This window comes from Vibrio sp. MM46 (genome assembly GCF_027587135.1).
Lineage (GTDB): Bacteria > Pseudomonadota > Gammaproteobacteria > Enterobacterales > Vibrionaceae > Vibrio > Vibrio harveyi.
Genome location: NZ_JAPPTO010000014.1, coordinates 1 through 115,343, shown reverse-complemented (window position 1 = coordinate 115,343; position 115,343 = coordinate 1). Strand labels below are relative to the sequence as shown.

General features: G+C 44.7%; 98 protein-coding genes (1 of these 98 running past the window's edge). 45 read left to right on the top strand and 53 right to left on the bottom strand.

Annotation, left to right across the window (positions count from 1 at the left end):
* The 7 genes from OH459_RS16730 to OH459_RS16700 all read left to right on the top strand — a co-directional run.
* Window positions 1-195, top strand: partial view of a hypothetical protein gene (locus OH459_RS16730; RefSeq protein ID WP_005451888.1) — the final stretch only. 300 nt of this gene lie to the left of the window's left edge; 195 of the gene's 495 nt are visible here — the last part of the coding sequence; its start codon lies beyond the left edge, outside the window; its stop codon occupies window positions 193-195.
* A 76-nt stretch (window positions 196-271) separates the two neighbouring features.
* A complete protein-coding gene (locus tag OH459_RS16725; protein ID WP_005451887.1) occupies window positions 272-976 on the top strand; it encodes a molecular chaperone in 705 nt (234 codons plus the stop codon).
* Between the two features lies 1 nt (window position 977).
* On the top strand, window positions 978-1,664 hold the full coding sequence (locus OH459_RS16720; protein WP_172580578.1) for a fimbria/pilus periplasmic chaperone: 687 nt from the start codon (window positions 978-980) through the stop codon (window positions 1,662-1,664).
* Window positions 1,648-4,131, top strand: a complete 2,484-nt coding sequence (locus OH459_RS16715; RefSeq protein ID WP_269987736.1) for a fimbria/pilus outer membrane usher protein — start codon at window positions 1,648-1,650, stop codon at window positions 4,129-4,131. Before OH459_RS16720 ends, OH459_RS16715 begins: the two co-directional genes overlap by 17 nt.
* Window positions 4,121-4,993: a hypothetical protein gene (locus OH459_RS16710; protein ID WP_114093183.1), complete on the top strand. Its 873-nt coding sequence runs from the start codon at window positions 4,121-4,123 to the stop codon at window positions 4,991-4,993. The genes OH459_RS16715 and OH459_RS16710 overlap by 11 nt, the downstream gene beginning before the upstream one ends.
* A gap of 107 nt (window positions 4,994-5,100) precedes the next feature.
* Entirely contained in the window at window positions 5,101-5,769 is a 669-nt protein-coding gene (locus OH459_RS16705; protein WP_017188108.1) for a response regulator transcription factor, read from the top strand.
* A gap of 236 nt (window positions 5,770-6,005) precedes the next feature.
* Window positions 6,006-7,484, top strand: a complete 1,479-nt coding sequence (locus tag OH459_RS16700) for a carboxypeptidase M32 (RefSeq protein ID WP_029789763.1) — start codon at window positions 6,006-6,008, stop codon at window positions 7,482-7,484.
* A gap of 131 nt (window positions 7,485-7,615) precedes the next feature.
* On the opposite strand, the gene OH459_RS16695 is transcribed toward OH459_RS16700, so the two are convergent.
* Window positions 7,616-7,918 carry a DUF3861 domain-containing protein gene (locus tag OH459_RS16695; protein WP_269987732.1) on the bottom strand — a complete coding sequence of 101 codons (303 nt, stop codon included), beginning with the start codon at window positions 7,916-7,918 and terminating at the stop codon, window positions 7,616-7,618.
* Window positions 7,919-8,121: 203 nt separating this feature from the next.
* Here OH459_RS16695 and OH459_RS16690 point away from each other — a divergent pair, with 203 nt between their 5' ends.
* A complete protein-coding gene (locus OH459_RS16690) occupies window positions 8,122-8,559 on the top strand; it encodes a MarR family winged helix-turn-helix transcriptional regulator (protein WP_017188109.1) in 438 nt (145 codons plus the stop codon).
* Between the two features lie 91 nt (window positions 8,560-8,650).
* On the opposite strand, the gene OH459_RS16685 is transcribed toward OH459_RS16690, so the two are convergent.
* The 4 genes from OH459_RS16685 to OH459_RS16670 form a co-directional block, all read right to left on the bottom strand.
* Window positions 8,651-9,223 (bottom strand): hypothetical protein, encoded by a 573-nt coding sequence (locus OH459_RS16685; protein WP_269987731.1) that lies wholly within the window; start codon window positions 9,221-9,223, stop codon window positions 8,651-8,653.
* A gap of 94 nt (window positions 9,224-9,317) precedes the next feature.
* Complete coding sequence (gene thpR, locus OH459_RS16680; RefSeq protein ID WP_333482892.1) at window positions 9,318-9,803, bottom strand: RNA 2',3'-cyclic phosphodiesterase; 486 nt, start codon at window positions 9,801-9,803, stop codon at window positions 9,318-9,320.
* Between the two features lie 104 nt (window positions 9,804-9,907).
* Window positions 9,908-10,855, bottom strand: coding sequence for an LpxL/LpxP family Kdo(2)-lipid IV(A) lauroyl/palmitoleoyl acyltransferase (locus OH459_RS16675; RefSeq protein WP_258456081.1), 948 nt, complete (start codon window positions 10,853-10,855; stop codon window positions 9,908-9,910).
* A 242-nt stretch (window positions 10,856-11,097) separates the two neighbouring features.
* The gene (locus OH459_RS16670) at window positions 11,098-12,036 is read right to left on the bottom strand and encodes a LysR family transcriptional regulator (protein ID WP_269987729.1); all 939 of its coding nucleotides are present in this window, start codon (window positions 12,034-12,036) and stop codon (window positions 11,098-11,100) included.
* 481 nt (window positions 12,037-12,517) lie between these two features.
* On the opposite strand from OH459_RS16670, the gene OH459_RS16665 reads away from it, so the two are divergent.
* Window positions 12,518-13,147, top strand: coding sequence for a LysE family translocator (locus OH459_RS16665; protein ID WP_009698046.1), 630 nt, complete (start codon window positions 12,518-12,520; stop codon window positions 13,145-13,147).
* Window positions 13,148-13,294: 147 nt separating this feature from the next.
* On the opposite strand, the gene OH459_RS16660 is transcribed toward OH459_RS16665, so the two are convergent.
* Complete coding sequence (locus tag OH459_RS16660; protein ID WP_255211851.1) at window positions 13,295-13,420, bottom strand: hypothetical protein; 126 nt, start codon at window positions 13,418-13,420, stop codon at window positions 13,295-13,297.
* A 341-nt stretch (window positions 13,421-13,761) separates the two neighbouring features.
* Here OH459_RS16660 and OH459_RS16655 point away from each other — a divergent pair, with 341 nt between their 5' ends.
* A complete protein-coding gene (locus tag OH459_RS16655; RefSeq protein ID WP_005451870.1) occupies window positions 13,762-15,189 on the top strand; it encodes an APC family permease in 1,428 nt (475 codons plus the stop codon).
* Between the two features lie 95 nt (window positions 15,190-15,284).
* Here the strand turns inward: OH459_RS16655 and OH459_RS16650 are convergent, their stop codons facing one another.
* The 3 genes from OH459_RS16650 to OH459_RS16640 form a co-directional block, all read right to left on the bottom strand.
* The gene (locus OH459_RS16650) at window positions 15,285-15,617 is read right to left on the bottom strand and encodes a DMT family transporter (protein ID WP_408683932.1); all 333 of its coding nucleotides are present in this window, start codon (window positions 15,615-15,617) and stop codon (window positions 15,285-15,287) included.
* A gap of 153 nt (window positions 15,618-15,770) precedes the next feature.
* A complete protein-coding gene (locus OH459_RS16645; RefSeq protein ID WP_269987727.1) occupies window positions 15,771-16,451 on the bottom strand; it encodes a hypothetical protein in 681 nt (226 codons plus the stop codon).
* Window positions 16,452-16,757: 306 nt separating this feature from the next.
* A complete protein-coding gene (locus tag OH459_RS16640; protein WP_009698050.1) occupies window positions 16,758-17,159 on the bottom strand; it encodes a hypothetical protein in 402 nt (133 codons plus the stop codon).
* A 577-nt stretch (window positions 17,160-17,736) separates the two neighbouring features.
* Here OH459_RS16640 and metA point away from each other — a divergent pair.
* From metA to OH459_RS16620, 4 genes are all read left to right on the top strand, one after another.
* Window positions 17,737-18,678 (top strand): homoserine O-acetyltransferase MetA, encoded by a 942-nt coding sequence (gene metA, locus OH459_RS16635; protein ID WP_269987725.1) that lies wholly within the window; start codon window positions 17,737-17,739, stop codon window positions 18,676-18,678.
* Window positions 18,679-18,826: 148 nt separating this feature from the next.
* Window positions 18,827-19,555 carry a type IV pilus biogenesis/stability protein PilW gene (gene pilW / locus OH459_RS16630; RefSeq protein WP_009698053.1) on the top strand — a complete coding sequence of 243 codons (729 nt, stop codon included), beginning with the start codon at window positions 18,827-18,829 and terminating at the stop codon, window positions 19,553-19,555.
* Window positions 19,556-19,860: 305 nt separating this feature from the next.
* Window positions 19,861-21,438 (top strand): S41 family peptidase, encoded by a 1,578-nt coding sequence (locus OH459_RS16625; RefSeq protein WP_269987722.1) that lies wholly within the window; start codon window positions 19,861-19,863, stop codon window positions 21,436-21,438.
* Window positions 21,422-21,829 carry a hypothetical protein gene (locus OH459_RS16620; protein ID WP_005451861.1) on the top strand — a complete coding sequence of 136 codons (408 nt, stop codon included), beginning with the start codon at window positions 21,422-21,424 and terminating at the stop codon, window positions 21,827-21,829. The genes OH459_RS16625 and OH459_RS16620 overlap by 17 nt, the downstream gene beginning before the upstream one ends.
* 91 nt (window positions 21,830-21,920) lie before the next feature.
* On the opposite strand, the gene OH459_RS16615 is transcribed toward OH459_RS16620, so the two are convergent.
* From OH459_RS16615 to hrpA, 4 genes are all read right to left on the bottom strand, one after another.
* On the bottom strand, window positions 21,921-22,436 hold the full coding sequence (locus OH459_RS16615; protein ID WP_009698056.1) for an outer membrane beta-barrel protein: 516 nt from the start codon (window positions 22,434-22,436) through the stop codon (window positions 21,921-21,923).
* 195 nt (window positions 22,437-22,631) lie between these two features.
* Window positions 22,632-23,111, bottom strand: coding sequence for an outer membrane beta-barrel protein (locus tag OH459_RS16610; protein WP_005451857.1), 480 nt, complete (start codon window positions 23,109-23,111; stop codon window positions 22,632-22,634).
* 9 nt (window positions 23,112-23,120) lie between these two features.
* Complete coding sequence (locus OH459_RS16605) at window positions 23,121-23,261, bottom strand: hypothetical protein (protein ID WP_009703578.1); 141 nt, start codon at window positions 23,259-23,261, stop codon at window positions 23,121-23,123.
* 63 nt (window positions 23,262-23,324) lie between these two features.
* Window positions 23,325-27,362, bottom strand: a complete 4,038-nt coding sequence (hrpA, locus tag OH459_RS16600; protein WP_373925749.1) for an ATP-dependent RNA helicase HrpA — start codon at window positions 27,360-27,362, stop codon at window positions 23,325-23,327.
* A 175-nt stretch (window positions 27,363-27,537) separates the two neighbouring features.
* Between hrpA and OH459_RS16595 the strand changes: the two genes are divergently transcribed.
* Window positions 27,538-28,122 (top strand): FMN-dependent NADH-azoreductase, encoded by a 585-nt coding sequence (locus OH459_RS16595; protein ID WP_101904916.1) that lies wholly within the window; start codon window positions 27,538-27,540, stop codon window positions 28,120-28,122.
* Window positions 28,123-28,177: 55 nt separating this feature from the next.
* Here OH459_RS16595 and OH459_RS16590 read toward each other — a convergent pair whose 3' ends face one another.
* From OH459_RS16590 to OH459_RS16565, 6 genes are all read right to left on the bottom strand, one after another.
* Complete coding sequence (locus OH459_RS16590) at window positions 28,178-28,675, bottom strand: 4Fe-4S binding protein (protein ID WP_269987719.1); 498 nt, start codon at window positions 28,673-28,675, stop codon at window positions 28,178-28,180.
* On the bottom strand, window positions 28,662-29,273 hold the full coding sequence (locus OH459_RS16585; RefSeq protein WP_154203746.1) for a TorD/DmsD family molecular chaperone: 612 nt from the start codon (window positions 29,271-29,273) through the stop codon (window positions 28,662-28,664). Before OH459_RS16585 ends, OH459_RS16590 begins: the two co-directional genes overlap by 14 nt.
* Before the next feature lie 130 nt (window positions 29,274-29,403).
* Complete coding sequence (locus tag OH459_RS16580) at window positions 29,404-30,255, bottom strand: dimethyl sulfoxide reductase anchor subunit family protein (protein WP_269987717.1); 852 nt, start codon at window positions 30,253-30,255, stop codon at window positions 29,404-29,406.
* A complete protein-coding gene (locus OH459_RS16575; RefSeq protein ID WP_269987715.1) occupies window positions 30,255-30,884 on the bottom strand; it encodes a DMSO/selenate family reductase complex B subunit in 630 nt (209 codons plus the stop codon). Before OH459_RS16575 ends, OH459_RS16580 begins: the two co-directional genes overlap by 1 nt.
* Window positions 30,884-33,331: a DmsA/YnfE/YnfF family dimethyl sulfoxide reductase gene (locus OH459_RS16570; protein ID WP_269987713.1), complete on the bottom strand. Its 2,448-nt coding sequence runs from the start codon at window positions 33,329-33,331 to the stop codon at window positions 30,884-30,886. Before OH459_RS16570 ends, OH459_RS16575 begins: the two co-directional genes overlap by 1 nt.
* Window positions 33,332-33,853: 522 nt before the next feature.
* A complete protein-coding gene (locus OH459_RS16565) occupies window positions 33,854-35,167 on the bottom strand; it encodes a MipA/OmpV family protein (protein ID WP_005451842.1) in 1,314 nt (437 codons plus the stop codon).
* A gap of 290 nt (window positions 35,168-35,457) precedes the next feature.
* Between OH459_RS16565 and OH459_RS16560 the strand changes: the two genes are divergently transcribed.
* The 3 genes from OH459_RS16560 to OH459_RS16550 all read left to right on the top strand — a co-directional run bounded on the left by OH459_RS16560 (window position 35,458) and on the right by OH459_RS16550 (window position 38,355).
* Window positions 35,458-35,808, top strand: coding sequence for a hypothetical protein (locus tag OH459_RS16560; RefSeq protein WP_005451841.1), 351 nt, complete (start codon window positions 35,458-35,460; stop codon window positions 35,806-35,808).
* A 22-nt stretch (window positions 35,809-35,830) separates the two neighbouring features.
* Window positions 35,831-37,771 (top strand): alkaline phosphatase D family protein, encoded by a 1,941-nt coding sequence (locus tag OH459_RS16555; protein ID WP_269987710.1) that lies wholly within the window; start codon window positions 35,831-35,833, stop codon window positions 37,769-37,771.
* Window positions 37,772-37,914: 143 nt separating this feature from the next.
* Window positions 37,915-38,355, top strand: coding sequence for a tellurite resistance TerB family protein (locus OH459_RS16550; protein WP_005451837.1), 441 nt, complete (start codon window positions 37,915-37,917; stop codon window positions 38,353-38,355).
* Window positions 38,356-38,558: 203 nt separating this feature from the next.
* Here the strand turns inward: OH459_RS16550 and OH459_RS16545 are convergent, their stop codons facing one another.
* Window positions 38,559-39,089: a 3'-5' exonuclease gene (locus OH459_RS16545; protein WP_005451835.1), complete on the bottom strand. Its 531-nt coding sequence runs from the start codon at window positions 39,087-39,089 to the stop codon at window positions 38,559-38,561.
* An 82-nt stretch (window positions 39,090-39,171) separates the two neighbouring features.
* The gene (locus tag OH459_RS16540) at window positions 39,172-40,713 is read right to left on the bottom strand and encodes a sensor domain-containing diguanylate cyclase (RefSeq protein ID WP_009698075.1); all 1,542 of its coding nucleotides are present in this window, start codon (window positions 40,711-40,713) and stop codon (window positions 39,172-39,174) included.
* A gap of 287 nt (window positions 40,714-41,000) precedes the next feature.
* Between OH459_RS16540 and OH459_RS16535 the strand changes: the two genes are divergently transcribed.
* From OH459_RS16535 to OH459_RS16525, 3 genes are read left to right on the top strand one after another with little or no spacing between them, the layout of a single operon-like run.
* Window positions 41,001-41,633 (top strand): DUF2760 domain-containing protein, encoded by a 633-nt coding sequence (locus OH459_RS16535; RefSeq protein WP_005434042.1) that lies wholly within the window; start codon window positions 41,001-41,003, stop codon window positions 41,631-41,633.
* Window positions 41,633-43,597 (top strand): Hsp70 family protein, encoded by a 1,965-nt coding sequence (locus OH459_RS16530; RefSeq protein WP_269987705.1) that lies wholly within the window; start codon window positions 41,633-41,635, stop codon window positions 43,595-43,597. The genes OH459_RS16535 and OH459_RS16530 overlap by 1 nt, the downstream gene beginning before the upstream one ends.
* Before the next feature lie 55 nt (window positions 43,598-43,652).
* Window positions 43,653-46,463, top strand: a complete 2,811-nt coding sequence (locus OH459_RS16525) for an Hsp70 family protein (protein WP_269987704.1) — start codon at window positions 43,653-43,655, stop codon at window positions 46,461-46,463.
* 85 nt (window positions 46,464-46,548) lie between these two features.
* On the opposite strand, the gene OH459_RS16520 is transcribed toward OH459_RS16525, so the two are convergent.
* On the bottom strand, window positions 46,549-46,743 hold the full coding sequence (locus tag OH459_RS16520; RefSeq protein ID WP_005377692.1) for a hypothetical protein: 195 nt from the start codon (window positions 46,741-46,743) through the stop codon (window positions 46,549-46,551).
* A gap of 86 nt (window positions 46,744-46,829) precedes the next feature.
* Between OH459_RS16520 and OH459_RS16515 the strand changes: the two genes are divergently transcribed.
* The gene (locus OH459_RS16515) at window positions 46,830-47,516 is read left to right on the top strand and encodes a DNA-3-methyladenine glycosylase I (protein WP_017819464.1); all 687 of its coding nucleotides are present in this window, start codon (window positions 46,830-46,832) and stop codon (window positions 47,514-47,516) included.
* An 84-nt stretch (window positions 47,517-47,600) separates the two neighbouring features.
* Here the strand turns inward: OH459_RS16515 and OH459_RS16510 are convergent, their stop codons facing one another.
* Both OH459_RS16510 and OH459_RS16505 read right to left on the bottom strand, forming a co-directional pair.
* Window positions 47,601-48,578 (bottom strand): Gfo/Idh/MocA family protein, encoded by a 978-nt coding sequence (locus OH459_RS16510; protein WP_269987703.1) that lies wholly within the window; start codon window positions 48,576-48,578, stop codon window positions 47,601-47,603.
* An 11-nt stretch (window positions 48,579-48,589) separates the two neighbouring features.
* Window positions 48,590-48,877 carry a putative quinol monooxygenase gene (locus OH459_RS16505; protein ID WP_009698079.1) on the bottom strand — a complete coding sequence of 96 codons (288 nt, stop codon included), beginning with the start codon at window positions 48,875-48,877 and terminating at the stop codon, window positions 48,590-48,592.
* 103 nt (window positions 48,878-48,980) lie between these two features.
* On the opposite strand from OH459_RS16505, the gene OH459_RS16500 reads away from it, so the two are divergent.
* From OH459_RS16500 to OH459_RS16470, 7 genes are all read left to right on the top strand, one after another.
* Window positions 48,981-49,859, top strand: a complete 879-nt coding sequence (locus OH459_RS16500) for a LysR family transcriptional regulator (protein ID WP_269987702.1) — start codon at window positions 48,981-48,983, stop codon at window positions 49,857-49,859.
* Window positions 49,860-50,285: 426 nt separating this feature from the next.
* Complete coding sequence (locus tag OH459_RS16495) at window positions 50,286-51,629, top strand: sodium/glutamate symporter (protein ID WP_053049171.1); 1,344 nt, start codon at window positions 50,286-50,288, stop codon at window positions 51,627-51,629.
* Between the two features lie 229 nt (window positions 51,630-51,858).
* On the top strand, window positions 51,859-52,350 hold the full coding sequence (locus OH459_RS16490; RefSeq protein WP_005451816.1) for a type II secretion system protein: 492 nt from the start codon (window positions 51,859-51,861) through the stop codon (window positions 52,348-52,350).
* 271 nt (window positions 52,351-52,621) lie between these two features.
* Window positions 52,622-54,364, top strand: a complete 1,743-nt coding sequence (locus tag OH459_RS16485) for an ABC transporter transmembrane domain-containing protein (protein ID WP_038898675.1) — start codon at window positions 52,622-52,624, stop codon at window positions 54,362-54,364.
* Window positions 54,364-56,142 (top strand): ABC transporter transmembrane domain-containing protein, encoded by a 1,779-nt coding sequence (locus OH459_RS16480; RefSeq protein ID WP_059678599.1) that lies wholly within the window; start codon window positions 54,364-54,366, stop codon window positions 56,140-56,142. The genes OH459_RS16485 and OH459_RS16480 overlap by 1 nt, the downstream gene beginning before the upstream one ends.
* 577 nt (window positions 56,143-56,719) lie before the next feature.
* Window positions 56,720-58,447, top strand: coding sequence for a DUF3466 family protein (locus OH459_RS16475; protein WP_269987700.1), 1,728 nt, complete (start codon window positions 56,720-56,722; stop codon window positions 58,445-58,447).
* Between the two features lie 462 nt (window positions 58,448-58,909).
* Entirely contained in the window at window positions 58,910-59,458 is a 549-nt protein-coding gene (locus OH459_RS16470) for an MSHA operon transcriptional regulator (protein WP_256901949.1), read from the top strand.
* Window positions 59,459-59,502: 44 nt separating this feature from the next.
* On the opposite strand, the gene OH459_RS16465 is transcribed toward OH459_RS16470, so the two are convergent.
* From OH459_RS16465 to OH459_RS16430, 8 genes are all read right to left on the bottom strand, one after another.
* Window positions 59,503-61,725 (bottom strand): TonB-dependent siderophore receptor, encoded by a 2,223-nt coding sequence (locus OH459_RS16465; RefSeq protein WP_269987779.1) that lies wholly within the window; start codon window positions 61,723-61,725, stop codon window positions 59,503-59,505.
* Window positions 61,726-61,941: 216 nt separating this feature from the next.
* The gene (gene fhuB / locus OH459_RS16460) at window positions 61,942-63,918 is read right to left on the bottom strand and encodes a Fe(3+)-hydroxamate ABC transporter permease FhuB (protein WP_269987698.1); all 1,977 of its coding nucleotides are present in this window, start codon (window positions 63,916-63,918) and stop codon (window positions 61,942-61,944) included.
* Window positions 63,918-64,802 (bottom strand): ABC transporter substrate-binding protein, encoded by an 885-nt coding sequence (locus tag OH459_RS16455; protein ID WP_269987696.1) that lies wholly within the window; start codon window positions 64,800-64,802, stop codon window positions 63,918-63,920. Before OH459_RS16455 ends, fhuB begins: the two co-directional genes overlap by 1 nt.
* 12 nt (window positions 64,803-64,814) lie before the next feature.
* A complete protein-coding gene (locus OH459_RS16450) occupies window positions 64,815-65,579 on the bottom strand; it encodes an ABC transporter ATP-binding protein (RefSeq protein ID WP_005444434.1) in 765 nt (254 codons plus the stop codon).
* A 374-nt stretch (window positions 65,580-65,953) separates the two neighbouring features.
* Window positions 65,954-66,169, bottom strand: coding sequence for a hypothetical protein (locus tag OH459_RS16445; RefSeq protein WP_005433984.1), 216 nt, complete (start codon window positions 66,167-66,169; stop codon window positions 65,954-65,956).
* Window positions 66,170-66,268: 99 nt separating this feature from the next.
* Window positions 66,269-67,393 carry an HD-GYP domain-containing protein gene (locus tag OH459_RS16440; RefSeq protein ID WP_269987691.1) on the bottom strand — a complete coding sequence of 375 codons (1,125 nt, stop codon included), beginning with the start codon at window positions 67,391-67,393 and terminating at the stop codon, window positions 66,269-66,271.
* 259 nt (window positions 67,394-67,652) lie between these two features.
* The gene (locus OH459_RS16435) at window positions 67,653-68,858 is read right to left on the bottom strand and encodes an aromatic amino acid transport family protein (protein WP_009698092.1); all 1,206 of its coding nucleotides are present in this window, start codon (window positions 68,856-68,858) and stop codon (window positions 67,653-67,655) included.
* A gap of 174 nt (window positions 68,859-69,032) precedes the next feature.
* Window positions 69,033-70,226 carry an iron-containing alcohol dehydrogenase gene (locus OH459_RS16430; protein WP_005444440.1) on the bottom strand — a complete coding sequence of 398 codons (1,194 nt, stop codon included), beginning with the start codon at window positions 70,224-70,226 and terminating at the stop codon, window positions 69,033-69,035.
* A 162-nt stretch (window positions 70,227-70,388) separates the two neighbouring features.
* Between OH459_RS16430 and OH459_RS16425 the strand changes: the two genes are divergently transcribed.
* Together OH459_RS16425 and OH459_RS16420 are read left to right on the top strand one after the other, a co-directional pair.
* Window positions 70,389-70,886, top strand: a complete 498-nt coding sequence (locus OH459_RS16425) for a hypothetical protein (protein WP_029789407.1) — start codon at window positions 70,389-70,391, stop codon at window positions 70,884-70,886.
* A gap of 65 nt (window positions 70,887-70,951) precedes the next feature.
* Window positions 70,952-72,322 carry a GGDEF domain-containing protein gene (locus tag OH459_RS16420; protein ID WP_061065918.1) on the top strand — a complete coding sequence of 457 codons (1,371 nt, stop codon included), beginning with the start codon at window positions 70,952-70,954 and terminating at the stop codon, window positions 72,320-72,322.
* 37 nt (window positions 72,323-72,359) lie between these two features.
* Here OH459_RS16420 and OH459_RS16415 read toward each other — a convergent pair whose 3' ends face one another.
* The gene (locus tag OH459_RS16415; protein ID WP_050907615.1) at window positions 72,360-72,992 is read right to left on the bottom strand and encodes an SDR family NAD(P)-dependent oxidoreductase; all 633 of its coding nucleotides are present in this window, start codon (window positions 72,990-72,992) and stop codon (window positions 72,360-72,362) included.
* Between the two features lie 292 nt (window positions 72,993-73,284).
* Between OH459_RS16415 and OH459_RS16410 the strand changes: the two genes are divergently transcribed.
* The gene (locus OH459_RS16410; protein WP_050935733.1) at window positions 73,285-74,544 is read left to right on the top strand and encodes an HD-GYP domain-containing protein; all 1,260 of its coding nucleotides are present in this window, start codon (window positions 73,285-73,287) and stop codon (window positions 74,542-74,544) included.
* A 93-nt stretch (window positions 74,545-74,637) separates the two neighbouring features.
* Here OH459_RS16410 and OH459_RS16405 read toward each other — a convergent pair whose 3' ends face one another.
* On the bottom strand, window positions 74,638-75,240 hold the full coding sequence (locus tag OH459_RS16405; protein WP_009698095.1) for a 2OG-Fe(II) oxygenase: 603 nt from the start codon (window positions 75,238-75,240) through the stop codon (window positions 74,638-74,640).
* Window positions 75,241-75,408: 168 nt separating this feature from the next.
* Window positions 75,409-76,176, bottom strand: coding sequence for a TerC family protein (locus OH459_RS16400; protein ID WP_009702297.1), 768 nt, complete (start codon window positions 76,174-76,176; stop codon window positions 75,409-75,411).
* A gap of 339 nt (window positions 76,177-76,515) precedes the next feature.
* On the opposite strand from OH459_RS16400, the gene OH459_RS16395 reads away from it, so the two are divergent.
* The gene (locus tag OH459_RS16395; RefSeq protein ID WP_239969270.1) at window positions 76,516-77,472 is read left to right on the top strand and encodes a LysR family transcriptional regulator; all 957 of its coding nucleotides are present in this window, start codon (window positions 76,516-76,518) and stop codon (window positions 77,470-77,472) included.
* 16 nt (window positions 77,473-77,488) lie between these two features.
* On the opposite strand, the gene OH459_RS16390 is transcribed toward OH459_RS16395, so the two are convergent.
* From OH459_RS16390 to OH459_RS16375, 4 genes are all read right to left on the bottom strand, one after another.
* Window positions 77,489-78,370, bottom strand: a complete 882-nt coding sequence (locus OH459_RS16390; RefSeq protein WP_239969268.1) for a YjjW family glycine radical enzyme activase — start codon at window positions 78,368-78,370, stop codon at window positions 77,489-77,491.
* A gap of 21 nt (window positions 78,371-78,391) precedes the next feature.
* Entirely contained in the window at window positions 78,392-79,936 is a 1,545-nt protein-coding gene (locus tag OH459_RS16385) for a YjjI family glycine radical enzyme (protein WP_253650253.1), read from the bottom strand.
* A gap of 207 nt (window positions 79,937-80,143) precedes the next feature.
* Complete coding sequence (locus tag OH459_RS16380) at window positions 80,144-80,770, bottom strand: LysE family translocator (protein WP_005444463.1); 627 nt, start codon at window positions 80,768-80,770, stop codon at window positions 80,144-80,146.
* 323 nt (window positions 80,771-81,093) lie between these two features.
* Window positions 81,094-82,305, bottom strand: a complete 1,212-nt coding sequence (locus OH459_RS16375; RefSeq protein WP_005444470.1) for an HD-GYP domain-containing protein — start codon at window positions 82,303-82,305, stop codon at window positions 81,094-81,096.
* 460 nt (window positions 82,306-82,765) lie between these two features.
* Here OH459_RS16375 and OH459_RS16370 point away from each other — a divergent pair, with 460 nt between their 5' ends.
* Window positions 82,766-84,472 (top strand): putative bifunctional diguanylate cyclase/phosphodiesterase, encoded by a 1,707-nt coding sequence (locus OH459_RS16370; protein WP_269987685.1) that lies wholly within the window; start codon window positions 82,766-82,768, stop codon window positions 84,470-84,472.
* Between the two features lie 85 nt (window positions 84,473-84,557).
* Here the strand turns inward: OH459_RS16370 and OH459_RS16365 are convergent, their stop codons facing one another.
* The 5 genes from OH459_RS16365 to OH459_RS16345 form a co-directional block, all read right to left on the bottom strand.
* A complete protein-coding gene (locus tag OH459_RS16365) occupies window positions 84,558-85,031 on the bottom strand; it encodes a response regulator (RefSeq protein ID WP_269987684.1) in 474 nt (157 codons plus the stop codon).
* Window positions 85,018-86,355: an ATP-binding protein gene (locus tag OH459_RS16360; RefSeq protein ID WP_009698101.1), complete on the bottom strand. Its 1,338-nt coding sequence runs from the start codon at window positions 86,353-86,355 to the stop codon at window positions 85,018-85,020. The genes OH459_RS16365 and OH459_RS16360 overlap by 14 nt, the downstream gene beginning before the upstream one ends.
* Window positions 86,356-86,358: 3 nt before the next feature.
* Window positions 86,359-87,777, bottom strand: a complete 1,419-nt coding sequence (locus OH459_RS16355; protein WP_005444477.1) for an SLC13 family permease — start codon at window positions 87,775-87,777, stop codon at window positions 86,359-86,361.
* 209 nt (window positions 87,778-87,986) lie between these two features.
* Window positions 87,987-88,466 (bottom strand): GNAT family N-acetyltransferase, encoded by a 480-nt coding sequence (locus OH459_RS16350; RefSeq protein ID WP_239969266.1) that lies wholly within the window; start codon window positions 88,464-88,466, stop codon window positions 87,987-87,989.
* Entirely contained in the window at window positions 88,463-88,939 is a 477-nt protein-coding gene (locus OH459_RS16345; RefSeq protein ID WP_009698103.1) for a GNAT family N-acetyltransferase, read from the bottom strand. The genes OH459_RS16350 and OH459_RS16345 overlap by 4 nt, the downstream gene beginning before the upstream one ends.
* A 128-nt stretch (window positions 88,940-89,067) precedes the next feature.
* Here OH459_RS16345 and OH459_RS16340 point away from each other — a divergent pair, with 128 nt between their 5' ends.
* Both OH459_RS16340 and OH459_RS16335 read left to right on the top strand, forming a co-directional pair.
* On the top strand, window positions 89,068-89,532 hold the full coding sequence (locus OH459_RS16340) for a DUF417 family protein (protein ID WP_005444484.1): 465 nt from the start codon (window positions 89,068-89,070) through the stop codon (window positions 89,530-89,532).
* 377 nt (window positions 89,533-89,909) lie between these two features.
* Window positions 89,910-90,140: a PAS factor family protein gene (locus OH459_RS16335; protein ID WP_009698104.1), complete on the top strand. Its 231-nt coding sequence runs from the start codon at window positions 89,910-89,912 to the stop codon at window positions 90,138-90,140.
* A gap of 58 nt (window positions 90,141-90,198) precedes the next feature.
* Here OH459_RS16335 and OH459_RS16330 read toward each other — a convergent pair whose 3' ends face one another.
* The 4 genes from OH459_RS16330 to OH459_RS16315 all read right to left on the bottom strand — a co-directional run bounded on the left by OH459_RS16330 (window position 90,199) and on the right by OH459_RS16315 (window position 95,894).
* A complete protein-coding gene (locus OH459_RS16330) occupies window positions 90,199-90,558 on the bottom strand; it encodes a T6SS amidase immunity protein Tai4 family protein (RefSeq protein WP_009701546.1) in 360 nt (119 codons plus the stop codon).
* A gap of 215 nt (window positions 90,559-90,773) precedes the next feature.
* Window positions 90,774-92,450: an alkaline phosphatase D family protein gene (locus OH459_RS16325; protein ID WP_269987683.1), complete on the bottom strand. Its 1,677-nt coding sequence runs from the start codon at window positions 92,448-92,450 to the stop codon at window positions 90,774-90,776.
* A 290-nt stretch (window positions 92,451-92,740) separates the two neighbouring features.
* Complete coding sequence (locus OH459_RS16320) at window positions 92,741-93,118, bottom strand: hypothetical protein (RefSeq protein WP_005444488.1); 378 nt, start codon at window positions 93,116-93,118, stop codon at window positions 92,741-92,743.
* 421 nt (window positions 93,119-93,539) lie between these two features.
* Window positions 93,540-95,894 carry a helicase-related protein gene (locus OH459_RS16315; RefSeq protein ID WP_269987682.1) on the bottom strand — a complete coding sequence of 785 codons (2,355 nt, stop codon included), beginning with the start codon at window positions 95,892-95,894 and terminating at the stop codon, window positions 93,540-93,542.
* 228 nt (window positions 95,895-96,122) lie between these two features.
* On the opposite strand from OH459_RS16315, the gene OH459_RS16310 reads away from it, so the two are divergent.
* From OH459_RS16310 to OH459_RS16300, 3 genes are all read left to right on the top strand, one after another.
* Window positions 96,123-97,811 (top strand): NAD-dependent malic enzyme, encoded by a 1,689-nt coding sequence (locus OH459_RS16310; RefSeq protein ID WP_005444490.1) that lies wholly within the window; start codon window positions 96,123-96,125, stop codon window positions 97,809-97,811.
* A 166-nt stretch (window positions 97,812-97,977) separates the two neighbouring features.
* Window positions 97,978-98,712, top strand: coding sequence for a SanA/YdcF family protein (locus OH459_RS16305; RefSeq protein WP_009700901.1), 735 nt, complete (start codon window positions 97,978-97,980; stop codon window positions 98,710-98,712).
* 245 nt (window positions 98,713-98,957) lie between these two features.
* Window positions 98,958-100,328 carry an SLC13 family permease gene (locus OH459_RS16300; RefSeq protein WP_269987681.1) on the top strand — a complete coding sequence of 457 codons (1,371 nt, stop codon included), beginning with the start codon at window positions 98,958-98,960 and terminating at the stop codon, window positions 100,326-100,328.
* A gap of 196 nt (window positions 100,329-100,524) precedes the next feature.
* On the opposite strand, the gene OH459_RS16295 is transcribed toward OH459_RS16300, so the two are convergent.
* Window positions 100,525-101,862 (bottom strand): GGDEF domain-containing protein, encoded by a 1,338-nt coding sequence (locus OH459_RS16295; RefSeq protein ID WP_269987680.1) that lies wholly within the window; start codon window positions 101,860-101,862, stop codon window positions 100,525-100,527.
* Window positions 101,863-102,202: 340 nt separating this feature from the next.
* On the opposite strand from OH459_RS16295, the gene OH459_RS16290 reads away from it, so the two are divergent.
* Entirely contained in the window at window positions 102,203-103,027 is an 825-nt protein-coding gene (locus OH459_RS16290; RefSeq protein WP_269987679.1) for a DUF2797 domain-containing protein, read from the top strand.
* Between the two features lie 79 nt (window positions 103,028-103,106).
* On the opposite strand, the gene OH459_RS16285 is transcribed toward OH459_RS16290, so the two are convergent.
* Both OH459_RS16285 and OH459_RS16280 read right to left on the bottom strand, forming a co-directional pair.
* Window positions 103,107-104,342 carry a cysteine desulfurase-like protein gene (locus OH459_RS16285; RefSeq protein ID WP_269987678.1) on the bottom strand — a complete coding sequence of 412 codons (1,236 nt, stop codon included), beginning with the start codon at window positions 104,340-104,342 and terminating at the stop codon, window positions 103,107-103,109.
* Window positions 104,326-104,985: a 2OG-Fe dioxygenase family protein gene (locus OH459_RS16280; RefSeq protein WP_005444497.1), complete on the bottom strand. Its 660-nt coding sequence runs from the start codon at window positions 104,983-104,985 to the stop codon at window positions 104,326-104,328. Before OH459_RS16280 ends, OH459_RS16285 begins: the two co-directional genes overlap by 17 nt.
* A gap of 368 nt (window positions 104,986-105,353) precedes the next feature.
* Between OH459_RS16280 and trxB the strand changes: the two genes are divergently transcribed.
* The 3 genes from trxB to cydC all read left to right on the top strand — a co-directional run bounded on the left by trxB (window position 105,354) and on the right by cydC (window position 109,918).
* Window positions 105,354-106,313: a thioredoxin-disulfide reductase gene (gene trxB, locus OH459_RS16275; RefSeq protein WP_005444498.1), complete on the top strand. Its 960-nt coding sequence runs from the start codon at window positions 105,354-105,356 to the stop codon at window positions 106,311-106,313.
* A 103-nt stretch (window positions 106,314-106,416) separates the two neighbouring features.
* On the top strand, window positions 106,417-108,204 hold the full coding sequence (gene cydD, locus OH459_RS16270) for a heme ABC transporter permease/ATP-binding protein CydD (protein ID WP_269987677.1): 1,788 nt from the start codon (window positions 106,417-106,419) through the stop codon (window positions 108,202-108,204).
* Complete coding sequence (gene cydC, locus OH459_RS16265) at window positions 108,197-109,918, top strand: heme ABC transporter ATP-binding protein/permease CydC (RefSeq protein ID WP_050933454.1); 1,722 nt, start codon at window positions 108,197-108,199, stop codon at window positions 109,916-109,918. The genes cydD and cydC overlap by 8 nt, the downstream gene beginning before the upstream one ends.
* Before the next feature lie 260 nt (window positions 109,919-110,178).
* Here the strand turns inward: cydC and OH459_RS16260 are convergent, their stop codons facing one another.
* Window positions 110,179-111,510 (bottom strand): D-serine ammonia-lyase, encoded by a 1,332-nt coding sequence (locus OH459_RS16260; RefSeq protein ID WP_005444504.1) that lies wholly within the window; start codon window positions 111,508-111,510, stop codon window positions 110,179-110,181.
* A gap of 15 nt (window positions 111,511-111,525) precedes the next feature.
* Window positions 111,526-112,863, bottom strand: a complete 1,338-nt coding sequence (gene dsdX / locus OH459_RS16255) for a D-serine transporter DsdX (RefSeq protein WP_269987676.1) — start codon at window positions 112,861-112,863, stop codon at window positions 111,526-111,528.
* A gap of 208 nt (window positions 112,864-113,071) precedes the next feature.
* Here dsdX and dsdC point away from each other — a divergent pair, with 208 nt between their 5' ends.
* Window positions 113,072-114,019: a DNA-binding transcriptional regulator DsdC gene (gene dsdC / locus OH459_RS16250; protein WP_005444507.1), complete on the top strand. Its 948-nt coding sequence runs from the start codon at window positions 113,072-113,074 to the stop codon at window positions 114,017-114,019.
* Between the two features lie 182 nt (window positions 114,020-114,201).
* Window positions 114,202-115,152, top strand: a complete 951-nt coding sequence (locus OH459_RS16245; RefSeq protein ID WP_009698116.1) for a helix-turn-helix domain-containing protein — start codon at window positions 114,202-114,204, stop codon at window positions 115,150-115,152.
* The last annotated feature ends 191 nt before the right edge of the window (window positions 115,153-115,343 follow it).

The window sequence follows — 115,343 nt, the reverse complement described above, 5'->3', positions numbered from 1 at the left end:
ACAGGTCTTCCATCATTTGATCTAAATGCACCTGGTGGTCCGGGTTTAAACGATGTCTCTAGTGAGCTGTCATACCCAGGTTCTTCGGGTCTAGCATCTGGTGTTGATGCGACATTGACTGTACAAACAACAGAAGTGGCAACATGGGCGGGTGGCTACTCAGATACGCTAACCGTTAACGTGACTTCTAACTAAGTTCCCCTCCGGGAGGCTAAGCGTATAGCCTCCCTTTCTACACAGCCATACCAAGCTGACATTGATGGAGCTCAACATGACTCGATGGATTATCCTAGTCGCAACATTTTTATTTTGTTCTTACGCTAACGCATACAAGGTTGAACCTATGGTTGCTGAGATTGAACCCATAGGCAATCGAGCCCAAATGTCGATGCGTATCGACAATACATCCCGAGTACCCCTAACTGTTGAGCTCTATCCTTTTTCAATGACCATGGATGAGCAAGGTGTAGAAACAACAAAACCCGCAGACGATGAATTGCTCGTTATTCCAGTAACCGCAATCATAGAGCCAGGTCGCTCTCAATCGGTCATGATTCGTTATTTGGGTGATCCTTCAATCTCTGAATCAAAAGCATACCGAGTCTCCATTAAGCAGGTTGAAGTAGCCCGTGGCGAAGAACAAAGCGCTAAGATGGGGTTATTACTTCAATTCAATACACTAATTAATGTTAAGCCAAAAAATACATCGGCAAACTTAGATATAAAAAGTGTCAAACAAAAAGGAAGCAAATGGATTGTTGAAGTAGAGAATAATGGTAATAGTTATGGCAGGCTAACGAATACTAACTGGCATTTAACGGATGGTAGTAATTCTAAATACCTAAAAGGATTAGATATTAGTAAGTTAATCGCAGGCACACTTGTACTTCCTCATTCAACACGATTTTTTGAAATGAAACCATTGAAAGGGTTTGACGTGTCAGATTTGTCGATAGAAATAGAACAGGATAAATAACATGTTCTATCAATCTATAACATGTCTAATCTTGTTATTATTTAGTGGTTTTTGTAATGCAATCATTATTTCACCAACTGTATTTGAATTGAACACAGATAGAAATACAACATCACAGATCATAGTGACAAATAATTCAACAGAAAAAATGCCGCTAGAAGCAAGTATTCATCAGCTAGTATTTAAGAAAAATGGTCAATATGAAACCAAAGCATTAAATAGCGACGCACTTTTGGTTTTTCCACCAGCAGCAATGTTAGCACCGAACTCAAAGCAAGTATTTCGTATTCAATGGCTTGATCCTTCTGTACAAAAGACATCCTCTAGCTACTTTATACGGTTTACACAAGCTCATTTAACGGGTGCTAATGGACAAAGTAGAACTTTGCCTATGCAGCAGAGCGGAGTCAAAATTAAAGTGCATTATAACGCGCTGCTTCATGTGTACTCCAACAACCAACAGCCTGACGTCACCTTGGAAGTGTCTGATGCCGGACAATTGGTTATTCGTAATACTGGCGAACGCTTTACCTACTCTCGACTACTGTATTTTGAGCCGTTAACAGCGACAGAAAATTACTCGCTCCAACAACAAGTCGGTGACCAATTTTTGCCACCATTTTCTACCTTCACCCTGCGTTCACGGAAAGCAATCCCAGTAGGAAAATATCATGGAAGAGAGCAATGAGCGTCGGAGCAGTGCTGTTTGGCTCCTATTCATTTTATTAACGATTTTATGTATCGCTCAAATCAACATCAGTTGGGCACGCGAGGTTGTGCTTAATCCAACAGGTCGAGATATCGAGCTATCCTCTCTTTTAAAAATCAGTGACAGCGTCTTGGGTCAGGCACAAGTCACCATTACCGCTGATGACGAGATTCGCTTACCGAAAGACAGTACCATCGCCCTACTTTCGTCATCTGTCGCCAAGTCAGCCTTAGAGAAATTACGAGACGCCCATTCAGGGACCCTATCTCAAGAAGACTTTCGACGTGCCGGGCTTGGGCTTACCTTTGATTTATCCACCCTAGAATGCATCATTTCAGTTCCTAACGAATTGAGCGTCACGCGACAAATATCGTTAGCTGAAGACAATGAACATTTTAATTATTCTGAACCCAGCTTTTTCAGTGGTTATGTCAATGTCACCGCATCGGCGAATGAAACTCAGACCATAGCAGAGCAAAATGACCGACAAAGTATTTACAGTACAAGATTTGAATCGGGCTTAAACGCAGGTTCTGCAAACCTTGAATACGAGGCCACCTTTGAAAATGGCTCGTCTCAAGACTCAGATTATTACCGCCAAGGCACGCGCTTAAACTATGATTTTCCTTCACAAGGAACGCGCCTTGTATTGGGTGATATGTTTAACTCTGGCAAGAGCTTTCAAGATGGTACCGACATCCTCGGAATCGGCATCACACGTGACTTTACTTTAATTCCTACTCGAAACGTGCGCCCTAAAGCCAATCAGTCTTTTACATTGCAACGCACCTCGAATGTCGACGTTGTTATCGATGGCATTGTCGTTCAGAGGCTGACACTGGGCGCAGGCAGCTATAACTTGAGTGATATCCCTCTCGCACAAGGTACTAACGATGTCGAATTGGTGATCACCGACTCTTCTGGGCAAACCGAAAGAATTCAATTTTCTGTCGCAACGGGGAATGACCTTCTTAACAGCGGAGAGTTTGAGTACAGTTTAATGGCGGGCGTGCCGTCAGAGGTCAATAACAACGAGCTCGATTATCAAACCGATCAAAAATTGATACATGGTTATCTTGATGTTGGTGTATTGCCATGGCTTACGCTAGGCGTAAACGGTCAAAAACGTGAAGACCTGTACCAATATGGTGGGACGGCTTTAATTGCAAGCTCACTAGGTGTCACCGAATTGTCCGCCTCGCAAAGTCATCATCCCACTCTCGATTCTGGGCAAGCATTTCGCATCGCTTTCGATGCAGAATTTGATGATGACAACCCTTGGCAACCACAATTAAGTGTTTTCTATGAATACCAATCGGAAAACTTCGCGGGCGTAGAAAGCTACGACACCATCGACTCTCCTCTCAACCAAACCACTCACTATGCCTCGGCGTTTGGTGCGTTTTATATTAATGACGATTTGCGTGCAGCTATGACGGTCAATTACCGCTCTGGCACTGAAGATACTGCGAATTATTGGTCAGTTAGCCCTAGCCTGTCCGGTTCCTTCTTCTCGACACCAGCGACATGGAGCGCAAGGGTCAGCTATCAGAACAACGACATCGGTTCAGATGAATGGAATACGTCTCTCACGTTAAGCTGGCCATTAAGCGATTCCACACGATTAGTCAGCCGCTACAACAGTGAAGTCGATCAAGCAGCACTAGACCTCACTTATCAAAATAATGTAGGTAATACTGGGGGCATGTCAGGCTATGCTTCTGTTGTTACCAGCCGAGACAGCGACGCTGACATTGACCTTGGCGTTAACTATTCTGCCAACCGCTTTCAAGTTATCGCTGACCACGCTACGCGTATGGAGAGTTTGAACGAAGATATAAGAAACCACAGTACGCGTGTAGAAGTCAGTAGTGCGATTGCCTTTGCTGGTTCCTCAATCACAGTTGGACGCCCAGTCCGTGAAGCGTTTGCAGTGGTGTCTAAGCACCCAAGCTTGGAAGAAAACAATGTTGATATCGATCCAACTCTAGACGGTGAAAACGCTCGCGTATATAGCCATAGCGCATCCAATGTAATGATACCGGACTTGGTTGCCTACAACCCTCAATTGATCAGTTATGACGTAGAGAACCTACCGCCCGGTTACGATTTAGGTGACGGGGCATTTTGGCTGAATCCTGGCTACAAACGCGGTTACCAACTCAAGATTGGCTCAGATTCTGTGTTAACCGTAATGGGAACATTACTCGATCGACGTACTGGCAGCCCTATCCCACTCATTGCTGGCGTGGCGACTTATTTGGGTAGCGAAACCCAACAGCCCATCGAATTCTTTACTAATCGAAATGGCTTGTTTGCAATCTCCGGCTTACGCCCCGGTCAATACCAACTCACACTCGACACAAAAGAAAAACAGACTGTGGTGATCACTTTAGATGAACGCAGCAATGTTTTAATCAGATTAGGAGAGCTTTATGTGGATTAAACCTTTTATCACTCTAATATTGCTTGCTCCCCCAGCATTAGCGGGTTCTCTTTGCTCAATGAGTAACTTAAGTGTCGAACCTGCTTCTACGCAGGCACGCTATGATGTGTTTGCCTCTGGTGCATACACACTCATTTCGACATATCGACTACGCGCGAATATTGAAGGCGAACAATGCCAAATTCCGGTCAAGTTAGAGATTGATGATGGTGACTCTTTTTTAAAAGGAGAAGCCAATGCCCAGCTAATTTTCGAATGGCAAGGCGGGAACGGTTACCAAAAAGGTAATCAATGGCATGTCGTCTTAACAGAGAATAACACTGATATCACCTTTCAAATACGTTATCCGGCTCAACAATGGCTCGCCTCAGGTATTTATCAAGGCAAGCTCGAAGCGACAGTATTAACCGAACAACTGCTCAATAACGAATATGTTTTACCAGCTGTGACAAATATCGCAGTCACTGTTTTGCCGATGGCCAAAATACAGTTTTATGGTTTGACTCAACAGCATTACGAATTGGATATGGGGATACTCCAATCCAATAAAGTAGTTACATCCGCGCCCAAACTTTGGATTCAAAGTAACGCCGGATATAACTTGGTTTTTGAATCAACAAACCGAGGTGCGCTCCGACACGAATCTGCGGACACCCAATGGGACATTAGCTACGATATGTATCTAGATTCTAAGCAAATTAACCTAGATCAGGCGAGTGCTAGAGTCAGCGAAAATACGCCATCTAAGGGACACGCCAAAAACATGAAATTTATCATCGGCGATACGCTAAATAAACCGGGAGGTACCTACAACGATGTGCTCCAGATCTCAATTGAACCTAAGCTTTCGCAACAACCTTAGGCAGTCGCAAAGTTGAAACAGAGAAAAGTGGCGAGCACTATACCCCTAGACTAAGGTGATTACATTATCAATATTATTAGTACAAAACTATTATATAGGGGCTAGTTATGAATATGGGGACGCGTAGGAATGAATTAGAATCTAACATCCTTCTTATTGGTGAAAACTGTATTCAAAACCAGTTTATTCGCCGAGAGTTGGAAAAGAACCCCCAAAACAAACTTACCCGTAAAAGCATCCATTGCTTAGACGACGAAATTAACTTGTCCAGCTACAACGTTGTTCTGATTTCTAACTATTTATTGGAAGAAAGACCACTGTCTGACTACATCTCACTCAAAACAAAAAACACCGACTTAGTGGTTTATGACGTACCGAAAACGGGCTCTGATCTTCGGCTTTTTTCTTGTCTCAATCTCAAAGGCGTACTTTATGAAGATTCGCCAATAGAGCATTTAACTCGCTGTATCGATGCCGTCTTAAGTGGCGAATTATGGTTACCTCGAAAACTGATGGCAAAAATGCTGATTCATTTCAGACCTTATGCCATCAGCTCTCAAGAAATCAGCAACACATTAACGAAAAGAGAAAAACAAATCCTCGATCGTATTGTTCAGGGACAATCAAATTTAGAAATTGCTGACGCCCTGTTTGTTGCGGAGAGCACGGTAAAAACCCATGTTTACAAGCTTTACAAAAAACTCAACGTTAGCTGTCGTAAGGAAGCCATTCAAAAATTCAGCCGCCCTCTTAGGCAAGAAACTCAAGAACATTAGCCATCGCTGACTCTAGCTTTGTTTCTCAACGCTCCTTTTGGTTAGGTGTACAAGTGTCTGAATTTGTGCACAATAGACCTGCATTGTTTGTTAATAAATAGTAAATTAGCAACACTTCTCTATCGGCATTCTCTTGATGCGGCACTTTTTCTGCATCGGTGCTGAGGGATTCGAACAATACGTTCAAGGACCCCGCTTGGGGCGTTTAAGGAAAGAACATAACAAAGAGTAGTCACATGAGCGCATTTCAAAAACTCGTCGAACATTCAAAAAAAGTCTCTAACTTTGGTCACTTAGCCTCCATCGTAGGGTGGGACCAAGCTGCCGTTATGCCATCAGGCGGTGCGGAAGCCCGTTCTAATGCAATGGCAGAACTTAATGTCCACATTCACTCTCTTATGACTCAACCTCATTTAGGTGATCTATTTGCACAAGCAGAAGAAGAGTCATTATCAACGCAAGATCAAGCCGTACTGCGTGAAATGAAACGCGATTGGCAGCAAGCGAATCTACTGCCTGAATCTTTAGTACAAGCCCAATCTCTCGCAGGTTCTAAGTGTGAACATGCGTGGCGTAGCCAACGTGGGAATGATGACTGGACTGGTTTCGAAAAAAACTGGGCAGAAGTCGTTAAACTGTCTCAAGAAGAAGCTCAAATTCGTGCAGAAGCTGCTGGCACATCACCTTACGATGCCATGCTGGAGCTGTACGAACCAGGCACAACATCCGCGTCTCTAGACGTGTTGTTTGCGGACGTAAAAACATGGTTACCATCAATGATTGATGAAGCCATCGAGAAGCAAAAAGCCAACAACATCCTGCTTCCGAACGGTCATTACCCGGCTGAAAAACAAAAAGCATTGGGGCTGGAAGTCATGAAGCTGCTTCAATTTGACTTCGAACATGGTCGTCTTGATGAAAGTGTTCACCCATTCTGTGGTGGCGTTCCTACTGACGTTCGTATTACCACTCGCTACGACGAAAAAGAGTTCGTGCAATCATTGATGGGTATCGTACATGAAACAGGTCACGCGCGTTACGAGCAAGGTCTGCCAAAATCATTAGCAGGCACTACGGCTGGTGAAGCTCGTTCAATGGGCATCCACGAATCTCAATCTCTGTTCTTCGAGATGCAAGTGGGTCGCAGCCAAGCCTTTGTTGAGCACCTTGCTCGTCTGGCTTCTAACCATTTCGAAGGTCCTGAGTTTGCTCAAGACAACTTGTCGAAAATCTACACTCACGTGGAGAAAGGTTTCATCCGTGTCGATGCTGATGAACTGACTTATCCTGCTCACGTTATCTTGCGTTACGAAATTGAACGCGATCTCATGAATGGAGTTATTAAGCACACTGACGTTCCTGAACTGTGGAATGAGAAGATGAAGGCTTACTTAGGTCTGTCAACAGAAGGTAACTTCAAGAATGGCTGTATGCAAGACATTCACTGGACAGACGGTGCCTTTGGTTACTTCCCTTCCTACACGCTCGGTGCAATGTATGCTGCTCAATTCATGGCTGCAATGAAGCAAACGGTTGATGTAGATGGAGCGATTCGCTCTGGAGATCTATCCCCAATCTTCACTTGGCTATCTGATAACATCTGGAGTAAAGGCAGCTTGTTGTCTACTGACGACTTGGTAAGCCAAGCTACAGGCGATGTATTAAACGCGAAACACTTTAAAGCACACTTAGAAAGCCGTTATCTTGGTAAGTAAGATTTGCTTTTGAAAAACCAAAAAGGCTGGTGAAATACCAGCCTTTTTATTAGTTTTAAATTTATCCCCAAATAACCTCGAGATGCTTGGTTCAGCGAGAATGACTTGGGTATAAAACACAGTAAAATCGATCATTGAGCTTGTTGACGCTTCACTGTGCTTTTCAAGTTTTGCATGAAATTTCTAAAGTGCGGCATAAAGTCAATAAACAACGGATGCTTACGATCTTTCATCATCACAGGTCCCAGCAGGCGAAGCGCTACACCAACACGAGTCGCATCAGTTGGCTCTAATCCACTGCCCTGATTAAGCTTCTCAACAATGTTTAGCATGTCTTCACGATCTTGAACTTCAAAACTCAAGCTTCTTGCTTCACACCCTTCTTCAACATTTACTACTTCAATGGTGATGCGGTAGCAGTTGTCTTTTCTCATCTCATTTCTCCAATCAAAATTCATCAGCTTGTTAAAAAGCGTTCAATCTTTGGTTTGATGGTCACGGATGTTATGGTCATCAACACCATTGCTAAGGATTCTGTTATTCAATTCTAGCTCTTGAAGTTGCTTTCAATTAAGTTGATAATGTCAACTATAGTTATTTGGTTGACAATGTCAACCACTTTCACTTGGAGTGTTACATGTCGAATCCAAAATCGCTGGATAATCTATTCCAACTCGTACACGCTTTGAAGCGTCAACTGCACGAGCAAATAGAGCAACTAGAACTCCCTATCGCACCTATGCATGTGCGCGTTATAAAAATCATCAGCAAGCAGTCACCTTGCACAGCAATGGATGTAGTGAACTTCTTAAATAGAGATAAAGCGCAGGTTACACGCTTAATTAAGACATTGATTGAAGAAGGCTTTATTGAGAAAACACCAAACCCAGACGATAAGCGCAGCCAATGTTTATTGACCACCGAGAAAGGCAATGATGTGTTAGCGAAGATCAAAACGGTCGACGCCAAGATCTTTCAAAAGATGACGCTAGATGTGTCGGACGACGACCTTGCCGCATTTCAGATTACTGCAGGTAAGTTAGCTGATAATTTAGCGAAAAAAGACAGCAAGTAAACTCACGTAGCCTCCAAACTTTTATGAGTATTAGCGGTTATTTTCCATGATCGTGATTGAATAAGAGAGCAACGCGTGCTGCTCTCTCCAATTAAGCTCTTATCCGGCTACGAATTTCTAATGTTTCTTGGTAAACATCTTCAAGGTGATACGGCTCAATTGCTTCATTAGAAATAAGCCACTCACCCAAGATCGAATCATCTTCCGTTTTTACGGCAATACAAGTGCCATCAACAAACATAATGTTGAGCCCATAGTCGTAGATAACAACTTCTGAAGAAGGGACAAACGCTTTATCAGCCAAATTTTCTTTTACTGCTTTACGGCTGCGCAATCGAATGACGTCGATACACTCGATCACTTTAGATTCTTCACAAAACCTCACGCCTTCAAGCTGTGTCAGCTTTACCTCTTGTGGATTCAGCTCATTGACAAACCTTGCTACTGGCAAATGAAAGTCATGACCTTGGGGGCTTGTGTGCCATTCGTTTGTCAGCTCAACAAAACCAGTAGGCATCTGAAAAAACAATGGAGAGAAGCTTGTCACCGGATCTGATTCAAGGCTCGTATTATCAATACTTGTCATTAACTTGCATTCTAATCCTACAATGCGCTTTAGTGCGTGTATCGAAGCATCATCCATTTGATAGTCGAGTATTTCCATTACTTACCTCCTTACTCCATTGCTGACAGTTTTAATAACATAAACATCATCAAGAAGATGAACAAGCGACTTCTTCGATAACTTGATAGCTCAATTACCCCTCTATCGTTTTACTTTCCATCAATGCGATGGAGTAAATTGGTATTGTTAGCGGTGAAATAAGAACCTCATCCAAAGGGGCTTGTTTTTCGACATGTCGAGCTAATGTAATGTGAGGGACGTACGTGCGTGACTCTGTCACAAACCCATGGTGCTCTAGAGTTTCTATTAATGCATTTTGTCGTTCTGCTATGGCGGGATTGTTCTTGATGCCTAGCCAAGCTAACTGTCTACCACTTTGATGGAACGTGCCGAGATGATCGACGACAATCTGATCGCAAGAAGGCGTGACTGTGTGGAGAATCTTTGTGAGTTGCTGAGTTTCCTCGTTGGTCGATTCACCAATAAACGCCAAAGTAATATGGAAGTTGTCTTTTCGGGTATAACGCCCTTCAATTCCCTTTTGCTTCAGCTTATCTTGAATCAGTTTGAGCTTTGACTTACTTGCATCGTCAAAGGTCATTGCAAAAAACAATCTCATCATAAACGTCCTTAAACCCAGAATATCCATATTGTGGCAAACAAGCCTCTGGAAATGAATCAACAGATAAAAGAAAGCCCAGAACAAACGTCTGGGCTTGGTGTTCACATTGCGGTTGCAAGTTGAGGTTTATACAAACAGCATTCACCATCAGGGCGTGTCTTAAAACGACGGTGCAACCACATATATTGACTCGGGCATGCCATGATCGATTGTTCTACGATCTTGTTTACAAACACTGCCGCTTGGTCTGGGGCATTTTTCGGAAAACCTTCAACAGGAGCACGAAGGGTCAATGTATAGTGACCATCGCTACCACGAACCATGGTAAATGGTACTATTGCACAGTCTGTTGAATCGACGAGCAAGCTTGTTCCTGTCGTAGTGCATGCACGCTTTACTGCAAACAAAGGTGCAAACGTCGAGCGACGCGTACCATAGTCATGATCCGGTGCGTACCAAACGCGATGACCAGTATTGAGTGCTTCAAGCATGCCCTTAACATTTTTACGATCGATCAATGTACGATTCGAACGAGAGCGTCCCTTGTATTGAAAGTAGTCAAAACAGGGGTTGTTGTTTGGTCGGTAAACACCAGAACCAGATTTTTTGATGCCAAACGCACGAGCACCTAATTCTAGGTTCATTGAGTGAACCGCTAGCATTAATACGCCCTTCCCTTGTTTCTCAAGCGCTTCGATGTGCTCCATACCTTCAATTGTCACGTGTTTGTTCACGCGTTTATCCGACCAGAACCATGCCATCGCGGTTTCGAATAAGGCAATACCTGCGTTGTCGATGTTATCTTTTAAAATCGCATCACGCTCTTGTTCACTCATCGCTGGAAAACATAGTTCTAAATTACGTTTGATCGTGACTTGTCGCTTTTTCATTAATCGCATAGCAAGACGACCAATTCCGCTTCCTAGCGCGAGTTGAACACGAAATGGGAGGAGACTAAAAAGGTACATGATGCCGATAATGATCAATGTGCCCCAGTAGCGAGGAGCCAGAAATTCTGCCTTGAATTTTGGTGCAGTATGCTTATTCATGAATGTGTCATCAGACGAGTTCGCCTATAAAGTTCTAAAAACAATGATAGAGATTAAAATCATTGGCTGTGCTTATTACAAAAACTAAAGCGCGCGGATTCTAGGGCTCTTTAACACAACACACAATAAGAACTTTCCGATATTGCGGTCAGACCTATCAACTTGAACATAAAGGTCGTGATTTTCGTCGAATGGACACAAAAAAGCCGCCTTTCGTGGTTACAAAAGGCGACGAGTTAAGACTAGAGTTTTAAAACTTCGCTATCTAATACATTCTCTTTTACTAATTCAGACAGAATAGCTTTTGTTTTCTCTCTAAACAGATCTCTAAGTAGCCTTACCGTTGGCGTTATAGACTGTCGGCTTGGGCAAATTAACCATAGCTCCGTCGGCGTCGGTTTATATTCACTCATGACATTCATTACCTTGCCATCCAGTAAGTCCTGCGACATGTCTAGACAAGATTTAATGGCTAATCCTTTGCCTGACACACACCAACGTCGAACTAAGTCTCCGTCATTCGAAGCTCGGTTTCCTTTAAGTTTCACTTTGTATTCAGCACTGCCATCAGAGAACCCCCAGACATCTTCCAACTTATCGTGCAACTGATAAAGCAACCCATTGTGCTCAGCTAAATCTTGCGGATGCTTCGGTGTTCCTGCAAGATTGAGATACTCGGGTGTAGCGCACAATAATCGAGGTACGTTACAGATTTTAAAACCATACATACTGGAATCCGTGGGCGCACCATAACGCAACGCCATATCAACCGAATCACGGTAAAAATCTATGTTGCTGTCACTGATGTTGCTTCGCAATGTGACTTTTGGGTAGCTATCCATGAATTCATCCAACCATGGCGTAACCAAATTGCGCCCTAAATCGGAAGAGAGCGCAATGCGCACCTCTCCATCAATGATATCGAGATCCTCACGCATGTTCTGCTTTGCATGTTCTAACATCTCTAGCGCTTTTTCACATTGAGGAAGGTAACGTTCGCCGGCGCTGGACAAACGTAAATGGCGTGTAGTACGAACGAATAGCTCCGCACCTAAAGAAGCTTCAACCCTTTTCACTGCTGCACTGGCCGTTGCTGTTCTCATATCGAGGGCTGTAGCAGCCCCAGTGATACTCCGAAACTCAGCGACTTTGAGCACGACTTGCAGATCTTCAAGCAACATATTATCTAATCCTATTTGATAATTTTCTTTCGATTATAATGCTTTAGAAAAGATAAGCATGTTTGAAAACTCACTTTTACTTAAGTCAGTTAACCTACTTGATCTACATTGCCCCTTCTGCCAAATAGAATTCTGATATACCCAAGTAACCTCGATATGCTAGGTTCAGCGAGAATGACTTGGTTTGTAGACGCGGCGGCGATTTAAAGGTTTAGTGGGTCTAAATCAAGAATCGGCAACAAAGTATACAAGCCAAGGCCCTTACTATTTGCAAAGAGTGCCCTTTGGGAGCGTGTCATTGACCCGATTGCTGCGTCAAGCAACTTGGAAAGAGCTGTCTATTATACTGCGTTGTTTTCCTTACTCTCGAATCAATGACAACGCTCTGAACCCTGCATCTTGAAGTTACTTGGGTATAGTCGTTTGTTTTTAAACACAAGCAGGTGTATAAACAGCGTGTAACCTTTCTATTGGAATAACCATGAACCTCGATACCTTGTTGGCTTTCGGCGGAATTGTTTTCTTTCTAGCGATAATTCCAGGTCCCAATGCCTTGTTGATACTGTTTACTGCACTGACGCAGAGCCGCCGCTTTGCCATTGCTAACATCCTTGGTGTGGCACTTGGCTTTATGATTCATGCGTTTGTATCCGCAAAAGGGTTGAGCTTGCTGCTTTCTCAATCGGCATTGGCGTTCAACATTCTTAAATGGATGGGCGTTGCCTATTTGGTTTGGTTGGGGATCAACAACCTAAAAAGCGGTCTTAAACTGGCTGACCAGAAGTTAAAGCTTGATCGTAAAGTTGAAGAACAAACTCTTAAACAAGCCTTTGTGAAAGGATTACTCACTAACCTTCTTAACCCGAAGATCGTGCTATTTTATCTGTCGATTTTCCCACAGTTTGTACAACCAGAACATATTCTTGAGCAGAGTATGATTCTAGGAGCACTGCAAGCAGGTATTGTGGCAAGTTGGTATTTATTCGTGATTTTCTTCGCAACGAAATTGAAAGTGCTGCTTACTTCTTCGAAAACCAGCAAGTGGTTGAACTACGTTAGCGGTGCATTATTTATCTCTTTCGGCGTAGGGTTAGCAAATACTCGGTTTTAGACACAACGAGTTTTTCTGAACGAACAAAAACACGCTCTTTGGCGTGTTTTTTATTTTATACCGTTTTAACTTACACCTAAGCCCCTCGAAGTGCTTATTTAAAGAGCACGACTTGGTTCAACAACGTACGTTCGGTGTCTTTTTATGTTAGCCAAATACCGCAGCCAACAATAAGATCACAACAAACAGTGCTGCGACTAAACCTAATAAATACGATAGTTTTCCGGTGCCACCTTTTGGTGCTTGATTACAACATCCCATCATTTTCTCCATCTTCTACAACTTGTTGGTCGTATCCAATCTAGACCTTCCCCCAAGGTGAGAGTCAAACATTGGCAAAAATCTGCTAAATTTCCATATTTTCGGTAATGAATAATTCGCTATAAACACATTTATTAATATTCGTTTTTTAACTTAATTTTGTGTTTTTTGACCAGAGCAAACGATTAAATTGATTACGATTAAGCCACTGAGATTTCGGTTCATTTTTGGGTAAATACATACCATTTTTGGCTATATACCCACAGATTCTTGCAGCCCTACAATACGCCGGTCTTACTTGTAGCACGCGGGTTCGCATCCAGAACTCGTGGCTCAATCATTAAAGGTATCGAATGAGCAATATCGCCAAATCCGCCGTCAAACTCAGTGTCTTTTCTGTCATCATGATTACGGTTACGTCCGTCGACAGTATAAGGAACATTCCGGGTGCCGCCTTATTTGGTAGTCACGCCATCTCTTTCTTTCTATTGGCTGGTCTTTGCTTCTTCGTTCCAACCGCATTAGTTTGTGCAGAATTGAGTACCACTTATCCGCAACAAGGTGGTGTGTATTTATGGGGTAAAGAGACGTTAGGTCCAAACTTTGGTTTTGCGACCGTGTGGTATCAGTATGCCGAGAACATTGTGTACTACCCACCGCTCATTTCATTCATCGTCGCGACTGGTGCGTACCCTTTCTTCCCTGAACTGGCACAAAACAACATCTTTATGTTGATCATGATTAACGTGATTTTCTGGGCTCTGACCTTGGTCAACATCTTTGGTTTGCGTTTGTCTTCGCTCATCACCAATGTGTTTGGCACTTTGGGGCTTATCTTCCCTATCCTACTGATCATCGGCTTGGGCGGTTACTGGGCTTATACCAACCCTAGTGAATCGCATATCTCCCTTCGTCATGCGTCTGACTGGCTACCGGATTTCTCGCAAGATGGTATTGGTGCAGGCTTTACAGCAGTTGTGCTTTCTCTAACAGGACTTGAGATAACCACGTCTTACGCGAGTGAAGTCGACAATCCGCAAAAGACTTACCCTAAGGCGCTGATTGCTTCAACTGTGTTGATTTTAGTCTCTTTGACTGCATGTTCACTTTCCATCTCTTCCGTAGTATCGAGCGATCATTCCAGCTTGAGCGAGGGCGTAATTCTGGCATTCAAAGCGTTCTTTGATGATTTGAACATGTCATTCATGCTGCCAGTTATCGCACTTGCCATTGTGTTTGGCAGCTTAGCGAGCCTAAACAACTGGATCATTGCACCAACCAAGAGCCTACACGTCGCCGCAAAAGACCACTTCATGCCACTGACGCTATCAAAAGAAAATAAGAACCAAGCGCCGGTTCCACTTCTTTTGCTACAAGGTGCGATTGTGAGTGTGCTTTCTTTGGTGTTTATCTTGGTACCAAACGTGAACCAAGGCATGTGGCTATTGAATATTCTAATGACTCAGCTCTACATGGTGATGTACATCTGTATCTTCGTAAGCTTCTTGGTATCACGCCGTAAACATGCAGATATTGAACGTCCATTCCGCGTGCCTGGCGGCAAGTTCGGTATGATGTTAGTCGCAACACTTGGCTTGGTCAGTTGCTTAGTAACTATCTTCGTTTCATTCGATGTACCAGCAGGCATTAGTGCTCAAACTGGTGCTTACGCTTTGATTCTTGGCTTTATCGCCTTCAGCTTGCCAGCAATTGCAGCGGTGATGTACCGCAACCGTAAGCGTCGCCAACAAGGTCAATTGATTGAAGCGATGGCGAATTAATCTGATCAATGTTTCTTTAGATAGCAAAAAAGTGTTTCTTCAGATAACAAAAAGCCGCGAATCATTCGCGGCTTTTTTATTGATAAACTTTTGGATTAGTGACCGACCGTCTTAGACAGCAAGTTCACAATCATTACGCCAGTAAGAATAAAACCAATACCGACGATAGCTGCAAGATCGAGCTTTTGTCCGTATAGGAAGTAGCCAACCGCAGCAACAAGAACAATGCCTGCCCCACTCCAAATTGCGTACACAAGACCAACAGGCATACTTTTCACAGTGACAGACAATAGAAAGAAAGCGATGCCATAACCGATAATAACCACGGTACTTGGCATCAACTTGGTAAACTGTTCAGTTTTAGGAATAGAAGAAGTTGCAATCACCTCACACACGATAGCAATAGACAACGCAATCAATGGAGGCATAGAAACAAGCATTTTGAACATAAGGCAATCAACGCTCAATTAACCTGAACTCGATGACATATCGAATCTCTGAGCGGCGCATTATAATCAAAATCCGTCAGCGCGCTATAAAAAGTGATGCAACTCACATTTACGCAGGTGTAATAATCACACTCAAAAGTCAGAATCTTCCAAATTGATGACGCAACCAGGTGCATCTTTCCGTGCTGTGATCAAAGCGTCTGGGTCTGCATAAACGATATTATTCAGTCCAAGCTTTTGCATATCATCAATATGGTACATCCACGCCGCATCGTCGATATCACACCCTGCTTTGTGTAATTTCTCGCGTTTATTCATATGACCAAACATGGTGATCTTAGGGTTAACATCAACCAAGGCAAAAAACGCGTCCTCATGTTGACGCCATAAGCTGAGCGACTGTTGCCATTGCTTAAGCTCTTTCTGATCAAAGCCATCGACATCCCATTCATCTTGCATGGCACCGCCAAACCAAAGTACATCAGAGCCTTTCATCACTAAGGTGCTCGGTGCTGCGGTTAATACATAATTCGCACAGGCAGACGCACATGTACCATTGACGATCAAATGGACTTGGTTGGTATAAACCCAGCGTCCAAGTTCCATAGCAGGACGATATTCACCAGAGTCACTGTCAATCATCATGGCAACCACACCATTTGGTTGAACATTTGCTAACTCAATTGCCTCTGCTACTTTCTCTGCTGTAATTTCACCGTTAAAGTAAAGAGTTCGTCCTTCCATATAAATCTCATTAGACAAACTGCATCCCGCTAATCCCGCGAGTGTGAGTGCGCTAAGCCACCTTTGCATATCCCTCTCCATGATCTTTGTTCCAAAACTGAAAGCCAACTTCAGATTAGTATTGGACAAGATGAATATAAGCGAGAGAGAAACTGGCACATTTTTGACCAACGTCAAAATATGCACACAGACACGCATGAAAAACTAAAAATACGCTAGCTAAAAAAGGAGATTACGGACTTTTGACGGTACCTTCTAACGAACTTGAGTGAGCGTAACACTCGGAACTTTGTGCCCGCTCATCGAAATACCGCTATTAGCTCAGCTCTGAATGGTGTGGAAAGCCTGCAAGGAAATGAATTTGAAATGAACGCACTAATAACCGCCATCAACACTATCGACGACATTGGCTTCATTACCAACATTGGCTTGACCGCCACTTAAGTGATGTTGTTGAGCAAGCTCAAAGTAAATATGCATATCAATAGGTTCTGGTGTATTCAACAACATTTTACCGACTTCGCGTTGGAAGTGCCCATAATTACCGAGCTCTTGCGTTAAGCCCAACTGCTCGTAACTCGCGAGACTAGTAAACATCCCATACGCATATTGATAGCGCGTCATATCTCGATGTTTCTCATGACCTAGCTCTAATAGCGCCTTATCAACTTCATCTGGTGAGTAGCTGTTCTTATCGCCAAACTCTCTAAGTAAAACATTAGGAACTTGATGTGCGATGCTCTGAATGGTCTCTTTTCTCTTAAAAATACCGAACATGATATCCTCCGCTGACGATGATTATCCAAACTGTGTACATAAGCACGAGTTGGTGAACCCTTTCGTGTTTTTAGTATTAGGGTTCAAAAATTATACTAACTCGATCTCATAATTGCCTTCAAACTCTACGCTCTGTGTTTCACAAAAATGTATTCAGAAATCTTGCAGCAATCACAGTTGGTAGTTTGTGTTTTCTTATCGACATGACCTGACAGCACTGAGCTAAATTTCATCAGCTGTCATGGAACATAGCGTGTCTTATTATTCGCCACTAGATGTATCAAGATGAGTTATCGATTTCTTGTCGTCGCTCAGATGTATACCCAAGTAATCTCTAAATGCTAGGTTCCGAGAGAATGACTTGGTTTGTAGACGCGGCGGCGATTTAAAGGTCTAGTGGGTCTAAGTCAAGAATCGGCAACGAGTCACTTGGGTTTACAACGCAAGCTTCTGCTGAGATTGAGCCATATGAAAAGAAATCCCGTTCAAAGTCACATTTCATGTCGACATCCGCAAGCAATTACGTTAGCTTTAGAAGTATAGACGTCTAAAAAGTTAAGCTTAGGGAGAGAAAGCCGTGCCAATTAGAATTCCAGATCAATTACCCGCTAGTGATGTATTAAGGACAGAAAACATCTTTGTGATGAGCGAGAGTCGAGCGGCGAGTCAGGAAATCCGTCCATTGCGAGTGCTTATTCTCAATTTGATGCCAAAAAAGATTGAGACCGAAACGCAGTTTCTTCGCCTACTTTCCAATAGCCCTTTGCAAGTTAATGTTGAGCTACTTCGAATCGACAATCGTCCAAGCAAGAATACACCGACTGAACACCTTGATACCTTCTACCGCCAGTTTGAGATGGTAAAAGGTAAAAACTTCGATGGTCTTATCATCACGGGAGCGCCGCTAGGCTTGGTTCAGTTCGAGGACGTCATCTATTGGGACCACTTGAAAACCATTATGGAGTGGGCAAAAGACCACGTCACTTCGACTCTTTACGTGTGTTGGGCAGCGCAAGCTGGTTTGAAGCTTCTCTACAACTTGCCAAAGAAAACACGTAAAGAAAAACTGTCCGGTGTATATCACCATAACATTCACCACCAGTACCATCCCCTTTTACGAGGCTTCGATGATACATTTTTAGCGCCGCACTCTCGCTATGCAGATTTTTCACCGGAGTTTTTAGAAGAGCACACTGATCTTGATATTCTCGCGACATCTGACGTTGCTGGCGTTTATCTGGCAACAACCAAAGACAAACGTAATATCTTTGTGACCGGTCATCCTGAATACGATTCCCATACTCTTCATAACGAGTACATTCGCGATCTGGGTGAAGGCATGGAACCTGCAATTCCAATCAATTACTACCCAAATAACAATCCAGATAATCCGCCATGCGCGAGTTGGCGTAGTCATGGTCACTTACTATTCTCTAACTGGCTTAACTACTGCGTTTACCAACAAACGCCTTATGCTCTGGACCACTTCAGTGAAGATGCATTTACGAAAGACGATTAAGTCGCTGAATTAGAATGTGAACTAAGCCGCCAACTGGCGGCTTTTTTGTATCAGTTTGCTAACCTGATCGCATAGTAATTTTTCCTCATTAGGCTTTTGCACTGTAATTCATATCATGCTCTGTGGAACAGGGACGCAGGAAAAATAAATGAAAATCGTAAAGCTTGGTGCAGCAGTTCTCGTCATACAGATGGGATTGATGGGATGTGTGACCGTAAATGAAGACGGTAAAAGCCCTGTCGTTAAAGCGGATCCTGTGGCTATGGCTGAATCACGTATCGCTTTAGGTCTAGGTTACCTTGAAAGCGGAAGTATGATTCGTGCTCACGATAACCTTCAACAAGCCTTAACCCATGCACCTAGCTATTACCGTGCACAACTCTCTATGGCGCATTATTACGAAACTGTCGGAGAAGATGTCAAAGCGGAACAAATGTACAAACGCTCATTACGCCAAAACGCGAAGAACGGAAACGTACTCAATAACTACGGCACATTCCTTTGTAAACAAGGGGAGTACAAACAAGCTGACAAAATGTTTAATCGCGCAATTGAGCAGCCTTATTACTACCTTATCCCTGCAAGTTATGAGAACGCCGGTTTTTGTGCGCTTAAGTCAGACGATGTAGAAAAGGCGAAATACTATTTCACTCGCGCAATCGATCATGACCCTCACCGCCCTAAATCTATTCTTCAACTGGCTAAACTTGAAATCGATAGTGGCAACTACACCGATGCGCGAATTCGCTTAATGCGCTTTAACCAAATGTACGGTGTTAAAAAGCCTTCCCTTCGCCTCATGGTAGAACTCGAACGTGCAGCAGGAAACGAAGCGTTAGAAAAGAAATATCAGTACCAATTGGACAGAATGTCTTGATGGGTAGTGAAGTCTATACTTCGCCCTGAGTCATTCATCCACCCGCCTCTCAGAATAACGATCTCCCTTTCATTCAGCAGCTTCTGTATCACACAGAAGCTCGTTGATTTTCCAACATAAACGAGTGTGATCGTCCCCACATTGCGATGATTCCCATTTGCGGTATGCAACCAGTTATTTATACATTCAAGCCTCAGTAAAAGGAATTTATATACAAGGTCAATGTTTATATCCAAGCGACCTCAAGATCCTTGGCTCAACGCGAATGACTTATGTATACAATTAACACAGATGTAAGGGAAACCATGTTTAAGTATAAAAACACAGCAGTATTGGCAGCTCTCCCTATTTTACTGTTACAGGGTTGTGGCGGTGGTGGAGACGGCACGACAACTGCCAGCAGCGCGGCTTGGACAGCAGGCGATTTTTCTCAATCAGCAAGTAGCTATGCCAATCAATGTAATAACGTAAGGACGGGGATTGATCCATACACAGGCAAAGCGTACCCGGACCAAGCTGGCTCAAGCATGTACGAAAAAATGTTCTTACGCGCTTTCAGCCACGAGACCTATCTATGGTATGACGAAATTCCAGATAATAATCCAAGCAACTATGCGTCTGTTTCCGATTACTTTAAGTCGCTAGTAACGCCAGCAAGAACCGCAACGGGTCAAAAGAAAGACCGTTTTCACTACATTCGTTCTTATGATGCTTTCATGAAATCTCAACAATCTGGTTTAGTGTCTGGGTTTGGCTTTAATTGGAAGTTTATTCAAGGGACAGAGCCACGAGATATTCGAATTGCCTACACCGAAGACAACTCTCCTGCCGCTCTTAAAGGTGTCGAGCGCGGCGACAAACTGATTAAGATTGATCACGTCGACGTGGTTAATTCACCACTTCAAACCGACGTTGATTACATCAACAACACCCTATTCTCTCCAAATAACAATCAAGACTACACCTTTACGTTTCTTGATAAGAACGGTGCTGTGAAAGTTGTCACCATCAAAGCGCAAGATGTAGCAACGTCTCCGGTTAAAAACGTTAAAGTATTCAACTACGGAGATAAGACGGTTGGCTATATGCAGTTCAACGCATTCGAAGCAACAGCTCAACAACCATTAATAAATGCGTTTAATCGCCTGTCTTCGTCGAATGTCGACGAAGTCGTGATGGATTTACGTTACAACGGCGGCGGTTTGATTTGGCAGTCGGCACAAGTCGGTTACATGCTATCGGGGGCGAATCAGAATCAAGTCTTTGGGCAATTGGTTTACAACGACAAAATCACAAAGTCAGGTCAAGGCGGTAAAGTTTACAATTTCGTTGATAAAGAAATTAACTGGGCGACAGGCAGATTAACAAGCAAATCTTTGCCGACATTAAGCGCCAAACGTGTTTATGTCCTAACCACCGACAACACAGCGTCTTCCAGCGAGCTTCTGATCAACGCACTTCGTGGTATCGATGTCGACGTAATTCAAATCGGAACAACGACCACTGGTAAACCTTACGGGTTTTCGCCTGAAGCAAACTGTGGCAGCGTTTACTACACTATTCAGTTTAAATCGATCAACGCAAAAGGCTTTGGTGATTTTGCAGATGGCTTCATCCCTACGGCAAAAAATCTTGTATCGTCTAATATTGGTATAGATGACAAAGTGGAAGGCTGTGTTGTGGCAGATGACATGAATGCACCGTTAGGTGATATCTCTGAAGGTATGCTTTCTGCCGCTCTCAACTATATAGCGACAGGTAACTGCCCTGCTGCGCCTTCAGTGGCTCCTGCTCCTAGAGCAATGCCAATGCTAGGTGGTACTCCACTTAATCAAGGGATCGATCCACTTCGACAAGAGGCTATTCATGTCAACATTAACTAAAACAATGACCTTGCTTACCGGAGCGGGTATGAGTGTGATGCTATTGGGTTGCTCATCATCAAGTAACAACGATGATATGGTGAACGCATTGAGCATCAAGACTTCTGGTGACACAGTAACAGAGATTCAGCGCGCAATAACTACGATTCAAGGCAATCAAGTTCCACCCAAGATCGCGTCAAATACGTTTGAAACCAACTCTCATCTTTTGATCGTATCTGGACAATTAATGGATGAGCAAGGTGTGTCATTGAACGGAGCTGAAACCGAGTTGCCTGATCAATATACGTTGCAACTACGAGGTGAAGATTGCGGAGTGTATTACGAGAAGAGCGATAAGTTTATTCCTCTGACCAACATACAGTGTCGACCAAATCCGATTCAGGACTAAGTAAAAAGCACGCTGTTACCTCATGTACGTAGCAGCGTGCTTTTTTCGTTCTAAGCCTTCAAATACGTTGAAGCACTTCCCACTGTTTCGCTTATAAGAAATGGAAAGTCACGTTACCCGTGATACTACTTACGGTGTCACTGTCACCATTGATATCAACACCAAAAGCTTGATAGCTCGCCCCAACAGAGATGTTATCTAACAAGAAGTACTCTGCGCCGACACCATACATGTAAGACACACCATCGTCTTTATCTAGGTTGCTTAAGTTGCCATTGTATTCAACGTTAAAGGCGTTGATGCCACCTTTCGCGTAAACGTGCAGAGGACCAAAGTCGATACTTGGTTTTGCCGCAAGATAGAAGGATGAGAGATCCACATCACCACGGCTACCCGCTAAATTTAAATCTACCTTGCCATGGTTGAAGTAACCCACTTCGAGACCAATGAGCGGCAAGATGCCAGTACCCACATGTACGCCATAAGTCGTATCGTTTTCGCTGTCGATATCAGACTGACCGATTTGACCACCAGCATAAATCCAAGAGTCAGCAAACGCGGAAGATGAGCATAGCGCCAAAGCCAATAACGAGAGTTTTGTTTTCATAGTTATACCTTTCCTGTTCGATTCCAGAACGGAACATCACGTGATGCATAGTTAGGTAATTACTATATGCGAAAGATTGGTGGTTTTAAGGCCAAGAAACGAATAATTTTTGTTCAATGTCTATTTGTGTGATTTACAGACAAAAAAACACCGGCATATTGCCGGTGTTTATCAAACCTTCGAAAGACTCGCCGATTATAGGAAGTGCAGTGTCGCGTTTAGAGAGAACGTACCGATGTCGTCTTTGCCCGCTGTGTAGTTCATGTAGCTTGCGCCAACAGACATAGGACCGAAAATGAAGTATTCCGCACCTACACCGTACATTAGATCTAGATCATCGTCATCTTTGCCGCCAGATACTTTCTTATCCCACTGGTGAATACCGCCTTTCGCATAAACGTGCAGAGGACCGAAGTCGATGCTTGGTTTAAGCGCTGCATAGTATGAAGTCAGCTTAGTTTCTTGACCTGCAATCTTGAATTCACCGTGCTGAGTAATACCCGCTTCGATACCGATAATTGGCAGGATACCTGTACCTACGTGCACAGAGTAAGACGTGTCTGTTTCACCTTTGAAGTCAGACTGACCTACAGAAGCACCACCATAAATCCATGAATCTGCCATTGCTGCAGAAGAAGCACTTAGTAGTGCTACTGCCAATAGAGTTTTCTTCATCATCAACCTTTACTCTTTATTATTACCCACTTCTGCGTCACGCAGAGGTTGGTACTGCAAACATAAGGGAGGCGAACCATTGCCTCCCTCATGACTTAAAAACACTTGTGGGAAAATATCTGCAATTACTGTACCAATCGCGTCTGTCACTGGACAACCCATTGATTAGTCAGTAAACCCCACAAGAAAAACTGCCGCTATTGTACTGATCGATCAGCAAGCATCAATCGCATTTTTGACTCGTTTATCAGAAACCGGATACGGCGTGCCCAATTGTTGAGCAAAGAAGCTCACTCGAAGCTCTTCGATCATCCAACGGATCTCTTTCACGTTCTCTGGAATCACCATACCTTTCGGAATTTTGTTGAGCAGCTCTTTGTAGTCGCTCGTAACGGATTCCACTTTCAGCATGTGCAAACGGTCTTTGTTTGGATCGATCGGCAGCTTCTCCATACGACGCTCAATCGCACGCATGTAACGCAGAATATCTGGCAGGCGTTTCCAGCCACACTCTGTCGCGAAGCCTTTGAAGATCAATCCTTCGATTTGTGCTTTGATGTCCGATAATGCGAACGCCATGGTGAAATCGATCTTGCCTTTCAACTTCTTATTGATATTGAAAGCGGTCGTCAGGATGGTTTCCACTTGCTGTGCAATGTCCACCACCGTATCACCAAGCTCAGCACGAACGTGTTCTTTCAGTGCGTCAAACTTCTCTGGCTCCCAAACCAAACCGCCCTGCTCTTCGATAAGCTTATCGACACCACACGCGATACAGTCATCAATCAGATCCAACACTTTACCGTAAGGGTTAAAGTACAGACCCAACTTCGACTTGTTCGGTAAGTTAGAGTGCAGGTATTTAATTGGCGACGGCACGTTCAACAAGATCAGACGACGCTGACCCGCTTGCATTGCCGTGACCTGCTCGTATTCAGTCTCGTACAGTTTAATTTCAACACTGTCTTTGGCATCAACAATCGCTGGGTACGCTTTAACGTCGTAACCGCCACGTTTTTGTTGGTAAACCTTAGGCAGTTCGCCGAAGCTCCACGTATGCAGACCTTCTTGCTCGATGTCGTCATCCGCTACTTTTGAAAGGGTTTCTTGAACTTTGTCTTTCAAGCTCTCTTTCAATTCGTGAAGGTCTTTATTTTCCTTCAACTTGCGATTTCTATGGTCAACCGCGCGGAAAGTCACCTTCAAGTGCTCCGGAATTTGATCCATATTCCAATCTTCGCGCAGAACTTCCACACCCGTCATTCGACGCAGTTCTTTCTCTAATGAGTCCAGCAGCGGCGCTTCCATTGGTGTTGCACGAGCCAAGAAAGCATCGGCGTAGTTTGGCGCAGGGACAAAGTTCTTACGAACTGTCTTCGGCAGCGATTTAATCAAGCTCACTACAAGCTCATGGCGTAAACCTGGGATCTGCCAGTCAAAACCCGCAGGCTCGACTTGGTTCAAGATCGGCAACGGCAAGTGAACTGTCACACCGTCGCTGTCATCGCCCGGCTCAAACTGGTAGCTCAGCTTAAGTTTCAGGTTGTTTTGATGCCAGAAGTTCGGGTAATCCAAATCGGTAACGTGGCTTGCATCGCCTTTGAACAGCATCTCTTTCTCGAAGTTCAGCAGTTCTTTGTTGTCTTTCGATGCTTTCTTCCACCATGTATCGAAGTGTTTGCCAGAGACCACTTCAGTGCCAACGCGTTGGTCGTAGAAATCAAACAGTTCATCGTCATCCACCAAGATGTCACGGCGACGAGATTTGTGTTCAAGCTCTTCCACTTCTTGAAGAAGCTTACGGTTTTGCTTGAAGAACGCGTGCTTGGTTTCCCACTCACCTTCCACCAGCGCACTACGAATGAACAGCTCACGACTGACGGTTGGATCGATACTGCCGTAGTTCACCAAACGCTTCGGTACAATTGGCACGCCGTAAAGCATCACTTTCTCGTGTGCCATGACTGCTGCACGTTTCTTCGACCAATGCGGCTCGCTGTAGCTGCGCTTAATCAAGTGCTTCGCTAATGGTTCAATCCACTCAGGCTGAATCTTAGCAATGATGCGACCCCAAAGTTTTGAGGTTTCCACCAACTCAGCAGACATGATCCACTTAGGCTGTTTCTTGAATAAACCTGATGCAGGGAAGATATGGAAACGAGCGTTACGCGCGCCTTGGTATTCATTCTTCTCTTGGTCTTTCATACCGATGTGTGACAACAAACCAACGAGGATTGAGCTGTGTACGCCATGGTAAGACGCAGGCTCATCGTTCAGTTTGAATTCCATTTCACGCATCGACTGGTGAATTTGGAAGTACACATCTTGCCACTCACGCACGCGCAAGTAGTTCAAGTAATCTTGTTTACATTGCTTGCGGAACTGGTTGCCCGTCAGCGCTTTCTGCTGCTTCTGGATGTAATTCCACAGGTTCACGAACGTCAGAAAATCTGAGTCTTCATGGAAGAAACGTTTGTGTTTGTCATCTGATGATTGCTGCTTGTCACTTGGACGCTCGCGCGGGTCTTGAATCGACAATGCAGCCGCGATGATCATCACTTCTTTCAATGCGCCTTGCTTTGGTGATTCCAATACCATACGCGCTAAACGTGGGTCGATTGGAAGACGTGCAAGTTGACGACCAATGCTGGTTAGGCGTTTTTTCGGGTCCTTCGCTTCTGCGTTAATTGCACCCAGCTCTTCCAACAAGCGAACACCGTCTTGAATGTTACGTTTGTCAGGTGCTTCCACAAACGGGAAGGCTTGAATATCGCCCAAACCAAGTGCCGTCATCTGCAAGATAACCGACGCTAGGTTGGTACGCAGGATCTCAGGATCGGTAAACTCCGGACGTGACTCAAAATCTTCCTCTGAGTACAGACGGATACAGATACCCTCTTCCACACGACCACAACGACCTTTACGTTGGTTCGCACTCGCCTGAGAAACTGGCTCGATTGGAAGACGCTGAACCTTAGTACGGTAACTGTATCGGCTGATACGCGCCGTACCCGGGTCGATAACGTATTTGATTCCCGGAACCGTCAACGAGGTTTCCGCTACGTTGGTTGCCAGTACAATGCGGCGACCAGCATGAGGTTGGAAAATCTTGTTCTGCTCACCCGCCGACAAACGCGCGTAAAGCGGCACAATTTCCGTGCTCTTCAGGTTACGTTTAGACAGTGCATCAGCGGTATCACGGATTTCACGCTCACCGTTCATGAAGATCAGAATGTCACCTAAACCTTCATCGCACAGTTCGTCTACCGCTTCGAAGATACCTTCAAGTTGGTCACGATCATTATCGTCATCACCACTTAGTGGGCGGTAACGCGTTTCTACTGGGTAAGTACGACCTGACACTTCAATGATTGGTGCGTTGTTGAAGTGTTTTGAAAAACGCTCAGGGTCGATGGTTGCCGACGTGATGATCACTTTCAGATCAGGACGACGTGGTAGCAACTCTTTCAAGTAACCCAAGATGAAATCGATGTTAAGGCTGCGCTCGTGCGCTTCATCGATAATAATGGTGTCATATTGATTCAAGAAGCGGTCATGCTGAATTTCAGCCAGCAAGATACCATCCGTCATCAATTTGATTTGGGTGTTTTCAGAGATCTGATCGTTGAATCGAACCTTGTAGCCAACAAACTCACCAAGCTTGGTTTCCATCTCTTCAGCAATACGGTTCGCAACCGAACGCGCCGCAAGACGACGAGGCTGAGTATGACCAATCAGACCGAACTTACCACGACCAAGCTCCGCACAGATTTTTGGTAGCTGAGTGGTTTTACCTGAACCGGTCTCACCCGCAACGATAACCACTTGGTTTTCTTCGATCGCTTTCGCAATGTCGTCGCGTTTTTGGCTGACTGGAAGGATTTCAGGGTATTCAATCGTTGGTTTGTAGCTACTGCGTTGCTCCACAACCATCATGGATTTGGCGATGTCTAATGCGATTTCATCAAACACAGCGTTACGTGCTGCATCTTTTTTGATTTTGCTTGCACCAGAGATTCGTTTACTCAAGCGGAAGCGGTCACGCATCATGCACTGGTTAAGTGCCTTGCGTAGTGACGCCGCGTTATTTACTTGAGCCTGAGGCGCAGCATTCTGAGAAGCTTGTGCTTGAGATGCATTAGCCTGCTTCGCTTTGGCATTTTGCGCACCATTTGACGGTGTCGCTTGCTCTTCAGCGGGATTCTTTTTTGGGGGCTGTGACGAAGTCAAAGCGTTTCCTATTCTTTTCATTACATAAAACTGCGCGGATTGTAGCACATAAGGGCTAGAACAAGATAACGGAAAGCAGCATCCAGCAGTCATTCAATTTTTTCGAACAACTTAAGCAAATCCATCGGGTTTTGAGTCAACGAGCATTGCTTATAATGCATCACATAGCCGAAAGCACTTATTAAAGGAAATCCATATGTCTCGTGTACTAGCTCTTAAATCAAGCATCCTTGGCGATTACTCTCAATCAAACAAACTGGTTGAAGACTTCATCAAAAATGTAGACCAAGATAAGCTAACGGTTCGTGACTTAGCTGCAAATCCACTACCAGTTTTAGACTTTTCCGTTGCGACAGCACTTCGTGCAACAGAAGATCTTTCACAAGAGCAACAAGCAGTGGTTAACCTATCTAATACCTTGATTGAAGAAATCAAAGCAGCAGATACTTTGGTTATCGCAGCACCAATGTACAACTTCACGATTCCAACCCAGCTTAAAAACTGGATTGACTTGATTGCTCGTGCAGGCGTGACATTCAAATACACAGAAAATGGCGTTCAAGGTCTGATTGAAGGTAAGAAAGCAATCGTGGTCACCACTCGCGGCGGTCTGCATAAAGACTCACCAACCGACAGCATGACACCATACCTACGCACAGTATTGGGCTTTGTTGGTATCACGGATGTGGAGTTTGTTTACGCAGAAGCGCTAAACATGGGCGAAGACGCAGCAGCAAAAGGCATTTCAGACGCGCAAAGCCAATTGGCAACCTTGGCGTAAGATTGAATAGAATTGAGTACAAACAAAAAGGGATTGGTTCGCGCCAATCCCTTTTTTATCGTTTTAAGTCAAAGCTAATGATGCTGTTGTAGCAACTTTGCGCGCATTGTCCGCAACCTTTGCATTTGGCAGCGTCAATTTTAGGTTTGACATCATCTTGCCATTGCAAGGCATCATAAGGGCAACTGTCCTCGCAACTGCCGCAATAACCGTATAAGTTTTCGCAGCTGTTCGAGATACTGGCTATCAAGCCTGTAGACTCTGTTTGGTTTGAAAGCGCCAATGTAGGGCACGCCGACTTACACGCACCGCATAAATCACATGCCGAGTAACTGATGTCTAACGCGGCAACGCCATCAACCATTTCTATGATTTGGCTCGGACATGCCGAAGCGCACTTTCCGCATCCATCACATAGCCTTGTGAACATCGACTCTTCCACCGCATACGGCGGTCTCGCTTTAACACGAGGCTCTTGAGCTTGTTCTACTGGCGCACGATGGAACGAAAACAGGCGTCGCTTGCTTAGATCAACCGATTCAGACTGACGCATCCGAGTAATCTCTTTTTGCTGGTACAACGACTTGGTATTGCTCACTCAAGGATTGAAGCAATTCTTCAGTAAGGCTCGACAATTTTGAGTAAGGCGCAAGAGTCACTGCTTTTTTGAAGCGCTTGTTGAAAAAACCAAACCACGTCATCAAGTGCTCGCGCAGCATTTCAGCCGCCAGTTTTTGTTGATCAGTTTCAATTAACATGCCTAACACCATCAGCATCAAGCCGATCTGGTCTTCTGGCTCACGTTGATCAGATTCCAAAGCAAAACCACAACGCTGCAAGAAGTAACGATATTCAATGGTTGATTCACCAAACAACACTGCTTCTTTATCTAGATAAGCCGAACCCCAAGGTGGCGCAGGCATCTCACCAATACCGGCAAACATGCGATCGTGCTCCATTTGCAGTGCCTCTTCACTCTCGCTTTGAAAACTGCGCAGCATGTCATTAAGCGCTTCAATTGGTGTATCAGTATTGCTTAGCAACGTATCGAGATTTGCCGCTGGGTAATCTTTTGGTTGGTAGTAAAACAGTGCACCAAACAGCTTAAGAACGATGCTGGTATCTTGTGGTTCAAGTTGAGAAATTTGCATGAAGTACCTTTGATGACTGGTGTTTTTATTCTTCGATTAAGTAAAACGGAAAAGAGGTGGGACGAACACTCGCCCCACTCTGCTAATTGTTATCAGTACAAATAACGTTTATCAGCACAAATAACGGCTATCAGTACAGACCAGATGTAAAGTGCATGCCGTAGAACACGTTGCGACCTAGAATCTCTGCAACGAACAAGGCAACGAATGCCACGATAACCAGCACGTTCTTCTGACGACCTTCTGCGGTAAACAACTCAGCGAATACCCAAAGAGCAGCAGCAACCACAAGCAACAACACGTGACCAGCAACATAGCCAGATAACATGGTGATTTGATCCAAGCCACTGTGAATCGCCGTTGAGATACCTGCGAAGTGAATCGTCTGCATTACTGAGAACGCTAGGTTCAGCGCAATCAAGCTCACACCAGCCCACATTAGGCGACGATTGGTTTTCTCAGCCGTCACGTCCAATACGTTGATCAGCGTGTAACCAAACATCAGACCCGAAGTCACGACCGTGAACCAAAACGCAACCGTGGTCATTGGTGAGTACCATGCTGGTACCGTTTCGATTTGGTAAACATTTGCCATCGCGAACATGAAAATCACGCCAACCGCGATAGACAACCAGTTCACAATTTTGCGAACGCCTTCGCTGCCGATTTTTAGAATCGTTAGCAACCAGTACAAGCCCGCTAGAGACAGAAAGCTTGCACCCGTTAAGATCTCGTTAGATAGCGCCGCACTGCCAACACGGTTTAATGCGTTGAAGGCACGAAGAGGGCTACCCAAGTGAGTGGTTGAGAACAAGAAACCCAATCCCATTACAACCAAAATTGCGAAACGAGCGATGTTCATACGAGGTTCTGTCACACGTGGTGGCTTACCGAATTTCTCGAACGCATTAACCGTTAGGTGCGCGCCAACCGCTGTTTGAGCGAGAACCGTAAAGGCAACTAATGGTGCTTCGTATAACATTATTTCACCTCTCTTGGATTCTGTAGGAAACCAGTGCGGTCATTGGTTGGACGACCATTTGGATTTAGCTTCACGATCAAGTTCGGGCTCGTAATGCGAGAATCTGGCAGTGGTGCCACATCCGCGTTTGAACCGTATTTCGCGCGTAGCTCATCAATTGGACCAAACTCAATCGCACGCAATGGACAGCTATCAACACACACTGGCATTAAGCCTTCTGCGACACGTTCGTAACAGCCATCACACTTAGTCATGTGACCTTTTTCTTCGCTGTATTGAGGTGCGCCGTATGGGCATGCCATGTGACAAGATTTACAGCCGATACACACGCTTTCATCGACAACAACAAAGCCGTCTTCTTCACGCTTGTGCATTGCACCTGATGGACAAACCTTGGTACACGCCGGGTTAGTACAGTGGTTACAAGAGATCGATAGGTAGTACGCGAACACGTTTTGACGGAACGCACCGTCTTCTTCCGTCCAGTTGCCGCCTACGTATTCGTAAACACGACGGAAGTTACGGTCGATACCCAGATCTTTGTTGTCTTTACAAGAGAGCTGACATGTTTTGCAGCCAGTACATTTGCTTGAATCAATGTAAAAGCCATACTGCTTCGCTGTGCTCATTATTTAGCCCCCATTTTCTTAATTAGCGTCACTTCAACGAGGTTGGTATGGCTCGGGTTTGATTTTGCCAACGGGCTTGGACGTTGTGTTGTCAGCACGTTGATTGAACCCGCTTGGTCAACACCTTTTGCGTTTGGTGCGTACCATGCGCCCTCACCTAAACCAACCACATGCGGCATGATGCGTGGGGTTACTTTTACACGAACGTTCATTTCACCGAACTTGCTGCGCACGCTAACCAAGTCACCGTTATCGATGTTGCGTGACGCTGCATCAATCGGGTTAATCCAAAGTTCCTGTGGTGCCGCTGCTTTTAGGATGTCCACGTTGCCATACGTAGAGTGCGCACGTGCTTTGTAGTGGAAGCCCGTCAACTGAAGCGGGAACTCTTTACGATCTGGTGAATCCCAGCCATTAAACGTCGAAACGTATTCTGGTAACGGCTTGATGGATTCATCTTCGTCCAGTTCCCATTCTTCGTTGATCTTCGCTAGGGTCTCTGAGTAGATCTCAATCTTACCTGACGGTGAAGGCAACGGATTCGCTTCTGGGTCACGACGGAAGTCTTCAAACGCCACATGTGGACGATCGAACTGCTTCTTGTAGATACCCTGCTTTCTCATCTCATCGTAAGACGGCAGGTTTGGATCGTTGTTTTGTTTAACGGTCTGAGCGTACATCCACTGTAGCCACTCTTCTTGAGAGCGACCTTCAGTAAATTCATCAAACACGCCCATGCGCTTCGCCACACCAGACATGATGTCGTAGATTGGCTTACATTCGAAACGAGGTTGAATCGCTTGGCTTGCAAAGATGAAGTAAGGCATTGACGCTGCCGCACCATCCATACAGAAATCCGATTGCTCTGACGTTGTACAGTCTGGCAGTACGATATCGGCATACTTCGCAGAAGACGTCATGTGGTTGTCGATCACCACAATCATTTCACACGCTTTTTCATCTTGAAGAATGTCGTGTGTGCGGTTGATGTCTGAGTGTTGATTAATCAGACAGTTACCTGCGTAGTTCCAGATGAACTTGATGTTGTTTTGTAGCTTCTGAACGCCTTTGATGCCGTCGGTCAGATCTGTCATTTCTGTACCGCGGTAAATCGCGTCTGTCCAAAGGAACATTGGGATGGAAGCGCTGATCGGGTTTGGCACTTTAGGGAAGCGTTGGAATGGGTAAGAATGGTTACCCTCACGAGCACCAGTACCACCACCTTGTAGACCAACCTGACCACGAAGCAGAGACAGCATCATGATCGCTTTACACGCTTGCTCACCGTTTGCTGAACGTTGTAGACCCCAACCTTGGGTGATGTAAATGCGTTTTGCATCGCCAATTTCACGCGCAAGTTTCAAGATCACATCTGCAGGAATACCTGTGATTGGCTGTGCCCACTCTGGCGTTTTCTCGATACCATCCGGACCTGTGCCCATGATGTAATCTTTGTAGCTGCCGTTTTCTGGCGCTGACGCTGGCAGAGTTTTACGGTCGTAACCCACACAGTAGCGGTCAAGGAAGTCTTGGTCGACTTTATCTTCGCTAATCAATACATGTGCGATAGCAGCGATCAGTGCAGCGTCAGTACCATGCTTGATTGGTACCCATTGGTCTTCACGACCCGCGGCAGTATCGGTGTAACGAGGGTCGATACAGATCGTACGTGTGTGGCTGATGTTTTTTGCGTCCACGTAGTTATGAACCTGACCACCGCCCGACATACGAGTTTCTGCAGGGTTGTTACCAAACATCAGACAAAGATCTGCGTTTTGTACGTCGTCAATCGAGTTGTTGTCTACCCAAGTGCCGTAGAAATACTCAGACATACATTCAATGTTCGCTGCTGAGTAGTCACCATAGTGGTTCAGGTAGCCACCACAGAGGTTCATCATACGTGCAACCAATGTCGCGCTTGGATCCCAACTCTTAGTTACCGTACCACCCAAGGTACCCGTACCGTAGTTTAGGTAAACCGCGTCATTACCGTAGTCTTTAATGATGCGTTTTAGGTTGTCACCAATGAGGTCAAAGGCTTCGTCCCAAGTGATGCGTTTAAACTTACCTTCACCACGTTTACCAACGCGAAGAAGTGGGTATTTCAAACGGTCTGGCGAGTAAACACGGCGACGCATAGAGCGACCACGCAAACAAGCACGAACTTGATGGTTGTGGTTATACACATCATCACCCGTGTTATCGGTTTCTACCCATTTGATTTCACCGTCGACCACGTGCATACGAAGCGGACAACGCGAACCACAGTTAACGGTACATGCCGACCAGACAATTTTTTCATTTGGTTTCGCTGGCGTTTCTTTGGCAACTGCTTTAGTTGCAAACGGGAGAGAAAGTACGTTTCCTGCTAACGCTAATGCGCCAAGTGCAGAACCACCCTTTAAAGCATCACGCCGAGTAATATTAAACTTACCATTTTGACTCATGGTTTTTTCCTAAATTACGTTTTTGAATTTGGTAGTGGCGCTTAATTAATGGCTATAAGTGGGGAAAGAACACTCATTAGAAATAAATGACATAGAGATTGTATTTTCAAAATAGGCATTCATTGAAAATATCTAATTTCATTTTGATTAATACACAAAGCAAATCAAAATAACATTTCTACAAAACCATTAATTAAGCCAGAACGCATAAGCCTTGAGCAACTAAGGCATGACGAGCTACCACTATCGATATCCTTGTAGATTTAATGGTTAATAAGTTTGACCCCCATCAATTTATAAAAACGATTAAACGTAATCTTATATTTCATTTCGAGCTTTTTTATTAATGGAATATTAATAGGTCAGAAGGATGTCAATTCGATTAAATATAAAAATGATTTTTGAATTAAATAAATAAAAAATACAAATACAGAAGAATGGGAATAAGAATAATTACCAATTAATAAAATTAAAAAAGCCTCATGTCAATATGAGGCTTTTGGTATTTATTTTGAGCTGAGATTAAAAATCGTACTGGAAGTAGATCGTATTGTAGTTACTCCCGCCTTTAATGCGACCAAACTGGGAAGCGTTCTCGAAAATCGCACTGCGATGATGCAATGAGTAACCCACCCACATGTTCTCCCAATCTTTTTGGTTGAACAGGTCGCCAACGTTCACATCAACTGAAAAGTCTAAATAGTTAAGTAAGTTACTTGGCGTATAACCCTTCTCTTCCATTTCTGTTGCTTCTATGTAAGTAATATTATCGATGTAAGACATACCTTCTGCCACACCAAATCGCCACTTCGTCGGCCAATTGAACGTGTAGTAAGCCTTAATCGCCACAACATATTCGGTACTGGAGGATTGCACATCAGAAGACCAGTGATGAACAAGACCTGGTGTTAGGTAAATATCCAAAGGTAAGCCAAACAACTCATCCGTCAATGGGTGCCCGTAGAAGAAAGAGGTCATTTGGTTATTATACTCATCTTTCTCGGCATTAAGTTTGAAGATGTCACCCATATTAGAAGGCGTAGCCCAACCGTGTGCGACTCTTAGATATGGGCGATTTCGTAAATCAGACTTACGTTCTTTGCCTTTATCGTTGAAGAAACCAAAGCCAACAAAGACTTCACCTTGGTAACGGTCTTCTACGATTTGGCTATGGTATGCTTCACTGTCTAGGCGAGTAACGCTAGTTTCCCCCAAGAGATACAAGTTAGAAATCACGTGGTAACGTGCTTTGATACCTAAGTTAGCATCAATACCCGCACCAATTTTCTCTCCCGTCGCGTCTTTGAATGAGTAGTACGAGCTGTTGAAGTCGGCGTCTTTATAACGAATTGTAAAAGAGGGCTCTAATTCCCAATCGCCAAACTCATAGTTAGCAGCGATTCGGTAGTTAGAATGAAACTGGAATTCGTCATCCGCCATCACTTCAAATTCAGCACGCCAGTTTTCGTCAAAGTTGTAACGAATCTGACCACCAAAATCGACGCGATCCCCTTCGAAGGCATTTTGAATGGACTTCGGGATATCTACAAAGCGCAGGCGCATAATCGCACTTGCACGCCAATCGGAGTCACTCTCATCATACAAGAACACCCCACCTTCAATACCGTCAATGTAGAGATGCTCGTTTTCAAAGAACATCATCGGCACAAACGTGCTCACTGTTGAGTCGTCATTGGCAGTATAAAATGGAATTGAAGCAGTACGGTACATCGCTGCAATCCCCCACTCTTGCTCTGCGTTTTTTGACTCCGCTAAAGCAGCACCACTAAGCAATAAACCAGAACATGCCAGCGATACTGTTAATACGTGTTTCATAGTTCCTCTATGTCACTGTTATTTGAGAAGGTCTCGAATGAGAAAGAGTATATCTGACTTTACCCGCCTATCTGTGAAAATTTTGCTTTATACACCAAAGAGCAAGCCCTACCAGTAAACACTGGCAATAAGTTAAGCTCCTACACACTGCACTTTTGGCTAAGTTGATTACTCTGCAAACAATCAAACGGGAAACGGTCAAATTTCTCTCTTCTCTCGTCAATGAGATTTAGATTTTTGCCAGATTCGCCGATACAATAGAAAACCAATGATCAAAGCCGCAGTTAATCGTGAAAGCATCTGAACTCATCTCCATTATCAACAACTTGCCGGAAGGTAGCGACCCCGATATCGTGATGGGTGAAGAATGGCTACCAGAACGCTTGGAAAACACCACTCTCGATGGTGATATGCTGTTTTTACACTTCGATAATGCACCGGAAGATGGTCAGGGTGAAGAAGAAGGTCGCGGCTTCGTTGAGCACGAAATTGACTTGATTCGAACTCGCCTACAACAAATTCTCGATGAAGACAGCGACAATGCTTCAAAAGCCGACGCAATGTTAGGTTTATTTCTGATGGGACATGAACTTAGCAGCTCACAAGTTATCGAAATACTCGAAGAAGACTCAGAACACTGATCCAGAATAGTAAGGTACCACTTTGCCAACATCGCTCAATACCAACGAACTTTCCTCCCTTCCTCTGGTTGTTGCCGGTCCAATTTTAAGAAAAGTTACCGCGACGGAAGTGAATATTTGGTTGGTGACCACGCAACCTCTCGAAGGTTTGGTTGAAATCAGCGATGCGAACACTGGTGAACAATACTATTCCAAGCCCGTATCAGCAGAACATCTTTTGCAAGTAGGCAAACGTGCTTGGGTTTGCATGCTGACGTTACAAGGCGAATTTCCTACCCATAAAGCATTGCGTTATCAACTCCATACTCAATCCGGTTTATTGACCGAATTGATGCCCCAATTGGTCTACGGTGAAGACACAGATTCAGTGCAAGGTGTCGAATTCCTAATCAGTGAAAAAGCCGATTATGTTCTGCATGGCTCTTGTCGTAACCCACATCATTTTAGTAAAGACACTCTGGTCCAAGCTGACGCAAAAGTTGCTAGCCAACCAATAGAAGACCGCCCTGATATGCTCATCATGAGCGGCGACCAAATCTATGCCGATCATGTAGCAGGTCCAATGCTGGATGCGATTGAGCAATTAGTCGAGTTGCTAGGCTTGCCTGATGAAGAGTTCGACCAAGCGCCAATTAAAAACACGCAAGAGCTGTATCAAAGCCCAGATTGTTTTTATGGCAGGGATAACATTCTGCCCCACTATGTTGACGATGGAAGCATACTCACCAAGCTCTTCCCACATCGTGGCACACCCATTTTTAGCTCGCGCGAATGTGAAAACCACCTCATCAGCTTTGCCGAGCTTTTTGCGATGTACCTACTCGTTTGGTCTCCAGTACCTTGGACATTAGTCAATCGTGAACGTTTATTGGATAGAAAATTCACGACCGGCGGAAAAGCTTTAGAGCCGAAATGGCAACAACATTGGCGCGATGAGAAAGTTCACATCGATGCATTTGTCGCAGGGTTAGATAAAGTTCAGCGTTTGCTAGCTCACGTACCGACCTACATGATCTTTGATGACCATGACGTCACCGACGATTGGAACCTAACGGTTGGCTGGGAAAAAGCAGCGACTGAAAATCTCTTCTCGCGCCGAATCATCGGCAACAGTCTGATCGCTTATTGGTTGTGCCAAGGTTGGGGTAACGCGCCAGAAAAATTTAACGCCCCTTTTATGGAGCACGCTCGTCGTTACTTTGAAGAACTGACTTCAGAGTACCAAGATGACTTCATCCAATACCTATATCGATTCGAAGATTGGCATTACACCATCCACACGTCACCGAAAGTAGTTGTTTTGGATACACGTACTCGCCGCTGGCGTTCAGAATCACGCATGAATAAACCATCGGGTTTGATGGATTGGGAAGCCTTGATTGAGTTCCAACAAGAGCTGATGCATCAAGACAAAGTGATCATCGTCTCTGCCGCACCCATGTTTGGTGTGAAGTTTATTGAAACATTGCAACGCATCATGACCAGTTTTGGTCAGCCGTTGCTGATTGACGCAGAAAACTGGATGGCGCATCCAGGCAGTGCGAATACCTTGATCAGTATTTTCACTCACACCAAAACCCCGACTAACTTTGTCATTCTGTCTGGTGATGTGCACTACTCTTTCGCTTATGACATCAAGTTGCGTTTCCGTCGCAATAGTCCAAATATCTATCAAATCACATGTAGTGGGATTAAGAACCAGTTCCCAGCGCAACTGCTGACAGCGTGTGATGCCATGGACCGTTTGCTTTATAGCCCCCGTTCACCGCTAAACTTCTTCACCAAACGTAAGCGTTTGAAGATTTTTAAGCGTGCGCCAAGTAACCACAATTTTTACCGATTAGTGAACCAAAGTGCAATTGGCGAGCTGAGATTGGATGACGACGGAAAGCCATGCAATATCAGTATTTTAACTGGTGAAGGTGATTCAATACATTTCCCGCCTACAAAGGTTGAGGAATAAATCCGCTTTTTGGCGGTCAAATACTGTATTGAGCAAAAATGTCATCTCAATCGTATGAGATCTTGATCAAATTCAATCAAGACCTTGAGATTTGCTCAAACCATTACCATCTTAAATAAATAGATAACAGCTTGGTGCTCAACATGTTTAATTCGCTTACTTCATTATTTAAACAACTTATAGAAGGCTCGGACCTTAGCCAATCCAACACACTGTCACCCAATATGGCGATAGCATGTTTGCTTTGTGAAGTAGCTGGTGCGGACCATCAAATCGATGAAAGAGAGCAAGCAACCAAACGCTCTTTGATCATGAAATTGCTTTCCCTAACAGAAGAAGAGACCGACACCCTACTGAATCAGGCTCAAAACAGATCGAGTGAGTCGACTTCCCTTTATGACTTTACGTCCCAACTGCGTGAGCTTTCACAAGAAACCCGCTATGAACTGATCAAGAGTATGTGGGAAGTGGCGTACGCTGACGGTGAAATTGACCCATTGGAAGATGCCGTAATTCGCAAAACAGCGGAGCTGCTCTATGTAGACCACAGCGATTTTATTCGAGCGAAATTGCAATCTCAGTGAAGCCCAGTCTCCATAAACAGTAAGAACCAATAAAAAACGCGCTACATGAGCGCGTTTTTTGTGTCTCTAGTCTGGATTAGGTCGAATCAAACATCGTCATCTCCGCAAGAGACTAGCCAACATTGTTGTTATTTAAAACTAACTTAGTACTGGCTTATGACGAGCAGACTGAAATCCAATGAAAGATTTATGAAAACAGAAACTTATAGCATGGTCAGTGCTAGTTTCGCCAAGTTGTAAGCGTCAACATAGCCCGAGTGCTGGCGACCTTCCCACTCAATGCCTTTTGCTTCTTGCGCCGCTTTATGACCAATGCGCTTATCTTTAAGACGGTTTTGGATTCGGTACAACGTCGCTAAGTTGATGAACTCGGTAAATGGCGCGTCAATGCCCTTTTGTTGGCATTCTTCAAGCAAGATAAGGTCATCGCGCCCCCATGAAGCATAGATCTTATTACGACCACCAAAGTTCTTTAGCATCGACTTAAGCACTTCTTCCAATGGTCGACCTTGCTTTTCAATCTTACGTGGTGTGATGCCAGTTAACTCTGCACAAAACAGGGACACTTCATCATGCTCAGGTTTCACGTAGTATTGCGCGCGCTTAACGATTTCACCTTTCGACAAATCTATTTCCGCCAAACCAACTTCAATGATCTCGCCTGTACGACCCACGCCGTTTTCATTCCAGCAGCACATTTCTAAATCGAAGCAGACGATACGGTTATGGTTCATAGTTTGTCTTGATTCCTAACGTAAATTTGAAAGCGTGAGATTCTACCGTAACGAATCTCAAAACTCGAATTTGCTCGCTGAATTAATCGCCGATCGATACAGAGTTTCGACCATTTTTCTTACTTTGGTAAAGTTGCACATCCATTTTATGGAATAAGCTCTCAGGATCTTCGTCGTTATGTACCGCAGCGCCAATGCTCAAAGAACAAATGATTGGTGTACTTTCATATTCAAATGGCGAGCTTGCGACAATACCGCGTAACTTCTCCAGATAGGCGGCTAGTTCTTCCTTGTCCGTCACTCTAGATAAAATGCAGAACTCATCGCCACCTGCTCGGTAGAAACGATCACCATCGAGCAAGTTAGCATTCACAAGCTTGGTTACGTGCAATAACGCTTCATCTCCGGCTAAATGACCGTACTTATCGTTAATCACTTTAAAGCGGTCAATATCGAAACCCACTAAAGAAAACTCAACGCCACTATTAATGTAGTGCAGTAAGTTATCGTTAAATACGCGTCGGTTAAGTAATTGGGTCAATGGATCCAACTCCGCCATGCGTTTTAGTTCAACCGTTTTGTTATCAAGCATCACCGCAAGACGTTCTTTTTCACGTGATTGAAGATTGACGATATAGCTGATCAAGATAGCAATGACTAAACCCGCAATACCGGTTCCATAAAGGACAGAACGCTCCCACGCCGAAACGGATTCAGACAGCTTAAACTCAACACGCCATTCGCGATTTGGCAGTTGAATCGTGCGACTAATGACTTTGCCGTGCAGCTCATCCCAGTTTGAGCTTTTGAACAATAGAGGGTCGTCGTAAGCATCAAAGCCCTTGTCTTCAACTTTTACAGACATATCCAATTCCGTCGCGGTTTTGGTAATCAATTGATCAAAATAGACAGTACTGCGCACTACCCCAACAACGACACCAAGTAGCTCGTGTTTGTCATAGCTAAATACCGGGTGGTAAACCAACAGACCACTTTTCTCTAATGACTTGTCGTATCCGTCTTGAAGCAATCGGACTTTGTCTGAAATGTTAGCTCGATCGTGGGTAATAATGTCATCTAGGATCAGTTCGAAACGCAAACGTGAAGAATAAAAGCCAAGCAAAGACAAGTTAGTTTCAGTTCTTGGATAAATATCAGTCGCTATGTATGCAGGAGCTTGGTCTTTCAAGATGTAACCAAACGTCTTCTCACCATCTTTCGGTACTGTAAAGATGTCAAAATCAGGGAAAATTTGACGAGTTTTCGCCAAATAGACGTCGAGCTCACTTGGTTCAACACGTTGCATCCATTGCAAGCCAACCAAGCTCTGTGAACTTTCGACGACTTGTTTTGCGTAGTAAGGAAATTGTGTCCAGTATGACTTATCAACGGAATGGAAAAAGTTTGCACCAGCGCCGATGAACTCAAGATCGTTTTCTACTGCCAGTTTAAGAGATTCCGCTTGGCGATCTGCCAGGGTATCGAAAATGGTCATGGTGTAACGCTGTTGTATTTTATAAGCGACACCAACCATGCCCGCAGTGACAATAACGACTGCAATAAAAGCTACAATAGAAGCAGAGTACCGTTTGAAAATGCTCTGTTGAGCCGTGCTATATGTCATTTACTGTTCCACGTTTTTTGCGTGTCATGCTTCGATAATGATGGAAATACTGCGCCACATGTGGGTAAACATCAAGCAACAACGTTTGCGTCCCCATCTAATCGTTGATTTTTCATGCTAATCATGCGGTATATTCACGAATTATTACAGTCTTAAGCCTTGAATATGCTACCATCCACCATCATTTTAATGTCTAAACTTGGTGCAGGTCGCAAAGCCGATCTCTTTAGTAAACATGTGTGAGCCAATACTAAGCGCCAATAAATCAATAGAAAGAGAAAAATGTCATGAACATTGATTTGAACCTAATTCCTCAAACGTTCGATATGCTTCACGCAGGTCTAGCGGCTTCGAGCGTTTTGCTTCTTCTGATCGCAGTATCTCGTAAATCTAAAGTGATTGAGAAAGTGGTAGAAAAACCGGTCGAGAAAATCGTCGAGGTTGAGAAACCAGTTGAGAAGATCGTTGAAGTAGAAAAAGTAGTGGAAGTTGAGAAAGTCGTAGAGCGTGTTGTAGAAGTTGAATCAAAACTTGCGACAGCGTCAACGGACTCTGCAATGCAGCTGCTTTCTATCATGCAACAAGAAGCTCGCCTAATTGACTTCTTAAAAGAAGACCTAACGTCATTCTCTGATGAAGAAGTCGGCGCAGCCGCTCGCGTAATCCACACTGGCGGTCAGAAAGTACTGAACGACTACGTGACGCTAGCGCACGTTCGTAACGAAGACGAAGAAACTCGCATTACGGTTGAAGAAGGCTTCAACCCACAAGAAATCCGCCTAACTGGCAACGTAACAGGCAGCGCGCCATTCAACGGCACGCTAGTTCACAAAGGTTGGAAAGCAACATCAATGACGTTGCCAAAACTAGCGGAGAACTACGATGCATCTGTGATCGCTCCAGCTGAGGTTGAGCTGTAATGGAACACATGAACCAAGAAAACCATTCTCAAGAAGCGTCTGTTGAAACTCAACAAACGCCTAAATTCAGTGTTGGTATCGACTTAGGTACAACACACTGTGTCATGTCTTTTGTTGATACTCACGACGAAGACGCTCGCGTTGAAGTGATGCCTATCCCGCAGCTTACTGCGCCGGGTACGGTAGAGACTCGTAGCCAATTAGGCTCTTTCCTATACCAGCCGCACGAGCACGAAATGAACCCGCAATCACGCGTTCTTCCGTGGTCGAGCGAGCCAAAAGCTCTGGTTGGTGCAATTGCACGTAACCTAGGTTCAAAAACACCAATTCGTCTTGTTGCAAGTGCGAAATCTTGGCTTTGCCACGCTGGTGTGAACCGTCGTGATGCATTCCTGCCAGCAGGTAGCCCAGAAGAAGTGGAAAAAGTATCCCCTCTTCGCGCGACAGAGCTTTACCTAGAGCACCTAAAAGACGCTTGGAATCACACCAACCCAAATCACAACCTTGCTGATCAAGACGTGACTATTACGGTTCCTGCTTCTTTCGATCCTGCTGCTCGCGATCTAACAGCAGAAGCAGCTCGCAACGTTGGTTTTGTGCACCTAACGCTTCTAGAAGAGCCACAAGCTGCACTTTACAACTGGATCGATAACAGCAACGACAAATGGCGCGACGAAGTTGAAGTTGGCGACATCGTACTTGTAGTAGATATCGGTGGTGGTACGACTGACCTTTCTTTGGTTGAAGTAACTGAAGACGACGGCAACCTAACTCTGAACCGTATCGCGGTAGGTGAACACATCCTACTTGGCGGTGACAACATGGACCTTGCACTTGCGTACCGCTTGAAGATGAAGCTAGCGCAAGAAGGCAAAGAGCTACAACCATGGCAAGTTCAGGCAATGACGCACGCATGTCGTGACGCGAAAGAAGCGCTATTGAACGACAGCGAACTTCAGTCAGTGCCAATCGTAGTACCAAGCCGTGGTTCTAAACTGCTTGGCGCAACGCTGAAAACAGAACTGACTCAAGAAGAAGTACAACAAACACTGGTTGACGGCTTCTTCCCTCAAGTTGCGATTACTGACCACCCTGTTCAACGTAACCGTGGTGCACTAACGCAAATGGGTCTGCCTTACGCGCAAGATGCGGGTATTACTCGTCACATTGCTGCGTTCTTGTCTAAACAAGCCAATGCTCTTTCTGCTTCAGGAAATGGCGCAGAAGCAGCAGTTCAAGATTTCAATCCATTCGCTAACATGCCTGGCATGCCGGGTGCGGATGCAGCGCAATCAGCTGACTTCATCAAGCCAACCGCAATCCTATTCAACGGTGGTGTTCTGAAATCGAAACTTCTAGCAACTCGTCTAGAAGACACGATCAACGAATGGCTAATTGAAGCAGATGCTGAAATGGCAAAACGCCTAACAGGTGTGGATCTAGACCTTGCGGTTGCTAGCGGTGCAGCTTACTACGGCTCTGTACGTCGTGGTCAAGGCGTTCGTATCCGTGGTGGTATTGCTTCGGCGTACTACGTGGGTATCGAAAGTGCGATGCCAGCGATTCCGGGCATGGCGCCTCCAATGGAAGCACTTTGTGTTGCACCATTTGGTATGGAAGAAGGTTCAAGCGTTGACGTACCAAGCCAAGAGTTTGGTTTGATCATTGGTCAACCGGTTAACTTCCAATTCTTCGGCTCAACCGTTCGTCGTGATGACCTAGCAGGTACTCACCTAGACTACTGGGCACCAGAAGAGCTTGAAGAGCTTCCAGAAATCCAAGTAACGCTGCCTGTATCTGAAGGTCGTCGTGAAGGTGAAGTGGTTCCAGTAACCCTAGCCTCTCGCGTCACAGAGCTTGGTACGCTTTACTTAGAAGCCATTGCCGCTGATAACGGTCAAAAATGGCATGTTGAGTTCGATGTGCGCGAAGACGCGAAAAGCAACTCAAACGAAGAAGAATAAATAGAAATCAAACGGCATCCAATCGGGTGCCGTTTTTAAATACACGAAGGTTTGTATGGCATCTCCTCGTTTTCTTGTTGGTATTGACCTTGGCACCACAAACACTGTTGTGGCGTACTGTGAAATCACCGACAACCTTGAACAATCCGAAGTATCCCTATTCGACATCGACCAATTGATTGGTCCGGGTGAAGTGGTTCGTAAGCCACTGCTGCCCTCTTTCCGCTACCACCCTGCGATTGGTCAAATATCCCCTTCTGACCTGACACTTCCTTGGGAAAACGAACCTGTATCTGGCGACATTAGTAATGTGATCGTGGGTGAATGGGCTCGTGAATTAGGCGCAAAGGTGGAAGGACGTCAGGTATCCAGTGCTAAGAGCTGGTTATCGCACCAAGCAGTGGATCGTAGCTCAGACATTCTTCCTTGGGCTGGTGCGCAAGACGTAGATAAAGTCTCACCCGTTATTGCCAGCGCAAGCTACCTCAACCACATTCGTCAAGCATGGAACTACCGTCATCCTAGCAATAAGCTAGAAGACCAAGATGTGGTTGTGACCGTTCCAGCGTCGTTCGATGAAACCGCTCGTAAGCTCACGCTTGAAGCGGCTGAACTGGCTGGTTTAAAGAAAATCGTCCTGCTCGAAGAGCCACAAGCCGTATGTTACGACTGGTACGCACGCCACCAGCAAACCGCAGCTGATGAGCTCAAAGAGTTGCCACTGATCCTAGTGTGCGATGTGGGTGGTGGTACCACCGACTTGAGCTTGATTGAAGCAAGTTTCTCTTCTCAAGATGAGTTAGCCCTTGATCGTATTGGTGTTGGCGAACACTTGATGCTTGGTGGTGACAACCTCGACTTAGCATTAGCGCACCTTGCGGAAAGCCGCTTCAATCAAAGTAAAAAGCTCACTGCAGCAAGCCTGACTAAGCTGATTCAGCAAACTCGCAAGGCGAAAGAGAACCTGCTTTCAGCGAACGCGCCTGAAGAAGTGAAAATCACCATGCTGGGCAGCGGCTCAAAACTTCTTGGCGGAACAAAAAGTATTGGGCTGAGCAAACAAGAAGTACACCAAATCGCTTTAGATGGCTTCTTCCCGCTTTCTGATTTCAGTGAAGTGCCAGACAAACGCCGCAGCGCCGTTGTTGAGTTTGGTCTTCCATACGTTGCAGACCCTGCAGTGAGCAAGCACGTTGCCGAGTTCTTAACTCAACACCAACAAGTTGCTCGTGCCGCTCTTGGCATTGAAGACGACAAACAAAATGCCATTCCAGTCGGTTTGCTACTCAACGGTGGTGTGTTCAATAGTGAACTTGTGACTGAGCGTGTCACTACCCTACTGTCCGATTGGCGCGGCGCTCCGGTTACGGTATTAGATAACCCACATCCAGATTGGTCTGTTGCACTGGGTGCTGTTGCCTTTGGTAAAGCACGTCGTGGTGCACAGCTAAAAATTGGTGGTGGTGCAGCGCGTTCTTACTTCTTGCACCTTCAAGAGAAGAACAAGATGGGCAAAGCGCTCTGTTTGCTTGCAAAAGGCACAGAAGAAGGTCACGAGATCCGCTTAAGTGGTCGTCGTTTCTCGCTTACTCTAGGTGAACCTGTTCGCTTTAACCTGCTGACTTCTACCCACGACACCTTAACCAATAACACCGCTATTCAAAACGGCGTGATGGTTGACGTTGACCCCGACTTATTTGCTCCTCTGCCACCTTATATCACCACCCTTGAAGGTGAAGGTGCCGAACTGCAAGCCAACCAGAAAGAGCGCGTAGAAGTGCAACTGGCGTGTCAGTTGACCGAAGTCGGCACGCTTAAGATGGAATGTGTCAGCGCAGAAGACGATAACAAACGTTGGGAGCTGGAGTTCGAAGTTCGTAACAAGCAAACCGACGACAGCGAGCAAGTTAAGCTTCACCCTAAACTGAACGAATGTAAGGAGCTGATCGCTCGCCTTTACAGCGGTAACAAGAAAAGCGCAGAAAGCAAAGAGATCAAAACCTTAGCCAAAGATCTTGAGAAGAAACTTGGCAAACGTGACGAGTGGGATTTCACGACCCTACGTCAACTGTTTGATACCTTTGCACAAGGGCGTAAGCGTCGCCGCCGCTCTGAACAACACGAGAAAAACTGGCTTCGTTTGGCGGGCTTTGCGTTGCGTCCGGGCTTTGGCGATCCAACCGACTCATGGCGCATTGAGCAAGTTTGGGGTCTCTACCAGCAAAACATTCAGTTTAAGAACCATCAAGGTTGGACTGACTGGTGGGTATTCTGGCGTCGTATCGCAGGTGGTTTAAGCCAAGAGCAACAAGAGACTATCTTGGCGGACATCGCGAAATACCTACACCCTGGCGCGATGAAAAACCCACAATCCGCCAAAGCGGCACAAGATATGGGTTACGAGTCTATGGTGCGCTTGTCTGCTTCTCTGGAGCATTTAGAAGTCGAAGACAAGGTTCTATTGGCTACGTGGTTCTTGAGCAAAGCCATCAACCATAACCAGTTCGAACAAGCGCACTGGTGGGCAATGGGTCGCTTGGCATCGCGTACGCCTTTGTATGGCAGCCAGCATAACGTCATTCCTCGTGAACAAGCGGAACAATGGTTGCCTAAGCTGTTAGAGCAAAACTGGCAGAAAGAGCCAATGATCGCTTTCGCAGCCGTAATGATTTGTCGTAAGACGGGCGACCGCCTATTTGATATCTCAGACGACTACCGTGAACAAGTTCTCACCAAGCTGAAGCAAAGCAAGGTGCCTGAATCTTGGGTATCACTGGTTGAAGAAGTCAAAGAGCTATCTGAGAGCGAATCGAAGCGTATCTTCGGTGATGCACTACCAAGCGGTCTGACACTGGTAAATAACTAGGCTCTCACGCTTATAAACGCAACAAAGCCCTTCTCGTGAAGGGCTTTGTTTTATCTGATTCTACTTGCTGACGAAAAGCGGTTCGTTAGTTCATTTCCGTATTGATTACCACGTCACGCGTTTCATTATCCATATCACTGATGCCGACCACTGAGATTTCACGGTCAGATAAATTCTCAATCATGCTGTCTTCCAACCCACCGTCCGTCATCCACGCATAGAATTTTTCCGCAATACGATCCGAACCTTCTCCGACAAACGTTAATGTGACCTTCTTCATTTGTGACACTCCATCAATTTACGATTCAGCCACTTAAGCGTAGTATGTTTCGCAAATATCGACATAAACTAGGACTAACTTCTTTTATGAGTATCGAAAAATTTGACGCGATTTATCAGCGCGCTGCTGAGCGTAAAGGTGGTGAAGATCAACTTGAAGCGCTTTTGTCTCATCCACTAAGCAAAGAAGAATTGGCAGCGATTCCCGATGACCGTTGGCTGGCCGCTTTTTCGATGAAGGTATTCCAAAGTGGGATTTCGTGGAGCGTGGTTCGCAACAAGTGGCCGAACTTCGAAGAAGTATTCTTCGGATTTAAGATTGAGCCCTTGTTAATGCTGTCAGACGAGCAATGGGAAACCAAAGCAACCGACAAACGCATCATTCGCCATCTCACTAAAGTCATGTCGATCCCTGCTAATGCTCGTATGATCCACGAAGCAAAAATCGAATACGGCTCGTTTGGCAAAATGGTTGCCGATTGGCCGCAAGAGAAAATCACCGACCTATGGGCATATTTGAAGAAACACGGTAATCGCCTAGGTGGAAATACCGGTCCTTACACACTTCGCCAAATGGGCGTTGATACCTTTATCTTGTCTAGCGACGTCGAGGCTTACCTGCGTAATTGCAAGATCATTGAAGGTGGCAAAGACACTAAAAAGTCGCTCGACGCCACCAACAAAGCGTTTGTGCAATGGCAACAAGAAAGTGGTAGAAGTCTGTCTGAAATCAGCCAAGTTATTGCGTTCAGCACCGGCGATAATCGCATTTAACCGAGATTAAACCCAAAATACAAACGGCGCACTGATCATTGGATTTAGTGCGCCGTTTTTATGTTCATTGGTTCAAGTACAGACTTACTTTGAAGCCAGTGATTCCCACTCAGTCAGTATCTGCATAATGCGGTGAGAGTCTTCCCATGTTGCACAAGGGTTTTCTAACGAGGTACGCCCCTCCTCAACCGCTTGGCGAATAGTGTGCACTTGATAGAAGAAAGCGTCCCCAGCTGCCGGTACAAACACTTCACGCTTCGACGTCTCGTAAATTTCCACACTAAACTGGTTATCTTGCGTTGGTAGCCATGGGTTCGAGTCTAACGTAATACAGCCTTTGCTACCCAGAATGGTGAATTGGTGTTTCAATCCGTGATCTTCGGCGGTATGCACGCTCGCCGTTTGTTGCTCACCGAATTGCATCATCAAGCTCGATTCACAGATATTCCCATCGTTACCTCGTCGACCAATCGCCGTCATAGAGCGGTTTCCAAAGGCTTGTTCACCCAACATGGTTTTCACCACCAAGTGCACCAATGATATTGGGTAGCAACCTAAATTATACAAAGCACCTTTGCTGTCTGGATTAACAAACTGCGCAATCGACGCAATATAAGAAGTATGGATGGAGCGAAGTTCACCGATCTCTCCCGATTTAAGCACCGAAAGTAACTCGCTGATCAACGGGTGATGCAAGTACATCAAGCCTTCAGCAAAGAATACCTTGTGCGATTCGACTGCCTTTAGAGCCAGCTCAGTTTTTTCCATATCTACCGAAAGTGACTTCTCACAAAGAATCGCTTTACCCTGCTCTGCCGCTTTGACGATAAAGTCATGATGAAGGTGATTTGGTAGTGCGATGTAAATAATGTCGACTTGTTCATCGGCAATCAACGCATCGTAATCGGTGAAGGTATTCTCGATGCCATATTGCTCAGCAAATGCATTCAAGTTCCGTTCCGAACGTCCAGCAACTGCGTAGAGCTTACTCTTGTCATCGCCTTGGATTGCCTCTGCCATGACACCTGAGATAAAGCTTGTGCCTAAAATGCCCCATTTCATGTTCACGTCTCCTATTGCGCTTGAGTTTCGAATGCTTGGACTAACTCTGCCATTTCAGCTGCAATGAACGCTTGTGTATGCGGCATAGCAAAATGCGCTTCAATCGCGGCGCGGTTTTCATATCGCTCCCAAAGAATCACACGCAGTGGGTCTTTCGAATCGTAGGTCGCATTCGCTTGCAAACACCCAGCTTCGCTCTGCATATCAAGGCAAAATTGTTCAATGGTCTCAACCACTTGTTGTCTTGGCTTATCGGCATTCATTTTCAGTTCGGCGGTAACAAAAATCGTCTTGCTCATGATGGATCTCTTTCTCCACTCTTAATCATACGTCCACTGTAATTAACCTCATATGATTGATAAACTCTGCTTTAGTTATTTCTTTATCAACTCTGGGTGTGTAATGGATAAATTAACAAGCATGAAGGTTTTCGCTTACGTGGTCGAACATGGCAGCTTTCGTAACGCCGCACACCACTTTGACATTTCACCGACCATGGTTGGCAAACACGTGAGCTTTCTTGAGCAAAACTTAGGTACGCAGCTGATTCATCGCACCACGCGCAAACAGTCCTTGACCGAAGCTGGCAGACTCTACTATCAAGAGTGCCACCGCATTATTGAAGACATCACCAACGCTGAGAACCTAATCCAGACGCTGATCAACCGCCCAACTGGAACAGTAAAAGTTAACTGCCCAGTTACCTATGGTAAAAAGGTGATTGCGCCCATCGTGGCTGACTTCTTAGCAGAATTTCCCGAACTGAACGTTGAGTTAATGTTGGATAACAGTTTGATTGACCCATATCGAAGCGAAGCAGACGTGATTATTCGTATTGGTGAGTTGGTCGATTCATCGTTAGTTGCAAGAAAACTCGGGGAATACGGCATGACTTACTGCGCCTCACCCTCTTACCTTGAGCAACATGCCCCTATCCAATCGCTTGATGACCTTGAACATCATCATTGTTTGGGATTTCAGTATCACCAAGGAGAAAGCCAACAAGTGGTGAACATGCCATCTAATACCTTTGGAAACAGCAACACCCGATTAACGTCTAATAATGGTGATGTGCTTAAGTTTGCCGCGTTAAAAGGCTCTGGTGTTCTTCTACAACCAAAGATCTTAGTTGAACAAGAAATCCAGTCTGGCGCGTTGGTAGAAATTCTCCATTCACACACTCCCAAACCAAAGCCGATCCACCTGCTTTACCGTTCAAAACAGCTTTCCCTTAAAAATCGCACCTTCGTCGATTTTGTTCTTTCTCATGTGAGCCAATAATACAAACAGACAAAACGGCTGTAATTTAACCAAGCAATTAGTTTTTATTGTCGATATGACAAATATTATTTCTCATTAATTATCTTTATTTTTCATACTGTTAGTACAGAACGCTCGTTTGATGAACATAATTTATTGATTCCCATCAATTGCATTGCCCTGACAAAGTGACTAGGATTGCCGCCTTTCCTGAGTGAACTATCAAAATAACATCGAGAATTTAGTCTAATTTCTCTCCAAGTTCGTGCGTAATCACGACATTTGCACTCATTTCAAACTGCATAAGCACATTCCTTTGCTTATGAAAACGACATTGATTTCTCAACACTTTTGGTCACGTATGTGACTTTTTTCGTTGGGAGCGATTTTTCAATCAAGGTTGGTCACAAGGACGCTACCCCTTGACTGCATTTACTGGAGGATAAAATGCCTAAAGGTCTAATGCTGACTGACTTAGCCATTGCTGGCTTACTATTGATTTTGGCAAAAGTCATTCGCGTTCACACGCCACTACTACAACGTATGTACATTCCATCGGCGGTTCTCGCGGGATTATTCGGTCTGATTTTTGGACCAGCCCTGCTAAACATACTGCCGTGGACCGATACATTTACCGCTAACGCAAGCCTATTAACTGCTGCACTTTTTTCTGCGTTAGGTCTGGCAACTGATGTCCCATCACCTAAGACCGTCGCACAGCGCGCTGGCTCATTGTGGGCATTCAACCAAATCGCTTCTGTTTCACAGTGGTTATTTGCAGCAATGTTTGGCCTCGCGATCACTACCTTCTTCTGGCCAGAGATTAATCCAGGCTTTGGCGTGACAATGTCTGCAGGCTTTATGGGCGGTCACGGTTCAGCTTCTGTTGTTGGCGAAATATTCACGGGGCTTGGTTGGGAAGATGGCTTCACACTAGGTTTAACCTTCGCAACCGTGGGTATCTTCATTTCGATTTCTGTCGGCATGCTCATGCTGCAATTCGCATTGAAGATGGGTTGGATTCGTAGCTTTACGACATTCGATAGCATGGACGAACACGAACGCAAAGGTCTTGTTAAACCTGATGATCAAGAACCGGTAATGAAAGACACTATGTCTTCCCTGTCGGTTGATTCTTTTGCGATTCACGCCGCATTGGTGGTTGTAGTAACGGCGTTCTCCTATGTTGCTGCTAACTATTTATCTTCCTTCCACGATAAGGTGCAGATCCCAACGTTTGTAACCGGGTTCCTTGGCGGTATGTTGGTTCGAATTGTCGCAAAGCAGACCAAAGCGTCACGTTACCTTTGTGATGGCGCGTTCAAACATGCAGCGGGCATCAGCACCGACTATTTGATTATCTTCGGTATCTCTGCAATCAAGATTACCGTCTTGGCCCAATACTTAATGCCTATGGTAGTACTAGCTCTTGGCGGCGTATGTTTCACACTTTGGTTAATCTTTTGGGTGGCTCCACGCATCATGGGAGACGATTGGTTTGAAAAAGGCATCTTCTCTTGGGGTTGGCTGACGGGTACGGTTGCAATGGGTATTGCCCTACTGCGTATTGTCGATCCAAAGATGCGTAGCAAGGTACTTGATGATTACGCCATCGCTTACGTTCCAGGCTCAATCACTGACATCTTCATCATATCTTTGATGCCAATCGCGATGTATAACGGCATGCACTGGCAAGCTCTTGGTGTTGGTTTAGCATACATAGCCGTAGTTCTTTTTATTTGGCGTTTTGTTTTCAAACAAGGCTCACAGACCGCAACGAATCCATCATAACGACCTGATTTACCGAGCCTCATTTTAGCTGAAATGGGGCTTTTTCTTACTGATATCTCAATAACTTTTTATGTAAAAACAAACACACTTCAAGTTAAAAAAATGAGCAATTTGTTTTATATATAAGAACATGACTACTCATCGCATAACTTCATTCTTTTTCAATACCTTTCCAGCCATAATTTTGTTCCAGAATAGCAGTCTATAAAAGCAAATTCGGAGGTTGGCTGTGCGTAATTCCAAAGGTTTTACTCTGATAGAATTGGTGATTTGTATCGTCATTCTGGGAATAGTAAGTGTTGTGGCGTTTCCAAAATTTTTAGACATCCAAAAAGACGCCCGTATTGCGGTCTTGCATGGCGCAAGAGAAGCTTTGATGACCGCAAACAATCAAGTTTATGCGAAAGCAGTCATGCAATCTCAAGAACAAGTCGATGGTGGAGAGGTCAAGAATATTGACTTGGATAGCGATGGTGTTAAGGATTTAATTGGCTATTACGGATACATAAAGAACGTAATACCTGCACAAGAACTCGCTGGTTTTGACCCTCAATTGACTATCAATCGATGGTATGGCGTGGATGATGAAAATGAACCTTACTTCTTGATTGGCTTCGCTAATAAGCCCGTAGATATCTCTCATCTTTGTTATGTTGAGGTTTACTACCCGAAAACATCAGGTGGTCAAATAAAATACGGAATTCAAACTAGAGACTGCTAAAACCACTCGGAATGAGCTTCAAGAGTATCACTTTTGAAGCTTTTATCCCCTAACAACCCAAAACCCTTCAAAACTTCAAATTAACAATAAATTCACATTATCTCGTTACATCCACACCTTTCAGCGATACATAAGGCAGCAAACCACACTGTTCCTGCCAAATCGACACATTGTATTGTTTTTCATTTCGCTCAAAAATTCCGCTTGTAAACTCATTAATTCGCTCAATAATAGTTCTATAACAAATTCAATAATTTAAGCAGGAGGCGAAATGAGAATATTCTGGCAGCTGCGTTGGTACTTCCAACTCAAATGGAAACAATATGTGGGGTCAATCCTATTGTTTGCCGTCATTTCAGCCCTTCAGCTTGTTCCCCCTAAAGCAGTCGGCATTATTGTCGATGGTGTGGTTGATAACACGCTAGAAACCAGCACCTTACTGATGTGGTTAACCGGTCTTATTGCGTTATTTTTTGCGATATATGGCTGTCGAATTCTATGGCGTATCTGGTTATTTGGCGCGAGTTGGGAATTAGGCACTATTTTACGTAACCGACTCTACCGCCATATATCCACGCAGCCTCCTCGATTCTTCGAAAGATACAAAACTGGCGACCTGATGGCTCGTGGCACCAATGACGTGCGCAACGTCGTGATGACAGCCGGTGAAGGCGTATTAACCGCGGCAGATTCGGTGATTACTGGTATTGCTGTTTTCATTATTATGGTGACACAAATCAGTTGGAAGCTGACGTTAATGGCTCTTTTACCGATGCCATTCCTCGCGATCATCATCTTTTTCATTGTTCGCATTCTGCATAAACGTTTTAAGATCGCACAAGAAGCTTTCTCTACAATGTCAGACATGACTCAAGAATCATTGAATGGCGTACGTATGCTGCGTGCTTTTGGGTTAGAAAACCAAGAGCAAAAGCGTTTTGAAGATGTCGTCGATGATACTGGCGAGAAGAATATCGCGGTAGCTCGCGTTGACGCACGTTTTGACCCAGCAATCCAATTGACCATTGGCATGTCTTTCTTCCTAAGCGTGGCATCAGGTGCGTATTTAGTTGACCAAGGTGATATTACACTTGGGGATTTGACCGCATTTACCATGTACTTAGGTCTTATGATTTGGCCGATGTTGGCATTCGCGTTCTTGTTCAATATTCTGGAACGAGGCTCTGCTGCGTGGAATCGCCTACAAGAAATATTTGATGAGAAGCCAGAAATCATCAGTGGCGATACAGCATTAGGCACGGCTCCATTACCTTTGCAGATCAAGATTAATGAGTTCCACTGGTCAAAAGATCTGCCCGCTGCGCTCACCGATGTTCACATCACTTTGGAGCCTGGAAAAATGCTCGGCATTGCAGGTCCTGTCGGTAGTGGCAAATCAACCTTGCTAACCCTACTGCTTCGTCAACATGACATGGACAACGGTACGATTCAATTTGGTGATATCAAAATCAAAAACGCACTCTTACCAGAATGGCGAAACCGCTTTGCCGTGGTCAATCAAAGCCCGTTCTTGTTCTCTAAATCTATCTTCGACAACATCGCTCTAGGTAACCCTGACGCATCAAAAGAAGACGTTTATCGTGCGGCGAAACTAGCTTGTATCCACGACGATATTGAGAAGTTTCCTGAAGGCTATCAAACAGAAGTGGGCGAAAAAGGCATTACCCTATCCGGAGGTCAGAAACAACGTATCGCTATTGCTCGCGCCATGTTGCTCAATGCACAAGTGCTGGTCTTAGATGACGCACTATCTGCCGTTGATGGGCGTACAGAGCATCAAATACTAAAGAACCTAGAGACGCATTACCGTGAACAGGCGTTAATCGTCATCGCTCATCGCCTCACTGCACTAGAGGCAGCCGAAGAGATTGTCGTACTCAACCACGGTCACATCGCAGAACGTGGTCAACATCGCTCGCTTCTTGAGCGGCAAGGTTGGTACGCAGAGATGTACCAATATCAAAAACTAGAACAAGCAATGGAGGACGAATAATGAAGCAATCAACAACGTTTAAACGGTTATTGTCTTACCCATTGTCGCAACCAAAGCCGATGTTAAAAGGCTTAGCACTGCTGTTTATAGCCGCGTTAGCCAGCGCGGGTGGACCTTGGCTCGTTCAATACTTTATTGATGAACACATCGCGAAAGGTGATTATTCACGAGATATTTTGATTTCATTGGCAGCGGGCTACATCGCATTACAGCTTATTTCAGCGACGTTTCAATATTTCCAATCGCTGCAGTTCAGCATTGTGGCGACCAACACAATAAAAACGATTCGCAAACAAGTTTTCGCTGGCGTCATCAAGCAACCCTTGTCCGAGTTTGATTACACTCCTGCTGGTAAGTTGGTTTCAAGAATCACCAACGACACGGAATCGCTGCAACAGTTTTACGAACTGCTAATCGCGACGGTAGTGAAGAACGCGGTGATGATCTTGGTAATGCTTGGGGTTATGTTTTACATGAGCTGGAAACTGACTATCGTGGTGTTAGTGCTCCTACCTATCGTTATCGGCTTCATGTACCTGTTCAAAAAACTAAGTACCGAAAGCTACCGCAACATGCGTGATTTACTGACAGACATTAACGCCAACTTGAGTGAGTCTATTCAAGGCATGAGTGTAGTGCAGTTGATGCAGCAAGAAGAACGATTCAACAAGCAATTCAACGGGCTCACCGCAGATCATTTAGTCGCATCAAAGAAAGTTATTCGTTTGAACGGCTTCCTACTGCGTCCGCTCATGGATTTACTCGCGGGTCTTGCACTGCTCTCACTCGTTGCTATCTTTGGTTTTAATGGCGTAGAAATGATTGGTGTCGGCGTTCTTTATGCCTTCATAAGCTACTTAGCGCGCGTAACTGAACCTTTGATTGAAATGACTCAGCAGTTGGCATTACTTCAGCAAGCATTAGTATCGAGTGAGCGAGTGTTCGAGTTGATGGATGCGAAAGAACAAACCTATGGTGACGATCACCGTCCACTCCAAACGGGTGCAATCGAATTGAGCAACCTCACTTTCAGCTACGATGGCAAACAAGACGTGTTGAAAGACATTTCTCTCAAAGCTGCTCACCAAGACTTTATCGCTCTTGTTGGTCATACCGGCAGTGGTAAAAGTACCCTCGCATCACTACTGATGGGCTTTTATCCAACGAACATCGGTGAGTTACGCATCGATGGTCGCCCATTAAAGTCCCTAGGAAAAGACGTACTTCGTAAAGACGTTGCCATGGTTCAACAAGACCCGCATATCTTACCTGCTAGCGTAAAAGAAAATATTTCTTTAGGTAGAGCGGTCGAAGATACTCAAGTTTGGGATGCACTAGAAAAGGTAGGATTGGCAGAACAAATTCGTCGTTATCCGAATGGTCTAGACACACAACTTGGACAAGGCGAAACGAATCTTTCTGCAGGTCAAAAGCAGTTGCTTGCGCTGGCGCGTGTTTTGATGGCTAAACCAAAAATCCTTATCTTGGATGAGGCAACCGCGAACATCGATTCGGGTACTGAAGCTCTGATTCAAAAAAGCTTAGAAGTTCTGCGCCAAGATATGACGCTTGTCGTCATTGCGCACCGATTATCGACTATTTTAGATGCCGATCAGATTATCGTTTTGCATCATGGCGATTTGGTTGAAAGTGGCACGCACAAAGCGCTGTTAAAACACAATGGACGATACGCGCAGATGTACCAGCTTCAGCAAGCAAATCGACATATTCAGCAACTTGAAGAGGAAGATGACAAACAGTTTGAGGAAGCTGTTTAAACAGTCTACAGACCCAGACATTAAGCCCGTTGGTCATACTGCGGGCTTTTGTTTATCCCCAATACGGGCGAACCGATTTGGTGTCTCGTTCTTCGGTTTCCACCGCCTACATTTCTAGTTTTCTTAGACTATACCCAAGTAACCTCGAGATGCTAGGTTCAGCGAGAATGACTTGGTTTGTAGACGCGGCGACGATTTAAAGATCTAGTCACTCTAAATCAAGAGTCGGCAACAAAGTATACAAGCCAAGACAGCTCGCCCTTCGGGAGCGTGGCATTGCCCCGCTTTTTTAATTAAACCAATGGCTGCGTCAAACAACTTGGAAAGAGCTGGCTATTTCGCTGCGTTGTTTTCCTTGACCTCGAATCAATGACAACGCTCTGAATCCTACATCTTGAAGTCACTTGGGTATATAACCCGTTATCCATTCTTATTTTAAAACTATTTACTTTGTATTTTTATGTATTTATTTGTACGTGAACACATACAAAAAAACACCGTTCAATAATGAATTATCTATAAATTCCTTGGTCACATATTACCGAAAACATTATTTAGAATGATAGGAATTGGATGGATGAGTTTAAAAGCGAATATTAAGTTTATAGCGCTTGCTACTGCTGGTTTTTCAATAAGTTCACAAGCTGCACTATATCAAGTAGTGCAAGTCGTTCCCGATAACACTAATTTATCTTCATTTGGTTCCGCGATTCAAAGTGGAGACATTAATGATCCAATTACTGGACAACCTTACTCACTCGGTTGCTTTGAAAAAGAAGCGAATTGTGATGCCAGTAAATTCAAAATAGCACTCGATGTTCGCTCAACGGCTATGCTAGAGGGGAAACCTATTGATGTATCTGAACTGAGAGAAGAAGTACCTTTTGCAATGGATTCTAGCTTTGCATATCGAGGTAGTGAATCTGGTTTTAAACGATACTGTGACAACGAAAAAAAATACAAGATTTGTTCAGCGTGGGCGAGCACACTCTGGCAAGCATGGTCATTGGGTCACAATGAAGCATCTGAGCCAACAGTAACCGCATACGTAGAAGGTGACCACAACACAGCCTTCCCTCTCTTTAACCCAAATACCAAAAACAGCGTGGTTAATGCTTTAACAAAAGACGCAAAGCCAATTGGGACGGTGGCGACTGGATTAGACTCTAAAGACACCATTTCACCAGTTAAACCAAACTTTACTACTGCAGGCGATCAAGCAGCCATAGTCGCAACCCGTGCATGGGCGACAGATGACGCTATCACTGTTGGCAGCGTGGCGAGAAAATCAGGGGCAAACCACAGTTCTAAAGCTGCAATATGGGATGACAAAGGAAATGCGCTAGAACTCGAATGGCAAAGCAAACGACTCAAAGGCGGCAAAAGACTTGCTCAAGGTAGCATGCGAGACTTTGTTACTGATGGTAGTACTGTCTATGGCGTCGGCTACAACTCGTATCAGAAAGACAACTACATGGACGCCACCGTCTTTGTTGGCGACCTAAATAAAAAAGAAGATTGGGTCAACAAACCCGTGGACGGGGCACAGCAACGAATTAAAAACAAAACACTGCATAGCAATTCAAGGTTAACCGGCGTTAACTCTAACTTCGTTGCGATTGGTGAAGCGAAACGTTCAGGGCAGTATTTAATGCCAACAGGTTCTGCGCCCAACCGTTTATTCGTCGTCAATGATGTAAGAGCAAAAACATTGCGAGCCAACTATTTGCAATCCGGGATTTTCTTTGACGGTGCGAGTGGAAAAATGGGGGCAATCAATACATACAATGAAATTGTCGGCAGAGTGGATGCAGAAAAGGTACGCGCATCGAAAGGCAAACCACGTAGACAACGAGCGTTTATCTTGCCTTATGCAAAAAATAGTAAAGTCAGTGAAAGAGCAAAAACGCTGTTTGATGGAAAAGCGTGGTATTTGGATGATTTAACAAACGGTTCAGATTCAAGCGATACTTCGTCCACCTCTTACTCCCAAGAAAATAACCGATTCAGAATTATCGATGCGAGCGACATTAATGATGCGGGCATTATTTCTGCAACAGCGCTGAAGTGTCATTCTGGATATAAAACCACCGCCAATAATGCGACGTGTTCAGATAAGGAAGAAGTCGTTGCGGTTAAATTAATTCCAATTAAAGGAAAAACAGCGAAGAATATTGTACCTAGGGATGTTGAAAAAACACCAACGAAACGTAATGGCGCGGGTTTGGGGCTATTTACCGCATTCGGGTTGATTATTCTTTCAATTACGAGAAACGTTAAGACAAGAAAAATAAACATTAAATAGGAAAATATTGGAGCAAGTTAAAAACACATCGTAGATGACAATGGTGACTCCCCTGTTTCTGAACAACCAATTAAAACAGAAATGGGGGCGTTCATGAGCTTAAAACTCTATTTGAAGTTCAGAACAGGCAAGGCTAATGAGATTTACGCCCTAGCTTTGAGCTTTTGATGAAGACTCGAAACTGACGTCCCTTTCCTTTTACAAAGTCGGAAGTACACTAAGGTTACTTTGGAGGTGTTCAAGTTAAAATCACCATAAAACCACCTGATTCTATTCATAATCTAAACAATTTTTTTATTTCTTACCTATTATTGACATAACCCCTCGCTATTTTGAGCGATGTCGTTGTAAAATCGCGCTAATTACCGACACGTTTTCCCTCAGCAAAGTGGATTCATTCTGCTTGCCGGGACTCGCGTCTATCAATTTTCCTATTGCATGTTAATTTCATGACTGAAGTCCATGGACCAAGATAAGTTTACTAACATCTATCGCTTGCCAGGTTCGCTACAAATTCGAATCGCTAAGTGGCAAAAGACCTTCCGCGGCACATCTGATTTGGTTCTTCATCAGGTGCTAATGGAACGTAATAAGCAATTTAAGAAACCAAGCTTTTTACCAAAGAGTTGGTGCATCACGCCTATCGATGAGAATGAGATCACCATTACTCATCACGGTAAATACATTCAAACCGTCATGCGTACCATGCTGGACAGAAAGGTTTCTTACAAACGCCTATTCTTATCTCGAATGGATGAGGACAAGGGTGAGAAGGTATTACGCGAGTACAAGCTTGAGTGGGTAAGAAAGCACAATCAGATTGCTAAAAAGTACAACCAAATCAAGAAAAAACAGTACATGAACTTTGCAAGAGAAGAGGAAGAAACGCTCTACCCTTCAATCCCAAAAGGCGAGTTCGATAAAGCGTTATGGAATAAATTGGTGGTTTCTACCTTTGGTCCCGAGAAAAAGTACAAAAACCCTCATTACGTGCGCAAAGCTGATTTCTAAAAAATCCCCCGATAATTCGGGGGATTTTTGTTTCACACTAATATTTACCAATCGTAGGTTAAGCTCGCGATGACATTACGACGGTCGCCGTACCAACAAAAGCCATCACATGTCGCGACATACTCTTTATCTGCTAGGTTCTTAGCTGCAACTTGCAACTTGTAATCACCAATACGGTAGCTCACCGTCGCATCCATCAAGAAGTAGCCCGGCACTTTAATTGTTTCAGTGTTATCGCCGTATGATTCACCGGTGTAACGCGCCCCAAGCCCAACAGCTAAGCCATCAAGTGTCCCTTCTAGGAAACGGTAATGCGCCCAAGCGGATGATACCGTGTTCGCCACTTGAGATGGAGAATTGCCCACCCATGCTGCGTTCACATCTTCTTTGATTTCAGAATCCACATAAGCAATGTTACCAAGTAATGTCAGTGACGGGGTCACATTTGCTACTGCTTCAAATTCAATACCCTTATTTTCTACTTTACCAATTTGAGTTAACTGATTGAGGTGGATTCGAGCAAGGTTCTCTTTCGTTGCTTGGTAAGCTGCAATATTAAAGTAGCCATCGAACGTACGAGGTTGGTATTTCACACCGATTTCAAACTGGTCTCCACTTTCTGGCTTCGCAGGCTTGCCTGCACTGTCTTGCTGAATAATAGGATCAAAATACTGCGAATAACTAAAGTATGGCGTAAAACCAGCCTCTGAAATGTATGCAGTACCTACGCTAAACGTCCACTCTTCATTATCAACTTTAGTTCGAGAGCCTGTCGTTACATTGTGAACCTCATTGCTCGTATCATCATAACGTGCGCCAAGAAGAACCGTCCACTTGTCATTGACCAGAATGTGGTCTTGTAGATAGATACCAAGCTGCTCGTTATCAACCTTTGTTCGCTGCTTGTCGGCGTCAGTCAAAGGCTGAAGCGTTGTTGGGTCTAGCAACCAAACATTGTTCGAATAACTTGGGTTGAAAACATCAAAACGCGGATCTGGCAAGATTCCAATAGGCGTGGTTAAGAGTGAATTTCCATCAGCCACCAATGGGTCGCTTGCAAAGTCTTTACCATCAATACTGACCATCTGATAGTCAATACCAACCATGAGGTTATGTTCAACACTTCCCCATTGCATGTTGTGCATCAAGCGGTTATCAATATTGAAAGCATCAGAAGAGCCCTCTTCTGTACTGGCCGCACGCAGGATGCTTTTGCGCTCATTCAAAGGATCAAGCAGCGGACCTAATCCTGGGACGTCAGCAGCATAGACGTACGAATACATTTGTCGAAGGTTGACGTCCATTTGGCTATAACGAGTCGACTGAACAAAAGAAGTCGTGTCATTGAACATATGTGCAAACTCGTAACCAACAGAAAGCTGTTCGCGTTCAAACGTTTCCCAATCCGTGTTCCCGACCGCAAGACTATCGCTTATCTTACCGTTTTTGTTTGGCTTCAATGTTCCCTCTACAGGTAAGAACTGCAGGTATGGGTCAGAATCATCTTTTTGGTAACTGGTCAGCAAAGTAATTTCTGACGTATCAGTGAACTTGTAAGTCAGTGAAGGAGCAATAAGGAAACGCTCGGCCTCAACGCCATCAACACGTGTGCCGTTCTTTCGCGCCAAACCTTGCACACGAACAGCAAGCTTCTCATTCACTTCTGAGTTCACATCCAGAGAAATCTGTTTGCGATCTTCAGAACCATACTCCACCGACACCTGACCAGAGCCACCATCAAACTGAGGGCGTTTGCTCACTAAATTGATAACACCACCTGGAGGGTTTTGACCATAAAGCACAGAGGCCGCGCCACGAAGCACTTCCACTCGCTCTAATGCAAACGGGTCAATCTGCCAACTGTAAAATCCAGATGAATACAGACGAGTTCCATCTTGATATAAGCCACTATTCGCCTGCTTAAAACCACGGATAATAAACCAATCTTGCTTGTTATCTTCACCAAAATAATTGGTTTGAATGCTTGGCGTATATTGCAGTGCATCTGAGACACTGATTGATGCGCGGTCATCCATTTGCTCACGAGTCACAACGGAAACAGCGCGTGGCGTTTCGTTGATCGCTAAATCCATCTTCGTTGCAGTACGACTCTTCGCACCAAGGTAGCTAAAATCAGGACCAACGGCACTGTCTTCTTGTAGACCAATTACAACAATGTTTTCATCTTCTTGAGCAAGCACTTGAGGGGTTACTAGCACCATCGCAATAGCCACTGCTGCGGGTGTTAGCATAAACTGCCGATTCATCATTTTTCTCCTTTTTTGTCGGCAACCTTTCCAACCTTTTATGCGTTGAGCGAATAGACAAGCCCACACGGGTTGGTTCCGGCATAACCACTGATTTTCCTTAAATGCAAAAACACAGGACGTGCTTTGCTAGCATCACAAACTGGGTGATGAGAGCGATCACCCAGTTCTAGATTTTTATTGTTTTGATATGTGAGGAATGAAGCCAAATCGTCGTTACAGTCGACGTAGTCCCCACATCAGATACAAACCACCAATAAGAGATGCCACCAATCCTGCAGGGATCTCTTGCGGATAAAGTACCTGTCTGCCCATCCAGTCAGCCAATAGCATCACGCCTGCACCAAGCAAGGCGGCACATAGCATGTGTTGCGATGCTTTATTAAAGCCAAACAAACGTGCCAAATGTGGCGCAAGCAAACCGACGAAGCTAATAGGGCCAACAACCAAAGTCGCGCTGACAGTAAGACAAGCCACAAGCAATAGTAAAATGGCACGAGAACGGTCAACTTTGAGACCGAGAGCTTTAGAAGAAGAAGCCCCGATCGGCAAAATATCTAACCAACGAACACAAACAAAACTCAAACCAATAAACACAATGGCAGAAAGAGCGAGCGGGAGCAGCGTGTCCATTGACACGTAATACGTCGAGCCTGAAAGCCAAGCCAATGCTTGATAACTGCGTGGGTCACCCGTTGCCAAAATAAAACTCTGGATGGCATTCATGAGCGCAGTAATGGCAATACCTGTCAGCAAGATTCGTTCTGGTTGGAAGCCAGATTTTCTATTCAACAAGACAATGATTAGTACCGTCAACAAGGCACCAGTCAAGCCACCAATAGACAAAGTCACAACCGATGCACCGACGCCAGTAAACATAGCAATGATCAAGCCCATTGCAGTTCCTGAGCTGATACCAATCACTTCTGGGCTAGCCATCGGGTTGCCACTTAATCGCTGAATCATGGTTCCTGCAATCGCCAGCATAGCCCCGGCCATCGCCGCAGCTAAAAGCCTAGGTGTGCGCCATTCCAAAAATAGCCATTCATGGGTAGAGAAAAGCGATGTCCAGCCGTCGTTCTGAACGGAAACGGTGCTGAAGAGCACGATGCCCGCCAAGATGATCAACAAAGTAAATGCGATAGCGTGTTTGTTAAGTTTGTTGACGCGCTCCGAATGACGAGTGAGCACGGTTTGCGTATGCCCTTGCGTCTTTTGTGATAATCGAGGTAGTAACCAAAGTAACAGTGGTGCGCCTAACGCGGCAGTGGCAGCTCCTGTTGGAATAAAGCTCGCCATCAAACCCGGTAATTGTTGAATGACTAAATCGGTGAGGGTCAAAAGCATTGCACCAATCAACATTGAGATCCAAAGTTTGTGCTGAATCTTATGCACACCAATCAAGTGTGTAATAGCTGGCGCAGCAAGACCGATAAAACCGATGATACCCACCGTCGCCACAACCCAAGAAGTAATAAGCACCGCTAAGCCAAGGCAAACAAAGCGCAGCTTCGCTAGCGACACACCTAAGCTCTTTGCTCCTTGCTCTGATAGCTCCAAAAGGCTCAAAGGTTTAGCAAACAAAAATGCCACTAGTGCAGCAATGGCGACTCTTGGTGCAAGATAGCTGAAATCATCCCAACCACTTTGAACTAAGGAGCCTGCTCCCCAGATCATGAGTCCATTGAGCTTCTCCGTATTCATCATCAAAATGACCGTACTCAGAGAAGCAAAATACAAGTTGATCACCAAGCCAGAAACAACAACAACGGTCGGAGAAAGAGCCCGTCGCCAAGACAACAACATCACTAGCCCCATTGAAGTGACACCACCAACCAAAGCAACTAAATTGGCAGAAAAGTCCAGCATCCAAGGTGTGAATAACGTGGCAAGCATGAGCGTAAAGTTCGCCCCACTCGCAACGCCTAAAGTCGTAGGAGATGCCAACGGATTACGTAGAACCTGTTGCATCAACACACCAGCAACTGCCAAGCCCGCTCCGGAGATCACCGTCGTAAACACGCGTGGCCACCAGCTAAAATGAAGAAGAACGGAATTTATCGACTGGAAATCAGGCTGCCAAAGGCTTGCTAAACCATTGGAAAAGGCGGTGGTTTGACTCAGATGTAACGCTCCAACCGACACCGTAAACATAGAAAGTAAGATCACTAAGGATAAAGGAAAAGCTCTCATTAGAAGTTATCCTTCTCTTTTGCCGCAGCGACTAAATGAGCAAAGCGAACCGCAGAGGGCATGGCACCAAAGCTCCAAACAGGATCAACGCGCATAACAGGGTGACCTGATTGTTCTACGATATATTGCCAAAATTGGTCTTGTGCCAACTGTTGCTCTCCACCATGAGGAAGCGGATCCACAATAACGATCTGCGCTTTTATTCCCGCGAGTTTGTCGATACCGACCATACTAAAACCCCAGCTATTGGTTTTTTCCGTCCACGCATTAGAGAGACCAAGCTGGTTTATTGCTTGTGAATACAAACTGTTCTCGCCAAAGACACGCACGTGTTTAGTGTCCATAAACTGGACCATTAATAATGGCGCTGAATCTTGGTCGACTTTTTCTTTGAGTGAGGCAAGCTGTGCCTCTGACTGTTCAATAAACGTTTCTGCTTCTACCTCTCGTCCCAATTCTTTGCCGAAAGTACGAGTGAATTGAGTCAATACCGACCAATCCGAGATTCCCTGCCCGTAAAGATCTATCGTTGTAACAGGCGCAATTTCCGCTAATCGGCTTTCCATCGCAGAAAAATAAGGGGCAATAAAAATACGGTCGGGTTTGAGCTCGTAGATACGCTCAATGTTGGGTTGCGTTCTTAAACCCACATCTTTTGTTTGTTTTGGTAATATTGGGGCTTTCACCCATGCGTCATAATCTTGCCCTTGTGCGATGCCAACCGGAACAACACCGAGTGCAAGCATGGTTTCGGTCTGTGTCCAATCCACCGACATCACTCGTGGTGATGGCGTCTTATCAACTGCATGTGCAAACAGAGGAAAAGCAAGACTTGTCGCCCAAACAAGTCGCTTCAGCAATGAAATAAGCGGCTTACAATCCATTGTTGACCCCACTTAGCTTGGCATCGCTACTGGATACCCAGCAGGATGGTCAGAAATACGCATTTCAATGCCATAGATTTGCTGCAACTTAGGCTCGGTAAATACTTGTTGAACGTCACCTTGCGCTATCAAGTCACCTTGATGCAATGCGACAATCTCATCACAAAAGCGTGCAGCTAAGTTAATGTCATGCAGTACGATGATGACCCCTAAACCTAGGTCTTTACTAAGTTTAGAGATCAAAGAAAGCATATCGACCTGATGACTAATATCGAGCGCAGACAAGGGCTCATCAAGCAACAGGTATTCGGTTTTCTGTGCGAGTAACATCGCAAGCCACACTCGTTGGCGCTCACCACCAGAAAGCGTGTCGACAAGGCGATCGGCATATTTGGATGTTCCTGTCATTTCCATCGCCTCTTCCACGATGGTTTTATCTTTTGTACTCAACCGTCCTAATAAACCATGCCAAGGGTAACGACCGAAGCTCACTAAATCTCGACCGAGAATGCTGTCGGTCATGGGTAAGTGCTGAGGAAGGTAAGCGATGTGCTGGGCAAATTTCTTTGCCGATAAACGGTTGATGTTGTCACCATGCAGCAAAATATCGCCATCACTGTATGGTTGTTGCTGAGCGAGCAGCTTGAGAAGTGTGGATTTGCCAGAACCATTGTGTCCGACAAGCGCGTACGTTTTTCCAGTTTCAAACGTCAAATCAAATGCTTTCAACAAAGACTTACCGTCAATATCGAATTGGAGTGCTTTGGCTTCTAACATCCCTACTTCACCTAATCCTATTTACGTCTCGGGGCTGGTGAAACTTCGCTTTGCCGTCTACCTTCCCGTTACGTTTTATAATTTTATTCAACAAAACGATTAATAAGCTTGGCTTTATATAACAGCAAAGATACAAATGCAAACCATTGTCATTATCATTAATAAATAATTTTATAAATCTTATTGGGAGCACATTCTCGCTACAAAAAGCACGTCAGAAGCAAGGGGAAAAGCAATTTAAAACGAAATGAAATAGGGATTGGAAATGAGGACTATCGGCGGCGAGCATCGCCATTCGCAATGCTCGCTCAAGGAATAAGTTAAGCTGCGACGATAAGAAAAGTTGGATGAGAGCCGCAGCGTTGTTGAACCAGTTAATGACGAGCGTCAGCGCCAAACTCTACTTCTTTATAGATATCGGCCAGCGACTTCTTACCTTGTTTGTCTTTGGCTGAACGCTTTCTTGGTTGGTAGTGATACTCTTGGTCATGCAAAGCTTCTTCATGTTCCTTTGCCGACTCTACGAATTCAGCATTCGCAAGTGCTTGTTGGCGTAAGCGGTTTACTCTTTCTAGGGTTTCCCACAACATACTTCACCTCCAAACGAGTTACTGTATACATATACAGTATTATTTATTCCGACCTCCTAGTCAATATTTTGATTCCCTTCATGGTTTGCTCCTCTACTTTCACATTAACCCCATACCAGCATAATGCTCTGGGTACTTATGAATAATTTGTTTTAAGTAGCCTTGATGTTCGCGCAAAGCATTCACGCATTCTCGGGATAACAAGCCTTGGTAAACGCGTTTTTCAAGCTCTAACAAGGCATACGGGATTGACCACGCTTGACGATATGGATGATGGGTGGTCATGACATCAAACACATTAGCAACTGCCGCGATTTGAGCGGCGATAGGAATCCCTGGACGATCTAACCCATGCGGATAGCCAGACCCATCGAGGTTTTCATATTGGTAAGACGTAATTTGCTGAAATAAAGTGACACTCGGATGAACTGGATTACCAATTCTCGCCACAATGTTATCTGCTGATTCAACACATTGTTCAATATGCTCAGATAGCAGCGCTTCTTGCTCTGCATTCACACATCGGCGATTACATACCACATCAGCAGGGAGTTTTATTTCACTCAAAGCATGATAACGAGTGAACATTCCAATTTGCTCGACAACTTCATCACTAAATTGATAAGCATCGGCAAGCTCTGTCGCAATTAATTGGGCGTACATACCAATACGCTTAGTGTGCGAGTAAACTTCCGGCGAATACCCTGGCATCAAGCACTGCATTCTTTCTGCCAAGATTTCAATCGCATTGACGACGTGGTCTTCAGATTCAACGGCAAATTGCACCATCTCAAAATAGGGTCTTAGCCCATTTAAAGCCTCGACGCTAAACGCATTGGGTTGAATCGAATTGAGAAACACAAACCCAGTAAAGGTTTGACGGTCATAACAAGGAATAGCGACAGACGAGTGGTAGCCTTGTTTCAACAAGGTTTGAATACGTGGACAGTGGTTGATGTCGTAAAGATCGTTAACAAGACGAGGGATGGCATTGTCTGCAGCAATGCTCAGGTTGTGCAGTTTTCGAAGTGGCGCTTCGTGATGAGCCAAACACCAAGTGTCGAACTCACTTTCGGCAAAAGATTTAAGCATGCATTGTTTAGGGTGATACTTAGCAAAAGACACCCTATCGACACACGGTAAATGTGCCTGCATCCTATTCTTCAAAGTTTGCATTTGCTCATTGAGCGGTTTTGCAAACGGGTAAAAACTCCGGTGCGCCATACTTCACCTCCACACCAAGTAGAGAAACCAGAAGAAAAGGCTCATGAAAGTCAGCGTATTTGATGTGATTAGAGCGGCTTTTCTCCACCTAAATTATCGACATACCACAACTTAAGTGTACGAAATAAAAACAGTTTTTCGCCAATCTTTTCACCGAATATTCTACGGTAATTTAATCCAGATCAAAAAAAACCAGTGCTATTTTGAGCACTGGCTGTTTTATGCAAATTGAGTTTTCCGATATCAATCCGTTTGGTGATTAACCCAACGCAGGAAGAACACCCAAAGTAATGAGTAGCTGCGCCATCACAATACCAGTACCAGCGATACCTGTTACTAATAGTGCTCCTTGTCCACCTGCCACACGGTATTCACCCGTAAACTCATCAGAGCGACGCACCTTTACCACCATAACTAGCGGTAGGAAGATAGCAAGAATAGCTAAAGCAATTGCAGCATAACCTAGCGCCATGATGAAACCTTGCGGGTAAAACAATGCGAAGCCTAGTGGTGGTGTAAATGTGATCACTGCTGCAACCAAACGGTTTGGCTTTTCACTGTCACCTTTGATCGTGTCACCCAAGAATTCAAACAGACCCAAACTCACACCTAGGAAAGACGTCAGAAGTGCAAGGTCAGCAAATACGCCTACCACACTACCAAGATTTGACTGGTGAACAGTTTGCGACAGTTGACCAATCAATGCGCTCAAACCACCGTTTTCAATCAAGGTATCTTGGCTTACTACACCAAGCGTTACGATTTGCCAGAAAATGTAGATCACGAGCGGAATTGTAGAGCCAACGATGATCGCTTTACGCAGAGACGACGTGTCACCGTCGAGGTAGTTAACAATAGCCGGGATACTGCCGTGGAAACCAAAAGAGGTAAAGATTACTGGAATAGCGGCAACGACAAGCCCTTGCTCTATTGGCATACTTAGCAAGTAAGATTCGGTCACGTTTGGCGCAAGAAATGACAAGACTGCAATCATGGTCACCATTTTAAGACCAAACAGCACGCGGTTTACTTTGTCTACAGTGCCAGTGCCCACTGTCACAACCATGGTCACGATAAGGGTAAAGATGATGGTTGAAGTCGAGCCAGAAATATCCAGACCAAACCACTCTGTCAAACGGTCACCAAACTGAGCACCACCACCCGCAATGTAAGCAGCACACAATGAGTAGAACAAGAAGAGCATGGCAAAGCTTGCAACCCATTTGCCCTTCTGACCAAGAATTTGTTTCGCTAGAGTATGAAGAGTTGCACTGCTGTCCGCATATTGGTGAAGCTCCAGCATCAACAACGCAGTAAACGCCATTAACGCCCATAGCCCCAGCATAATAATTAAAGAGGTAGAAAAACCAATGCCAGCAGAGGCAAGAGGAAGCGCCAGCATGCCAGCACCAATCGTAGTCCCAGCAATAATCAGGGTGCTACCAAACACTTTAGATCGACTCATTGTATATTTATCTTTACAGCTTTATAAGATTTATCAGCATCAGATCGGGCAACGGCATACCAAACCTAACACCATATTTGGAATGATGACGATTCTGTAGGATCTTTCTAATAAGATCAAGCAAAGTGTAAGGATAAAAATCCACACACGTAAACTTAAGTGTACATAACTTTTTTAAACTCTAATTTCTGCAAGCAATTGGGCGCACTCCTCTTCATTCATAAATTTAGGAACAGGATAATTCCAGTGCGCTTCTTTAAGGATCAAACTCACTAACTCTCCAGTATCAGAGGATTGCAACAGTGGCGATGTTTGTTCGATACCAATTGCGTTATACAAATCTTCTAGCCTATGAATGAAATCTTGTGCACTCGCTCTATCCTCACCTTGCGTTCCGATCAAGGCTTCACTTAGGGCTGTCAGTTGTGGCTCAATCTCAGAGAAAGAAAATCGAAGGACAGGGAGCAAAGCAAGACCATTCGCCATTCCGTGAGGTATGCCATACTTGGCACCCAAGTTATGCGCGAATGCGTGAACGTAACCAAGACTCGCTTTGGTGAAGGCTAACCCAGCATAGTAAGACGCCATTGCCATTTTGTTTCGAGCCTCAATACTACTCCCATCTTCTACGGCTTGAGGTAAATACTTGAAGATAAGTTTAATAGCCGCAATCGAATAGGCTTTGGTATCAACAGTCGCATTACGGGAAATGAAAGCTTCTACCGCGTGTGTCAACGCATCAATACCCGTATCAGCCGTTATCTTTGCAGGTAAACCAACCAGTAAATTCGCATCCAATGCGGCCATTAAAGGCACCAATTTCGGATCCATTAATGGGGTTTTGTGGTGGGTGTCTGGTTCGGAAACAACAGCGGCAATCGTCACCTCAGATCCAGTACCAGACGTTGTCGGAATCACAAATAAAGGCGCAGGAGTTCTCCACACACGAAACAAACCAGCAAGCTTCTTAATGGATTTCCTGTTTGTCACCCGGGCTGCGATAACTTTGGCACAATCCATGGCAGAACCACCGCCAAGCGCTAAAATCGCGTCACATCCTGAGTCGAAATACATCGTTAATCCAGTCTCTACTTGATCGTATGTGGGATCTGGTTTTACTTCAGAAAACAGCACAACGTCTAAACCTCTGGCTTTCGCGCTTTCTATTACCTGCTCCGCCATACCAATTTTTACTAAGCCGTCATCAGTCACAAGAAGCAATTTTTTAAAACCAAGATCAGCAATCGCCTCCGTCAATTCATGGAGACTGCCAGCACCAGAGAATAATGTCGGTTTAGGGAGTGGGAGTACATAGGCGGCGGCTTTCAAACCATTGGTATAACCGCGATAAAGCAGATGTTTTAACATAACAAGTCCTTTTGTTTTGAGCTTTTATTCTAGTTGCTTTTCTACTCAATTCGAGTGAGGAGTTCACAGAATTTTGTATTGATGTGTCTCAGTTTTTAACCCATCAAAACCAATTTTTATCTACTACTCTATAACTTAAGTACTAATGAATAAGGGCGAGCTATGGAATATAAGCTGTTTGTTTTGCTTGCTTTTTCAAGCTCTGCTTTCGGAAACTCGTTAGCGAGCTTCCCTAACAACTTTGAGCAACTAGTACTGGTAAAACAAAGTGTTATACCAGGAAGAAATGTCGTTTTGCCGCCAAGTACACCAACCTTCATTCAAGAAACAGTGAAAATGTACAACTGGACCAATCAAGGCAAAGGTACCAACTTGAATATTTATGTTCCTAGACACAAAGTCGAAGCCTATAAAAACCATGGTCCTTACTCCGACGGTCTAACCGCTGTCGCAATTTACGAAGAGGAGGACATTATTTTTGTCACCGAGCATCTGGCTGGTGAGGCACTTTATGGGAGTTATGATCGACGAGGCAATGACATATCAGATCGCCATCCATCATTAAGGGTCGAAGCTTGCTATCGATGTCATAACGGATATAAGGACATTTGCATAAACGGAACTTGTGCCGTTCCGATTATTGATGTGTTTAATGAGTAATTCATCACGTGGGAACTTCAATAAGAATAAAGATATTCCTATCGCATTTTGTTCTCGTCATTCTCATGATCGGCGGTTTGGGTTACTACAATTTTCATAACTCAATGGACACGATCGTAAAGACGACGATTACCTCTCGCGAACAAAGCGCAAGTGCACTTGTTCACCATGTGAGTGACGCGGTGCACGGGGGTAACTATGCCAACCTAATGCTGCCTAGCTTTAAAAACCAATTAAAAATGCATACTGATCTCCGTTATTTTTACGTCAATGGTTATTCCTCTGTAACTAATACTCCCATGTCTGTTACCTATAATCGCAACGCAGACGAAATCTGGCGGACTGACTACCCTCCCACGTTTGAGCAAGACTTGGAGCAACGCATTGCTAGATTAACCTCCGTTAAAAATGCTGGCTCAAAGTCCAGTATTAAAGTGAACTATCTGCTCGCGCGCCTTAATGACGCTCAAAACCAATTCCACCTCAGTCAGGAGCTGAAAAAGAACTACACGCTAGACCTAGCACCCTGTCGTATCGTTGGAGAAAGCCATCTCAGTTTCGACAAGAATATTCTCTACATAACTTTGCCATTAACAGGGAATAATCAAGGTAATATCGAGCTGCTTTATGACATCGAATTGGTTAGTGACATACGTGATGCATTTTTGATGGACTCTATTCGCGAACTTGTTCTGGGCATGATGATTTCATATCCTCTCTTGCTCTTATTGTCTTACCATATCTCCTCTCCTATTAAGAACTTATCGACATTTATGCGTCAGAACTTTGAGGCTATAAGCCTATTGCAAGTACCTAACATGAAGAGAAAAGACGAAATAGGCGATCTTGCTCGCGCATTTAGCCTTCTTGTAGATAAAGTAGTAAGAAAAAACAGAGAGTTAGATGAAATGGTTAAGCACGATCCTCTTACCGGCTTGTACAATCGGCGTTCACTTGAAGCCTCGTTCCGCTCTCTATGCTATCAAGCTAATAAAACGTTTATCGCCTGTTTTTTTATCGATATAGACCACTTTAAAGAGTTTAATGACCATAGAGGGCATTTAGAGGGAGACAAAGCGCTTAAGCGCGTCGCCGACGCCTTGGAATCTTTTGCCGCTCAAAGCCATGGTTATGCATTGAGACTGGGTGGTGAAGAGTTCGTTGTATTAGCGCCAGTACATGATGCCAGAGAAGCGATCGCAAAAGGCAATCAGTTACGAGGAAGAATAAAGCAGCTCAAGATCATTCATCAAGATGAACCAGAACCTAAATATCTGACAGTCTCTATAGGAGTTAGTCTTTCTGAACGAACTCAAGCTGATGCGATCAACCCAAACGGGCTGCTAGATGAATCCGATGAGGCACTGTATGCTGCTAAAAATTTAGGGCGAGACCAAGTCGCATTGTATTCAAATGAAAACAGAGACAGCGCCTAAACACTCTCCCTGTTTTTGATTCATTCGATTAGCACATTTAGTACGTTAATTCTGGATCGACACAATGGAAGATCTCTCCGCTTCCTTTGCCATCTTCAAGCATATCAAAAATCAAACGAGCAACTTCTTGACGATATACCAATCCATGCACTTCTTTCGGCTCGACCAAAACACCGTTGCCTGTCACGTCACCATCTTTAAGACCACCTGGGCGAATAATGGTGTAATCCAAATCACTAGTCTGTAACCATGCTTCTGCCAATGACTTCTCCCGGACGACACCGCCGAAGCCCGCTTTAGAGCGTTCAGAGAGATACTGCCAGCTGTCACCACAACCGAGAGACGTCACCAATACAAAACGTTTCAGTGAAGCGTGGCAAGCAGCGTCGATAAGATGGCGATGACCAAGATAATCCACCGGAATATCCGCACGAAAGCTGCCCATAGTACTGATGATGATGTCATCTTGATTAAGCTGCTCGACAACCGCATTCACCTCAGTCGCTACCGTTGCATCACACGTAAAGGTCGAGTGGCATATCGCCTTCAATTCCGGATTCTTATCTGGATTTCTTGCTACGCCAATCACTTGAGTACCCTTATCAGCAAAATACTGCGCAATTGCCAAACCAAGACCACTGCTCGCGCCCCATATAACGACTCTTTTCATAACTTACCTTTCACAATACACATGATAATGAGAATACTTTACATCACTATTTGTGTGGTTTTCAAAGGAAGTCAATCGAACAAGGAGAAATCTTTCGAAATCAATACGTAGTTCAAAGAAATGACCAAGAGTTCTGGGCTTCGGATGAATTTTACGTGCGACAAGCAGTATTATTCTCGGCATAACTATAACTAAGCCATGTGCACCCTTTTTAGGTATCAGTTCGCTGTCGCATTCCCCTAAAAAATCAAAATAAAATAAGCACAGGCGAGTAAAAACGTCGGTAATTACAATGAAGCAATCTTCCCACTCCATCTCGGGGTTTGAAGTCGATCTAAAACAAGCCCTGATCTGGGTAGCGCGTGCGTTAGATTACGTAGGCGTAGACGATACACACCATAGCCATCGAGTCGCCTATATTGCCTATCAATGTGCGATCACCTTAGGTTGGGACATCAAAAAAGCAGAGTTCTGTTACTTTGCTGGCATGATCCACGACTGCGGAGTTTCTGAGACCCGCGAGCACATGATGCTGCTTGAACAGCTTGTTCCTCAAGACGCCAAAGCGCACTGCATCCGTGGCTACCACACGCTTAAGCAATGTCGGTTGCTCACTCAATTCGCAACGCCAATTCTTTATCATCATACGCACTGGAAAGAACTCGAACAGATCGATCTTCCGACATTTGAAAAAGACGTCGCTGCACTGCTTTACCTTTCTGATCGTCTCGATTTTATGCGTGCGTATTACGTATCTAACTGCCATAGCGACCTTGTCACCTTACATGAGGAACTGATTGCCGAGTGTGTAATAGCAAATGCGGGCACGCTGTTTAACCCAAACATGTGCGACGCGATGGTTCAATTGATCATGACAGATGCGTTTTGGTTTGCGATGGAGTCAGAGCATATCGAAACGATTGGACTTCAATTTGAGAATATAGACTGGCTGCAAAAACAACTAACCATAGAAGACATGAACAGCTTGGGTTTGTTCTTAGCTCGTATTGTTGATGCCAAGAGCCCTTTTACTTATCAACATTCACAAAAGGTCGCTGAACTGTCTCGTTACTTGGCGAAGAAAATGGGGTTGGATGAGCACGAACAAGAGATGATTTTTATTGCTGGACTCGTTCACGATATTGGTAAACTCAAAACTCCGGATGAGATCCTTCATAAGGAAGGACCGCTGGACCAACACGAATACACTCGAATTAAACGTCACACCGTGGACACAGAGTTAGCACTGCATAAAGTGTTTCCTAACGCCAAAATTGCTGAATGGGCTTCCAATCATCACGAGCGCTTAGACGGCTCAGGTTATCCCTACCATAAAACAGGTGAAGCCTTGGACGTACCATCGCGCATTATTGCGGTCGCAGATGTCTTTCAAGCACTTTCTCAAGATCGTCCCTACCGTGGACGCATGACGCAACAAGAAATCGCCATCATCATGGATGAGCAGATCAAATCAGGTAAGCTCTGTTCTGATGTATATCGAGTTTTGTCATCACACATGCAAACGTGTTATGAGCTCTCCACTCAAGCTTAACGCCGAGCCGTAAACAGAATAAAACAAAGGGACACCAGATTGGCGTCCCTTTGTTATTTCAAACGTATTTCAACGCGACCACAATAATAAGGTCTAGTGAGCGATGTCGAGCTGGTTATCTTTGACACCGTTAATACGGAACCAACCTGCAATACTGAATCGCTCAGCGTTTGTCGGCAACACTTCGTGTGGGAATTGCTCAGATAGGAATACGAACAGACGACCAGAACGCGGTGGAATAGTCGCAATTTTGTTGTCATTCAAATCGTACACCACCAACTCACCTGCATCTTCTTCGCTCCACGACTCATTCATGTAGAACACCGTGGTTAGGCGGCGGTTTTCATTGCCCTTAAAGCAGTCGAGGTGTTTTTGGTAGAAGTCACCTTTCTCGTATTTCGCGAAGTGCGCTTCGTACTCAAACAAGCCTAGAAAGAAATGACGGTTCGCTTCCAAACGGATCTCTTCCATCTTGTCTAAGAAAGACGCCACTGGTGCACCCATGTCGCGTTTCAACCATTGGATCTTGTCACTGCGAATGGTTTCAATACGAGTCACGTCGTCGTTACGACCAATACGTGCTTTCTTCCAATCATCAGGAATACAGTCACGCAGCTCAGCCACTTCCTCTTGAGAAATAAAATCATCCCAGATGTAGTATCCGTGCGTCGATAACGCGTCGATCAGTTTGTTCATTCTATTTTGTTCACTCGTATAGGTTTGGGCGGTCTATATAAGAAATCCGTGCTACAACAACAAATTCCATTTTCTATCGACACGACAAATCCACACAATTCGCAGAATACAGACGTAAAAAAGCCGCTCTCAAGAGCGGCTCAATTTGGTTCAGTTGCTACGTTTCAATTATCGAGTTTGAAGCGCAACAGAACGAGGTCGGATTGGACGAATTCGCTGAATCACTGGGCGTTGTTTTTTCTTTAGCTGGATATGACACATTTCCAACACTAGACCAAACGCCATCGCGAAATACACGTAACCTTTGTTGATGTGAATAGCAAAACCTTCTGCCATCAACAGACCACCTAGCAATACTAGAAACAGTAGAGCAAGTGTCTTAAAGCCCGGGTAACGCGTCACTAGATTGTTGATTTTCTCCGCCGTTAATACCATTACAATTGCTGACGAGATGATTGCCGCCACCATAATAGGTACCTCGCTCGTTAAACCAACGGCGGTGATCACCGAGTCCATTGAGAACACAGCGTCAACTGCAACGATCTGCAGTAAAACCACGGCAAGACCAGTACGAACATGAGTCGAGTGACCGTGTTCTGTATGCGTTAACCAACTCCACAACTCTTTCAAGCTTTTCGCCAACAGGAACGCACCACCTGCAATCATAATCAAATCACGACCAGTAAATGCGTAGTCGCTAAAGCTGATTAACGGCTGAGTAAGCTGCATGATCCAAGAGATCGAGAACACCAAAACAATGCGAGCCATAACGGCAAGACCGATACCTAGGTTTCGGGCAAGTTTACGCTGGTGTTGTGGTAATCGTTCACACAGAACGGAGATGAATACGACGTTATCAACGCCTAAGACAACTTCAAGAGCAAACAAGGTAGCGAAGATAGCCCACGCTTCTGGTTGCATGAAAAGTTCTAACATGAGTACGCCTCCGATGATTGGAAGCCATACAGTGAATTGTTCAGTCGACTAAAGGGGTCGTCCATTAAGTTTATTTAAACCTCTGTTACTTAGGAAAGTTGAGTAAATCACCTCTCCTATTTGTTCGCAATCCCCTATTTTGTCAGGCTTATGTCAACCATCTTTCGTCCTCTAAGGGTTATTGCCACTACTCACCCCCATAAAGTGCCCAGTTGAGCCAAATCTTTATATAGAACACGAAAAGAAACACCTCTTTTTGCGTGCTTCAACAATCGTAAAAAAATGTTTCACAATAATATTTTGATATACTGAGAAAAATCACACTAGTTAGTCTTACGAATGGATTACATAACACTCTCACGCATTAGCCTTAAACACCTCACCGTATTGCACATGTTGCTCACAACACACAGTGTGACTCAAGCAGCAGAACAGCTTTGCGTGACCCCTTCTAGCGTGAGTAAAACGCTAAGCCAATTGCGCGACATTCTTAAAGATGACCTTTTTTACCGCGATGGTACTCGCTTAGTTCCAACGCCGTTTGCTTTAAACATCGGTCCTTCGGTACACGGCATTCTTTCCAGTATGAACGGTTTGCTTTATCAAGGCTCATTCAATCCTGCGTATTACGAAGGTCGCTTCTCTTTGGCGATGCGTGAAAGTACCTTTGAAATTTTCGCACCAATGCTACAAAACCTATCTCAACAAATGGGCAGTCGAGCACAATTGAACGTCTACGCGAAAGAGCAGATGAGTTTTGATTCTTTAATCCGTGGACAAGTGGACTTTATGATTCTGCCGCACGATATCAGCCAACCACCTACGCATAATAAAGACTTGGTTTGGCAAACGATTTTGGAAGATGAGATGATCTGTTTGATGGGCAGTAACAACCCATTGTCAAAAGAAGCTCTCTCGGTAGAAAACTACTTGTGTGCTAGGCACATTGGCATTCACGATAAAGACTTATCTCAACCTTACTTTGAGCAGAACTTAACTCAGCGCTACGCCAAACGCAGTATCGCGATGCACGTGGCGGACTTTGGGTCCGCAGCTGTGATGTGTCACCACTCAGATTATCTGTTCACTTGTTCAAAGCTTTGGGCACAAATGGCACTACAAGCGAAAGGATTAGTAGAAAGACCATTGCCGTTCGAATATGGACAAGTGGCGTATAGCTTGGTGTGGAACAAAGCGAGCCTCAACGATCCCGCTTTAAGATGGCTACAACAACAAGTGCTTAAGGCGTGTGAAACCTTGGGAGGATGCAGCAAACCAAGAGTGAATAAACTCTAAAGTTATCCCCGCTGCATTACACGTAGACCGATGGCATGGTCATTGGTTTGCTAACGAATTGGCTCAATTGAGCGTGGAAGCGCTCCATTTCATCCTGAGAGCATTTCTCCCAGCCAAGGGCTTCGCCTGTTACACCATGATGCTGAAACGCGTTCAAACGAATGTTGACTGATTCAGGTAACGCTTGCAGATAGTGCCCAACTGTTGCGACTTCCGTATCGAGATCGCTCTTACCTGGAATATGCAGTAAACGCACTTCATACAACTTGCTTGCTTCGGCTAAATACTGAATTGCTTGAAATACACGGTGATTATCCCGCCCTACTAACCAGTGATGCGTTTCACTTTGCCACGATTTTAGGTCGATCATCGCCCCATCCATATACGGTAGGACTTTTTCCCAACCTGCGGTAGATAAAGAGCCATTGCTATCAATGAAGCAAGTAAGATGTTGCAATTCAGGGTCCTGTTTAATCCCTCTAAACAGCGCAATAATGAAAGGAAGCTGTAAGGTAGATTCCCCACCGGATACCGTCACACCGCTAATAAAAAAGCGCTGTTTTCGTATCAAATCGAGCATTGCTTCCACAGAGTAGTCAGTAATTTTTGGATTAGATTGGTGCTGACATATCTCTATACAACGGTCGCAGTGGGTGCACTCCTCTTTAAGCCAAACAACGTTGTTGCTTTTGTCGAACTTCAGTGCGCCAACAGGACACTCGCTCACACAATCACCACAATGGTTGCAGTGATTGATTGTGTGCGGATTGTGGCAGTTGATGCACTGATAGTTACAACCCTGTAGAAAGATGACTAGACGGTTTCCAGGTCCATCAACACAAGAGAACGGAAGGATACGAGTTACCTTAGCCAAGAGGTGTTCCGATCGTCTAGCCATCTTATTCTTATCCGTCACCAATTACTTAGCGTAAATCGGTGACATTTCATGACTCACCACACGTGGAGAACGCTCCAAAATACCAGTGTTCTTCGCCGCTTCTGCGCCTAGGAATGTAGTATTAGTACGTGAACCTTCTGCATCGTATTTCGCGATATCAGACAGCTTCACCATGTAACCCGTCACGCGAACCAAGTCGTTCGATGCTACGTTTGCCGTAAACTCGCGGTAACCAGCATTCAATGCGCCTTTACATAGGTTGAACATCGCTTCTGGGTTCGATTTCACGGTTTCGTCGATAGTCAGAATGTCACTGATGCCAGAACGGTAGTATTGGTGATGACCTGCCGTCGCTTGCACGTAAGACACTGGATCTGGTTCGTTGCCGTAAGGAATGCGCACACCCGGCGTCACGTCCAAATCTAAGCTGATGCCACCTTGCGCGTGCAGTAGCGCTTTGCCTTCCAAACCAAATTTCACTGATGTGCTTTCTACCAATTCAGCCAATTTCGCAGAGATCTTATGGCCTAGCTCATTTGCCGCTGTGTCTTGACCATAACGGCTCGCATTGCCCTCTTTCTCTAGCAATACGTTTACCGCTTCTGCCATGCCATAAATGCCATACATTGGCGCAAAACGAGACTCTTCGATCAGACCTTCTTGCGTTAGAAAGCCTTTAAAGAATTCAGATTTCTCATGCAAATGTGAAGCTCGAGCATCCATCAACTCAACCATCAAACCGTGGTATTCTGGCAGAACGTTGTTGAAGAAATCTTTACAGTTATCTGCACGATTCGCCGCTTCTTTTAGATTCATACGCACTAACGTGTTTGAACCACCAGCCAATGGCAGAGAGTTGTAGCAACTCACGATACCAAAGCGACCACCTTCGTACGCGCTCACATGCATTGGGTAGTTTGCGATGTGCGGCTTGCTGCACTCACAAATGTTTTGTGTTGCTTGTTTTAACAGGTCGTCTGGTGTAACTGCTTTGTCGTACATGAACGTTAAGTTTGGCGCGATCTGTTTTAGCTCTGCGTCAACTTTCAAAATCGTACGACAAATGATGTTGTCCGTAGGACCAATATTCACGTGCATGAATGCGTCTGGCAATGTGCGATCAAGCATGACCCAGAAGTGTTTCAGTTTTTTGTATATTTGCTCGTCAGTTAGGTCACCCACGTAAGGCATTAGCACGTCATCAAGTTGACCAAGGTAAACGGGAATGTTGGTTACCGAAGGCACGTGATGATAAATGATGGTCAACATGTTGATCGCATCATCAAAATCTTCTGCTGGAGCTAACTCCAAGTATTCAGAACCTTGAGAAAGAAATTTTGCGTAATCTGGCAAAACATAGCGCGGCTTAAATGGCGCGTGACCTTCAAACATGTCACATATGACGCCTTGCTGCATCGCTTGGCTTACCTCGTCAGAGACGGTCATATATGGAATTGTGGCTTCGGCTTCCAAAGCAAGAAAGTTTGATTTCTGTTTTGGAGATAAGTTGCTATCGGTCGCGATAGCAAGGAAACGCTGCTGAAGATCAGAAAGGCTTTGAGTCATCTAAGATGTTCCTGGAGAAAATACAACGAATACGTCCTTTCAAATCGTTTGCTCACTTTTGAGCATTGGTTGAAAGGACGCGTTGAATTCTACGCCTTGAGAGTCTTTGCCACTAATGAAAAAAACCAAAAAGTTGATTTCCATTTTGGAAATAAGATTTTGCTAATTTAGCCTAAGTTTTAATAACTTAGCGAAATAATTATCAATTCAGCTACGATGCGCAGTCGACAACATAACGCCCGCGCTAATGAATACACCGCCCGTTAAACGATTGAATAACTTCGCTCGTCCTTTCGCAAATAACCAATCCGATGTTTTCACTCCCAGCAAACCATAGAAGGTCAGCCAGCTCAGTTCAAACACCACAAAGGTACTAGCAAAGACAATATATTGAGTGAATAACGATGCAGATGGGTCAATAAATTGAGGAAACAGCGCGGTAAAGAACACAATGGCTTTCGGGTTACTCGAACCCACAATAAAACCACTGGTAAATGCGCTTAAATAATTCGAAGAAGATTGCTCCGGTTGCGCTTGTGAGAAATCCGTTTGTTTAGAGCGTAATGCTTGAATACCAAGCCAAATAAGATACGCAGCACCACACCATTTAATGATGTTAAACACCAGTTCTGAAGAGGCGATAACGACGCCAAGCCCAGTAAAAGATAAGGTAAGAATTATGGTAATTGCCGTCAGACTACCAAGGGCGGTCGCAAAGGCATGGCGAAATCCATTACTGACGCCCTTACTCAAACAAAGCAGCGAGCTAGGACCAGGAGAGGCAGTCAGAACAAGTATCGCAAGGGTGTAGTAGATCCAAGTATCGAGTTGCATTGGCGCTCCTTTCCAATGTGTTGATGGGGGTACAGATCGTGTAGCCTACTTGCCTTTCTCGACGTTTCTATCCATGAAACGTAACGCGGAAAGACACCACATAGCTTTTATGAAAGCTGAACGACGATAACTGAACAGGCTCAAAACCAACCTAGCTTTTAATAAAGCCTATGAGTAAGCAAGCTAAGTAGAAAAACTCAGTTTGCCTCGCTTCTAGTCCACTTTGAGCTGTTTAGTTATGCAATCAACATACTGGTAATATGCAACCGTGTAAAGCGATTCGTTACTCGACAGATATTGTGAATAACCCACCTTAATTGCGCTTAATCGTAGAAAGGTTTTGGATCCACTTCTAACGATGATGGCGCTACTGCTTTCTCAACCGAATGTGAGCTGTTTTTTAAATCTACCATAGCAACATCGATGTAACGCTTATACTTACGTGAGTAGAAACACTTCACGATGGGTTTAAGTGGCTGAGAATCGTTGGATGTCCACACAATGCCAACTCGACCATCACTCAATTGTACTATCGAGCCCACAGGGTACACACCTATGCAGTTGATGAACTTGTACACCAAGTCGGGATCAAGGTGGAATGGCGTCAAACTCAATAAGATTTTAAACGCTTCTGCCGAGCTCATGCCCTTTTTGTAGACGCGATCCGCCGTCAATGCATCATAGATATCAACGATACAGCTCATGCGCCCATGCATCGGGATTTGCTCACCCGATAAGCCCAGTGGGTAACCAGTACCATCAAGTTTCTCATGGTGCATCAAGCACACATCACGACTCACGCTACTCAACCCTTTAACGCCAACAATGATCTCACCTGCGAACACTTGGTGGAGTTTCATGTGTTCAAATTCTTCCGGTGTTAAGCGAGCAGGTTTATGCAAGATCTCATCATCAACTTTGATTTTACCAACATCATGAATGATGCCGCCGATCGCAAGTTGTTTCAGCGTCTCTTTGTCTAGCCCTAAATGCTTACCGAAAGAAACCAACAAACAAGCGACATTCACTGAGTGCTCCAAAAGGTAACTGTCTTTTTGGCGCAGCGCTGATACACATTGGAGTGCATCAGAATCAATGAATACGCTGTCAATCATGTCATCGGCCCACGATTCAATCTCGTTGACCTCAATGATTTTTCCTTCAAAGGTTTGGTTCAGCAGCTTTTGCGCTAAACACTTCGCTTCCGCAATCAGTTTTTTGGCACGCTTGTGCTGCGCCTCGCGGGAACGGAACGCTCGCTGGATTTGAGGAGTGGTCGTGATTTCAGAAGCTGACAACGTAATGTCATGCTCTTCCTCAACAGGCTTAAAGACGCACTGCTGCGCTGAGAGTTTCTGATCGACCCAAACGTACTTTACGCCGCTCGCATGCAGTTTTTTGATGCCCTGCTCCGTAGAGACACGACCAGCATTCGCGAGGTTGACACGTTTGTTCTGTTCAATCGCAGTAACGAACATACCGATACTGACGTCTGCGATCGCTATTTTTATTGAGTCTTCTGGTTTGTACTGCATACGCGCAACTTGTTAACACTTATTATTTAGCAAACGCATTATAAGAGATCTGACCATTCACTGTTATAAGAATTCACTATCATTTAGAATTAATGAGCTTTTGGTCAATATATGAGACAACATCGCCACAATAAACCACTTTTATTTTATGGACTTAGGTCAAGATTTCATCACAGATGCTGACAATTTCGATAATTTGGGTGCTGAATCAATAACTTCTCAATACAAATGGTATTTACTGTTGACTAAGTTTTATAAATACCGATTATTAGTCGCATTACTCTAATAATTATTCTACTTACACATAAACACCGTAAGCTCATTAACATAACAGACTGTCAATCTGGACCGACTTCTTTCGTTTGCAGTGTAAAAGGACAAACTTCAAAAATATGTCATTTGCGTGTAGCTCGACTTATATACTTATCTCCAAGACGGCTTGGGTTATGGGGGAAGTATCTTGACCAACAAGGTTGATCAAACTATTTCAGAACACGATCGTGATTTTTTACAGATCGTTGAACAACGCTTCATTCATATCTTCGATGTGTTTAATGAAGGACTCTTCTACATGGATGAGTTCGGCAGCATGGTTTTTTATAACCAGCGTTTTTATGAGCAGTTCGGCATCAACGCTGGGCGTATCAACCTCGATAGATGGTTAGAGTTGGTGCACCCGTTAGATCGAGAACGCTTATCTAAACGTGTCGATGAACACATCACGACCGACAACACTCGCGTCACGACCACCTACCGCCTTCGCAAACCCAACGGACAATATGTTTGGCTCGAAGGCGTTGCAATGACCAAAGAAACCGAACTGGGTCATTATATGGTTGGCAGCCATCGCGATATTTCTGAACGTAAGTTGATGGAGAGTTACATTCATCAAGTCGCTTTCCATGACAACGCATCCGGTATGGCTAACCGCGCTCACTTACTGCTTAACATCAGTGAATGCGTAAAATCCAACGGTGCTCATGCGTCGATTTTTTACATCCAGATCGAAGAGATCAAGTCGTACCTAAACCAATACGGTAGCGAGCTTGTTGATGGTTTAGTAGAAAAGCTATTGCAAACGCTTAGTCACTTACCTTCACCAAACTGCACGGTTTATCGTGTTCACGATGACGACTTCGCGATTTTGGTACTTGACGACGTGCCGCTCGAACAGTTGCAAGAATACGCACAGACCATCAAGCAAAATTATCACGATGCCGTTGTCGAACAAGGGCAATATCTTGGCAGTAACATCAGTATCGGTTTATACCCTTCCATCGATCCGGAACACTCTGCTGAAGAAATTTTGCGTAAAGCCGCACGCACTTGCCAATACGCCAATGAGAAGAACAAAGATCGTATTGCCGTATACAGCCAGAAAACGCAGTATGCGGTAGATCGCTATTTCTTTATTGAGCAAGGCTTAAAAAACGCACTTGAAGAGCGAACACTGAGTGTAAAATTCCAACCAATCGTCAGTGCATCCGATCTGCAAGTCGTGAGTTTCGAGTCTTTGGTACGTTGGCGCAGTAAAGAGTTCGGTGAGATCTATCCAGACGAGTTCATTCCCGTCGCAGAAAACAAAGGCTTGATCGTTGAGCTTGGCTATCAAGTATTCGAGAAAGCGTGTCAGTTCATAAAGAGCTATCGTGAGCGCTATCAAAACCAAGTAAGGGTGAACGTAAACGTATCAGTATTACAGCTTCTCAATAGCGAATTTCCAAACAAAATTAAAGCAATGGCTGACGAAGTAGGAGTCGAGCCACAAGCAATTGTTTTGGAGCTTACTGAAACCTTTATATTGGACAATAACCAGGCAGCTATTGCTCCTTTGAACACCTTGAGTGAGTTGGGCTTCGCTCTCTCTTTGGATGACTTCGGTGCTGGTTACAGCTCATTAAACTGCTTCTTCGATCTGCCAATGACACAGATTAAGATTGATAAGTCGATGGCTTGGAAGACATTAACCAACCGCTCCTCTCATGAGTACCTGAAGTTCTTGATCACTATGTGTCGCGAACAAAATATAGAAGTGGTTATCGAAGGGATTGAAGACGCAAAAATGCGCGACTTCTTTACCAGTATGGGCGTGGACTACCTACAAGGCTATTGGTTCTCGAAACCGCTTTCAGTGGCGAGCGCAAGCCGATATACCTTAAGTCAATAAAGGCGCTCACTAAGAAGCGGTCCTCATCATTGAACTTCCCTGAGCTGGAGACACTCCAGCTCAGGCTTTTCATTTTGTTTGCGATTTATCTCAAGCGATTAAACACAACATTTTGATCTAAATGCTCATGATATTCGGTGTAGTCTAATCCCATATCAAAGATGTATTTAGTCACCAGATTTCTGACACATTCAACCAATTGTTCCGCTTGCCATGGCTTTTCAAAGTAACGGTCAATACCTGCCGAGTTAATCGCATTAATCGTATCCGTATGGGTTGCTTGTCCTGTCAGCAGTACTTTTCGCGTATGGACAAAACGACTGTCTTTGGAAATTTCCGTTAACAGCTCTACACCTGTTTTCCCTGGCATGACGTGATCTGAAATAATGAGAGCAATCATCTCACCTTCCGCATCCAATTCGTCCATCAGCTCAAGAACTTCATCGGCAGACTCGCAATCTTCAATGTTGAGCCATTGGCTTAACGACTGTAAGTCTTGCAGAACCGCGCTTAACACCTCTCGCTGGTCATCAACGCAAATTAAATTAAGCTTGTCCATGTTCATCCTCTACCGGTAATTTAATTCTAAATATGGTTTTCTCACTGTCGCTTTTCACCGCAATTGAGCCGTTATAGCCAGCCACAATACGTTTCACTATCGACAGCCCCAACCCTAAGCCAAACGACAACCCACCTTTTTTCGTGGTGAAGTTTGGTCGAAAAATCTTTCTGCGTGTCGCTTCATCAATCTCTGGACCATTATTTGCGATGGTCACAAGTATCTTGCTTTTACTCACACGAGTTTGAATCTCAATCGCAGGTGATTCTGTCTCTCTCATCGCATCACATGCGTTCTTTAGGATGTTGACCCAGATCTGCACCAATTCCGTTTGTGAACCAACAAACAAAGGCAAGTCAGCAGGACTAAAGCGCACGCTTACGCGTCGTAAATCGCTTTGTAACAAAGCAAGCGCTTGGTTTATCGAGTCATTGACTCTAAGACCTTCTTCTTTATCGATGTCAGTGCGACCAAGCTGTTTCACCGATTTCACGATGCCAACAGTGTGCTTGGAGGCAATGCGTAAGTCGTGTAAATCACGCCCCATTTGCCAGTAACGAATGGCTTCTTCTGGTCGCTTTAACCAATGTTCATTTAGGTAATCGGTCGGCACTGCACGGGCGAGTTCACGAGCCAATTCTTTGGGTAAACCGTAATATTTTTCGAAATGGCGTCCCCGCTTTCTTGCCTCACTGGAAGACACTTTTTGCCCTTGCATCAAACCAAAATCAAAGAACTGACTTGCTTCCGGATGAACTTCTTCAAGTAATTCCATGATCACGGATTCCAAACGCTCCGACTTACTACTCACCACCCCAATGGCATTATTAAGCTCATGCGCAATGCCTGCAGCAAGTTGACCTAACGTCGTCATTTGCTCTGCGGTGTGCAGCTTTTGCAGTGCTTTCTCTTTGGCTAAGGCTTCTTGCATCGCTCGACGTTGACGGCGCGACAGCTCATTGACCATGACAGGCATAAACTGCGCCGTTAATGGTCCGTATTTGCCCGCTTCCACAGCCGGAGTATTGCGCTCTATCCACGCTAGCTCAACATCCGTTTGCGCTATCACCGTTGACGACGCGGTCCACGTTCCTGAAAAGAAACTGTGCACACCGATAAATGCCCCTTTCGATGCAGAAAACACTTCGGTTTGCTTTTTGCCGTCTTCGGAAAAGTAGCCAGCAAGCTCGCCTGATAACACGTAATAGAGTCGCTCGTTGTAACCGTCTTGTTCAATCAAAACCGAACCTGCCGCTACGGTAATGCGACGCTCGATATGATTGAAGTAACGCTCGACCAGCGTATCTAGTTTACTTTCGTACATGGCTTAACCAATGTGTCCAACCGTGTGAAGAATCCACACCATCAAGAAGCTCAACAACACTCCAACCACACCGAGCACAACGCCGACACGAGCCATTTGATTGCTTTGTACATGCCCAGTTGCATGAGCCAATGCGTTTGGTGGTGTACTGATTGGGAGAGACATACCTAATGACGCTGCGAAAGTCACTACTAGAATCAATGTCACTTCACCGCCCAACGGAGTCAAGGACGCCATAGATGTACCAAGCGCAGCCATAATAGGCATCAGCAAGTTAGCCGTCGCTGTGTGGGACATAAAGTTCGCCATCACCAAACATAAGAACGCCGCACCAAACAACACAACATAAGGTGAGAATTCATCAAACGGAATACTATGCACTACCAGCTTAGCTAGACCCGTTTTATCCAGAGCAAGCCCAAGCGCAATACCACCAGACACGAGCCAAAGCACATCCCAAGAGATTTTTTTCAAGTCTTCTTTGTTGATGATGCCAGTTAGCGAGAATACCGCGACAGGAATTAAAGCGACGGTGTACGAGTTCATGCCATGAGCAGAACCCATCAACCAAAGTAAAATGGTGCCTGCAAAGGTGATATAAACGATCATCGCTTTCGGTGTTTTTAGGAATTTGCTCTTAATATTGAGGTCAATCGTGGTTTGTTCCGCTTTATACATAAAGCCGATTAAGAACCAAGCAAGAGCCATCATCACAACCACAAAAGGAACACCGAAGACCATCCACTCACCGAAGGTAATTAAGTTATCACCAACGAGATACTTCAAGGCAATCGCATTTGGAGGCGTACCAATTGGCGTACCGATGCCACCAATGTTTGCAGCAACAGGAATACACAAAGCAAACGCGATACGCCCAGGGTCTTTGGGGCCAAACACCGCAATCACTGGCGTTAGAATCGACAACATCATTGCGGTTGTCGCGGTGTTCGACATAAACATCGAAAAAATCGCCGTGATCAGCATTAAACCTAACATCACATATTTAGGGTTTTGCCCAAAAGGCTTGAGTAGCACACGCGCCAAGTTCACATCCAAGCGATATTTAGTTGCGGCCATCGCAAGAAAGAAACCGCCCAAAAACAGCATAATGATTGGGCTAGCAAAGGTCGCCATGATGTCGTTGTATTGCAATAGCTCGCCAAAATGAGGCTGCCCTTCATCAAACCTAAAGAAAATGATGCTCTTGTTGGATACGAGCAACAGCTCAAGCACGATGATCACCACCGACGTGGCATAAATTGGAATCGGTTCAAATACCCAGCAAAGCGCTGCAAGCAAGAAGATTGCAATCACTCGTTGCTGAATAATGGTGATTCCTTCGAATGGAAAGGCTGACAATGGCATCAGCAAAACGAGCAAAGGGATCACCGTTGGGATGATGTATTTGAGATAAGGGCGCATAGTACTACTTCTCTTCCTGAGATGGTTTACCGTGAGATAACAAGCGTAAGAAGCTGTTTTTATTGGCTTCCTTTCGCCACTCCGAGAAGAAATTATGCGCGCCCTTTAGAGGAGGGTTTCTGGTGTTAGATCAATGAACTCTTATTCACGACGGAAAACATGCGGTATCTGTGTTCAAGCTCACTAATTGAGCGAAATATATTTATCGATCACACAGCGCTTCCATCATACGCTCGCTCCATAACATAGTTCGTCAGTATCGCTCCACGCACCTCAACTTGTTGTTCCTTAAGCACAGAGAATCCCATGTACTCAAAGAAAGGACGAGCGGTAATACTCACCTCCGAATAGAGCCGTGTCAGCCCTTTTTCTTTAGCTTGCTTGAATACATGCGCCATTAGTGTACGTCCAACGCCCTGCCCTTGATATGCGTGATGACAGAAAAAGTGGTCGACAAGCCCGCTTGATTGAACATCACTATAGCCCACAATGACCCCATCTAACTCTGCGACAAAGGGTTGAATGTCCATCATTTTCTGCAGCCAGATTTCTGAATCAAACTCGTCTGGCGCCCACGCTTTCAGTTGCTGTTCGTTGTAGTCTCGACGGTTAACATTACGTACCGTGTTATAGAAAAGTGCCCAGAGTATTGGTGCATCTTGCTCACGAAAATCACGAATAACAATCATAGTTTTTCTATTAAATCGAACTGCATTAATTGGCCTCGCACACCTGGCTCACCTACTGGGTACCAACCATGCTTGAGGTAGAAACGTTCTCCCGCATCATTACCCGGAATATAACGCAATCTTGCATATACGCAGCCCTCTTCAACAAAGCGTTTGAATAGGAAATCTTGCAATTGCTTACCCAGCCCTTGATGACGAAACTCCGGCAACAAGTAAAACAGGTTGATGTATCCGAATCTATGACCCTCTTCATCGGCTACCGGATACCGACACTCTAATTGCCCGATAATTTGGTCATCTTTGATCACATGAAAAAAACCCGCTTCGGGATCTTCCACTATCGACTTGAACCACAAGGTGATTTCTTGAGTATCGAACCCATTTTGATGACCAAAACTCACCTCATACGCGTCTTGTCGAAATGCAATGCACAAATCCAAATGACGAGATAAATCGACGGGAACAAATTCCATTTAAGCCTTTCCTTTTCTTGCTTAGCTTGCCTATATAGACATTAGTTATTTTATATAACCATAAATTCAAGAATTTTATAATTCAACCGTCGGTCATTTGAAATCATGCTTTTATAGGAGAAGTTATTATGCATGCATCATCTGTTACCCAAAAACCGACTCAATTTGGCTACTACCTAGGCGTATTTGGCGTTGCCTTGGTTCTTATCTGGCTAGGTATTTATAAGTTCACCCCTACAGAAGCCAAGCTAATTGAACCTTTGGTGCTTAATCACCCAGCAATGTCTTGGCTGTACAGCATCATCTCAGTTCAAGCAGTTTCTAATATCATTGGTCTGACAGAAATCATTGTCGCACTTGGATTGATCATCGGTTTGAAAAAACCAACCGTTGCCTACTGGTCTGGTATTGCGGCTAGTGTCATCTTTCTTGCTACACTGAGCTTCTTAGTTACGACACCAAACACATGGAAAGTTTCCGACGGTGTTCTAATCGCGAACTTTTTCCTAGTGAAAGATATTTTGTTCCTAGCAATTTCAATCAGTGTGATTGAGAAGAATAAACCGAGCTCGTTTACAAAGGCAGCCGCTTAAGTAACAGGCACTTTTAAAGTGAATGAAGAGGAGCGCCATTTGATAGTGGCGCTTTTAATCAGGCGTAATACAACGCAGTGTTTTTCCATGTCAGCTCCCTTTTTAATCCTTTAAAATCGAACTTGTTAAAGTGAAAATAAAAGTACGCTTTGAAGTCCTTGAAGTTCCCAACTTAAATATCATCTATAAGAATCATACCTCCCCTATCACGCTGATTTAAATAAACATTTAATCTCGGCTCATACATAACTACTGATAAATAGTTACTTCGCTTCGAAAATTTTCATTGGGCAGCTTTTCTGTGATTGGTGCGTCTGAAATTCAGCTTGTAATCGAATACACTCCATATGCACCCCGTGCAATAAAAAAGGAATTATATGAAAACGCTTATTTATGACACGCTTGTCAACCTTGCTAACCAAGAACCTGAACACCACGCAAAGATCCGCCAAAACTTGTATGAGCAACTCGATCTGCCATTTGATAAGCAACTTGCATTGTATGCATGCGCTCTTGGTCCAGCGAGTTCAGGGAAACTGGAAAGCCGTGAAGGAATAGACAATGCAGTAGACAGCGCGATTAGACTGTTAACGACTCCTGAGCGTTAATTTGCTTTTTGTTCTGTGACGGCCCTACTCCCCTAAGGGCCGTTTTTCTTTCCGAGATTTAATCAGAAGTCGTGAGTCGCTGGACTTGTTCTGAGTGTGAGAAGTCGATGCAATAAGCGAGCTCTACCGTCCCTCCTCTTTTCGCTTGATACTGTTCTACCGCTTTACGGTCAATGAGTTCATGAATACCTGCAAACACTTCTATCGATAGATCTGAAAACTCTACGTACCCCTGCATTGCCACTTTCGCGTCTTTTGCCACTTCTGTTTTTGGATAAAACGTGGCGATGCACGAAGCAAGAGCAAAGTTCGTCAACAACTGCTCGTTACTGTGATTTTCAAGCGGACTTGCTCCTACCAATAAACTGTAAAACCAACCGACACACCCTAACCAGACGCTATTTTTCAATGTCTTCATCCTTGAGTCTCATCCAAAAAGTTTAAACTTTAAGCTAGATGCAACCTAACGCACCTTTACGTCTCATTGCACCCAGCATTTGGAATTTGCGACACATTCGAGGAAAGTGATTGTTCATTGGGAGTGAGGACGTCATATGTAATCAAGCCAGCAACGACCTTGCTGGCTTAAGGTTAACGTTTAAGGAATTCGTTCAAGGAGAATGAGTTGAAACCCTATTCAAGAGCGAGCGTGATTCCATCTGTTGTTGATGCCACCTTTGTAGTCACTTGGTAGTTTTTATCTTTAACACTAGAGAGCATGTACCAAGTAGATTGCGCTTTTTCCGGTGTAAAGGTTACACGCATAAAGCCACGCTGTTTAATGTCTGTCCATTGCAACTCAGAAACCAAATGCGGCAATGTGTACTCCATTTGTGCGATGGCAACGGGCTCTAACGCTAAGTATTCTTCTAAACCCGGAGAGCTAACCGAACTTGTCGCAAACTCGACACCAACAGGGTTATTAGATACATCCTTTAACTCACTGGTCCATGCATTGTGCGTATCACCAGCTAAGCAAACAAAATGACCTTCACTCGCTTTTGCAATCTCATACACTCGCTCTCGCTCAACATAGTACCCATCCCAAGCATCGAGGTTATATGGCAGCTTAATCGTATCTGAGCTTGGATCAGCGAGGTAATTTGAAATCGCACTGTTCACCGCGAGAAGAGCATCCATTTTCTGCTCATCTGTGGCATTGAATAACTGAAACATTGCTAACATAACCGAGCTCGGAAGCTCCATACGCGACATAAGAACTTGCTGCCCAAGAACATTCCATTTGGCGTCTTGGCTATTAAACGCATTCATTAACCAAGCCAGTTGTTCAGTACCAAGTAGCTCCCTATCAGCACTGCGTGATTGCGCTACGAGTCCACCAATCGAATCCATTGTCGGTGCATTAAGCGAAAAGTAGTCCAACGGCTGATCTCGCCCAACTAAGCGAGTATCGAGCATCATTAGGTTGATCAAATCACCAAACGAGAACTGACGATAAATCAACATATTCGAAAAGGTATTCTCGCGAACAGGCAACCACTCAGTCCATGCTGCGGCAGCGGCGGCGCGTCTGTCGACAAAACTGCCTTCATTATCTTGATGGTTTTCTGCACCATTTTTCCATGCGTCATTTGCAAGCTCATGGTCATCCCAAACCGCAATCATTGGCAATGCAGCATGCAAAGCTTGGAGATCTTGATCTTGACGGTATTGAGCATAGCGCTTTCGATAGTCATCTAAAGTAATGCATTCGGTACCTTTACTTGGCTCACGCCCCAACCTAGCTGCATCTTCACTGGCATAACCACCAGCGCCATATTCGTAGATGTAATCACCAAGGTGCAAAACTACATCGAACGACTCTGTTTGATGCTGTTTGAGAATCTCTTTATAAACGTTGAAATAACCCGCGGGATAATTTGCGCAAGACACGACAGCCATGGATGCTTTATCTACGCTGCCTTCAGGTAGAGTTTGTGTCATCCCAACGATGCTAGTGGTCTCGCCTACCATGAAGCGGTAGTAATACTGAGTACTCGGGTTGAGGTTTTGCACATCCACCTTAACCGTAAAGTCTCGACTGGTGTCCGTGGCGAAAGTACCGCTTTGCTCAATGGTTGAAAAATCTTCTGATCTTGAGACCTGCCATGTTACCTCCACGTAACTGGCGGCGGTGGTCACTCGAGTCCAGATAATCACTTGAGTTTGGGTCGGGTCGCCGCTGGCCACACCGTATTCGAATGATCCGGTGGGAGTCGCATCGCTATCATCGCTACCACAGGCGGTAAGTGTTGTTGCAACGGCTCCTGAAGAGACGGCTTTTATGAAATCTCGACGAGACAATGACATAGTAACTTCCTTTGTTATTGTGTTTTATTAACGCGCTCGTTCCTGCACGATTTAACCAGTCAATAGACGCATTATGCTTCTTTGGCTAATTACTCTAAAAAACATTAAGTTAGAAGGTAGTTATGACAATTGCATTTCTTGATGTTACATTTTTGTTAATTTAAGTGTAAATACTCTATATTCATCACACTTCCAACAAATCATGAAGGTATTTATAAATCTGATAGGTAAAACAAAAAAAGCGACCTTTTGACAGGTCGCTTTTGTGTTTGGGGATCGTTCCTTGGGTGTTAGAGCCTCAAATTCAGCACATCTTGCTCGGCAGTTTCTACTTTTAGTTTGCTTCGAGATTCAATGTACTCAATCTGCTTTGAGTCTAACGAATAAGGCATAACTACACGTAATTCATGGATCCCTTCATGTTTTGCTAGCTTCACCAACATCACTAGATTGGATTCATCACTCTGACGTGAAGACATCGATTTTAAGGCAGCATCCCAAAGGCGATCCTCTGGTAAGCTCAACTCCGCGATGTTCTGTTTCCACATCAAGCCAAAAATGGGAGCGATGGTGGCGAATGCCTCCAAGAAGGTCCACTTCTTACTTCCCGTTGCCCCTAGGAAGCTTGTGTAGTCGAATTCAATGCATGTCTTTCCTTGTTGCTCCATCCTATGCCTCGACACTCTGAAATGAGATATACAAAATATCGTTCAATTACTTTGATATAGCAATAGGATATAAAACAATGGTCTTTTATGCCCTAATTTAACCTCAAAAGGAAATATTAAAACCAGCTTTGTAACAAATGGAGTACAGCTTCGCCATATATAAGCATTCAATTGATTAATATTTTAAACGACGAACTAAAACTACGGTGTGCCAAGGCATACCAGTGGATGACGACTATTACGTTCAAAAGACGAATATCGAGTCCTACTTGCGTTTGTGATTAGTCATAATCTATCGAGGTTTCTCCGTAGTCGTGATACCCCTGCACATACAGACCTAAGATGTCATTACAGACCTAAGATGTCATTAAAGTACGAGGTGTCGCTTAGTTCGATTCCACCTTTACCGTTCCGGTTTAGGTTATTTTACATCGAGCACTCGGCTGGCTTTCTTATATTGCACTTTCCAGCCTGACCATCGTGGTAGCTCCCAGCGTTTTGGGTCACCTTTCCGGTTACCTTCTGTGTAGATGACATGAACCAATTTACGTGACACAAAGTACTCTACGTCGAGTTTTAGTTCAGCTAACACCAGCTTAAGTGGAAACTGTTCTGCAAAATCTTGATATTCCCAATCTGGAATACCTTCGAAAGGGATATCATCCGCGTCAAACAGTTCGATGTCCTCTACACTTTCGACACCAAGCGTTTCCAGCTGTTCGACCAGCCAAGTAGAAAAAGACAAATCATCAAGCATGCTTTTATCAACAGGAGTTTGGTTTAACCCGAGAGCGTTATAGATCTTCCAATGCTGAATTTGTTGCTTTCTTAGTGGCGCAAATCCCGGCAATAGCGCTTGTTCATCAATCATCTCAACAATAGACTGAACCGCCACTTCTCCTTGAAGTGCTTGGTATTCAGTACAAATGGTTCGCCCTGCATAGATCAAATGCATGGTCGCGCGCGGGACTTCTTCTTCATAATTGGTTTCGCCTTGCTGCCATTCGCCAAGTTCTAATTCACGTAGCAGCGCCAAGGAAACAGGTAACATCACAGATGCAAGGTTAAGCGTCTGCTTTACGCCTCTTCCGGGGACACTATGGCTATCGAGTACCAATGCTGCCTCACTTTTATCAGGGAAGCGGCTATTGCGACCGACCACCATTTCCATCAAGCCATTGCCCAAAGCGTCACGGCGTCGTTCTCGACGAACGAAGACCAGCTCAGGATGCAACTTGGCGATTGCTTTGGTCAGTTCATCACGTTTGTATCTCGATGCTACGTCAAGTTCTGGCAATTCAAACACTTCTCGCATCTGTTTCGCCAAGCCTTGTGCTTCTTCAAGTACGCTCACATCAACATTAACGCCGGGAAGTTGCTCTCCTCTCACCAAGCGAATCATCAGCGATGCATCACAACCAAATGGTTCTTCTTGCGCTAGGGCTTCGGCAGACTCACCGCCTTGCAATTGATGCAACTGAGCTGGAACAGAGAGTGCGGCAGCTAAGTCGATCATCGCTTCTTTTTCTGATTTGGTTTGCATACGAGTGACTAAATCAGCAAACAATGCGTCAATAGGTAAGGGGTAAACTTTTTTACCATGCTCGGTGACATCACCTTGTTGGTCTATCGCTTCCATACCTCGCAAGGTTTGGCTCGCGGAGAGCAGCGATTTTTCAGGTAACGCATCAAGAAATTGAAGTTCGGAAAGTCTATAGCCGCAACAAGCAGCCGCAAGCATAGGCTCCACAAGTTCTTCACGATGTAATTCGGGTGGGGTAACCAATTCTAATGGCGCATGTTCACCAAACAGACGAATACACGCCCCTTCTGCAACACGACCAGCACGCCCCATTCGCTGAGCGGCACTGGCTTTGGAGATATGAGTTAATGTCAGAGCTGTGCGTCCGTTTCGTTGCACCGTTCTGCGTTCCAAACCACTGTCGATCACCACGCGGATATTGGGAATGGTCAGCGAGGTTTCCGCCACGTTGGTCGCTAAAACCACTTTGCGTTGATTTTGTACCGTTAACGCATGGTGTCGCTCTTCATCACTCACCGAAGCATGCAGCTTCACAATCATTACGTCATTGATGTTTTGCAGCATTTGTGCGCATTGAGTAATTTCTTTGCGACCCGGTAAGAAAACGAGAATATCGCCCTCTTCGTCTTCCAGCGCCTCCTTCACTGTTCGAACGACATCATTCTCGCAACCTTTTTTGTTCGGCAAGTAACGGCTATCCAGTGAACGATGGGTAACGGTAACAGGAAAACAACGACCTTCCGATCGCAGCCGTTTGGCATCCAAATAGTTCGCCAGTTTTTCACCTTCTAAGGTTGCTGACGTCACGATCAAGCGGTGTTGCTTTTCTTGCTTTAAAATCGCCGTAAGGAGATCAATGTCCCAGCGACGCTCATGAAATTCGTCCACCATCACGATATCGAAGCTAGCAAGCTTGTCTTCTGCGAACCAACGTAGTGCAACACCAGGCGTCACAAACACGACTTTGGTGTTTTCATCATAGTGAGCGTGAAGCTTAATCGCGTAACCAATCTGCTTCCCTAACGGTTGACCAGATTGATCAGCAAGAAACTCTGCCAATGACGTACATGCGATTCGACGCGGCTCAATGACCAATACTCGACCATGATTAGCAGACCAAAGCGGTAAACGCGTAGATTTACCAGAGCCCGTTTCGGCTTCTACCACCAAATGGTGGTGATTCACGAGTTGGTCAAATTCAGCTTGTAAGCTATCGATAGGCAATTGAGGCATAACAAATAAGAACGTGATAATGGATTGCGGGGCATTATACCTGAGTGAGAAATTCCTGCTTTAGGAATCGATTTCATGGTTATGTTTTCTTTCCAGTGACGATATTTTCGTCGGGAACTGAATTTTTTTGCGACATTACGTTGATGTACATCAACGAATGTTTACAACTAAATAGTGAACCCGTTAGAATTTTGCACGCATCCTTCAACCCTACATTTAAGGCACCCAATGAACAACGACAAGCGCCCACTCTATATCCCATATGCGGGTCCGGCTCTTTTAGCGACTCCTCTATTGAACAAGGGCAGTGCGTTCTCTGCAGAAGAACGTAGTTCATTTAACTTGGAAGGTCTTCTACCAGAGACAACTGAAACGATCCAAGAACAGGTAGAGCGTGCGTACCAACAGTACAAAAGCTTTGAAAGCGACATGGATAAGCACATTTACCTGCGCAACATCCAAGATACAAACGAAACGCTATACTACCGACTAGTTCAAAACCACATTTCAGAGATGATGCCTATCATCTACACACCAACTGTTGGTGCAGCGTGTGAGAACTTCTCAAATATCTACCGTCGTGGTCGTGGTCTATTTATCTCATACCCGAACCGCGATCGTATCGATGATCTGCTAAACAACGCAGCCAACCACAACGTTAAAGTTATCGTAGTGACTGATGGCGAACGAATCTTGGGCTTGGGTGACCAAGGTATCGGCGGCATGGGCATTCCAATCGGTAAACTTTCTTTATACACGGCGTGTGGTGGTATCAGCCCTGCGTACACGCTACCAATCGTACTGGATGTAGGTACTAACAACCCGCAACGTCTAGCAGACCCAATGTACATGGGCTGGCGTCATCCTCGTATCACGGGTCCAGATTACGATGCGTTTGTTGAAGAGTTTATCCAAGCAGTACAACGTCGTTGGCCAGATGCGCTAATCCAGTTCGAAGACTTTGCACAGAAAAACGCAATGCCGCTTCTAGAGCGCTACAAAGATCGCATCTGTTGTTTCAACGATGACATTCAAGGTACAGCGGCGGTAACGGTAGGCTCTCTACTAGCAGCATGTAAAGCGGCAGGCACTAAGCTTTCAGATCAACGTATTACTTTCTTGGGTGCAGGTTCAGCAGGTTGTGGTATCGCCGAAGCGATCATCGCACAAATGGTGTCGGAAGGGATTTCTGATAAGAAAGCGCGTTCACAAGTTTACATGGTTGACCGTTGGGGTCTATTGCAAGAGGGTATGCCTAACCTTCTTGATTTCCAGCAACGCTTGGTTCAGAAGTTCGACAACACAAAAGAGTGGGAAAATGAAGGAAATGGCTTCTCACTTCTTGATGTGATGCACAACGCGAAACCAACAGTGCTGATCGGTGTATCGGGTGCTCCGGGTCTGTTCAGTGAAGAAGTAATCAAAGAGATGCACAAACACTGTAAGCGTCCGATCGTGTTCCCATTGTCGAACCCAACTAGCCGTGTAGAAGCAACGCCAAACGACATCATTCGTTGGACAAACGGCGAAGCATTGGTTGCAACAGGTAGCCCATTCGAGCCAGTGGTTCATGAAGGTCGTTCTTACCCTATCGCACAATGTAACAACAGCTACATTTTCCCAGGTATTGGCCTTGGTGTTCTGGCGGTGAATGCGAAGCGTGTAACCGATGAAATGCTGATGGAATCAAGCCGAGCGTTGGCAACATGTTCGCCATTAGCTATCAACGGCAACGGTGCCCTACTTCCACCACTAGAAGAAATTCATTTGGTATCGAAGAAGATTGCATTCGCTGTTGCGAAGAAAGCAATTGAGCAAGGCGTTGCGCTAGAAATCACCGATGAAGCGTTAAACGACGCCATTGACCAAGCGTTCTGGCAGCCTGTTTATCGCCGTTACAAACGCACAGCATTCTAAATTTTGCTACGCTTTGTATAATAATTAGCCCTCGCATTGCGGGGGCTTTTGTTTTTTATGCTTTTTTTTCTCATCCTAACCGTATTTTGGCATAAATGGGCTTCTCTCTTTTCATTTCTATCAGATATGATGAGGGATACACATTGAAATTAGGACATCGAACGTTTTGCTGTTTTCCCGCATAAAGTCAAAGTGGAAGCTTAAATTCTCATGGAAGCGTCTGGCTTTGGTTTTGTCGATCTCTTTAATCGGTCTCCTCGTCACCGTTATCGCCATAGACCGTTGGGTTGTGCTACAAGCACAAGAACAAATTTTTACCGACTACGAGCAAGTACCCGAGCATGAAGTCGCCGTTGTTCTTGGTACCAGTAAATACATTGGTAAGGTGCTCAACACCTATTACACACACCGAATCAATGCTGCTATTGAGTTGTACAAACAAGGCAAAGTGAAGCAATTTTTGTTGAGTGGGGATAACGCTCACCGCTCTTACAATGAACCTTGGACGATGAAACGAGACTTACTGAAAGCCGGTGTGCCGGAGGAGGTCATCCATCTCGATTACGCAGGATTTCGTACTTTGGATTCGATTGTTCGAGCAAAGAAGATTTTTGCCTCTGAGCGCTTCCTAATTGTCACACAGCGGTTCCACTGTGAGCGTGCTCTTTTCATTGCCGATGCATACAATATCGACGCACAATGTTTGGCAGTAGCAGGTCCAACGGCAAGCAAGCAAAAACTCAACATGCGCACTCGTGAACTTATGGCTCGTGTAAAAGCATTCTTAGATCTGTACGTAATGCATACTCAACCGCGCTTTCTTGGTCCTCAAGAGCCAATCGTTGCCGTGGAAGAGGTACCAGAAACCATCGATAACGAACGTAATATCCCTGTGCAGTAAACCTTATGAGATGTCGTTTATTTCAACCACTCAGCCATGCATTACACACCGATAACAATTCATTAAAAGTAAATGGGTAGCTTTCTACCCATTTCTAATTCCCAACCTCACACTTTCTTGCTCGACCGTCGATTCAGACAAAATTACCTTTCGCATTCGCAGTAACATTTAATCAATAAATAACTACAAGTCAGTTACTTTGCCATAAAAAACCAACACTAAGGCAATGCAAAAGGAGCACAACCATGACCGCACTCGCTGTGACATTGAAGAACTGGTTCTTCACTCGCAACAGCATGATATTAACGTCTAATGTCCTGCTGTTCGCTATATTGTTCAACACCCTACCCTTTGATCCTCAAGTCGTAACTGGCTTGTGTATTTTGATTTTCGTAGCTGTACTTTGGTTAACGGAAGCAATCCATGTGAGCATCACGGCCCTTTTGATCCCGCTACTCGCGGTATTTTTAGGGGTCTTTAATACGCAAGCCGCACTGAACAACTTCTCTAACTCGATCATCTTCTTGTTCTTGGGTGGATTTGCTCTTGCCGCTGCCCTTCATAAACAAAAGCTCGATCAAGCTATCGCCGATAAAGTGTTGCTCATCGCACGCGGTAAGATGTCAGTTGCTGTGTTTATGTTGTTTGGTGTTAGTGCCGGTCTTTCAATGTGGATTTCAAACACCGCAACCACAGCCATGATGTTGCCATTGGTTCTAGGTGTAATGAGCAAACTGGATGCGAAGAAAAGTCACAGTACCTACTTGTTCGTTCTACTGGGCATTGCTTACAGCGCCTCTATTGGTGGCATTGCAACGCTAGTTGGTAGCCCACCGAACGCTATCGCAGCGGCAGAAGTCGGTTTGAGTTTTACAGAGTGGATGGAACTAGGTTTACCAATTTCATTGATTCTCATGCCTATCGCTATCTTGGTCCTTTACACCATGACTAAGCCTGATTTGAGCCACAAGTTCGAACTTGACCACCAGCCTGTTGAGTGGACAAACGGCAAAATGATCACGCTAGCAATCTTCCTATTGACGGTTACTTTGTGGATTTTCAGCAAACCAATCAACGCGATGCTAGGTGGCTTTGCTAAATTCGATACCTTAGTGGCAATCGGTGCAATTCTTTTGCTTGGTGCGTCACGAGCAGTGGAATGGAAAGATATTGAGAAAACCACCGATTGGGGCGTACTGATCTTGTTCGGCGGTGGTATCTGTCTGAGCAATGTGCTTAAAGCGACAGGAACAAGCGTATTCCTAGCAAATGGTCTAGCTGGATTCCTAGAGCAAGCAGGCGTGCTACTGACTATCTTAGCCGTTGTCGCATTCGTCGTTTTCTTAACTGAGTTTGCAAGTAACACGGCGAGTGCTGCACTGTTGGTGCCTGTATTTGCAACCATTGCTGAGGCTCTTGGTCTATCGCCAGTGATTCTATCTGCGCTAATCGCTGTTGCTGCGTCTTGTGCCTTCATGCTTCCAGTAGCAACACCACCAAATGCTATTGTTTTTGCAACGGGTCATATTAAACAGACAGAAATGATGCGAATTGGTATGGTTCTGAACATCGCATGTATTGGTGCACTAACGCTGTTCGCTTGGTTGTTTTGGTAACAACGAGGTTCTGGAAAAACGCAGAGAGCTACATCATGCGCAGCTCTCTGTCGTCAAAGTCTAGCACTACAGCTGCTGTTCTCGGTAATCATATGAATACCTAGCTACTACCCCATAGTCATGTTCAGCAGTTTCCCTTTTGGTGGTCGGTCGGCCACCTTTTTTCTTCTCTGTATTTCTCTGTCTAAGGCTGGATTTAAGACGCCACATCTGACTTCATTTGCATGCCGTAATTCACTTCGATTCGATTGCGACCATTGCGCTTAGCTAAGTAGAGCACTTCGTCTGCACGAGCCATCGTCTCAGAGACTCGTTCATTTTGCATCTGAGCGACACCGATACTGCACGTCAAAGGTTCACCATGAACCCACAAGTGACTTTCAACATTCTGTCTTATGACTTCTGCTTTTTTCACCGCTTGTTCCACATTGGTGTCAGGGCAAAAAACCACAAACTCTTCCCCACCCCATCGAACCAGGCGATCTTCGGGTTGAATCGAACTTGAAATTACCATGACGAACTCACGCAGAATATCATCACCCATCTGGTGACCGTACTTGTCGTTCACACGTTTGAATTTATCTAAGTCCATATACAAAATGGAAAATGAGTCGTGCCCCCATCGAACCTGTCGAGCTTGCTGTTCTAGCCAACTTTGTACCGCATGACGGTTCATCGCTCCAGTCAATGCATCACGGTGCGCCAGTTCAGCGAATTCATAATTTTGCGCACGTAACGTGTTGTTAACTTTCTCTAGATGACGATGACGTTTTTTCGCTTTGTTGTAAGCCATTTTGTTCTTTCGCATCTCGTGCAGTGAAAATGCCAAACCTAATGCCATCCAGGAGAACAATAAAACAAACAACAGCGTTGATTGCTGGACATACGCACCTTCAAACTCAATTTTGTCGATCACGATCTTATGTTTACCAAGCGCCGCACCTGCACCTGTCGCTAAATCAATGCGTGTAATGTTAGAAAACTCCGGAGCAGAGTGCTCAATAGCAACATCATTGTCATTCAACCACCATGTCATAACTTGAAGGTTCTTAATTGGAATCTCAATAATCTCACTGAAATCGGAAGGAGAAAACTGCATACCATTGTATTTAATGGTGTATTCATCCGTTGGTATTGAGTAGGCAGAGTTAAAGTTTCTTAAATACAAACGTAGATTTTTGCTTGGGCTTTGCCCATCACCTGCAGCCTCGTAACGGATCTTCAAACGGACCGTGTGGTAACTAGAAAGATCCAACCCCTTGGTTGCTTCTTTTACATCGGTGTACACGGAAATTCCACAGTATGGCCATGCGTACTTACTCTCTTTGAGATCACAATTTAAAGTCAAACTGTGGTTTTGATAGGTAATATCTGACTCACTCAGACCGCCCGCAATAGCGTCATTGGTTACATGGATATTGAACTTGTCTGGTGCAACTTCAAGTTTGCGGGTGTCACCAAGCAAGCTATATAACGCCACCAAACTGATGGTGCCTATCGATAATGCAAAAATTAATCTATGTATCCATTTCATCACGACCAACCTAGTTACTGAGTATCATTCTGTTTATATCGACCAATGTACTGAATGTTATTTCACTTTTCAAATAAAGTTATTTATCAAGCCAAAAAGTGATTTTTAACTCAAATTCTCACTATTGATACATTACATATGGTTATACAACATGATCTTGCTCCAAAGTAGCCTGTGTATTTTCATTTAGGTGCTTGTGCGAAGCACTTCAAACCCTAATAGAGTACATCGATTAAAAAACCAACAAAGAACACTCAAATCCCGCAACTTCGCTCCCTCTTCCTGCCTATCGAGCCCGGTTCGGTATATACTGTGCAAAAACACAATAATGAGTAATGTCATGTCAATAATTGCTACTGGTACGCTAAGTAAGATGCGTGCTTCTCTAGACGGTGCCGTAAGTTACCGTTTACCTGTCGGTGATGAAGGAGTGGATCTAAGTCCGTTTCTTGGTCAAACACTTACCTTGACTCACACTGGCAATATTTACTGCTGCTCTTGCGGCAAGAAAACTAAGAAAAGCTATTCTCAAGGTCACTGTTTTGTTTGTATGAAAAAGTTAGCGAGTTGCGACATGTGCATCATGAAGCCAGAAACTTGTCACTACGAGCAAGGCACCTGCCGTGAACCTCAATGGGCTGAAGATAATTGCATGGTAGACCACTTCGTTTACCTGTCGAATACGTCAAGCTTGAAAGTTGGTATCACACGTCATACTCAAATCCCAACCCGCTGGATCGATCAGGGTGCGACGCAAGGCCTACCGATCTTCAAGGTGAAAACCCGCCATATCTCTGGTCTGATTGAAGTAGAGTTAGCGAAACACATTGCCGATAAGACGAATTGGCGTACTCTATTAAAAGGTGATGGAGAACCAATTGAGCTACAAGAGCGTTTCGCTGAGCTGCTGCCATTGGTGGAAGATAAAATTGCTGAGATTAAGCAACAATACGGTGATGATGCTATTGAAGTATTAAGTGAGAACATCACTTCCCTGAGCTACCCAGTTCAGCAACATCCAACAAAAATCACCTCACACAACTTTGATAAGAACCCTGTCGTCACTGGCACGCTACAAGGCATTAAAGGTCAATACCTAATCTTTGATACTGGAGTGATTAACGTACGTAAATTTACTTCGTATGAGATTGAAGTGAGCGAATAAGCCTCGATTAATTGAATTTAGAGAAACGAAAAAGCTCGAGCCAAGTGCCCGAGCTTTTTGTTCTTTGAGTTTTCGATTCTTACGCGTCGAGTATGCTCTCTAACACATCAAATAACATATCGATCTCAGCTGTGGTGTTGTAGTGCATACAACCAATTCGCACCACGCCACCAGATTCTTCGAGCCCCAATTGGCGAACCAACCCGAGTGCATAGAAGTGCCCGTTCCAAACGCAGATATTGTGCTCACCCAACGTTTTAGCAATGAACTCTGGAGCGTATTTATCAAACGTAAGAGCAAACGTGGGTGTCCTCAGTTGGCTACTTTCATCGTTAATACCAAACAGATTCACCCCATCAAGCGCACTCAGACGCTGTAAGAAATGCGCACTTAATTGCTGTTCATGCTGATTATATAACGCGTAGCTTTGCTCTAAACGCTGACGAAGTGATACACCTTCATCACCAAATTGCGCTAAGTATTCGATAGCAGCAGTCACGCCTGCTAAACCTTCAAAACTCTGCGTTCCTGTTTCGAAGCGTCCTGGTCCGATATTCGTTGCAGGTTCCACTTTATACGGTTTGATACTGTGCAACCATTGATCAGCAATGTAAGCAATACCGACATGTGGTCCAAAAAATTTATATGCTGAACACGCCAAGAAATCACACCCTATAGCTTGCACATCGACTAAGTGGTGCGGCGCATAATGAACAGCATCCACATAAACCTGAGCACCAATGCGATGCGCCAGTTCTACCACTTGATGAATGTCGACAATTGAGCCGGTGGTATTCGATGCGTAAGTCACAGCGACTAAACGAGTTTTTTCGCTCAGCAGACTTTGCAGATGTTCTAGATCTAACGTACAGTCATGTTCGTTGATTCTCACTTGGTGAACAATGACGCCTTTGTCTTCTGCGGCTTGCTGCCAGCTCGATACATTGGAATAGTGATCTAATGCCGAGACAATGATTTCATCTCCCTCTTTCCAATCGCGACTGATCGCACGGCTTAATTGGAAAGTCAGTGACGTCATATTGGCACCAAAAACGATATTACCGGATGAAGGTGCATTGAGCAGTGCTTGCGCAGACTCACGAGCGGATTGCATAACGTCAACCGTCGCTTGACTCGAGAAATAGTGCCCACCGAGATTAGAGTTAAAATGCCCAAGGTAACTCACCATACTGTCTAACACCGACTGCGGTACCTGTGAACCACCAGGACCATCAAAAAACGTTACTGGACGGTCGTTATGGTATTGCGCCAATGCCGGAAACTGCTCTCGAATTTGATTAAGATTGAAGTTCATTTCGTTTGTCCGTCGCTGTCAGTACAAATACATCCATGTGACCTTCTTGATCATTAATCACTGAGCGAATTGGAACGGCGTTGTGCCACAGTTTGCTGTCTGCCAGCATTGCTACTTCCCCATTCTCCAACACTTTACGGAAGAAAGGCGCTTGATTGTGGCTGCTGTAAAGCATGATGTCCCCGCCCATGATGTTGTGACGTCCCACGCCGACAAGCGCGATATGGTCAAAGCCATCTTGGTGCACGCCTTCGGGAGCAACTTGAGTTTCATCATAAATCGCTGTGATTCGAATCTGGTGAATTTCGATTTCCTGACCTTCTGGTAGGTGATTAGCATTAACAAACAACGCGCACATTTCACGGAAGCCGTCACTTGAAAGAATACCTTTCTCAATCGGCTCAAATTGACGAACGACATCACCTTGAAAGCGGTTGATATCCGATGACTGAACAAAGCTGTTCTTGTTTAAATCAATCACTTGACCATTTTCAAACCCCACGACGGAGTAGCGGCGTAAACGATACTGACCATCGGCATGTTCTGTCCGAGGTAGTCCTTCAAAGGAAGGAGAAAGTTGCTCAATCGCGGCCATGCTGAGCTGAGTTAAATGTAGGGTGTTCTCACGTGAATGTAACATCATTGGCTCCTTTAATGAGGCACATCTAGTTTGTTTTAGTTAACATTTAATTTACATTCTAGGATACGCAAATATTCTGCAATTACCAGAATTTGACGTTGATAGCTTCAACAAAAACGAAAAAACAACATACATATCTAATATTTTGTTAAATATCAGTCTAAACATTCAGAACGGAGCATTCGCCACATTTGAAACTAGAACTCTCCACTATGAATAGCATTTTATTCTGGAATGGCACACTCGATGATAAACATCAGCAAGTTCTAACCTATAACCAATAATTCGGTTGGCTCCTTTCGTTTATGCTTTTAAAGCACTAAGAATTTCCATACAATCGGAGAAAATGTTCAGCCCTCTATGGAGCCATAATGAGCGACGTAAAACACTGTAAACTATTAATTCTTGGTTCTGGTCCAGCAGGTTACACCGCAGCAGTCTACGCAGCGCGTGCCAATCTAAACCCTGTGCTTGTGACGGGAATGCAGCAAGGTGGTCAGTTAACGACCACAACAGAAGTAGAAAACTGGCCTGGTGATGCAGAAGGTCTTACTGGTCCTGGTTTGATGGAACGTATGAAAGAGCACGCAGAACGATTCGAAACAGAAATCGTGTTCGATCACATTAACGAAGTGGAATTGTCTCAACGTCCATTCCGTCTAAAAGGTGACTCTGGTGAGTACACTTGTGATGCGTTAATTATCTCTACCGGCGCATCAGCAAAATACCTAGGTCTTGAATCTGAAGAAGCGTTCAAAGGCCGCGGTGTATCGGCATGTGCAACCTGTGATGGTTTCTTCTACCGTAATCAAAAAGTAGCGGTAGTGGGTGGTGGTAACACAGCGGTAGAAGAAGCGCTTTACCTATCAAACATTGCCTCTGAAGTTCACCTGATCCACCGTCGCGACTCATTCCGCGCTGAAAAGATCCTCGTGAAGCGTCTGATGGATAAAGTAGAAAGCGGTAACATCATTCTTCATACTGATCGCACTCTAGATGAAGTGCTAGGTGACGACATGGGCGTTACTGGCGTTCGTATCAAAGATGTGAACAGCGGTGCGACCGAAGATCTCGAAGTAATGGGCGCATTCATCGCAATCGGTCACCAACCAAATACACAGATCTTTGAAGGCCAGGTAGACATGAAAGATGGTTACATCATCGTTCAATCTGGTCTTGAAGGAAACGCAACACAAACCAGCATTAAAGGTGTGTTCGCAGCGGGTGATGTGATGGATCATAACTACCGTCAAGCTATTACCTCTGCAGGTACTGGTTGTATGGCTGCACTGGATGCAGAACGTTTCCTAGACGCACTTACTGACAAATAACTTTTCACATTTGTGTCATATCCTTAAAGCCCAGCGGTATTCCCGCTGGGTTTTCTTTTGTATACTACCGCCTCATTAAAACAATTATCATTAAGCCTTCACGATGGATAAGAAAAAGCAAAGCAGCTTGAATAAGTGGCTTAAGCAACAAAGTAAGTTAGCCAAGCGCTGGCTGATGGTTGCGATAGGCCTAGGCGTACTATCAAGCGTGTTTTTATTGGCTCAAGCAGCCCTGCTCGCCTCCATTCTCCACCAGTTAATCATTGAGCATGTCGACAAAAGTGAACTTGTTTGGCACTTCGTCGGATTAGGTGTCACCGTTGTTGGTCGCGCGGTCTGTACTTGGGGACGCGAAATTGCGGGATACCGTTGTGGTGAACAAATCCGCGTTTATATTCGTCAACTGATTCTCGATAAAGTCCACCAACTTGGTCCTGCTTACATCAAAGGCAAGCCAGCGGGCAGTTGGGCAACTCTGATTTTAGAGCAAGTAGAAGATATGCAAGATTTCTTCTCTCGCTACCTTCCACAAATGTCGTTGTCTGTATTGGTGCCTTTCATCATTCTGGTGGTGGTCTTCCCTATTAACTGGGCAGCGGGTTTAATTTTCCTAGTAACTGCGCCATTGGTCCCAATGTTCATGGCCTTGGTTGGTATGAAAGCCGCTGACGCAAACCGCAAGAACTTCAAAGCACTACAACGTCTTTCTGGGCATTTCTACGACCGCTTACAAGCGATGACAACGATTCGTTTGTTCGATCGTACTAAGTCAGAAACCGAGACATTAAAAGGGGCATCAGAAGTCTTCCGTACACGTACGATGGATGTCTTGAAGATTGCCTTTCTATCTTCTGCCGTGCTTGAGTTCTTCACTTCGATTTCAATTGCGATTACTGCGGTATACTTCGGTTTCAGCTACATCGGTGAACTGAACTTCGGCTATTACGGCGCTGGCGTAACCCTCTTCGCCGGTTTGTTTATTCTGATCCTTGCGCCTGAATTCTATCAACCACTGCGCGATCTAGGCACTTTCTATCATGCGAAGCAGCAAGCAGTCGGTGCAGCAGAAAGCATCGTTGAGTTCTTAGAGCTAGACGTTGACCAAGTGAAAGACGGCAATAAAGTCGTTGAGCAAAACGCAGCGATTCACATCGAAGCCAGTGACCTTGTTATCTTCAGTCCAGAAGGCAAACAACTCGTCGGTCCCCTAACCTTCTCTTTAGACGCCAACCAAAGCACGGCATTAGTTGGTCCTAGTGGTGCAGGTAAAACCAGCTTAGTGAACACCATCCTTGGTTTTATGCCATACAAGGGCAGTCTGAAAGTTAACGGTTGTGAATTATCTGAGCTGGACTTGTCTACATGGCGAAAAGCCATCAGTTGGATTGGGCAAAACCCGATGCTTTTACATGGCAGTATTCGTGACAACGTCACCTTGGGCAAGCAAGATATTCAAGACCAACAAGTCCATTCAGTACTCAACGACTCTCACGCCGCAGAGTTTGTTGAAATGCATGGCTTGGATTACCAAATTTCTGACCGCTCCGGTGGTCTATCTGTTGGTCAGGCACAGCGTCTTGCACTTGCGCGTGCGATGCTACAAAACGGGCGTTTTTGGTTACTCGATGAGCCAACCGCCAGCTTGGATGCTCGGAGCGAGAAACTTGTGATGGAAGGCATCGGTAAATACACCGAATCCACCACTAACTTGATGATCACTCACCAATTGGCACCACTGCAAAATGTGTCTCAGATTTTGGTGATGCAAGAAGGTCAAATTGTCCAACGTGGTGATTACGAAACTCTGGCATCTCAAGATGGTTTATTTAAAGAAATGTTGGCTGCCAACCTAGCTCAACGTGAATCAGACAAGGGGAACTTAGATGCGTGATTTACTCCCTTATCTAAAACTGTATAAAAAGCACTGGTTTGGTTTGTCGCTGGGTATGCTACTGGCTTTCCTAACACTGGCCGCTTCCATTGGTCTGCTAACCTTATCAGGCTGGTTTATTTCGGCTGCTGCTGTGGCAGGATTGACCATAGCTCGCGAGACCTTTAACTACATGTTGCCTGGCGCAGGTGTTCGTGGTGCGGCAATGGCACGTACGGCAGGTCGTTGGGGTGAACGAGTGGTTAGCCACAATGCGACCTTCAAGCTACTAACGGATCTACGTATCTTCTTCTTCAAGAAGCTTGCGCCGTTGATCCCCGGTCGTGTTTCGACTTTGCGTGATGCAGACTTACTAAACCGTCTAGTGGCGGATGTAGATGCAATGGATCATGTTTATTTGCGTCTTATCAGCCCTGTGATTGTTGGCGTATTCGGCATCTTGTCGCTAACCGCAGTGCTTGCTTTCTTTGACTGGCATCTTGCCCTATTGCTTGGCGGTATTCTAACGGTAATGCTGTTAGTGTGGCCGGTACTGTTCTACAAACTGGGTAAGCATAACGGCGAACATCTGACACAAAATAAAGCACAGCTACGCGTGGCAACATTAGACTGGTTGCAAGGTTACAGCGAACTAAGCTTATTCGGCGCAGAAGAGCGCTACCGCAATGTGATTCTTGAGAAGCAAAAACAACTGCTATCCAACCAGTTTGTCAACGCGAACCTAACGGGCATGGCGTCTGGCCTGCTGATGCTAGCGAATGGTTTAACGCTCGTTGCGATGCTGTGGTTTGCTGCGGATGGCGTTGGTGGTCGTGCGCCAGATCCTTGGATTGCGCTGTTCGCATTTGCCACAATGGCGAGCTTTGAAATTCTGATGCCAATCGCAGGGGCTTTCCAATACCTAGGTCAAACACTGACTTCAGCACGTCGATTAAACGAAATCACGCTAGCTGAACCAGACGTTATCTTCCCTGAACGTTCTAAACGCGAAGATAAGCCGTTAGATATTGAGTTCAGTAAGGTAAATTTCACCTACCCTGATGGTCAGCAAAAAGTACTGAAAGATCTAACGCTATCACTGCCACTGGGCTCGAAAACGGCGATTGTTGGTCAAACTGGTTCAGGTAAATCAACACTTATTCAATTGCTTTGTCGCTACTGGGATGTAAACCAGGGTCAAGTGAGCATCGGTGGCGCACCTCTGCAAGATTGGAGTGAATCTGATCTGCGCGCGGCAATCACAGTAGTAAGCCAACGCGTTGATGTTCTTAATGGCACATTGCGTGACAACCTGCTGCTTGCAGCCCCTGAAGCCACGGACGAGCAGCTAGCTGATATTCTGACCAAAGTGGACTTGGCGAATCTCTTAGAAGAGCCAGGATTGAACGCTTGGTTAGGTGATGGCGGACGTCAACTGTCTGGTGGTGAAAAGCGTCGAATTGGTATTGCGCGCGCTCTATTGCGTGATGCCCCAATCCTGCTTCTTGATGAACCAACTGAAGGTCTAGACAAACGCACAGAGCAAACGGTAATGGCACTGTTCAAAGAGCACTTTGCGAACAAAACCGTGGTATTTATCACCCACCGTTTGATTGAGCTAGAGAGTATGGACAACATCTGTCTGATGGAGCAAGGCGAGATCATCGAACAAGGTAGCCACCAAGCGCTACTAGCTGAGAAAGGTCGTTACCACCAGCTATTACAATCTCTGTAGTCTGGAATTAACATAAGCAAAGGGCTCATCCATTGATGAGCCCTTTTTTATACCAATCACAGTAAGCAAGTGTTCAAAGTTAGCGCAGGAAAAACGCTTGAGAACAAGGCTAAAATTTTCGATAAGTAGTTACTCTACAATTAACTTACTTTGAAACGAAAAGTAAACAAAGTTATCAAGCGTTATAACCAGCTAGAATGACCAGTTATTTGCTACGATTGGTATTACTCTCACAGTTCCCAAAGCAAGAGTAAACTCAATTATCGACCAGATTTCGCAAGGTACGCCGACATTTCAGCCTCTGGCACCATGCCGCCACCCGTAGCCCAAACTAGGTGAATGGCGTTCTTCATCTTATCTTCACTAAATTGCATTCGAGCTTGGTAAACTTGGTCTTGTGAAACGTGAACTGCCCCCATCATGCCCGCCAACGCAGAAGGCTCTAAACGAATGTCTTCTTGTTCACTTAGCTCACCCAGATGATGGTACATGCGCTCATCCGTCATGGTGTAGTAACCATCAAGCAGTCTTTCCATTGCTCGTCCCACAAAACCAGACGCACGCCCTACCGCTAGACCATCAGCGGCAGTAATGTTGTCGATACCAAGATCTTGCACCGCGATGTCATCATGTAAGCCAGTATGCACCCCAAGCAGCATACACGGAGAGTGTGTCGGCTCCGCGAAGATACAATGAACGTGGTCACCAAATGCCATCTTCAAGCCAAACGCCACACCACCAGGACCACCGCCCACCCCACAAGGTAGGTAAACGAACAGAGGGTGCTCCGCGTCAACGATGATACCCATATCATCAAACTGTTGCTTCAAGCGTTCGCCTGCAACGGAATAACCTAAGAACAAGGTCTGAGAGTTCTCATCATCAATAAAGAAGCAAGTTGGATCTTTCTCCGCTTCTTTGCGTCCCTGCTCTACAGCAACACCGTAATCTTGCTCGTACTCCACCACGTTTACGCCATGAGAACGCAGCTTGTTTTTCTTCCACTCTCGTGCATCCGCTGACATATGAACCGATACCGAGAAGCCGAGTTTTGCACTCATGATGCCGATAGACATACCGAGATTCCCTGTCGAACCTACGGCAATGCTGTACTGCTGAAAGAACTGACGAAACTCTTCACTGAACAATTTGCTGTAATCATCACTTTCACTTAGAAGCCCAGCTTCAATCGCCAACTTCTCTGCATGTGTTAGCACTTCATAGATGCCACCACGCGCCTTTATTGATCCAGAAATAGGCAAATGACTGTCTTTTTTAAGCATCAAACGTCCAAGAATTTGAGTGCCGTATTGCGCTTCCAAGCATGACTTCATCTTGTCGATTTCAACAACGTTCGATTCAATAATTCCGTTAGAAGCCACCGTTTCTGGGAAGGCTTTCATTAAGTATGGAGCAAAGCGTTTTAGTCGTTCACTCGCGTCTTTGATGTTGGCTGCACCTAAACCAACGTACGGCAGACCTTCTTCAAGTGTGGTGATATTTGGGTTGAACCAAACCACCTCTTCTAACCCAATGAGTCGCTCAACCAAAGGGAATTCTGCTACTAGTGCGTTTACGTTATGCGTAGTCATTATTGTTTACCTTTATTAGATCATGTACGACAGAAGGAATGTGCCTGCTAATGCAACAAAAGAGGCAATGAATGTCGCTGTCGTGTAGTACTTGAAGATTTCTGTCATCGTGGCTCCGCAATATTGCTTCACCAACCAAAAGAGCGAATCGGTCACTATCGTACAACCAATTGCGCCAGAGCCTATAGCCAGAGTAATGATTTCTGGACTTACGTTCGGATAAAGTGGGAGTAATGGAGCCACAATTGCCGTCGCGCCCATCATGGCAACGGTGGCAGAGCCCACTGCCGCATGCAGAATAATCGCGACAAGCCATGCAAGAAGGATCGGATGCATATCGAGATTAGAAAGTAACTGTGCCAATACATCCGCCAAACCACTGCCCTTTAATACGCCGTTGAATGCACCACCAGCGCCAATAATCAGCAAGATGTTGGCAATCGAAGAAAATGCACCTTCCGTTTTCTCAAGCAGTACACTCATGCCTATGTTCTGCTTAATACCTAACATGTAATAAGCAACAAAAGCGGCGATAAACATTGCTGTAATTGGGTTACCGATAAACTCCAAAGTGGTGTACAGCGCACTGCCATGTTCCATATTGAGTTCTGCCGCCGTTTTTAACAGCATCAGCGCAATAGGTAACATCACGGTGAATAGCGTCGCCCCCAAAGATGGTAATTGTGATTCATCTTTCACTTCTAATGAGGTGAACTCTTCAGGTACGGTTTTGAAAGGTAGACGAGCACCCATCATCTTCAAGAACAGCGGACCGCCAACTAAAGACGCAACCAAACCTATGAGTAAGCCATAGAAAATCACAGAACCGATATCAGCACCAAGCTCATTGGTCACAAACAATGCGGCGGGGTGTGGAGGAACAATACAGTGCACTGCCATCAAGGCGGTACAAAGCGGAATGGCGAGATTTAAAAGTGAGGTATTGGTTTTTTTCGCAATCGAAAAAGCCAGTGGAATTAACAGCACTACGCCAACTTCTACGAATAGGGTAATTCCGCAAACAAGGCCGATTAACACCATAATGACTTCAGGTGATAGCCAGCGAATCTTTTGTAAGGTAAGCCCAATTCGCTCAGCCGCCCCAGACACTTCCATCATCTTGCCAAGTATGGTGCCTAAACCAATCACGACAGCAAGAAAACCAAGAGTGCCGCCAATGCCACTTTCGATAGCACTGACCATCTCTAAAGGTTGCATGCCCATCATCCCACCAACGTAAAAACTGGCGAGTAACAGCGCTAAAAAAGGATGGAGTTTAAACTTAACGATCGCAAAAACGATCATTAAGATACTCGTTATGAGGGTAGTAATGACCCAAAGGTTGGATTCCATGTTCAGACCTATGTTGTTGTTTTAATTGACTGCAATTAAACGAGGAATCCATAGCCCTGACAAACGATCAAAACTCACCTTTAGATGAAGTAAACTTAAACAAAAGCGTGATTTATACGACGTTTAGTGAATTTTTCGACCAATAGGTGAATCCAACTATAACAACGCCGTTATTATGTGTTCTATCAAGTTCGACTCAATAACGCACATGTATACCAGAGACAATATTTTCGCCAAGAACCAACGCATCAATAGTTTTCAACTTTCCAAGCTTCATACTTTTGAAGTGGCAGCACGACACAGTTCATTTTCTCTTGCAGCAGAAGAACTCTCCATGACGCCCAGCGCCATCTCTCACCGTATCAACAAGCTCGAAGAAGAACTTGGCATTGCCTTGTTTACCCGCTCTCACCGAAAAATCACGCTCACTGAAGAAGGGGAACGTATTTATCTCGCCTTGAACAGAACGCTCAACGAGTTAAACCAAGAGGTCATGGAAGTCAGAAATGGCGAAGTCTCCGGAGAGCTGACGATTTACTCCCGCCCTTCTTTTGCACAATGTTGGCTTGTGCCTAGGTTGTACCTATTTAAGCAAAAGCACCCTTCCATCGAGCTGAATATTCTTACTGGTAATGAGAACGTCAATTTCCAAGGTTATGGCATCGATGCCGCGATCTATTTCGATGAGCAAATGCCAGAAAAGTTGTGGTCGAAAGAATTGATGAGCGAAGAGATAATCCCGGTCTGCACTCAAACATATGCAGAACAATTTAACCTATTTGAAAAGCCAGCGAATTTGGTAAACGCCACCCTACTTCACGACAACCAAGCATGGGATTACAACTCCCATCACGATGAATGGACACTGTGGGCAAAGCAAAATGGCATAACAGACATTGACGCTATTCCAAGCATTTCATTCGACCGATCCGATTTAGCCGTCAGTGCTGCTATGCACAATGCGGGGGTTGCTATCGGTCGATTATCGCTGGTGGAAAAACGACTTAAATCCGGCGAACTGATCACCCCTTTTAGAAACCAAACTCTGCAATGCAAACAGAAATATTATGTCGTTACGGCTAACGAAAAACATTCTCGAAAGCTTGAGCTTTTTATTAACTGGCTAATTGAGCAAATCAGTATAACGAGAATATAAGAGAAAACGATTCAGAAGATCTATTACTTCACGCGCCGATTTCGCGTCACAAATAAATGTTAAGGCTGACTGAAAAACCAGCGCCTTCATTAGAAAGCGCTGATGCTTGAGCTTTGTCTGTCTCTCCCTATAATGACCCAACAATCAATACCCCAAACAGAACAAACTTGGTGAGGTAGTTAATGTTCGGTGATTATCTAAAGCAATTGAGATATCAACTTGGATTAACGCAAAGGGAGCTTGCGACAAAATTAAACTTGGCAAATCCAGAGTTTTCATCTGTGGATTCAGTCACTATTAGTCGCTGGGAAAGGAATGCAACGGCTCCTAAGACCGTCAAAGCAATTAAAGTGCTACGTGAGCTTACCTTAGATCTCAGACCTTTTTTGCTCTCTTTGCCTTCGCCGGAGAACGAAACGTTTTTGGACGATATCATTTATGAACGTTACTACTCACAAAAAGCACTATTACTTTCTTCTGGATATGAAGAATTAAAACCCCAAGAAGAAGCGCCTATTATCGAAGAGGCACTCTTTGCTCATGACATCGACACTCACCTCCCACGGTTGCATAACTTCTTCCTAAATGCCGATGCTCACTACCCAGGAATGCTGGACCTTGATTTCTTAGCATTAGATGAAGAAAACAAATTGATAGCCAAGGTGTATAGAGATAGTGAGTCCAACAAGGTAAAAGGACATTCAATTTCCTTCTTATTTAAAACAAAGGACCTCGACGAACACTTTACCAATCCTAACCAAACACTGCCATTTGAGCTCGTGCGGTCTTATTCGGAGCAGTATCAATTCGCCATGTGTTGTTTGAGTCGTTATGCCATGAGTGAACAAGTCTTCATGAAACTGCACCCAACGTTTGTGGATTACATCGCGAGCAAATCCAATATTACTGAGATTTACTACTATGCCTTCGATAACAAATTCAGTGATTATCTAGTGGACCTTGGTGCCAAAAAAGTCGCGTATGACAGCCCAGCTCGGACCGGCTCTGTCAAAATCGGTCGAAAAGCATATCGAAAGTGTTTATTGAAATTGGATACTGCCGTGCTGTTAGCTCAGCCAGCGATGATCTACCTGCTCCACCAACATCAAACCAACATGGCTGCTCAAAGATAAATATAAAATGACTATGCAACGTTATTAACGGCTTTAGTTCGTATATTCCTACGTATAAGAGGCTGAAATTCACCTAAAGAACACCATTCCATTAATACCTATTATTTTCTTATGAAATATATTCTCTTTGATGAACATTTCTCATTTTTAAGATAATGGCAAAAAATATTAGCTCGAATTAAAATTCAATT

Bases quoted from the DNA above. Each gene is read 5' to 3' on its own strand.
- OH459_RS16725 (WP_005451887.1), top strand. From the start codon at position 272: ATGACTCGATGGATTATCCTAGTCGCAACATTTTTATTTTGTTCTTAC.
- OH459_RS16720 (WP_172580578.1), top strand. From the start codon at position 978: ATGTTCTATCAATCTATAACATGTCTAATCTTGTTATTATTTAGTGGT.
- OH459_RS16715 (WP_269987736.1), top strand. From the start codon at position 1,648: ATGGAAGAGAGCAATGAGCGTCGGAGCAGTGCTGTTTGGCTCCTATTC.
- OH459_RS16710 (WP_114093183.1), top strand. From the start codon at position 4,121: ATGTGGATTAAACCTTTTATCACTCTAATATTGCTTGCTCCCCCAGCA.
- OH459_RS16705 (WP_017188108.1), top strand. From the start codon at position 5,101: ATGAATATGGGGACGCGTAGGAATGAATTAGAATCTAACATCCTTCTT.
- OH459_RS16700 (WP_029789763.1), top strand. From the start codon at position 6,006: ATGAGCGCATTTCAAAAACTCGTCGAACATTCAAAAAAAGTCTCTAAC.
- OH459_RS16695 (WP_269987732.1), bottom strand. From the start codon at position 7,918: ATGAGAAAAGACAACTGCTACCGCATCACCATTGAAGTAGTAAATGTT.
- OH459_RS16690 (WP_017188109.1), top strand. From the start codon at position 8,122: ATGTCGAATCCAAAATCGCTGGATAATCTATTCCAACTCGTACACGCT.
- OH459_RS16685 (WP_269987731.1), bottom strand. From the start codon at position 9,223: ATGGAAATACTCGACTATCAAATGGATGATGCTTCGATACACGCACTA.
- thpR (WP_333482892.1), bottom strand. From the start codon at position 9,803: ATGAGATTGTTTTTTGCAATGACCTTTGACGATGCAAGTAAGTCAAAG.
- OH459_RS16675 (WP_258456081.1), bottom strand. From the start codon at position 10,855: ATGAATAAGCATACTGCACCAAAATTCAAGGCAGAATTTCTGGCTCCT.
- OH459_RS16670 (WP_269987729.1), bottom strand. From the start codon at position 12,036: ATGTTGCTTGAAGATCTGCAAGTCGTGCTCAAAGTCGCTGAGTTTCGG.
- OH459_RS16665 (WP_009698046.1), top strand. From the start codon at position 12,518: ATGAACCTCGATACCTTGTTGGCTTTCGGCGGAATTGTTTTCTTTCTA.
- OH459_RS16660 (WP_255211851.1), bottom strand. From the start codon at position 13,420: ATGGAGAAAATGATGGGATGTTGTAATCAAGCACCAAAAGGTGGCACC.
- OH459_RS16655 (WP_005451870.1), top strand. From the start codon at position 13,762: ATGAGCAATATCGCCAAATCCGCCGTCAAACTCAGTGTCTTTTCTGTC.
- OH459_RS16650 (WP_408683932.1), bottom strand. From the start codon at position 15,617: ATGCCTCCATTGATTGCGTTGTCTATTGCTATCGTGTGTGAGGTGATT.
- OH459_RS16645 (WP_269987727.1), bottom strand. From the start codon at position 16,451: ATGCAAAGGTGGCTTAGCGCACTCACACTCGCGGGATTAGCGGGATGC.
- OH459_RS16640 (WP_009698050.1), bottom strand. From the start codon at position 17,159: ATGTTCGGTATTTTTAAGAGAAAAGAGACCATTCAGAGCATCGCACAT.
- pilW (WP_009698053.1), top strand. From the start codon at position 18,827: ATGAAAATCGTAAAGCTTGGTGCAGCAGTTCTCGTCATACAGATGGGA.
- OH459_RS16625 (WP_269987722.1), top strand. From the start codon at position 19,861: ATGTTTAAGTATAAAAACACAGCAGTATTGGCAGCTCTCCCTATTTTA.
- OH459_RS16620 (WP_005451861.1), top strand. From the start codon at position 21,422: ATGTCAACATTAACTAAAACAATGACCTTGCTTACCGGAGCGGGTATG.
- OH459_RS16615 (WP_009698056.1), bottom strand. From the start codon at position 22,436: ATGAAAACAAAACTCTCGTTATTGGCTTTGGCGCTATGCTCATCTTCC.
- OH459_RS16610 (WP_005451857.1), bottom strand. From the start codon at position 23,111: ATGAAGAAAACTCTATTGGCAGTAGCACTACTAAGTGCTTCTTCTGCA.
- hrpA (WP_373925749.1), bottom strand. From the start codon at position 27,362: ATGAAAAGAATAGGAAACGCTTTGACTTCGTCACAGCCCCCAAAAAAG.
- OH459_RS16595 (WP_101904916.1), top strand. From the start codon at position 27,538: ATGTCTCGTGTACTAGCTCTTAAATCAAGCATCCTTGGCGATTACTCT.
- OH459_RS16590 (WP_269987719.1), bottom strand. From the start codon at position 28,675: ATGCGTCAGTCTGAATCGGTTGATCTAAGCAAGCGACGCCTGTTTTCG.
- OH459_RS16585 (WP_154203746.1), bottom strand. From the start codon at position 29,273: ATGCAAATTTCTCAACTTGAACCACAAGATACCAGCATCGTTCTTAAG.
- OH459_RS16580 (WP_269987717.1), bottom strand. From the start codon at position 30,255: ATGTTATACGAAGCACCATTAGTTGCCTTTACGGTTCTCGCTCAAACA.
- OH459_RS16575 (WP_269987715.1), bottom strand. From the start codon at position 30,884: ATGAGCACAGCGAAGCAGTATGGCTTTTACATTGATTCAAGCAAATGT.
- OH459_RS16570 (WP_269987713.1), bottom strand. From the start codon at position 33,331: ATGAGTCAAAATGGTAAGTTTAATATTACTCGGCGTGATGCTTTAAAG.
- OH459_RS16565 (WP_005451842.1), bottom strand. From the start codon at position 35,167: ATGAAACACGTATTAACAGTATCGCTGGCATGTTCTGGTTTATTGCTT.
- OH459_RS16550 (WP_005451837.1), top strand. From the start codon at position 37,915: ATGTTTAATTCGCTTACTTCATTATTTAAACAACTTATAGAAGGCTCG.
- OH459_RS16545 (WP_005451835.1), bottom strand. From the start codon at position 39,089: ATGAACCATAACCGTATCGTCTGCTTCGATTTAGAAATGTGCTGCTGG.
- OH459_RS16540 (WP_009698075.1), bottom strand. From the start codon at position 40,713: ATGACATATAGCACGGCTCAACAGAGCATTTTCAAACGGTACTCTGCT.
- OH459_RS16535 (WP_005434042.1), top strand. From the start codon at position 41,001: ATGAACATTGATTTGAACCTAATTCCTCAAACGTTCGATATGCTTCAC.
- OH459_RS16530 (WP_269987705.1), top strand. From the start codon at position 41,633: ATGGAACACATGAACCAAGAAAACCATTCTCAAGAAGCGTCTGTTGAA.
- OH459_RS16525 (WP_269987704.1), top strand. From the start codon at position 43,653: ATGGCATCTCCTCGTTTTCTTGTTGGTATTGACCTTGGCACCACAAAC.
- OH459_RS16520 (WP_005377692.1), bottom strand. From the start codon at position 46,743: ATGAAGAAGGTCACATTAACGTTTGTCGGAGAAGGTTCGGATCGTATT.
- OH459_RS16515 (WP_017819464.1), top strand. From the start codon at position 46,830: ATGAGTATCGAAAAATTTGACGCGATTTATCAGCGCGCTGCTGAGCGT.
- OH459_RS16510 (WP_269987703.1), bottom strand. From the start codon at position 48,578: ATGAAATGGGGCATTTTAGGCACAAGCTTTATCTCAGGTGTCATGGCA.
- OH459_RS16505 (WP_009698079.1), bottom strand. From the start codon at position 48,877: ATGAGCAAGACGATTTTTGTTACCGCCGAACTGAAAATGAATGCCGAT.
- OH459_RS16500 (WP_269987702.1), top strand. From the start codon at position 48,981: ATGGATAAATTAACAAGCATGAAGGTTTTCGCTTACGTGGTCGAACAT.
- OH459_RS16495 (WP_053049171.1), top strand. From the start codon at position 50,286: ATGCCTAAAGGTCTAATGCTGACTGACTTAGCCATTGCTGGCTTACTA.
- OH459_RS16485 (WP_038898675.1), top strand. From the start codon at position 52,622: ATGAGAATATTCTGGCAGCTGCGTTGGTACTTCCAACTCAAATGGAAA.
- OH459_RS16480 (WP_059678599.1), top strand. From the start codon at position 54,364: ATGAAGCAATCAACAACGTTTAAACGGTTATTGTCTTACCCATTGTCG.
- OH459_RS16475 (WP_269987700.1), top strand. From the start codon at position 56,720: ATGAGTTTAAAAGCGAATATTAAGTTTATAGCGCTTGCTACTGCTGGT.
- OH459_RS16470 (WP_256901949.1), top strand. From the start codon at position 58,910: ATGGACCAAGATAAGTTTACTAACATCTATCGCTTGCCAGGTTCGCTA.
- OH459_RS16465 (WP_269987779.1), bottom strand. From the start codon at position 61,725: ATGAATCGGCAGTTTATGCTAACACCCGCAGCAGTGGCTATTGCGATG.
- fhuB (WP_269987698.1), bottom strand. From the start codon at position 63,918: ATGAGAGCTTTTCCTTTATCCTTAGTGATCTTACTTTCTATGTTTACG.
- OH459_RS16455 (WP_269987696.1), bottom strand. From the start codon at position 64,802: ATGGATTGTAAGCCGCTTATTTCATTGCTGAAGCGACTTGTTTGGGCG.
- OH459_RS16450 (WP_005444434.1), bottom strand. From the start codon at position 65,579: ATGTTAGAAGCCAAAGCACTCCAATTCGATATTGACGGTAAGTCTTTG.
- OH459_RS16445 (WP_005433984.1), bottom strand. From the start codon at position 66,169: ATGTTGTGGGAAACCCTAGAAAGAGTAAACCGCTTACGCCAACAAGCA.
- OH459_RS16440 (WP_269987691.1), bottom strand. From the start codon at position 67,393: ATGGCGCACCGGAGTTTTTACCCGTTTGCAAAACCGCTCAATGAGCAA.
- OH459_RS16435 (WP_009698092.1), bottom strand. From the start codon at position 68,858: ATGAGTCGATCTAAAGTGTTTGGTAGCACCCTGATTATTGCTGGGACT.
- OH459_RS16430 (WP_005444440.1), bottom strand. From the start codon at position 70,226: ATGTTAAAACATCTGCTTTATCGCGGTTATACCAATGGTTTGAAAGCC.
- OH459_RS16425 (WP_029789407.1), top strand. From the start codon at position 70,389: ATGGAATATAAGCTGTTTGTTTTGCTTGCTTTTTCAAGCTCTGCTTTC.
- OH459_RS16420 (WP_061065918.1), top strand. From the start codon at position 70,952: ATGATCGGCGGTTTGGGTTACTACAATTTTCATAACTCAATGGACACG.
- OH459_RS16415 (WP_050907615.1), bottom strand. From the start codon at position 72,992: ATGAAAAGAGTCGTTATATGGGGCGCGAGCAGTGGTCTTGGTTTGGCA.
- OH459_RS16410 (WP_050935733.1), top strand. From the start codon at position 73,285: ATGAAGCAATCTTCCCACTCCATCTCGGGGTTTGAAGTCGATCTAAAA.
- OH459_RS16405 (WP_009698095.1), bottom strand. From the start codon at position 75,240: ATGAACAAACTGATCGACGCGTTATCGACGCACGGATACTACATCTGG.
- OH459_RS16400 (WP_009702297.1), bottom strand. From the start codon at position 76,176: ATGTTAGAACTTTTCATGCAACCAGAAGCGTGGGCTATCTTCGCTACC.
- OH459_RS16395 (WP_239969270.1), top strand. From the start codon at position 76,516: ATGGATTACATAACACTCTCACGCATTAGCCTTAAACACCTCACCGTA.
- OH459_RS16390 (WP_239969268.1), bottom strand. From the start codon at position 78,370: ATGGCTAGACGATCGGAACACCTCTTGGCTAAGGTAACTCGTATCCTT.
- OH459_RS16385 (WP_253650253.1), bottom strand. From the start codon at position 79,936: ATGACTCAAAGCCTTTCTGATCTTCAGCAGCGTTTCCTTGCTATCGCG.
- OH459_RS16380 (WP_005444463.1), bottom strand. From the start codon at position 80,770: ATGCAACTCGATACTTGGATCTACTACACCCTTGCGATACTTGTTCTG.
- OH459_RS16375 (WP_005444470.1), bottom strand. From the start codon at position 82,305: ATGCAGTACAAACCAGAAGACTCAATAAAAATAGCGATCGCAGACGTC.
- OH459_RS16365 (WP_269987684.1), bottom strand. From the start codon at position 85,031: ATGGACAAGCTTAATTTAATTTGCGTTGATGACCAGCGAGAGGTGTTA.
- OH459_RS16360 (WP_009698101.1), bottom strand. From the start codon at position 86,355: ATGTACGAAAGTAAACTAGATACGCTGGTCGAGCGTTACTTCAATCAT.
- OH459_RS16355 (WP_005444477.1), bottom strand. From the start codon at position 87,777: ATGCGCCCTTATCTCAAATACATCATCCCAACGGTGATCCCTTTGCTC.
- OH459_RS16350 (WP_239969266.1), bottom strand. From the start codon at position 88,466: ATGATTGTTATTCGTGATTTTCGTGAGCAAGATGCACCAATACTCTGG.
- OH459_RS16345 (WP_009698103.1), bottom strand. From the start codon at position 88,939: ATGGAATTTGTTCCCGTCGATTTATCTCGTCATTTGGATTTGTGCATT.
- OH459_RS16340 (WP_005444484.1), top strand. From the start codon at position 89,068: ATGCATGCATCATCTGTTACCCAAAAACCGACTCAATTTGGCTACTAC.
- OH459_RS16335 (WP_009698104.1), top strand. From the start codon at position 89,910: ATGAAAACGCTTATTTATGACACGCTTGTCAACCTTGCTAACCAAGAA.
- OH459_RS16330 (WP_009701546.1), bottom strand. From the start codon at position 90,558: ATGAAGACATTGAAAAATAGCGTCTGGTTAGGGTGTGTCGGTTGGTTT.
- OH459_RS16325 (WP_269987683.1), bottom strand. From the start codon at position 92,450: ATGTCATTGTCTCGTCGAGATTTCATAAAAGCCGTCTCTTCAGGAGCC.
- OH459_RS16320 (WP_005444488.1), bottom strand. From the start codon at position 93,118: ATGGAGCAACAAGGAAAGACATGCATTGAATTCGACTACACAAGCTTC.
- OH459_RS16315 (WP_269987682.1), bottom strand. From the start codon at position 95,894: ATGCCTCAATTGCCTATCGATAGCTTACAAGCTGAATTTGACCAACTC.
- OH459_RS16310 (WP_005444490.1), top strand. From the start codon at position 96,123: ATGAACAACGACAAGCGCCCACTCTATATCCCATATGCGGGTCCGGCT.
- OH459_RS16300 (WP_269987681.1), top strand. From the start codon at position 98,958: ATGACCGCACTCGCTGTGACATTGAAGAACTGGTTCTTCACTCGCAAC.
- OH459_RS16295 (WP_269987680.1), bottom strand. From the start codon at position 101,862: ATGAAATGGATACATAGATTAATTTTTGCATTATCGATAGGCACCATC.
- OH459_RS16290 (WP_269987679.1), top strand. From the start codon at position 102,203: ATGTCAATAATTGCTACTGGTACGCTAAGTAAGATGCGTGCTTCTCTA.
- OH459_RS16285 (WP_269987678.1), bottom strand. From the start codon at position 104,342: ATGAACTTCAATCTTAATCAAATTCGAGAGCAGTTTCCGGCATTGGCG.
- OH459_RS16280 (WP_005444497.1), bottom strand. From the start codon at position 104,985: ATGATGTTACATTCACGTGAGAACACCCTACATTTAACTCAGCTCAGC.
- trxB (WP_005444498.1), top strand. From the start codon at position 105,354: ATGAGCGACGTAAAACACTGTAAACTATTAATTCTTGGTTCTGGTCCA.
- cydD (WP_269987677.1), top strand. From the start codon at position 106,417: ATGGATAAGAAAAAGCAAAGCAGCTTGAATAAGTGGCTTAAGCAACAA.
- cydC (WP_050933454.1), top strand. From the start codon at position 108,197: ATGCGTGATTTACTCCCTTATCTAAAACTGTATAAAAAGCACTGGTTT.
- OH459_RS16260 (WP_005444504.1), bottom strand. From the start codon at position 111,510: ATGACTACGCATAACGTAAACGCACTAGTAGCAGAATTCCCTTTGGTT.
- dsdX (WP_269987676.1), bottom strand. From the start codon at position 112,863: ATGGAATCCAACCTTTGGGTCATTACTACCCTCATAACGAGTATCTTA.
- dsdC (WP_005444507.1), top strand. From the start codon at position 113,072: ATGTATACCAGAGACAATATTTTCGCCAAGAACCAACGCATCAATAGT.
- OH459_RS16245 (WP_009698116.1), top strand. From the start codon at position 114,202: ATGTTCGGTGATTATCTAAAGCAATTGAGATATCAACTTGGATTAACG.